The sequence below is a fragment of the Candidatus Chryseobacterium colombiense genome (assembly GCA_029203185.1).
Classification (GTDB): domain Bacteria; phylum Bacteroidota; class Bacteroidia; order Flavobacteriales; family Weeksellaceae; genus Chryseobacterium; species Chryseobacterium colombiense.
In genome coordinates, this window is the sequence record CP119310.1 from 3,359,730 (window position 1) to 3,475,072 (window position 115,343).

119 protein-coding genes, 1 pseudogene and 1 riboswitch (2 of these 121 cut by a window edge) are annotated in these 115,343 nt (G+C 34.3%); of the genes and pseudogenes, 85 read left to right on the forward strand and 35 right to left on the reverse strand.

All coding sequences use genetic code 11. The features are described from left to right. Positions 1–117: the beginning of an N-acetylmuramoyl-L-alanine amidase gene (locus P0Y62_15155; GenBank protein ID WEK69174.1), read on the reverse strand. Its footprint begins 1,176 nt before the window's first position; 117 of the gene's 1,293 nt are visible here — the first part of the coding sequence; the start codon lies at positions 115–117; its stop codon lies beyond the left edge, outside the window. A gap of 53 nt (positions 118–170) precedes the next feature. On the opposite strand from P0Y62_15155, the gene P0Y62_15160 reads away from it, so the two are divergent. The 3 genes from P0Y62_15160 to P0Y62_15170 all read left to right on the forward strand — a co-directional run bounded on the left by P0Y62_15160 (position 171) and on the right by P0Y62_15170 (position 3,670). Next, entirely contained in the window at positions 171–2,759 is a 2,589-nt protein-coding gene (locus P0Y62_15160; GenBank protein ID WEK69175.1) for a putative LPS assembly protein LptD, read from the forward strand. A gap of 67 nt (positions 2,760–2,826) precedes the next feature. Then, entirely contained in the window at positions 2,827–3,207 is a 381-nt protein-coding gene (locus P0Y62_15165) for a RidA family protein (protein ID WEK69176.1), read from the forward strand. A 10-nt stretch (positions 3,208–3,217) separates the two neighbouring features. After that, a complete protein-coding gene (locus P0Y62_15170) occupies positions 3,218–3,670 on the forward strand; it encodes a hypothetical protein (protein WEK69177.1) in 453 nt (150 codons plus the stop codon). A 69-nt stretch (positions 3,671–3,739) separates the two neighbouring features. On the opposite strand, the gene P0Y62_15175 is transcribed toward P0Y62_15170, so the two are convergent. Beyond that, entirely contained in the window at positions 3,740–5,263 is a 1,524-nt protein-coding gene (locus P0Y62_15175; protein WEK69178.1) for a trypsin-like peptidase domain-containing protein, read from the reverse strand. Between the two features lie 381 nt (positions 5,264–5,644). Here P0Y62_15175 and P0Y62_15180 point away from each other — a divergent pair, with 381 nt between their 5' ends. Together P0Y62_15180 and P0Y62_15185 are read left to right on the forward strand one after the other, a co-directional pair. Continuing rightward, the gene (locus P0Y62_15180) at positions 5,645–7,021 is read left to right on the forward strand and encodes a rhodanese-related sulfurtransferase (protein ID WEK69179.1); all 1,377 of its coding nucleotides are present in this window, start codon (positions 5,645–5,647) and stop codon (positions 7,019–7,021) included. A gap of 5 nt (positions 7,022–7,026) precedes the next feature. Continuing rightward, positions 7,027–7,602, forward strand: a complete 576-nt coding sequence (locus P0Y62_15185; protein ID WEK69180.1) for a 5-formyltetrahydrofolate cyclo-ligase — start codon at positions 7,027–7,029, stop codon at positions 7,600–7,602. Here P0Y62_15185 and P0Y62_15190 read toward each other — a convergent pair. Then, complete coding sequence (locus tag P0Y62_15190) at positions 7,551–8,135, reverse strand: hypothetical protein (protein WEK69181.1); 585 nt, start codon at positions 8,133–8,135, stop codon at positions 7,551–7,553. The genes P0Y62_15185 and P0Y62_15190 overlap by 52 nt on opposite strands. Further along, complete coding sequence (locus P0Y62_15195) at positions 8,119–9,282, reverse strand: hypothetical protein (protein ID WEK69182.1); 1,164 nt, start codon at positions 9,280–9,282, stop codon at positions 8,119–8,121. The genes P0Y62_15190 and P0Y62_15195 overlap by 17 nt, the downstream gene beginning before the upstream one ends. A 183-nt stretch (positions 9,283–9,465) precedes the next feature. Here P0Y62_15195 and P0Y62_15200 point away from each other — a divergent pair, with 183 nt between their 5' ends. Further along, the gene (locus tag P0Y62_15200; GenBank protein WEK69183.1) at positions 9,466–9,711 is read left to right on the forward strand and encodes a hypothetical protein; all 246 of its coding nucleotides are present in this window, start codon (positions 9,466–9,468) and stop codon (positions 9,709–9,711) included. Between the two features lie 78 nt (positions 9,712–9,789). On the opposite strand, the gene P0Y62_15205 is transcribed toward P0Y62_15200, so the two are convergent. The 7 genes from P0Y62_15205 to P0Y62_15235 all read right to left on the reverse strand — a co-directional run bounded on the left by P0Y62_15205 (position 9,790) and on the right by P0Y62_15235 (position 16,096). Then, a complete protein-coding gene (locus P0Y62_15205; GenBank protein ID WEK69184.1) occupies positions 9,790–10,554 on the reverse strand; it encodes an RNA methyltransferase in 765 nt (254 codons plus the stop codon). 4 nt (positions 10,555–10,558) lie between these two features. Further along, on the reverse strand, positions 10,559–12,058 hold the full coding sequence (gene rmuC, locus P0Y62_15210) for a DNA recombination protein RmuC (protein ID WEK69185.1): 1,500 nt from the start codon (positions 12,056–12,058) through the stop codon (positions 10,559–10,561). 91 nt (positions 12,059–12,149) lie between these two features. Beyond that, a complete protein-coding gene (locus P0Y62_15215) occupies positions 12,150–12,905 on the reverse strand; it encodes a DUF5995 family protein (protein ID WEK69186.1) in 756 nt (251 codons plus the stop codon). Positions 12,906–12,931: 26 nt separating this feature from the next. Further along, a complete protein-coding gene (locus tag P0Y62_15220; GenBank protein ID WEK69187.1) occupies positions 12,932–13,822 on the reverse strand; it encodes a DUF2268 domain-containing putative Zn-dependent protease in 891 nt (296 codons plus the stop codon). Positions 13,823–13,833: 11 nt separating this feature from the next. Further along, complete coding sequence (locus P0Y62_15225) at positions 13,834–14,346, reverse strand: YciI family protein (protein ID WEK69188.1); 513 nt, start codon at positions 14,344–14,346, stop codon at positions 13,834–13,836. Between the two features lie 2 nt (positions 14,347–14,348). Beyond that, complete coding sequence (gene pncB / locus P0Y62_15230) at positions 14,349–15,527, reverse strand: nicotinate phosphoribosyltransferase (protein WEK69189.1); 1,179 nt, start codon at positions 15,525–15,527, stop codon at positions 14,349–14,351. 92 nt (positions 15,528–15,619) lie between these two features. Further along, complete coding sequence (locus tag P0Y62_15235) at positions 15,620–16,096, reverse strand: DNA starvation/stationary phase protection protein (protein ID WEK69190.1); 477 nt, start codon at positions 16,094–16,096, stop codon at positions 15,620–15,622. 144 nt (positions 16,097–16,240) lie between these two features. On the opposite strand from P0Y62_15235, the gene P0Y62_15240 reads away from it, so the two are divergent. From P0Y62_15240 to P0Y62_15275, 8 genes are all read left to right on the forward strand, one after another. Continuing rightward, on the forward strand, positions 16,241–17,611 hold the full coding sequence (locus P0Y62_15240) for a hypothetical protein (protein WEK69191.1): 1,371 nt from the start codon (positions 16,241–16,243) through the stop codon (positions 17,609–17,611). 131 nt (positions 17,612–17,742) lie between these two features. Next, a complete protein-coding gene (gene rpsL / locus P0Y62_15245) occupies positions 17,743–18,156 on the forward strand; it encodes a 30S ribosomal protein S12 (protein WEK69192.1) in 414 nt (137 codons plus the stop codon). Between the two features lie 23 nt (positions 18,157–18,179). Next, positions 18,180–18,656 (forward strand): 30S ribosomal protein S7, encoded by a 477-nt coding sequence (gene rpsG, locus P0Y62_15250; GenBank protein WEK69193.1) that lies wholly within the window; start codon positions 18,180–18,182, stop codon positions 18,654–18,656. A gap of 6 nt (positions 18,657–18,662) precedes the next feature. After that, positions 18,663–20,780: an elongation factor G gene (gene fusA / locus P0Y62_15255; protein WEK69194.1), complete on the forward strand. Its 2,118-nt coding sequence runs from the start codon at positions 18,663–18,665 to the stop codon at positions 20,778–20,780. Positions 20,781–20,796: 16 nt separating this feature from the next. Continuing rightward, positions 20,797–21,102, forward strand: coding sequence for a 30S ribosomal protein S10 (gene rpsJ, locus P0Y62_15260; GenBank protein ID WEK69195.1), 306 nt, complete (start codon positions 20,797–20,799; stop codon positions 21,100–21,102). A gap of 146 nt (positions 21,103–21,248) precedes the next feature. Next, on the forward strand, positions 21,249–22,076 hold the full coding sequence (locus P0Y62_15265) for a GLPGLI family protein (GenBank protein WEK69196.1): 828 nt from the start codon (positions 21,249–21,251) through the stop codon (positions 22,074–22,076). An 80-nt stretch (positions 22,077–22,156) separates the two neighbouring features. Further along, positions 22,157–22,645 (forward strand): low affinity iron permease family protein, encoded by a 489-nt coding sequence (locus P0Y62_15270; GenBank protein ID WEK69197.1) that lies wholly within the window; start codon positions 22,157–22,159, stop codon positions 22,643–22,645. Between the two features lie 48 nt (positions 22,646–22,693). Beyond that, entirely contained in the window at positions 22,694–24,031 is a 1,338-nt protein-coding gene (locus tag P0Y62_15275) for an amidohydrolase family protein (GenBank protein WEK69198.1), read from the forward strand. Positions 24,032–24,123: 92 nt separating this feature from the next. Here the strand turns inward: P0Y62_15275 and P0Y62_15280 are convergent, their stop codons facing one another. Further along, the gene (locus P0Y62_15280) at positions 24,124–26,823 is read right to left on the reverse strand and encodes a hypothetical protein (protein ID WEK69199.1); all 2,700 of its coding nucleotides are present in this window, start codon (positions 26,821–26,823) and stop codon (positions 24,124–24,126) included. A 29-nt stretch (positions 26,824–26,852) separates the two neighbouring features. Then, positions 26,853–27,836: a hypothetical protein gene (locus P0Y62_15285; protein WEK71820.1), complete on the reverse strand. Its 984-nt coding sequence runs from the start codon at positions 27,834–27,836 to the stop codon at positions 26,853–26,855. Positions 27,837–28,317: 481 nt separating this feature from the next. Between P0Y62_15285 and rplC the strand changes: the two genes are divergently transcribed. The 28 genes from rplC (at position 28,318) to rplQ (ending at position 42,167) form a co-directional block, all read left to right on the forward strand. Then, positions 28,318–28,941 (forward strand): 50S ribosomal protein L3, encoded by a 624-nt coding sequence (rplC, locus tag P0Y62_15290; protein WEK69200.1) that lies wholly within the window; start codon positions 28,318–28,320, stop codon positions 28,939–28,941. After that, positions 28,932–29,561 carry a 50S ribosomal protein L4 gene (gene rplD, locus P0Y62_15295; GenBank protein ID WEK69201.1) on the forward strand — a complete coding sequence of 210 codons (630 nt, stop codon included), beginning with the start codon at positions 28,932–28,934 and terminating at the stop codon, positions 29,559–29,561. Before rplC ends, rplD begins: the two co-directional genes overlap by 10 nt. A 3-nt stretch (positions 29,562–29,564) precedes the next feature. Continuing rightward, positions 29,565–29,855 carry a 50S ribosomal protein L23 gene (gene rplW / locus P0Y62_15300; GenBank protein ID WEK69202.1) on the forward strand — a complete coding sequence of 97 codons (291 nt, stop codon included), beginning with the start codon at positions 29,565–29,567 and terminating at the stop codon, positions 29,853–29,855. 22 nt (positions 29,856–29,877) lie between these two features. Then, positions 29,878–30,699, forward strand: a complete 822-nt coding sequence (gene rplB, locus P0Y62_15305) for a 50S ribosomal protein L2 (protein ID WEK69203.1) — start codon at positions 29,878–29,880, stop codon at positions 30,697–30,699. 2 nt (positions 30,700–30,701) lie between these two features. After that, positions 30,702–30,980 carry a 30S ribosomal protein S19 gene (gene rpsS, locus P0Y62_15310; protein WEK69204.1) on the forward strand — a complete coding sequence of 93 codons (279 nt, stop codon included), beginning with the start codon at positions 30,702–30,704 and terminating at the stop codon, positions 30,978–30,980. Positions 30,981–30,982: 2 nt separating this feature from the next. Further along, complete coding sequence (rplV, locus tag P0Y62_15315) at positions 30,983–31,381, forward strand: 50S ribosomal protein L22 (protein ID WEK69205.1); 399 nt, start codon at positions 30,983–30,985, stop codon at positions 31,379–31,381. Between the two features lie 7 nt (positions 31,382–31,388). After that, the gene (gene rpsC, locus P0Y62_15320; protein ID WEK69206.1) at positions 31,389–32,126 is read left to right on the forward strand and encodes a 30S ribosomal protein S3; all 738 of its coding nucleotides are present in this window, start codon (positions 31,389–31,391) and stop codon (positions 32,124–32,126) included. 90 nt (positions 32,127–32,216) lie between these two features. Beyond that, positions 32,217–32,642 (forward strand): 50S ribosomal protein L16, encoded by a 426-nt coding sequence (gene rplP / locus P0Y62_15325; protein WEK69207.1) that lies wholly within the window; start codon positions 32,217–32,219, stop codon positions 32,640–32,642. Positions 32,643–32,654: 12 nt separating this feature from the next. Next, on the forward strand, positions 32,655–32,840 hold the full coding sequence (gene rpmC, locus P0Y62_15330; protein WEK69208.1) for a 50S ribosomal protein L29: 186 nt from the start codon (positions 32,655–32,657) through the stop codon (positions 32,838–32,840). Between the two features lie 12 nt (positions 32,841–32,852). Beyond that, a complete protein-coding gene (rpsQ, locus tag P0Y62_15335) occupies positions 32,853–33,107 on the forward strand; it encodes a 30S ribosomal protein S17 (GenBank protein ID WEK69209.1) in 255 nt (84 codons plus the stop codon). A gap of 2 nt (positions 33,108–33,109) precedes the next feature. Next, entirely contained in the window at positions 33,110–33,478 is a 369-nt protein-coding gene (rplN, locus tag P0Y62_15340; protein WEK69210.1) for a 50S ribosomal protein L14, read from the forward strand. 19 nt (positions 33,479–33,497) lie between these two features. Beyond that, positions 33,498–33,824 carry a 50S ribosomal protein L24 gene (gene rplX / locus P0Y62_15345; protein WEK69211.1) on the forward strand — a complete coding sequence of 109 codons (327 nt, stop codon included), beginning with the start codon at positions 33,498–33,500 and terminating at the stop codon, positions 33,822–33,824. A 13-nt stretch (positions 33,825–33,837) separates the two neighbouring features. Further along, on the forward strand, positions 33,838–34,389 hold the full coding sequence (rplE, locus tag P0Y62_15350) for a 50S ribosomal protein L5 (protein ID WEK69212.1): 552 nt from the start codon (positions 33,838–33,840) through the stop codon (positions 34,387–34,389). A 3-nt stretch (positions 34,390–34,392) separates the two neighbouring features. After that, on the forward strand, positions 34,393–34,662 hold the full coding sequence (rpsN, locus tag P0Y62_15355; protein ID WEK69213.1) for a 30S ribosomal protein S14: 270 nt from the start codon (positions 34,393–34,395) through the stop codon (positions 34,660–34,662). Between the two features lie 147 nt (positions 34,663–34,809). Beyond that, entirely contained in the window at positions 34,810–35,208 is a 399-nt protein-coding gene (rpsH, locus tag P0Y62_15360) for a 30S ribosomal protein S8 (GenBank protein ID WEK69214.1), read from the forward strand. 17 nt (positions 35,209–35,225) lie between these two features. After that, positions 35,226–35,771, forward strand: coding sequence for a 50S ribosomal protein L6 (gene rplF, locus P0Y62_15365; GenBank protein WEK69215.1), 546 nt, complete (start codon positions 35,226–35,228; stop codon positions 35,769–35,771). 15 nt (positions 35,772–35,786) lie between these two features. Then, positions 35,787–36,140, forward strand: a complete 354-nt coding sequence (gene rplR, locus P0Y62_15370) for a 50S ribosomal protein L18 (GenBank protein WEK69216.1) — start codon at positions 35,787–35,789, stop codon at positions 36,138–36,140. A 19-nt stretch (positions 36,141–36,159) separates the two neighbouring features. After that, positions 36,160–36,681, forward strand: a complete 522-nt coding sequence (gene rpsE, locus P0Y62_15375) for a 30S ribosomal protein S5 (protein WEK69217.1) — start codon at positions 36,160–36,162, stop codon at positions 36,679–36,681. 11 nt (positions 36,682–36,692) lie between these two features. Continuing rightward, positions 36,693–36,869, forward strand: a complete 177-nt coding sequence (gene rpmD / locus P0Y62_15380) for a 50S ribosomal protein L30 (GenBank protein ID WEK69218.1) — start codon at positions 36,693–36,695, stop codon at positions 36,867–36,869. Positions 36,870–36,965: 96 nt separating this feature from the next. Further along, a complete protein-coding gene (rplO, locus tag P0Y62_15385) occupies positions 36,966–37,415 on the forward strand; it encodes a 50S ribosomal protein L15 (protein WEK69219.1) in 450 nt (149 codons plus the stop codon). A 9-nt stretch (positions 37,416–37,424) separates the two neighbouring features. Further along, positions 37,425–38,804, forward strand: coding sequence for a preprotein translocase subunit SecY (gene secY / locus P0Y62_15390; GenBank protein ID WEK69220.1), 1,380 nt, complete (start codon positions 37,425–37,427; stop codon positions 38,802–38,804). 2 nt (positions 38,805–38,806) lie between these two features. After that, a complete protein-coding gene (infA, locus tag P0Y62_15395; GenBank protein WEK69221.1) occupies positions 38,807–39,022 on the forward strand; it encodes a translation initiation factor IF-1 in 216 nt (71 codons plus the stop codon). Between the two features lie 63 nt (positions 39,023–39,085). Then, positions 39,086–39,202, forward strand: a complete 117-nt coding sequence (gene rpmJ, locus P0Y62_15400) for a 50S ribosomal protein L36 (protein ID WEK69222.1) — start codon at positions 39,086–39,088, stop codon at positions 39,200–39,202. Between the two features lie 9 nt (positions 39,203–39,211). Then, complete coding sequence (gene rpsM, locus P0Y62_15405; protein ID WEK69223.1) at positions 39,212–39,589, forward strand: 30S ribosomal protein S13; 378 nt, start codon at positions 39,212–39,214, stop codon at positions 39,587–39,589. A gap of 12 nt (positions 39,590–39,601) precedes the next feature. Then, on the forward strand, positions 39,602–39,991 hold the full coding sequence (rpsK, locus tag P0Y62_15410; protein WEK69224.1) for a 30S ribosomal protein S11: 390 nt from the start codon (positions 39,602–39,604) through the stop codon (positions 39,989–39,991). 19 nt (positions 39,992–40,010) lie between these two features. Further along, on the forward strand, positions 40,011–40,619 hold the full coding sequence (rpsD, locus tag P0Y62_15415; protein WEK69225.1) for a 30S ribosomal protein S4: 609 nt from the start codon (positions 40,011–40,013) through the stop codon (positions 40,617–40,619). Positions 40,620–40,652: 33 nt separating this feature from the next. Continuing rightward, positions 40,653–41,648, forward strand: a complete 996-nt coding sequence (locus tag P0Y62_15420; protein WEK69226.1) for a DNA-directed RNA polymerase subunit alpha — start codon at positions 40,653–40,655, stop codon at positions 41,646–41,648. 6 nt (positions 41,649–41,654) lie between these two features. Continuing rightward, a complete protein-coding gene (gene rplQ, locus P0Y62_15425) occupies positions 41,655–42,167 on the forward strand; it encodes a 50S ribosomal protein L17 (GenBank protein ID WEK69227.1) in 513 nt (170 codons plus the stop codon). 57 nt (positions 42,168–42,224) lie between these two features. On the opposite strand, the gene P0Y62_15430 is transcribed toward rplQ, so the two are convergent. After that, the gene (locus P0Y62_15430) at positions 42,225–42,641 is read right to left on the reverse strand and encodes a hypothetical protein (protein WEK69228.1); all 417 of its coding nucleotides are present in this window, start codon (positions 42,639–42,641) and stop codon (positions 42,225–42,227) included. Positions 42,642–42,820: 179 nt separating this feature from the next. Between P0Y62_15430 and P0Y62_15435 the strand changes: the two genes are divergently transcribed. From P0Y62_15435 to P0Y62_15490, 12 genes are all read left to right on the forward strand, one after another. Then, positions 42,821–43,453, forward strand: coding sequence for a response regulator transcription factor (locus P0Y62_15435; protein WEK69229.1), 633 nt, complete (start codon positions 42,821–42,823; stop codon positions 43,451–43,453). A 5-nt stretch (positions 43,454–43,458) separates the two neighbouring features. Further along, positions 43,459–44,280, forward strand: a complete 822-nt coding sequence (locus tag P0Y62_15440) for a hypothetical protein (protein WEK69230.1) — start codon at positions 43,459–43,461, stop codon at positions 44,278–44,280. 618 nt (positions 44,281–44,898) lie between these two features. Next, positions 44,899–45,684, forward strand: a complete 786-nt coding sequence (locus tag P0Y62_15445; protein WEK69231.1) for a histidine kinase — start codon at positions 44,899–44,901, stop codon at positions 45,682–45,684. Positions 45,685–45,818: 134 nt separating this feature from the next. Further along, the gene (locus P0Y62_15450; protein WEK69232.1) at positions 45,819–46,145 is read left to right on the forward strand and encodes a hypothetical protein; all 327 of its coding nucleotides are present in this window, start codon (positions 45,819–45,821) and stop codon (positions 46,143–46,145) included. 17 nt (positions 46,146–46,162) lie between these two features. Beyond that, positions 46,163–46,477: a hypothetical protein gene (locus P0Y62_15455; GenBank protein WEK69233.1), complete on the forward strand. Its 315-nt coding sequence runs from the start codon at positions 46,163–46,165 to the stop codon at positions 46,475–46,477. A gap of 6 nt (positions 46,478–46,483) precedes the next feature. Then, positions 46,484–47,638, forward strand: coding sequence for a hypothetical protein (locus P0Y62_15460; protein ID WEK69234.1), 1,155 nt, complete (start codon positions 46,484–46,486; stop codon positions 47,636–47,638). A 193-nt stretch (positions 47,639–47,831) separates the two neighbouring features. Beyond that, entirely contained in the window at positions 47,832–49,124 is a 1,293-nt protein-coding gene (eno, locus tag P0Y62_15465) for a phosphopyruvate hydratase (GenBank protein ID WEK69235.1), read from the forward strand. A gap of 89 nt (positions 49,125–49,213) precedes the next feature. Beyond that, the gene (locus tag P0Y62_15470; GenBank protein ID WEK69236.1) at positions 49,214–50,500 is read left to right on the forward strand and encodes a citrate synthase; all 1,287 of its coding nucleotides are present in this window, start codon (positions 49,214–49,216) and stop codon (positions 50,498–50,500) included. 431 nt (positions 50,501–50,931) lie between these two features. Then, positions 50,932–51,846: an arginine deiminase family protein gene (locus P0Y62_15475; protein WEK69237.1), complete on the forward strand. Its 915-nt coding sequence runs from the start codon at positions 50,932–50,934 to the stop codon at positions 51,844–51,846. A gap of 16 nt (positions 51,847–51,862) precedes the next feature. Beyond that, positions 51,863–53,227, forward strand: coding sequence for a hypothetical protein (locus tag P0Y62_15480; GenBank protein WEK69238.1), 1,365 nt, complete (start codon positions 51,863–51,865; stop codon positions 53,225–53,227). Between the two features lie 5 nt (positions 53,228–53,232). Continuing rightward, on the forward strand, positions 53,233–54,156 hold the full coding sequence (locus tag P0Y62_15485; GenBank protein WEK69239.1) for an arginine deiminase-related protein: 924 nt from the start codon (positions 53,233–53,235) through the stop codon (positions 54,154–54,156). Positions 54,157–54,277: 121 nt separating this feature from the next. Beyond that, on the forward strand, positions 54,278–56,029 hold the full coding sequence (locus P0Y62_15490) for a discoidin domain-containing protein (protein WEK69240.1): 1,752 nt from the start codon (positions 54,278–54,280) through the stop codon (positions 56,027–56,029). A 120-nt stretch (positions 56,030–56,149) separates the two neighbouring features. On the opposite strand, the gene P0Y62_15495 is transcribed toward P0Y62_15490, so the two are convergent. Then, positions 56,150–58,414 (reverse strand): TonB-dependent receptor, encoded by a 2,265-nt coding sequence (locus tag P0Y62_15495; protein ID WEK69241.1) that lies wholly within the window; start codon positions 58,412–58,414, stop codon positions 56,150–56,152. A gap of 330 nt (positions 58,415–58,744) precedes the next feature. Here P0Y62_15495 and P0Y62_15500 point away from each other — a divergent pair, with 330 nt between their 5' ends. Further along, positions 58,745–60,514 carry a hypothetical protein gene (locus P0Y62_15500; GenBank protein WEK69242.1) on the forward strand — a complete coding sequence of 590 codons (1,770 nt, stop codon included), beginning with the start codon at positions 58,745–58,747 and terminating at the stop codon, positions 60,512–60,514. A 51-nt stretch (positions 60,515–60,565) separates the two neighbouring features. Here the strand turns inward: P0Y62_15500 and P0Y62_15505 are convergent, their stop codons facing one another. The 4 genes from P0Y62_15505 to P0Y62_15520 form a co-directional block, all read right to left on the reverse strand. After that, entirely contained in the window at positions 60,566–60,904 is a 339-nt protein-coding gene (locus P0Y62_15505; protein WEK69243.1) for a DUF3817 domain-containing protein, read from the reverse strand. Between the two features lie 16 nt (positions 60,905–60,920). Then, on the reverse strand, positions 60,921–61,505 hold the full coding sequence (nadD, locus tag P0Y62_15510; protein ID WEK69244.1) for a nicotinate (nicotinamide) nucleotide adenylyltransferase: 585 nt from the start codon (positions 61,503–61,505) through the stop codon (positions 60,921–60,923). An 18-nt stretch (positions 61,506–61,523) separates the two neighbouring features. Then, positions 61,524–63,239 (reverse strand): single-stranded-DNA-specific exonuclease RecJ, encoded by a 1,716-nt coding sequence (recJ, locus tag P0Y62_15515; protein ID WEK69245.1) that lies wholly within the window; start codon positions 63,237–63,239, stop codon positions 61,524–61,526. A 96-nt stretch (positions 63,240–63,335) separates the two neighbouring features. Next, positions 63,336–64,958, reverse strand: a complete 1,623-nt coding sequence (locus P0Y62_15520; protein ID WEK69246.1) for an ATP-binding cassette domain-containing protein — start codon at positions 64,956–64,958, stop codon at positions 63,336–63,338. A 204-nt stretch (positions 64,959–65,162) separates the two neighbouring features. On the opposite strand from P0Y62_15520, the gene smpB reads away from it, so the two are divergent. From smpB to P0Y62_15545, 5 genes are all read left to right on the forward strand, one after another. Further along, the gene (gene smpB / locus P0Y62_15525) at positions 65,163–65,621 is read left to right on the forward strand and encodes an SsrA-binding protein SmpB (GenBank protein WEK69247.1); all 459 of its coding nucleotides are present in this window, start codon (positions 65,163–65,165) and stop codon (positions 65,619–65,621) included. Between the two features lie 77 nt (positions 65,622–65,698). Continuing rightward, positions 65,699–67,186, forward strand: a complete 1,488-nt coding sequence (locus P0Y62_15530; GenBank protein ID WEK69248.1) for an OmpA family protein — start codon at positions 65,699–65,701, stop codon at positions 67,184–67,186. Between the two features lie 93 nt (positions 67,187–67,279). Beyond that, a complete protein-coding gene (locus tag P0Y62_15535) occupies positions 67,280–68,020 on the forward strand; it encodes a YebC/PmpR family DNA-binding transcriptional regulator (GenBank protein ID WEK69249.1) in 741 nt (246 codons plus the stop codon). A 62-nt stretch (positions 68,021–68,082) separates the two neighbouring features. After that, positions 68,083–68,910 (forward strand): UDP-2,3-diacylglucosamine diphosphatase, encoded by an 828-nt coding sequence (locus P0Y62_15540; GenBank protein WEK69250.1) that lies wholly within the window; start codon positions 68,083–68,085, stop codon positions 68,908–68,910. Next, positions 68,907–69,878, forward strand: a complete 972-nt coding sequence (locus tag P0Y62_15545) for a glycosyltransferase family protein (protein WEK69251.1) — start codon at positions 68,907–68,909, stop codon at positions 69,876–69,878. The genes P0Y62_15540 and P0Y62_15545 overlap by 4 nt, the downstream gene beginning before the upstream one ends. On the opposite strand, the gene P0Y62_15550 is transcribed toward P0Y62_15545, so the two are convergent. Together P0Y62_15550 and P0Y62_15555 are read right to left on the reverse strand one after the other, a co-directional pair. Beyond that, the gene (locus P0Y62_15550) at positions 69,867–70,157 is read right to left on the reverse strand and encodes a GNAT family N-acetyltransferase (GenBank protein WEK69252.1); all 291 of its coding nucleotides are present in this window, start codon (positions 70,155–70,157) and stop codon (positions 69,867–69,869) included. The two genes, P0Y62_15545 and P0Y62_15550, sit on opposite strands and share 12 nt — an antisense overlap. 135 nt (positions 70,158–70,292) lie before the next feature. Continuing rightward, a complete protein-coding gene (locus P0Y62_15555) occupies positions 70,293–71,039 on the reverse strand; it encodes an RDD family protein (protein ID WEK69253.1) in 747 nt (248 codons plus the stop codon). Between the two features lie 27 nt (positions 71,040–71,066). Here P0Y62_15555 and P0Y62_15560 point away from each other — a divergent pair, with 27 nt between their 5' ends. The 8 genes from P0Y62_15560 to P0Y62_15595 all read left to right on the forward strand — a co-directional run bounded on the left by P0Y62_15560 (position 71,067) and on the right by P0Y62_15595 (position 78,696). Then, positions 71,067–72,050 carry a stage II sporulation protein M gene (locus P0Y62_15560; GenBank protein ID WEK69254.1) on the forward strand — a complete coding sequence of 328 codons (984 nt, stop codon included), beginning with the start codon at positions 71,067–71,069 and terminating at the stop codon, positions 72,048–72,050. Further along, positions 72,037–72,996 carry a DUF4013 domain-containing protein gene (locus tag P0Y62_15565; GenBank protein WEK69255.1) on the forward strand — a complete coding sequence of 320 codons (960 nt, stop codon included), beginning with the start codon at positions 72,037–72,039 and terminating at the stop codon, positions 72,994–72,996. The genes P0Y62_15560 and P0Y62_15565 overlap by 14 nt, the downstream gene beginning before the upstream one ends. After that, positions 72,989–73,783 carry a DUF4129 domain-containing protein gene (locus tag P0Y62_15570; protein WEK69256.1) on the forward strand — a complete coding sequence of 265 codons (795 nt, stop codon included), beginning with the start codon at positions 72,989–72,991 and terminating at the stop codon, positions 73,781–73,783. Before P0Y62_15565 ends, P0Y62_15570 begins: the two co-directional genes overlap by 8 nt. A 15-nt stretch (positions 73,784–73,798) precedes the next feature. Continuing rightward, entirely contained in the window at positions 73,799–74,962 is a 1,164-nt protein-coding gene (locus P0Y62_15575; GenBank protein WEK69257.1) for a hypothetical protein, read from the forward strand. A gap of 191 nt (positions 74,963–75,153) precedes the next feature. Beyond that, entirely contained in the window at positions 75,154–76,098 is a 945-nt protein-coding gene (locus tag P0Y62_15580; protein ID WEK71821.1) for a MoxR family ATPase, read from the forward strand. A 97-nt stretch (positions 76,099–76,195) separates the two neighbouring features. Further along, the gene (locus P0Y62_15585; protein WEK69258.1) at positions 76,196–77,518 is read left to right on the forward strand and encodes a DUF58 domain-containing protein; all 1,323 of its coding nucleotides are present in this window, start codon (positions 76,196–76,198) and stop codon (positions 77,516–77,518) included. A 41-nt stretch (positions 77,519–77,559) separates the two neighbouring features. Continuing rightward, a complete protein-coding gene (locus P0Y62_15590) occupies positions 77,560–78,267 on the forward strand; it encodes a hypothetical protein (GenBank protein ID WEK69259.1) in 708 nt (235 codons plus the stop codon). 3 nt (positions 78,268–78,270) lie between these two features. Next, complete coding sequence (locus P0Y62_15595; protein WEK69260.1) at positions 78,271–78,696, forward strand: OsmC family protein; 426 nt, start codon at positions 78,271–78,273, stop codon at positions 78,694–78,696. A gap of 66 nt (positions 78,697–78,762) precedes the next feature. Here P0Y62_15595 and P0Y62_15600 read toward each other — a convergent pair whose 3' ends face one another. Beyond that, positions 78,763–81,375, reverse strand: coding sequence for a glucosidase (locus P0Y62_15600; GenBank protein WEK69261.1), 2,613 nt, complete (start codon positions 81,373–81,375; stop codon positions 78,763–78,765). Positions 81,376–81,561: 186 nt separating this feature from the next. Continuing rightward, positions 81,562–81,670, forward strand: a riboswitch (SAM riboswitch). A 59-nt stretch (positions 81,671–81,729) separates the two neighbouring features. Here P0Y62_15600 and P0Y62_15605 point away from each other — a divergent pair. The 5 genes and pseudogenes from P0Y62_15605 to metF all read left to right on the forward strand — a co-directional run bounded on the left by P0Y62_15605 (position 81,730) and on the right by metF (position 90,350). Next, a pseudogene (locus tag P0Y62_15605) lies at positions 81,730–84,209 on the forward strand (alpha/beta fold hydrolase). A 122-nt stretch (positions 84,210–84,331) separates the two neighbouring features. Next, positions 84,332–85,492: an O-succinylhomoserine sulfhydrylase gene (locus tag P0Y62_15610; protein ID WEK69262.1), complete on the forward strand. Its 1,161-nt coding sequence runs from the start codon at positions 84,332–84,334 to the stop codon at positions 85,490–85,492. 69 nt (positions 85,493–85,561) lie between these two features. Next, entirely contained in the window at positions 85,562–86,572 is a 1,011-nt protein-coding gene (locus tag P0Y62_15615) for a homocysteine S-methyltransferase family protein (GenBank protein WEK69263.1), read from the forward strand. A gap of 99 nt (positions 86,573–86,671) precedes the next feature. Further along, positions 86,672–89,338, forward strand: a complete 2,667-nt coding sequence (metH, locus tag P0Y62_15620; protein WEK69264.1) for a methionine synthase — start codon at positions 86,672–86,674, stop codon at positions 89,336–89,338. A gap of 52 nt (positions 89,339–89,390) precedes the next feature. Next, positions 89,391–90,350, forward strand: coding sequence for a methylenetetrahydrofolate reductase [NAD(P)H] (gene metF / locus P0Y62_15625; protein ID WEK69265.1), 960 nt, complete (start codon positions 89,391–89,393; stop codon positions 90,348–90,350). Positions 90,351–90,389: 39 nt separating this feature from the next. Here the strand turns inward: metF and P0Y62_15630 are convergent, their stop codons facing one another. Together P0Y62_15630 and P0Y62_15635 are read right to left on the reverse strand one after the other, a co-directional pair. Continuing rightward, positions 90,390–91,073, reverse strand: coding sequence for a hypothetical protein (locus P0Y62_15630; GenBank protein ID WEK69266.1), 684 nt, complete (start codon positions 91,071–91,073; stop codon positions 90,390–90,392). A gap of 112 nt (positions 91,074–91,185) precedes the next feature. Next, positions 91,186–92,343 carry a hypothetical protein gene (locus P0Y62_15635; GenBank protein WEK69267.1) on the reverse strand — a complete coding sequence of 386 codons (1,158 nt, stop codon included), beginning with the start codon at positions 92,341–92,343 and terminating at the stop codon, positions 91,186–91,188. Between the two features lie 98 nt (positions 92,344–92,441). On the opposite strand from P0Y62_15635, the gene folE reads away from it, so the two are divergent. The 8 genes from folE (at position 92,442) to P0Y62_15675 (ending at position 101,711) form a co-directional block, all read left to right on the forward strand. Continuing rightward, positions 92,442–93,110: a GTP cyclohydrolase I FolE gene (gene folE, locus P0Y62_15640; protein ID WEK69268.1), complete on the forward strand. Its 669-nt coding sequence runs from the start codon at positions 92,442–92,444 to the stop codon at positions 93,108–93,110. Between the two features lie 10 nt (positions 93,111–93,120). Further along, positions 93,121–93,552, forward strand: coding sequence for a DinB family protein (locus tag P0Y62_15645; protein ID WEK69269.1), 432 nt, complete (start codon positions 93,121–93,123; stop codon positions 93,550–93,552). A 151-nt stretch (positions 93,553–93,703) separates the two neighbouring features. Then, a complete protein-coding gene (cysS, locus tag P0Y62_15650; protein ID WEK69270.1) occupies positions 93,704–95,170 on the forward strand; it encodes a cysteine--tRNA ligase in 1,467 nt (488 codons plus the stop codon). 163 nt (positions 95,171–95,333) lie between these two features. Further along, the gene (locus P0Y62_15655; GenBank protein ID WEK69271.1) at positions 95,334–96,500 is read left to right on the forward strand and encodes a T9SS type A sorting domain-containing protein; all 1,167 of its coding nucleotides are present in this window, start codon (positions 95,334–95,336) and stop codon (positions 96,498–96,500) included. A gap of 124 nt (positions 96,501–96,624) precedes the next feature. Next, entirely contained in the window at positions 96,625–99,276 is a 2,652-nt protein-coding gene (locus P0Y62_15660) for a 4-alpha-glucanotransferase (GenBank protein ID WEK69272.1), read from the forward strand. A 140-nt stretch (positions 99,277–99,416) separates the two neighbouring features. After that, positions 99,417–100,427, forward strand: coding sequence for a hypothetical protein (locus P0Y62_15665; protein ID WEK69273.1), 1,011 nt, complete (start codon positions 99,417–99,419; stop codon positions 100,425–100,427). Positions 100,428–100,606: 179 nt separating this feature from the next. Next, entirely contained in the window at positions 100,607–101,074 is a 468-nt protein-coding gene (locus P0Y62_15670) for a hypothetical protein (GenBank protein ID WEK69274.1), read from the forward strand. Positions 101,075–101,201: 127 nt separating this feature from the next. Continuing rightward, positions 101,202–101,711, forward strand: coding sequence for a ferritin (locus tag P0Y62_15675; GenBank protein WEK69275.1), 510 nt, complete (start codon positions 101,202–101,204; stop codon positions 101,709–101,711). 81 nt (positions 101,712–101,792) lie between these two features. Here P0Y62_15675 and P0Y62_15680 read toward each other — a convergent pair whose 3' ends face one another. Then, positions 101,793–104,933 carry a UvrD-helicase domain-containing protein gene (locus P0Y62_15680; GenBank protein WEK69276.1) on the reverse strand — a complete coding sequence of 1,047 codons (3,141 nt, stop codon included), beginning with the start codon at positions 104,931–104,933 and terminating at the stop codon, positions 101,793–101,795. A gap of 183 nt (positions 104,934–105,116) precedes the next feature. On the opposite strand from P0Y62_15680, the gene P0Y62_15685 reads away from it, so the two are divergent. The 3 genes from P0Y62_15685 (at position 105,117) to P0Y62_15695 (ending at position 107,458) form a co-directional block, all read left to right on the forward strand. Further along, on the forward strand, positions 105,117–105,863 hold the full coding sequence (locus tag P0Y62_15685; GenBank protein ID WEK69277.1) for a hypothetical protein: 747 nt from the start codon (positions 105,117–105,119) through the stop codon (positions 105,861–105,863). Further along, entirely contained in the window at positions 105,864–106,661 is a 798-nt protein-coding gene (locus P0Y62_15690; GenBank protein WEK69278.1) for a hypothetical protein, read from the forward strand. Positions 106,662–106,723: 62 nt separating this feature from the next. Continuing rightward, a complete protein-coding gene (locus P0Y62_15695) occupies positions 106,724–107,458 on the forward strand; it encodes an SIMPL domain-containing protein (protein WEK69279.1) in 735 nt (244 codons plus the stop codon). Between the two features lie 31 nt (positions 107,459–107,489). Here the strand turns inward: P0Y62_15695 and P0Y62_15700 are convergent, their stop codons facing one another. The 5 genes from P0Y62_15700 to P0Y62_15720 all read right to left on the reverse strand — a co-directional run bounded on the left by P0Y62_15700 (position 107,490) and on the right by P0Y62_15720 (position 112,474). Then, complete coding sequence (locus tag P0Y62_15700; protein WEK69280.1) at positions 107,490–108,002, reverse strand: N-acetyltransferase; 513 nt, start codon at positions 108,000–108,002, stop codon at positions 107,490–107,492. A 2-nt stretch (positions 108,003–108,004) separates the two neighbouring features. Next, positions 108,005–108,226: a PspC family transcriptional regulator gene (locus tag P0Y62_15705; protein ID WEK69281.1), complete on the reverse strand. Its 222-nt coding sequence runs from the start codon at positions 108,224–108,226 to the stop codon at positions 108,005–108,007. A 1-nt stretch (position 108,227) separates the two neighbouring features. Continuing rightward, positions 108,228–109,493, reverse strand: a complete 1,266-nt coding sequence (locus P0Y62_15710) for a DUF2851 family protein (GenBank protein WEK69282.1) — start codon at positions 109,491–109,493, stop codon at positions 108,228–108,230. Positions 109,494–109,599: 106 nt separating this feature from the next. Beyond that, positions 109,600–110,757 (reverse strand): N-acetyl-alpha-D-glucosaminyl L-malate synthase BshA, encoded by a 1,158-nt coding sequence (gene bshA / locus P0Y62_15715; protein ID WEK69283.1) that lies wholly within the window; start codon positions 110,755–110,757, stop codon positions 109,600–109,602. Between the two features lie 22 nt (positions 110,758–110,779). Continuing rightward, positions 110,780–112,474, reverse strand: a complete 1,695-nt coding sequence (locus P0Y62_15720) for a glycoside hydrolase family 3 N-terminal domain-containing protein (GenBank protein WEK69284.1) — start codon at positions 112,472–112,474, stop codon at positions 110,780–110,782. Between the two features lie 114 nt (positions 112,475–112,588). On the opposite strand from P0Y62_15720, the gene P0Y62_15725 reads away from it, so the two are divergent. Next, complete coding sequence (locus tag P0Y62_15725) at positions 112,589–113,119, forward strand: hypothetical protein (protein WEK69285.1); 531 nt, start codon at positions 112,589–112,591, stop codon at positions 113,117–113,119. 86 nt (positions 113,120–113,205) lie between these two features. On the opposite strand, the gene ribA is transcribed toward P0Y62_15725, so the two are convergent. The 5 genes in view from ribA to P0Y62_15750 are tightly spaced (at most 29 nt apart) and all read right to left on the reverse strand, a layout consistent with a single transcriptional unit that may run on beyond the window. Further along, a complete protein-coding gene (ribA, locus tag P0Y62_15730; GenBank protein ID WEK69286.1) occupies positions 113,206–113,802 on the reverse strand; it encodes a GTP cyclohydrolase II in 597 nt (198 codons plus the stop codon). Positions 113,803–113,816: 14 nt separating this feature from the next. Next, positions 113,817–114,275 carry a hypothetical protein gene (locus P0Y62_15735; protein ID WEK69287.1) on the reverse strand — a complete coding sequence of 153 codons (459 nt, stop codon included), beginning with the start codon at positions 114,273–114,275 and terminating at the stop codon, positions 113,817–113,819. Next, positions 114,272–114,886 (reverse strand): DUF4254 domain-containing protein, encoded by a 615-nt coding sequence (locus tag P0Y62_15740; GenBank protein ID WEK69288.1) that lies wholly within the window; start codon positions 114,884–114,886, stop codon positions 114,272–114,274. Before P0Y62_15740 ends, P0Y62_15735 begins: the two co-directional genes overlap by 4 nt. Positions 114,887–114,905: 19 nt before the next feature. Further along, positions 114,906–115,121, reverse strand: coding sequence for a twin-arginine translocase TatA/TatE family subunit (locus P0Y62_15745; protein WEK69289.1), 216 nt, complete (start codon positions 115,119–115,121; stop codon positions 114,906–114,908). A gap of 29 nt (positions 115,122–115,150) precedes the next feature. Further along, positions 115,151–115,343: the 3' portion of a peptidoglycan DD-metalloendopeptidase family protein gene (locus tag P0Y62_15750; GenBank protein WEK69290.1), read on the reverse strand. 1,373 nt of this gene lie beyond the right edge of the window; 193 of the gene's 1,566 nt are visible here — the last part of the coding sequence; its start codon lies beyond the right edge, outside the window; it ends in the stop codon at positions 115,151–115,153.

The window sequence follows — 115,343 nt, forward strand, 5'->3', positions numbered from 1 at the left end:
ATCTCCTCCGCCATGACCTGCGTCTAAGACTACGGTGAATTTTTTTTGAGCAAAGGAAAAGTTGAAAAGGAGTATCGCAAGAAATGATAAAATTATTTTAAAATTTTGTTTGTACATCTTACAGTTTTAAAAATTATATTAATTTTGGACCTTAATTATATAACATAAAATTGGCCAAAACCGTCTCCAAAAATATATTACAAATTTTAATTATCCTAATTTTTAACAATTTTTTAGCACAGAAAACGCCTGAAAAGTTGCCTAAAAGTGTGGTTAATGATACTATTATCCAAAAGGATACCATTGTTGTAAAAAAAGAGTCTTTAGATGATGTTCTGAGAACAAAAGCTGATGAAGAGAGATCAGATCCTCAGAATAAAATGACATATCTGTTGAGAAATGCTCAGGTAAAGTATCAGGATATGCAGATCGATGCAGATTATATTTCGATAGATCATAATAGAAGTTTGATTTACGCAAGAGGAAAACAGGATGCTTCCGGAAAGATTATAGAAAATGTAATCACCAATCAAGGAGGTAAAAAATATGAGACAACAGAATTTAGCTACAATACTAAAACGAAGCAGGCCATTGCTTATAATGCGCGTACTGAGGAAAGTGGAGGAGTGATCATTGCACAGAAGACAAAGAAGTACAGTGATACTGTATTCGCCATGAAGAACGGAGATTATACTACCGATGACTATTTTATTAAGAAAAAAGATACTTTGCCCGATTATAAAATGAGGGCTTCCAATATTAAATTAATTAAAACCAAAACAAATTCCCAGATTGTAACGGGGCCGATCAGAATGTATATTGAAGAAATTCCGACTCCACTCATCATGCCTTTTGCCATCCTTCCTTTTTCCTCTAAAAGAGCTGCCGGAATTTTAATTCCCAGTTTTGGAGAGCGACAGGATGTGGGGTTCTTTTTAAATGGTATCGGATATTATCAGCCTATCGGAGAGCATTTCGATCTCAAAGTTTTAGCGGATATTTATACAAAAGGGAGCTGGAATTTACGTCCCGAAATGCACTATTTAAAAAAATACAGGTATTCGGGAAGCTTTTCGGCGGACATAGGAAAGACGATCAGAGGGATAAAAGGATTGGATAATTATAGTGAAACAGGGACTTACAGAATTGCCTGGACGCATACTCAAGATACAAAAGCAAATCCGTTCTTAACATTTTCTGCTTCTGTCAATGCAACCAGCCAGACATTCTATAATAATACGGTAAACAATAATTATATCATGGATCAGAGTGTGTTGAGAACCCAGCAGAACTCTACATTAACGCTTACCAAGAGATTCCTTACTTTACCCATTACGATTACGGGAACAGCTTCTTATTCTCAGAACTTTGCTACAGGGCTTTCGGATTTAAGGCTTCCTCAAATGAACGTAGCTGTAAATCAGTTTTACTTATTTAAGTCAAAGACGGGAACGAGAAGCGGACTTCTTGAAAATGTTACCGTGAATACAAGTTTGAACCTTAATAATTATGTTCAGACAAATAGTGGAGAGTTGTTTAAAAAAGCGATGTGGGATAAATTGCAGACCGGAGTAAAGAATAATATTACTCTGGGTACGAATACCACATTTGCAAGATTTTTTACTTTCAGCTTAGGTGCTAATATTGATAATGCCTTAACCACTAAAACAGTAACGAAGTATTATGATCCTATAGAGAATGCAGTGGTCAATCAAATGAATAATAAAATTGCAGGATATTCTACTTTCTCTACCACTGCAAGTATTCAGACTACATTATACGGTCAGGCGAACTTTAAAAAAGGATCGACTATTGAAGCGATAAGACACATGGTAACGCCAAGTATCGGATTTACTTATTCTCCTGATTTCGGAGATGCAAAATTCGGGTATTATAAAAATTATTATACGGCGAATGGTGCTCTTACTCCATATTCTATTTTTGAAAATAACGGGATTATAGGATCTCCGACAACCGGAATGGTAGGAGCGCTTACTTTTAGTATCGGAAACAATCTTGAAATGAAGGTGAAATCAAAAAGTGATTCCACCGGAGTGAAAAAGGTTAAAATCTTCGAATCATTAAGTCTTAACGGGAATTATAACTTTGCAGCGAAAGATCACCCTTGGTCTATAATGACGATCAACGGACAATCATCTTTTTTTAATAACAAGCTTACAGTAAATACGAGTTTATCATTAGACCCTTATAGAATTGCATTTGCTCCGGGAGAAGAAACGGGGGTAAGAACTGAAGAATTCGGACATTTTAGTGTTCAGGGATTCGGTGTACAGATGTCTTATCCTTTAAGCAGTGAAATTTTTGGTGAAAAAGTAGACTATCCTAAAAAATATCCAACCAAAGGGGAAATCCGAAATGAGGTCTATTATTTTGATGATGATAATTACGCTCATTTTGATCAGGCCTGGACATTGAATGTAAGTACTAACTATCAATATTCAAAAGGATTGTCTAGAACTCCGACTAAAATGGCATCTTTGGGACTGGATGGTAGTATTAAATTAACACCATATTGGAACATTACCGGAAGTACACATTACGATTTGGTAACTAAAGATTTGGCTTTGACACGTATTGGCTTTTCAAGGGATCAGAGAAGTTTTACTATCAATTTTAACTGGGTTCCTTTTGGACGCTATAAGGTATATGACTTCTTTATCGGGATAAAAGCCAACATTTTAAGTGATGCATTGAAGTATAAAGACAGAAGCTTTACGCAGCCTAATGCACCTTTCTAACATAGAAGTGATATTGAAGGATAGAAATAGAATATAAATTTTATATTTGCACCCAAAATAAATTCTAATGAAAAAAATAATCAACACCGTAAATGCGCCTGCAGCTATCGGACCTTATTCACAAGCTAATTTGGCAAACGGAGTTTTGTATATTTCCGGACAGATTCCTGTAGATCCTGCAACTGGTAAATTGGTAGAAGGAATTGAAAAAGAAACGCATCAGGTAATGAAAAACCTTGAAGCTATCCTTACAGAAGCTGGGATGACATTTAAAAACGTTGTAAAAGCAACGATCTTCCTTAAGAATATGGATGATTTTGCTGTAATGAATGATATTTATGCTTCTTACTTAGATGCGGATAGCTATCCTGCCCGTGAAACGGTTCAGGTTTCTTGCTTGCCAAAGAATGTTGATATCGAAATTTCTATGATTGCACATCAGGATTAAGTAGGAATTCATGAATTTTTTAAGAAATACATTGGCGGTTATTGTAGGGCTCGGTATTGCGGGGCTTATTATTACTCTTGGGATAAGAGTGTTTCCACAATGGGTTACTTTTGACGCTTTTGCTCCGTTTGAGCATTGGCAGAGATTTCTTCAGAGTATGCAGGGTGATAAAGCCTTTTTTGGATTTCTCTTGTTTATTTCCGGCTTAGGAACTACAGTAGGAGGAGTAGCAACGGCAATTATCGTTAAATATGCTAAAGTGGCTTATGCTATTCTTATTGGTTTCATCATGTTGTTTATAGCAATGCTGGATGTTATCATTTTCCCATATCATCCTACCTTTTACAAAATTTCGATTTTTCTTACCTTTTTTCCATTCTCTTGGATCGGGGGAAAAATTGTTGAAGTATTGTATGAACGAAGTAAGAAAAAAAGAATTGCTGAAAAAATGAATAAATCTTAAAATACAAAATAAAAACGCTGCAATTCTGCAGCGTTTTTATTTTGTATGAAGTTAAGTTTAGCTCTTTAATTAAGGCATTTTGAAACCTCTTGTGTAGATCTGTCCGTAAGCGTCTACAAATTTTACCTGTACATTTCCTGAATATTTATCAAGGATTTTCTCAACGTCTTTCTGTGAGTTTACCGGTTTTCCGTTGATTTCAATTACAATATAATTGTCTACAATTCCGATTTTGGCAACTTCACCTCCTTCTGCTACATTAGTGGCAATAACCCCGCTGTTTAATCCATAATCCGTTTTGAATCTTTCATCCAAAGGCTTAAATTCTGCTCCTATTTTTTCAGTGACGCTTAGGTCTGCTTTAGTTCTTGTAGAAGTACCTCCTTTTTGATCTCTAAGAGTAGCTGTCGTTATATTTTCTTTACCGTTTCTTAAGTAAGTTACCTGTACTTTATCTCCTGGTCTCTTGCTTCCGATGGCAGCAGAAAGATCAGCGAAATCTGTAATGGCATAAGAGTCAATTTTAGTAATAATATCTCCTTTTTTGATTCCTGCATCTTCCGCACCGCTATTCTCTCCGAAACCGGTAACATACATACCAGATCCTGCTTTTATATTCGTCTTCTGATCCTTATTATAAGCCGCTACTAATTGATCATTTGAAAGATCTATCGTGGTTACTCCAAGGAATCCTCTTTGAACGATACCGAATTTTTTAATGTCTTCAACGATTTTTCTGGCAAGGTTGGAAGGAATTGCAAATCCATATCCCTGATAATACCCTGTTGTAGACTGAATCGCTGAGTTAATCCCGATAAGATCTCCGTTTGTATTTACCAAAGCTCCTCCTGAGTTTCCTGGATTAATTGCAGCATCCGTCTGAATGAAACTTTCAATAGGATTGGCTGCCTTTCCTTGTGAGCTTAAAATTCCGATGCCTCTTCCTTTAGCAGAAACAATACCTGCGGTAACTGTAGAATTTAATCCAAGTGGATTTCCTACGGCAAGAACCCATTGTCCTACTTCAATATTGTCAGAATTGGCAAAATTTAAATATGGTAATCCCTTTTCTTCGATTTTTAATAGAGAAATATCCGTGTTTGGATCAGTTCCTACCAAAGTTGCTATATAAGATTTTTTATTGCTTAAAACGACTTCAAGTTTATTGGCTCCGGCTACAACGTGATTGTTGGAGATAATATAACCATCCGGCGAAATGATTACTCCTGATCCCATCCCCGATGGCATATTGTCAGGAGTCTGTTGCTGTTGTCTTTGCTGACCTCTTCCGTTTTGAGGACCGAAGAAGAAATCAAAAATATCCTGCTCCGACGCTCTGCTCGTTGATCTTGATTGATAGTTCTTAATAGTAACTACTGCAGGAACTGTTGTTTTCGCCGCTTTTACAAAATCTTCACCTACTGCTCCGGAATTCATTCCTGTAAAAGAAACATTCGACGCCGATTTTGTAAAGTATGATTGGTCTCCGTTGTTGGAATCATGATTAAAATATTGCAATGCTCCAACGGTAGTAGCTCCGGACATAACGCCTACTACTGCAAATGGTAATAGTTTTTTTAAAGTACTCTTCATTGTATATCTTTCTTAATTATTTATGTTATTTATCTTTTCGTTTTATTGTAAACAAATTTAATGCTAAATAGGTAAGCAATTGGTATTAAATGTTTCACTTTTAACTAAAATTTAACTACAATAACATTATTTTAGATGTTATGTGGTAATTATTTGTCACTATTAACTAATCTTAAAAATTTATTAAATGACAATATGACATATTGTAAGATGAGTAAAGAGATTGAAAAGTTAAATTCTGTAATTTAATCTATAAATTTCATTCCAAAACTTGATAAAGAAGATAAGATATTATTGATATTAATCACTTACTAACCAGAATTCAGTTAAAATTAAATGATTACCTTTGCAAAAATTTTTCTCACTTAAAACGTTTATAGCATGCAACTGTACAACACCTTAAGCGCAGAAGAAAGAGCTCAACTTATTGATGAAGCTGGTAAGGAACGTCTTACATTGTCTTTCTATGCGTATGCCAAAATTGAAGATCCCAAAAAATTTCGCGACGATTTATTTATAGCCTGGAATGCTCTTGATGCATTGGGTCGTATTTATGTTGCTCATGAAGGAATTAATGCTCAGATGAGTGTTCCTGCAGACAATTTTGAAGCATTTCGTGATACATTGGAAGCATATGACTTTATGAAAGGCATTCGATTGAATGTCGCAGTTGAGCAGGATAATCATTCTTTTTTGAAATTAACTATCAAAGTTAGAAACAAAATCGTTGCAGATGGTTTGAATGATGATACTTTTGATGTTACCAATAAAGGAGTTCATTTAAAGGCACAAGAGTTTAACAATATGTTAGATGACCCAAACACGATTGTAGTAGATTTTAGAAATCACTACGAAAGTGAAGTCGGGCATTTTGAAGGAGCAATTACTCCTGATGTAGAAAATTTCAGAGAGAGTTTACCAATTATTAATGAACAGCTACAGGATTTTAAGGAAGATAAAAACCTGCTGATGTACTGTACCGGTGGAATTCGTTGTGAGAAAGCAAGTGCTTACTTTAAGCATCAGGGATTCAAGAACGTTTTCCAATTGGAAGGCGGGATTATTGAATATACCCGTCAGATCAAAGAAGAAGGAATTGAAAGTAAATTCATAGGTAAAAACTTTGTATTCGATCACCGTTTAGGAGAAAGAATTACAGATGATATCATAGCGCAGTGTCACCAATGTGGAAAACCTTGTGACAATCATACCAATTGTGCCAACGATGCTTGCCATTTATTGTTTATTCAATGTGATGAATGTAAGGCTGCGATGGAAAATACTTGTTCTACCGAATGTTTAGAAATCATTCATTTGCCTTTGGAAGAACAATTGAAACTGAGAAAAGGATTGCAGGTAGGTAATAAGGTATTCAGAAAAGGAAAATCTGAAGCTTTGAAGTTTAAAAATTCCGGAGATCTGTCAACACAGACTTTGGCAAAAGCGAAACCTGAAACGAAGGATATCCGTCAGAAAATAAAGATCAAAAAGACATTGATCGGAAAGGCAGAGCATTATTATTCCAAATCAAAAATTGCACAGTTCTTGATTGAAAATAAAGAGCTTTCTGTAGGAGATAAAGTTTTGATTTCGGGACCGACAACGGGAGATCAGGAAGTTATCATTACTCAAATTTTTGTAAACGGTGATTTCAGTGATTCTGCAAAAGCAGGAGATCAAATTACTTTTGAGCTTCCTTTCAGAGTCCGTTTATCTGACAAATTATATAAAATTGTACAGCCGTCTGAAAACGCGTAATCATTATGTTAAAAGCCGAGCTTAGAAAAAAATATATGCAACAAAGAAAAGCCTTGTCAACCGATGAGGCTTTCTTGTTATCTGAAAAGATCTTTGAAAATTTTATTAGTTACTTTAAGCCTGAGCACGGAGAAAAGGTACATGTTTTCATTCCTATTTTGGAGAGAAACGAAATTAATACACAACTATTCATTGATTATTTTTTTAAGCAGAATATTCGTGTTTTTGTGCCTAAGGTTGTTGATGATCAATTAATTCATATTGAAATTTTTGCAGATACAATTTTTGAAACCAGTCATTGGGGAATTCCGGAACCTGTTTCCAATGAGGATTTAGGGGAAACTTTTTTTCATTATGTGATTACGCCACTTTTATATTGTGATAAGAAGGGGAATAGAGTGGGATATGGAAAAGGTTTTTATGACGGATTCTTCGAAAGCATTTCTCAAGAAGTAAAAAAAATCGGAGTTAATTACTTTAACCCCGATGAAAATATCGATGATGTCTGGGAAAATGATATCCCGCTTGACTATTTGGTAACTCCTGCTGATGTGCTGTCTTTTGGTAAAGGCTTAGAATAGAAATTTAAAAAGTAAAACTTAAACTCTTTTTTAAACTTTACAGGTGCAGATTGCAGTATATATTGTGCGTTTTTTTCAAAAACACCAATGGATTTATTTTTGTTGTCAAAATATTCTACACTGAATTTTGCGAAGTCTAAGGTATCTTTTTTATGAATATCCTTGTATACTTCCAGGTTGTTTACTTTTACAGTCTTTACTTTTAAGCTATCCAGTTCATGGAATAATCTTTTGAATGTAAGACTGTCCGGCTTATTGAAATAACTTTCCATCTGAGAATAAATAACGGTGTCAATTTCTGTGTCCTTGTTCCCTGAAAGATAAAGTGTTGAAAGATCCAAGAGCTCCTGAACTTTCTGTTTGGTAATGAAGTTAATCGCCTGTGCACTATCCATTTGTACGGCAGGATACGTTTTTTTGTTATTGCTGTTTCTTAATTTATCTAAATCGCTTACTTCAGCGCTTTTTTTGTTACATGATGCTAAACCGAAAAGCATTACTGCCAAGACTAAAAGATTATTTATTATTTTCATCTGTATTAGCAATTTTAAATTTAATAGATACTATTTTTCCTTTTTCTCTTTTCATTTCAATAACGCTGAGATTTTTAAGAGAGGTTGTAGGAGTGGTTACTAGAGTAATATATTTTTGTTTGTCTAAAGTTTCGATACCATAGGTTGCGTTGTCGTAAACCTGATAGATAATAGCATTGTCACTGATGAGATTGTCCAGCTGTTTACGTTTTTGTTTCAATAGTTCAGGATTTCCATTCGCGTCTTTCATAGAGAAATAATTGACAGCCATTTTATAATCATCAGGCTTTAATTCAATCATTTCCTCTTCTGGTGCATTTTCTAGGCTTCTGTTTATTTCAAGATCCTCATAAAAAGGAGCGGATATCTGCAATTTCAGGCTTTTATCTTTGGTGGAATAGCGAAAGCACTCACCGGGCTTGATCTTATAGAGAATAGGTGATTCGTTTTCTTTGATCACTTTTACCTCAATAGTATTCATTACAGAAACGGCACGGTCTGCATCCGTAAAACAATACGTATAAGTTTTTTGAAAAATAGCATCCTTAAACCCAAGCAATCCTGTAATAAGAATTAAAATTGTAGTAATTATTGCCCAGGCGTTTCTTCTGAAGAAATTTTTCTTAGCTTTTTGAAGCCCAAAATCAGATGTCTCTGATTTTTCAATATTTTTATTAATTGTCTGATTTTCAATATTTGTTTTTTGTAAATCTATGTTTTCCTGAGACGAAAACTCTGTTTTTGCTGCTAAATTTTCTGTTTTTGGTAAATTCAGTGATGCTGATACCGTTTTTTCTAATTCCTTAGCTTCTTCTTCGGTTAAGTTATCATCTTCTGTGAGTAATTCTCCGGCAAAAAGATGTTGCTTTTTGAATTCATACCAAGATTCATAACCCGTATAAACACTCAGTAAATTGAGCATATCGATGCGTGGCAATTTAGTAACCGGAGAAGTTTTGAAATAGGTATAAAAAGACTTTTCGCTGATGTTGCCTTTTGCTTTTTTACGAAGATCTTCCTGGAAATAGATGATATCAATACCCTTCCATTTTGAAATATCATCAAAAGAAGGGGTGTGTTGTTCCAAATATTGAGCCTGTACGTCCTTTTTTAACTGCTCAAAATGCAATAGATCTAAATCTGTCAATTTTAATTTAAATGATTAAGTTGTTGAAATTCAGTTGTGTTTATTTGTAAAATTGTTTTACAAAAGTATTACAATTATTTTTCATACACAAGTTTTCTATCTGCTCTACCTTTGTCTCGTTCAAATAACAGAACAGAAAAGAGTTTTATAAAACAATATTAACAAAATTAAATTTAATTTATTATGAAAAAGTCATTATTCGTAGCTGCTATCGCTGCTATTTCTTTGGTTGCTTGTAAAAAAGGTGAAGCTACAACTACTACTACAGATTCTACAGCTGTAACTACAGATTCTACTGCAGTTGCTCCTGCTACAGATTCTACAGCTGTTGCTCCTGCTGCTGATTCTACAGCTACTAAAGCTGCTGATTCTACAGCTACTAAGACTACTACAACTACTGAAGTTAAAAAAGAAGAAGTTAAGAAATAATTCTAACTTATCTTACAATAAAAGAACCGCCTCATTTTTGAAGCGGTTTTTTTATGTTCTAAATCTAAAATTCGTTTTTTAAATCATTTTTTGTCTTAATGTTTCATAGCAGGTAATGGCTACAGCATTACTTAGGTTTAAAGAGTCAATGCTCCCGCTCATTGGAATAAGGGTATTTTGTCCTTTTTTAAACCAGAAATCACTTAATCCCGAATGTTCTGTCCCAAAAACAATGGCAGACTTCTGTGTGAAATCTCTTAGAGGTAAATTTTCGGCGGTTTCATCCATAATGGTCGTATAGATATTAAATTGATTTTTTTTCAGGAAATCCAGTGTTTCCTGGTTTTCTGACTGAAATACATTCATGCCAAACAGGCAGCCTACACTTGAACGGATGACATTAGGATTATAAAAGTCAGTTTTTCCATCAGAAACAATAAGTGCATCTATCCCAAAGGCTTCACAGCTTCTTAATATAGCTCCTAAATTTCCGGGTTTCTCTATTCCTTCTACAATAATAATGGTTGAATTTTCTTTGGGTTGAAATGAATGGAGTTCTTCATTCTTGGTTTTATAAACACCAATAATTCCTTCGGAGCTTCCTCTGTATGCTATTTTTTCATATACTTTATCACTTACTAAGTGGATTTTTCCCACGGGAGCATTGCCTTTGAAAATACTTTCACAGATATAGAACTCCACAGGTTCAAAATTAAATTTTTGAGCTCTTTCATTTTCCTGATCACCTTCTACGACAAAAACATTCGATTTCTTTCGGTGGCGATTGTCTGTGATGAGTTTAGTAAGACCTTTTATCTTTTCGTTTTGAAAGCTTTCTATCATATTTTTAAGATTCTAATGAAGTTTGAGAATTGTCAATAAGACTTTGAGGAAGTTCTTTTTTATTTTTAATTCCCAATGATTTTAATTTTTGAGTCTGAATAATCAGATTGTCATTTCCGGTATATAATTGTTTGAACGCGTCATTATAGACATTCTTTGCCTGATCTATATTTTTCCCGACTTTCTCAAGATTTTCTACAAAGCTGGAGAATTTATCATAGAGTTTTGCCCCGCGTTCTGCTATTTCCATGGAGTTTCTGTTTTGATATTCCCTTTTCCAAAGATCGGCAATGAGTTTTAAAGAGGTGATCAGGTTGCTTGGATTAAGCAGTAGAATTCTTTTTTCGTAAGCGAAATTCCATAAGTTTTGATCCGCCTGCATAGCTGCAATATAAGCGGGTTCACTTGGTATAAACATCATCACAAAATCTAAAGACTTTCCATAATCATCATAGGCTTTCTGACTTAGCTGTGTAATGTGGTTTTTAATAGACTGGAGATGTTGATTGATTTTTATCTGGTAAATATCAGCATCGGTTTCGTCCACAAGTTCTGTAAAGGCTGTTAAAGAAACTTTTGAATCAATAATGACATTCCTCTCATCTGGATATTTGACTACTGCATCGGGGCGCATTTTTTTGCCCGAAAATTCAGAAAAAAGAGCTTTGTTATCTTCATCGCGAAGTTCGTGTTCAAGAAAATATTCACGACCTTTTACCAGCCCGGATTTTTCTAAAATACTTTCCAGGATCATTTCGCCCCAGTTTCCCTGGGTTTTGCTTTCCCCTTTTAATGCTTTTGTCAGTTTTTTGGCATCCTCAGAAATTTGTTGATTCAGTAAAGCCAATTCTTTTACTTTTTCAGCAAGAGAAAAACGTTCCTTATTTTCCTTTTCGTAGGCTTCGTTTACCTTGTTCTTAAGGTCATTTATTTTTTCCTGAAACGGTTCAAGGATTGTTTTTAAATTGTTTTGGTTTAAAGAAGTAAACTTTTCACTTTTTTCTTCTAAAATTTTATTCGCAAGGTTTTCAAATTGAAGTTTTCCTTCTTCCTGAATTTTTGAAATTTCTTCTTTCTGAGTTTCAAGAGAAGTTTTTAGGTTTTGGTTCACTGCAGAAAGTTCCGCATTTTTTGCTATAAGCTCCTGTTTTTCATCCAAAAGTTTTTCAATCTGATGAGTCTGGTTGAAAAGCATTAGTTTTTGATCTTCGAATTGAGATTGAATGGAAGTATATTCTGCAGATATTTTTGCAAATTCATTTTTGAGATCGTTGAGCAGATCACTTTGGAGTAAGTAAGAGTCTTTTTCGTTTGCAATCTGATTTTGAAGATCCTGAGATTTTTCAGCTAAATTTTCCAGGTCCGAAGTCATTTTAATGTTTTGACGGGAAAGGTCATCATAAGAAGTTCTGGAAATCATAGACGATTTCGTCATGAAATAAAGGATAATACCTCCTAAAATTCCTCCAACAATAAATCCGATGATCAAGTAGCTCATTTCCATACGCCAAAATTACAAAAAGGAAAATGGATTTCTTTTATGGAAAACCGTAAAATTTTATACCGAAATTCCGATCATTATTTTATGTACTCAATTAAATATTCTTTGTTGAAGCCAGGATTTCGATGTTTTTCACAACATCACTGCTTTCACATTTTTTTAATTCTTTAAGTAAAGCAGGGGTCAGAATTCTTGGATTTAAAATTTGCGTTGCTACTTTTGCTGCGGCATAATCTACAATTCCAATAACGGAATCTCTTAGGAAATTGGGAGTGTTTGATGTGATAACTGCAGTTGCCCAGGAAGTTTCCCGGGCTCTTGATATGGCAAAGTCTAAAACGGTATTGTCTTTCCCATTTGAAATCTGATCGATTAATTCCACGGGATAACATATTTTATTTAATGAATCCTGAACTTTTTGGTTGATAGAGGCGATAACATTGTTGATGTTTTCAAAGTCCGTTTTTAAAGGATTTATTTTTCTGTAAGGCATAATGGAGGCTGCGGAAATTCCCAAATCTAAATTAATGTGCGCATTCATCCCTAAGAAAATATGCTGTAAAATAAGAAGATCTTTGTTTTTTGTTGCTTCAAAAGCTAAATACCAAGCATTAGTGCATTTTTGGCCTTTTTGATAGCTCTCCCATGCTGCAAGATATCTTTGGGCAAAAGCAATATCCAGTAAAGTCATTCTTGGGTTGTCTTCGAATTTTTTCTGTTGAATTCCTTTTAAAACCTGTGCAGTCATGATTTTATAGGTACACGCGAAGTATCCTGCCGGACTTTTGTTTTCTTTGCACCAGATAATGATTTCGTCTAATTTTTTCAGAACTTCTTCGATGGTTTTCATGGTATTTAGTTTTGTGATGAAGTTAATTAAAATCCACTTTTTTCATAGATTTCACGGGGAGATTTTGTGAAAACATCTTTCCATGAGTCTTTTCCGTTCTTTAAAATATACTGTTCAATGATTTTATAACCTATGTAATATCCTATAGCTCCGGGTAGTTTTTTGTCTAGTTTTGTTTCTCTGCTTCGGAGAATGTCAATAATATCTTTGTCTTCGGAAAACTTATTTTTTTCAAAGAAATCTTTTATCTTTTGAAAGTTTTGTTCACATGTTTTTAATTCTAAGTCTGTATATCCAAGATGTTGTGCCAGAGAATATTTTTTCTTCCAATATTTTTGATTCATCCAAACGGCAAAGCCTTCTCCTATTATTGGCTCAAGTGCAGTTTTGTCAATGTGCTTGTTTGTGGTCATCATAATCTGATGGGTGATTTCATGAGGTAAAATCAATTCTATTTTTTCTATTGATGTGTTGTTTTCATGAGACAAATCAATAACCATAGCATATTTTCCCAAACCGCCTAAATCCGTCCATGCCGGACCGAATAATATATACCATGTTCCTTTGGCATCATATCCGGTTAATTTCTTCATTTCTTTCGAAAACTTCTGCAATGAACTGGCTACTTGTTTTCCATTTGTCTTTTCACTTTTCTGTTGCCATGCATCGATTTGCGATTCATTTTCATGATGCCATTTGACCACTTCGTCAGAATTTCCCAAGTATCCGTTCCATAGTTGCTGATAAGGAGAGTAGATTGAATCGGAATAAATTTTTCTCTTTTGAATTGTATCTAAATTCTTGTATTTCTGCATAATTCGCAACTGTACGGTTGAAACATCTACAGCATTGATTTTGTTTTGAGCGAAAAAATGCCCGAATAAGAGAATGGGAAGAAGTGAAATTAGTTTTTTCATTTTTAAAGTTTTTAAGGATTCTCTTTTGAAATCTCCTTATTATGTTCCAGATACATTGGGAGTGCGGCAGAACCGTACCAAGGAAAAATTTCATAACCAAAAACTCCTGCCTGAACTGCAGGGTCTGTTTTTACCCATTGTTCGGCTTCATTTTTTGATTTTGTGTTAAAGATGAACATACCTTCAAAATTTTGCTTATTGTCTTCGGTAAATGGTCCTGCAACTATAATTTTCCCTTCATCGGCAAGTTTACGAATGTTCCCCAAGTGAGCTTTCATTAGTTCGTTTAGTTTTACCTTGTCTTCCATTTTTGTTTTTCCGGCTGTTAGCATTACGATGGTGTAAGCTTTCATTCCATATTTGTCGGCGCCAAGTTCTGTGGCAAGCTTTTCATTAAATGTAGACTTTGAATTATTACTGGATGCTGAATTTCCGGGTTTGCCGGGTTCTCCATCTTTGCCCTTTGTGATTACGCATGATGAAAGCATACTCAGAAAAATTAATGATAATACAATTTTTTTCATCGTTAATTTTTTATCCTTAAGAATTCTTTTGCCAATTCGATCATTTTTGGATCTCCTGTATATTTTCCGTGTTCATCGGAAAGTTTTACCGTTGGAATCCAGTCTTGATTTGGGGCCTGAACTCCTATAAGTTTCATGACGATATTCATTGGTTTTAATCCTACATCATTGGTTAGGTTAGTTCCGATTCCGAATGAAATCCCGATCTTCCCTCTGCAGTAATTGGTGATTTCCTCTACCTTTTCCAGGTTTAAAGCATCAGAGAAAATGATATATTTAAATAATGGATTGATTCCGTGTTTTTGGTAGTGGGCAATGGTTTTGTCTGCAAACTCCAAAGGATCTCCACTGTCGTGACGAACACCGTCGAAAAGTTTGGCGAATTTTTTATCAAATTGCTGAAAGAAAACGTCTGTCGTATAGGTGTCTGAAAGGGCAACTCCCAAGTCTCCTCTATAGACATCTACCCAATGTTCTAAAGCTAATTCGTTAGCCATTTTGAAACCATATTCTGCTGCATGGAACATGAACCATTCGTGAGCGTGGGTTCCAATGGGTTTTACTCCATATTTCATGGCAAAATGAACATTTGAACTTCCGATAAATGTTGAATCTTTCTTCTGGGTTAGAGCTTCCATTACCAGATTCTGTACTTTATAAGAATGTCTTCTTCTAGTTCCGAATTCTGCGAAGTTCACACCTAATTTTCCCAGCGCATCGGCTTTCTCCAGCGTTTTGTTCATTACGACTTCATTAGAGTCTCTTTCCATATGATTCATTTCGTAATGAAGTTCACTGATCAGAGCTAATAAAGGAACTTCCCAAAGAATAGTTCTGTACCAAAGTCCTTCTACCGTAACTGAAAGATCACTTCCGTTCTGAGTGATTTTTACCTCGGACGGATCATAATGATATCCCTCAAGGAAATCCAGGTAGGGGAGATCTATGTAAGGACAGGTTTTTGCCATGAACCTTTTTTCATCTTTTGTTAATTTAAGTTCAGCCATTTTATTTACGGCTTCCCTTAGAGCATGATCAAAACCTTCCGGAAACTGGTGTTTTCCTCTGTTGATAAATTCGTATTTTACAATAGAGCTTGGGAATAATTTCACCACGGCATTTTGCATGGTTATTTTATAGAAATCGTTATCTAGAATTGAGATCAATCGTACGTTGTGCATAATTGTGTATTTTATACGCAAATTTAATAATTAAAAATAAAATCACCTAAATGTAAGGTGATTTTTTCAATATCTTTTGATAAATTTTATGTTTACTTTCCAAGATAAGAGTTGTACATCCAAACTTCTTTTTCTTGTTCTGTGATATAATCGCTCATTTGCGAATTGGTACCTTCATCTCCTGCTTTTTCGGTAATGTCCAAAAGTTCTCTCTGAAGATCAATTACTACTTTAAAAGAATTTAAAATAATCTCCACGCTTTTAGCTCCATCACTTACTTCCTGGCTCTCTTTAATGGTTGCAACTTTTAAATAATCAGAATAGTTGTGTGCTGGTGTGGCTCCTAATGTCAGGATTCTCTCCGCGATTTCATCTATTTTAAGGACCAAGCTGTTGTAAAGCTCTTCGAATTTCGGATGTAATGTGAAGAATTGCTCACCTTTGATGTTCCAGTGGGAACCTCGCGTATTCTGATAGAAAACAGAATAGTTTGCCAATAAGACATTTAATTTTTCTGCTATTTTCTTGCAGTCGGCTTCTTTTAATCCAATAATACTTGCGTTTTTCATAGGTTTATTATTTATATATCGCAAAGGTAGAAAATACCGTGCCGAACTGTAGTTAAATATAATAGATGCTGGCTATTGATGGTTTTATTAAAAAAGTTTGGATAAGTTTCCTTATTATTGTTCAAAATGATGATGTATCAAGATATGTTTAAATATAAAATCTTAGCGGTTCTTATTATTGTTGTTTATTTTTTTCAACCGTTTTTTATTGCAAATGGAGGAATTGGAGCTGATAGTCTGTCTTATTTTGGGATTGCAGCGGATCTGCCTTTTCCGGAAACTAATTTGTTTCCGTTGGGTTATCCTATTTTATTAAGAGTGGTTTATGAATTTTGTAATGACTATTTTTTGGCTTCAAGGATATTGAGTCTTTTTTTTACCAGCATCATTTTAGGCTTTTCCTATTACAAGAAATTTTACTTTCGGGAGACGGTTTTATTGTTTACAGGTAAAACACTTTTTTTTGTTTTTATCCAGACAATGTCGGAAGGTCCTTTTATTTTCTTTATGTATTTCCTGTTTTATTTTTTGCATGAAATTTTTATGAAAGAGAAACATAAATATATAAATGCATTCTATGCTTCTTTAATGCTGATCTGTATGTTTTTAACGAGATATTCAGGGATATATATATTATTAGGTGTTATTGTTTCATTCGGAATAATATTTAACAGGATAAGAAATGCAAACTATTTTAAGCCCTTATTGTTTTGTATTTTGATGGCTGGTTTTGGAATAGTGTCGTATTTGTTGTTCAATTATTTGTACTTCGGAAGTGTGGTAGGGGAAAATGAAAGAGCTTTGCCATCAGGTGGTTTTTCTATATATACTATAAGGAATATTTTAGGGTTGTTCAATTTGGTAAATCCTTTTGTGGGGCTTAAGCCTGCCTCTATTAGTTTGGCAAGTATGGTTTTTCAGTTTTTGATTTTCTTAATAGATGTGGCAGTACTACTTTATTTTTTTAAATATTTTAAAAAAGCAAAAAAAGAGCATAAGCATTTTTTTCATATTATATTATGGACTATTAGTTTGGTTTATGGTATTGCCTTGTGGGTTTCAGGATGGTTTCAGCAGATCGAAGAAATGAATGTGAGAATGATGGCGGCTGCAAATATTTGTTTGTTTTTTTCTTTTCTCATTTTGTTTTTTGAAAATACAAAATCAGATAAATGGCTTTGGAGAATTGCTTGCCTGTTCTTTGTGTTTCATAGCGTATATAATTTAAAAGATCCGGGTGATTTTTTGAACAACAGAGATATTATAAAATCACAAATGGTGAACTTTCATGGTAAAAAATATTTATATAATGATGAGGAGAATTTAGTTACGATCACTACTTATGATATTCCTATTATCCATAAATCATTTAAATATAAACATACCAATAGTCAGAAAGGAAGTTTAAAAGAAAATATTGCAGGTTCCTTGAATCCTAAAATAAAATGGTTGCTTAACGATACTGTGCAAGATAAATCAAAAGTTTTGTATACGTCGCAATTGAAGCTTAAATAATTGTTTTGGAATAGCTTTTTATCAGATCCTTTATTTTAATTAAAAATTAATATTGGGCATAATTTCTACATAACTGCTTGTTAATTAAAAAAATATTACTATTTTTGCACCCTAAAATAAAAAGCAATTAAATGCCTACTATTCAACAATTAGTAAGAAAAGGAAGAGCCACGCTTGCCAAGAAGAGCAAATCGGCTGCCCTTGATTCTTGTCCACAAAGACGTGGAGTATGTACGAGAGTATATACTACTACACCTAAGAAACCTAACTCTGCACTTAGAAAAGTAGCAAGGGTAAGACTTTCTAACGGTAAAGAAGTTAACGCCTATATCCCGGGCGAAGGACATAATCTTCAAGAGCACTCGATAGTATTGGTTAGAGGCGGAAGGGTGAAAGACCTACCGGGAGTACGTTACCACATCGTAAGAGGTGCATTAGACACAGCTGGTGTAAATGGAAGAACACAGAGAAGATCGAAGTACGGTGCTAAGAGACCTAAACCAGGACAAGCAGCTGCAGCTCCTGCAAAAGGAAAGAAAAAATAATCATTAAATAAGGTACAGAAGCAATGAGAAAGACGAAAGCGAAAAAAAGACCGTTGTTACCAGATCCGAAATTTAATGATCAATTGGTAACGAGATTCGTAAACAACTTAATGCTTGACGGTAAGAAGTCAATCGCATTCAAAATTTTCTATGATGCATTAGATATCGTAGAAACTAAAAAAGGAGAAACTGAGAAAACAGCCCTTGAAATCTGGAAAGATGCATTAACAAATGTTATGCCTCACGTAGAGGTACGTTCTAGAAGAGTAGGTGGAGCTAACTTCCAGATTCCAATGCCAATCAGAGCTGATAGAAAAATTTCTATGGCAATGAAATGGTTAATTAGCTACTCTAAAAAGAGAAATGATAAGTCTATGGCTTTGAAATTAGCTAATGAAGTAGTAGCTGCTTCAAGAGAAGAAGGTGCTGCTTTCAAAAAGAAAACAGATACTCACAAAATGGCGGAAGCTAACAAAGCGTTTTCACACTTTAAATTCTAATCTGAAATGGGTAGAGATCTTAAATTTACAAGAAATATTGGTATTGCTGCGCACATTGATGCAGGTAAAACTACCACTACAGAAAGGATTTTATTCTATACAGGTGTAAACCACAAAATTGGAGAAGTTCACGATGGTGCTTCTACAATGGACTGGATGGAGCAGGAAGCTGAAAGAGGTATTACTATTACTTCTGCAGCAACTACTTGTTCTTGGAATTTCCCAACAGACCAGGGAAAACCACTTCCAGAAACTAAACCCTACCATTTCAACATTATCGATACACCGGGACACGTTGACTTCACTGTAGAAGTAAACAGATCTTTGAGAGTATTGGATGGATTGGTATTCTTATTCTCTGCAGTAGATGGAGTAGAGCCTCAGTCTGAAACAAACTGGAGACTTGCTGACAACTACAAAGTTGCAAGAATGGGATTCGTAAACAAAATGGACAGACAAGGTGCTGACTTCCTTAACGTGGTAAACCAGGTTAAAGAAATGTTAGGATCAAACGCAGTTCCAATCGTTTTACCAATCGGTGCTGAAGAAGATTTCAAAGGTGTAGTTGACTTAATTAAAAACAGAGCGATCATCTGGGATGAAGCTGGACAAGGTGCTACTTTCGAGGTAGTTCCAATTCCGGAAGATATGAAGGATGAAGTTCTTGAATACAGAGAGAAATTAGTAGAAGCTGTTTCTGAATATGACGAAACTTTGATGGAGAAATTCTTTGAAGATCCGGATTCAATTACAGAAGAAGAAATCAATGCTGCATTGAGAGCTGCTACTATCGATTTATCTATTATCCCAATGACTTGTGGTTCTTCATTTAAGAACAAAGGAGTACAGTTTATGTTGGATGCAGTATGTAAATACTTGCCTTCTCCATTGGATAAAGATGATATCAAAGGTACTGATCCAAGAACTGACGCTGAAATCACAAGAAAACCATCTGTAGATGAGCCTTTCGCAGCTTTAGCATTTAAGATTGCTACTGACCCGTTCGTGGGAAGATTAGCATTCTTCAGAGCTTACTCTGGAAGACTAGATGCTGGTTCTTATATCTTGAACACTCGTTCAGGAGATAAAGAAAGAATCTCAAGAATCTATCAGATGCACGCTAATAAGCAAAACCCAGTAGAATATATTGAAGCTGGTGATATTGGTGCTGCGGTAGGTTTCAAATCTATCAAAACTGGTGATACTATGTGTGACGAGAAAAACCCAATCGTTCTTGAATCGATGGTTTTCCCTGATCCGGTAATTGGTATCGCTGTTGAGCCTAAAACTAAAGCTGACCAAGATAAAATGGGTAACGCTCTAGCTAAATTGGCTGAAGAAGATCCTACGTTTACGGTTAGAACTGACGAAGCTTCTGGACAAACGATTATCTCTGGTATGGGTGAGCTTCACTTAGATATCATTGTTGACCGTATGAGAAGGGAGTTCAAAGTTGAAGTTAACCAAGGACAACCTCAGGTAGAGTACAAAGAAAACTTAACAAAAGTTGCTCAACACAGAGAAGTTTACAAAAAGCAATCTGGTGGTAAAGGTAAATTTGCTGATATTGTATTTGAACTAGGACCTGCAGACGAAGGTAAAATTGGTTTAGAATTCATCAATGAGATCAAAGGTGGTAACGTTCCTAGAGAATTTGTTCCTGCAATTGAAAAAGGCTTTAAAGCTGCAATGAAGAACGGTCCTTTGGCTGGTTTCGAAGTTGAAGGTATTAAAGTTGTTCTTAAAGACGGATCTTTCCACGCAGTGGATTCTGATGCTCTTTCGTTTGAAATGGCTGCTAAATTAGGATTTAAAGAAGCGGGACGTGCTGCTAAGCCAGTAATTATGGAGCCTATTATGAAACTGGAAGTTGTAACTCCGGAAGAATATATGGGTAACATCATTGGTGACCTTAACAAGAGAAGAGGTACAATCAGTGGTCAAGAAGAGAAAAATGGAGCTATTGTAATCAAAGGTTCTGTTCCACTTTCTGAAATGTTTGGATATGTAACAACTCTAAGAACGCTTTCATCAGGAAGAGCTACTTCTTCTATGGAATTAGAGAAATACCAAGCTACTCCACAAAACGTTGCTGAAGAAATCATAGCTAAAGCAAAAGGTTAATTTTTAAATTAAAGAAATGTCACAAAGAATCAGAATAAAACTAAAATCTTACGATTACAACTTGGTAGACAAGTCTGCTGAGAAAATCGTAAAAACGGTAAAGGCTACTGGTGCTGTTGTAAACGGACCAATTCCATTGCCAACGAATAAGAGAATCTTCACGGTGTTGAGATCTCCGCACGTAAACAAGAAAGCAAGAGAGCAGTTCCAATTATCAGCTCACAAGAGATTGATGGATATCTACTCTTCTTCTTCTAAAACTGTTGATGCTCTAATGAAATTAGAACTTCCTTCAGGTGTAGACGTTGAAATTAAAGTGTGATAATTGCATACTTTGCAATGATTATAATAAAATCCGTTCCTTTCGAGGGACGGATTTTTATTTTGTCTTAATAGGTGTTTTAAATTATTTACTATTATGTATTGCAAGGTTCTTTTTGATTTGTACTTTTATTAAAAAATAGTACTATGAAAAGAATACTTTTATTATTAATCATAATAAACTCACTGGTGAGCGCACAAACTCAAAGATTTATTTATGAGCTTCAATTTAAAATGGACTCCACCCAAAGTCAGTATGAAAAAATAAACTTTGTATTGGACATCAATCCTAAAGATGTAAAATTTTATGAATATGATTATTTAAAATCCGATTCTATCAATAAGACAACAGGAAATTACGGACATCATTATGGGAGCTGGTTTCCTTCTATAAAACGTCAAAAAAACACCTATAAAAATCAGAATTACGAACTGATAGGACATGATATGTTTACCTTTCCTACGGAAGATAAAATTTCGTGGAACTTAACCAATGAAACCAGAAAATTTGGGGAGTACACCTTACAAAAGGCAACGGCAAATTTTGGCGGAAGAAGTTGGGTAGCATGGTTCAATAAAGAAGTGACTATTTCTGAAGGACCATATAAATTTCGGGGACTTCCAGGATTGATTTTTCAACTACAAGATTCCGGATCCAATTTCATTTTTACGTTAATTAAGAACAAAAATTTAAAGGATACCTACGATACCGTTGGCTTTATAGAGACATATTATGGTACAAAACCGTTGGAGGTATCGGAAAAAATTAGGATTAAGAAAAAACTTGATTTTTATAACGATCCTCTTCAGGATATGCGACGAGACTTTAAAGAAAATATGCAAGGTGAAATGTTTGTAATGGGTACAAAAATTACCAAAGCAGAACAATTTAACGATCTTAGTAAAAAACTTCAGGAAATGTTTCGTAAAACCAATAATCCTATTGAGCGGGATAAGGCAATGAAATATGAATAATCAATCAATTAATATAACCTGAACTCTGCCAACTTCGGCGGAGTTTTTGATATTTATAATGTGTTAAAAATAGGATAGCTATGACCAACAAAAATATCTTTGAAAAATTTTCAAATTGGGCGACAAGGTTTACCGGAAGTTCCTTTGCCTTTATTGCTGCTACAACCATTGTGATCCTATGGGCAATCACGGGGCCACTTTTTAATTATTCAGAAACATGGCAGCTCGTCATTAATACAGGAACTACCATTATCACATTTCTGATGGTGTTTTTAATTCAGAAATCGCAAAATAAAGATTCAAAAGCTATCCAAATAAAACTCAATGAACTCATTGCAGCGCATGAAAAAGCGAGCAACCGGATTGTAGATATTGAAGATCTTACAGAAAAAGAACTTGACCAGATTCACTGTTATTATGAAAAACTAGCGATCCTTGCCAAAGAAGATGCAGACATTCATACGTCACATTCTATTGACGCAGCCGAGAGAAATCAGGACTATAAACATGAGTTCTTTAAAAGGAAACATGAAGAGTGGCTGCAAAAGCAACAGCAAAAAAATATCTAGATTTTTCAGGGGTAAAATTTTTATCTTTACTTATACAAAATTATAGATATGAAAATTTATTCCATTTTATGTTCACTAATCACTTTATCCCTTTTTCCTACATTTTTGAAATCACAGGAAAAGAATGAAGAGCAGATTGTTTTTTCCAATGTTCGTATTTTTGATGGGAAATCCCCGACACTCTCAAAACCCCTTAATGTCTATATTAAGGATAATAAAATCGAAAAAATTGACGCTAAACCTATTGTCGTAAAAGGAAAAGTAATTAACATCAATGGGAATGGTAAAATTTTAATGCCGGGTCTGATTGATGTGCATGTACATCTTACCTTTGGTGCATTGACTATGGAACAGATGATGTCTCCGGATTTCAATATGAATACAGCGATGAAGCAGGTTGGGCAATCCACTGAAGCGACTCTGATGCGTGGGTTTACTAGTGTAAGAGATGTTGGAGGTCCTATATTTCCATTGAAAGCAGCTGTTGATAAAGAGCAGATAAAAGGACCAAGAATTTGGCCTTCCGGTGCCATTATTAGTCAGACATCAGGACATGGAGATTTTAGAACACCAGATGAAAAATCCAGGAGATTTTTTGGAAAGGCTTCCAGAGCTGAAGAGTTCGGTGCTACTTTTATTGCTGATGGAAGAGATGAAGTACTTACAGCAACTCGTGAGAACTTAAGATTCGGAGCCAGTCAGATCAAACTAATGGCAGGAGGAGGAACTTCCTCCGTTTATGACCCGGTAGATGTTACGCAGTATACCCTTGATGAAATGAAAGCCGCAGTAGATGCTGCTGAAGACTGGGGAACTTATGTCACCGTACATGCTTATACACCAAGAGCAATAAGAAGAGCAATCGACGCAGGAGTAAAATGTATTGAGCATGGTCAATTATTGGATGAATCAACATTGAAACTGATGGCGGATAAAGGAATCTGGCTAAGTACTCAAAACCTGTTGGAATCTTCCCCTGAAATGACAGAAATGCGAAAAGAAAAAAGAAAGCCAGTTATTGAAGGCCAGAAAAAGCTATGGCCAATGGCAAAAAAGCTTGGAGTAAAGTTAGCCTGGGGAACGGATTTTCTTTTTGAACCTGAATTGAATAAAGAACAAAATGAATACATTCTAAAATTACAGCCATGGTTTAATAATGCAGAAATCCTGAAAATGGTTACTCATGATAATGGAGAGCTTTTACAGCTGTCAGGTTTAAGAAGCCCATATCCAGGGAAAATTGGTGTGATAGAAGAAGGTGCATTGGCGGATGTTTTATTGGTAGACGGCAATCCGATCGAAGATTTATCAGTCATTGCAAAGCCCGCTAAGAATTTTTTAGTGATTGTAAAAGATGGGAAAATTTATAAAAATATGATAAAGTAATTTCAAAGAATCACTAGAAATGGTATGAAGCGCGGCTACAGTATAAACAATAAAAAAAGGAATCAATTTGATTCCTTTTTTTATTTTAATAACTATTTCATAAAGTAACCAAAATAAGAACAGCTTCCGATAAGATTTTTAGCTGTTTCTGTATTGGCATACTGTGTTTTCAGTAAGGCAAAATAGGTTCTGTATTTTTGGTTTTTAATATTATCCAATTCTTTTTGATGCGCATCAGTTTTTTCAGACCATTTAGGATCAGAATAATCAATATTTGCTTGATTTTTGGCTTCATACTGATAATATTTTCCTTGTTCCGCACTAGCCATCTGGAAAAGTATTCTTGCTTTTTCTTCCTTACTGCCGGAAAGATCTAATGCCTTTTTGTAATAATTAATGGCTAAATCAAAATTATCCGGTTCGATGAAAGATTTATCTAAGAAATTTTTATAATAATACTGATACGGATTTTTCAGTTCTGTACGCCAGAAGTCATATTTTCCTCCGTTGCTGTTATCAATATCCATCACAAAAATTTGTCTGTAATAACCCAAAATGGAGGTGTTGTACAGAAGATTTCCGATCAGCTGATTGGCTTTAGCAGACTTTTCGTCTTTTCCGTTTCCTATTTTTTTAAGCTGAATTAAAGCATCTGTAAGTTCTAGTTTATTCATCTTAGGCTTTATGAAAGGAAATGCAGTATAATTCTCATTTTCCATGCTTTGATCATCCGGACTTCCAAAGCTTTCCCATACATTGTGTCCAAAAACATAATCAGGAATATTGTTATAGCCGTCATAGTTGCTTCCTGTATAGACTAGTTTCTCGTATTTTCCTGTCGACGGATTATATTTTTCATAGTCTTCTCTCGGAATTCCGGTAAAGTTCTGTGCTTTCAGATAATAAGATTTGGCTTTCTCAAAATCTGCAGTTCTCATAGCTCTGTCACCGTAAATGGTGGCAAAAAATGCTTCAATGTTGCCGACATTATCCATGTTCTTAGCAATGATCTGTTGTTCAAACTGAGTTTTATTCGGTTTTCGGTAGAAATCCTCCACACTTTTTACCAGACCCGAATTCGGGTTGTATTGTAGATCAGAAAGCTTATTATTCATCAGGAACGATTTCCCATCTTCACCTTGAAGGAAATAACGGTTGGCTAAAACATCTTTCAGGAAATCGGCTGTTGAAGGAACAGAACCGTAATAATCATAATCATTCGTATTGGTACTGTCTTTTTTGACTTCTTTTTCCACAAAATATTCTGCATAATCTTTCATGAGGTGATCTTCATATGCTGTATCTATTTTGGGCTGAGAAACAATATCGTTCAGCACTTTCATTCTTTTGATCTGCTCAAGATATTCCGGATTGCTGGTTTTAATATCGTCTAAAATTTCAGTACTTTCTTTATAATCTTTTTTCAAAAATTTCAGATAGGCATCTGCGATCTGCCAATATTCGTCATCAGATTTTTCTTTGTTTTTAGCGGTAAATTTTTCCAGGTCATCCAAATAATCTTTTGTTTTTTCATCGTACCAGTAGTTGTTTTTAGAAAAGACAGGAATTCTGTTTGGATTTTCAAGCAATTCATCATCGCTTTGGTTGGCCTTGTTTGCATCTTTATTCTTATCAGATTTTGAACCGCTAAAAAGGTTTTTAAAAAAGCGGACGATTTTTTGCCAGATAGAAAGTTTTTCCTCTTTCACGACCGGAGTTTCAGATGAAGTTTTATCAGCAGGATTTTTCTGAACAGCAGAATTTTTATCATCAGAATAATAATAAATCGGAAGATAGCTTCTTTCAAGTTCATTGATGCTTCTTACCGCCATCACTTTCAGTATTTCAGAATTCGGATCAATTTCAAACATCTTTTCCATAATCGGAATAGGATTGTTGAAATCTTCATAGCCTAAAAGAAAGTAAGCCATATTTTTCTCTTCATTCGTTCCCGCTCTTTTCATAATATTATTAAAAGAAGCTGTGTCCGAAAGTTTCATAGAAACAAAAGCAGATTCCTTACGGCTTTTGCTGTTCATAAATACCTGAAAGAAATTCCAGTTGGCATCAGAATTCATTTCCAATCCTCTTTGTGCACCCGCAAGCTGATCGAGTGCCATAAAGTAAGGCGTGCCTTTCAGTTTAACAGGTTGAACATATGTTTTGAAAGCCTGCGTTGCTGCATCATAATTTCTTGTGTAATGATTGAAACGAACAATCTGATATCCATATCGCTGTTTGATCTCAGGATTTTTTGCGGCGTTGTATAAGGAAGTTAATGCTGCAATTGTTTTATTATAATCAAGATTGGTAGCATTTTTATCGTTATTGCCTCCACTGTAGTAAAATGAATTTTCATTCTCTACAAAATTGATCCTCATATAAGGTTCCAGATATTTAGCTTCAATTAAATAATCAATCCCTTCTTTATACTTCTGATAAAATCCAACCCCTAGTTTTTTTAATAAAGGATTATTGGGAGTTCCTTTTTTTAAATCATTAAGATCATTCAGACTGATTTTATGAACCAGGTAATCTGTTTCTGAGTAAGAAAGTTGATTGTTGAAGAATTTTCTCCAAGATTCTATGTTTTCATCCGGAATTATCCCTTGTTTATACTGATCATAAAACCGTGTAGAATAACTGAGAAGAAAAGGTAGATAAGATTTGTCCTTAATAATACTTTGTGTAAATAAGTTGAAATACTCATAATCCGGATCAGACCAAGCACAGGCACTTGACTTTGTATAAAATAGAGCTAAAACGGTAAGTGAAAGAATGTATTTTTTCATAATAACGTGGTGTTTTTTTACTGTTGATTTTAAAAATTAAAATCCTGATTGTACACAAATTTACTATCTAATTGATAATATATAATGTTAAAATTAGAGATTTTGTTTTCAAGGAACTGAACGACCTGTTTTAGCTGATCGTCAGAAATTTCTTCAATTTTTATGGTAAAACCTTTATTTAAGTAATGACCGAAATAAAAACCGTCTTTCAGAACGTCTGCTGTATTTTCAGAAATCTTTTTGAAGTTGGGGTTTTCTAGATCCTTTTTAGATAAAGCATTAATGAGTTTATGTTTTTCTAAATGATTCGTAACAATTCCCCACGAGTAAATGGGAAGAGCAACTTCGATTTTTTTGATAGGATATTCATCAATTTTTGAAAGATAACTTTTCAAAATATTGACATCGAGAATCGAATTCTTATCAGAATTTTCCAAAGGCGAAGAAGTAGAGTAGCACATGAGGTACACTTTTTCCACAGGAGGGATTCCTGTCTGGCTTTTATCTTTTACCTGATGAAGCCGGAGTGTACAGGTAATTTCTTTTCCGGATACTTTTTTTAACTCCTTTAAAAACTTAAAATAATCATCCCGTGTTCCGGCGGTCCAGTCACAGTCTATCTGAATTTCATTACTTGTTGTAAGATGATAATCAGCAATTTTCTTTTGAATGAGTGTGTAAATACTTTTGGCGAGAAAAGTTGTTTCGTCTTTTTTTATATAAAGGAAAGTCCGGTTGGTAATGAAGACCGTTGGAACGATCTTTTTCCCGGTTTCAAAACTTTTGTCTTTCGTAATGACTCCTACAGGCTGAAATGTATTATCAATTTTGTCTACATCAAAAAAGCGTGTATATAAATAGGGGAGCGTAGATTCATGTAATGCTTTCTTTTCAATATCATTTAGAGCAAGCCTGGTTTTCCAGTAATAAAAACCATAGGGGTGGCTTTCTTTCTTACTGCAGGAAAATACAATGAAGAAGAAACAGAAAAATATGGATTTGAAAAATTTCATATTCATTAAGAGGTGGTTATTTTCTTTTCATAGATGAAAAAATCGAGCGGAAAAACTTTGAAAGAATAGTTGCTCCAAAATTTGTTCAAAATTAAAAATATCCTAGCAAAAATTGCACCGTAAAATCCCGGTGATTAATTGTGAAAAGTCAAATTTTCTATTTTCCCTACATCTTTTCGTGGGTTTTTGTATTGCTTGTAAAATGATAAGCCAATACTGGTATTAAATTAAAATGAACTCATTTTTAAATTTTTCATAAAACAAAAAAATATTCTACAAAATTGAGGCTGTTATTTTTCAAAATTATCTAAATGATTAAAAATCAAAATATTTTGTTGTAAATATTTGTAGGTTTCAAAATTATTCATAAATTTGCACACTCATTTTAGGGGCGTAGTATGCCTATATCAAAAGTAGAAATTACTTCAGACTTCCTAAAAATGGTGATAAATAAAGGATAAATTTTATTATAACATAAACAATGTCAGGTATTATTGGTAAAAAAATCGGTATGACATCTTTGTTTAACGAAGAAGGAAAAAACATTCCTTGTACAGTTATTCAAGCTGGTCCGTGCTCGATTTTACAGGTCAGAACCTTAGAAGTTGACGGCTATGCAGCTGTTCAATTAGGTTTCGATGACAAGAGTGAGAAGAACGTTGGTAAAGCGTTAGCTGGTCATTTCAAAAAGGCTGGTTCTGCTCCTAAAGCTAAATTAGTTGAATTCCACGATGGATTCACAGATGCTAAAGTAGGAGAGGAAGTGAAAGTTGATCTATTCATCGAAGGTGAATATGTAGATGTAACTGGAACTTCTAAAGGTAAAGGTTTCCAAGGTGTTGTTAAAAGACACGGGTTTGGAGGTGTAATGCAGGCAACTCATGGTCAGCACAACAGACTTAGAGCTCCAGGTTCTATCGGTGCTGGTTCAGACCCTTCAAGAGTATTCAAAGGGATGAGAATGGCTGGAAGAATGGGAGGTAAGCAGGTAACTGTTCAAAACCTTCAAGTATTAAAAGTGGATCAAGAACAAAATCTTTTAGTAGTAAAAGGTGCTGTTCCGGGAGCTAAAAATTCTTATGTAATTATCAGAAAATGGAACTAGTAGTATTAAATACATCAGGAAAAGAGACCGGAAGAAAAGTAACTCTAGACGAAACAGTATTCGGAATTGAGCCAAATCAGCACGCGGTTTACTTAGAAGTTAAACAGTACCTTGCTGCACAAAGACAAGGGACTCATAAAGCAAAAGAAAGAAGCGAAATCACTGCTTCTACTAAAAAACTTAAGAAGCAAAAAGGATCTGGTTCTGCTAGATATGGTGATATCAAATCTCCAACTTTCAGAGGTGGAGGTAGAGTGTTTGGACCAAAACCAAGAGACTACAGATTCAAATTGAACAAAGCTCTTAAGAGATTAGCAAAAAAATCTGTTCTTTCTCAGAAAATGAGAGATAACAGCATCAGAGTTTTAGAAGATGTGAGCTTAAACGCTCCTAAAACTAAAGATTTCATTACTTTATTAGATGCATTAACATTAAACGGTAAAAAATCTTTGTTTATTCTTCCTGAAGCTAACAAGAATGTGTATTTATCTTCAAGAAACTTACCTAAAACTAAAGTGATGAACTTCAACGAAGTAAGCTCTTACGATTTAGTAAATGCAGGTGAGATTGTATTCTTCGAAGGTGCAGTTGAAAAATTCCAGGAAAATCTAAAGAAATAAATCATGTCTATTATCATTAAACCAGTTATCTCAGAAAAGGCTAATTACCTTACAGATTTAAGAGGTTCTTATTCTTTCTTGGTAGATACTAAGGCGAATAAAATCCAAATTAAAAAAGCTGTAGAAGCGGCTTATGGTGTAAAAGTAGCAGACGTTAACACAATGATTTATGCTCCGAAGGTTTCTTCGAAATACACTAAAAAAGGTCTTCAAGTAGGAAAGACAAACAAATTGAAAAAAGCGGTAATCAAACTTGCTGAAGGTGAGGTTATCGATATTTTTGCTGTAAATTAATTATTAATTATAAATAATAGTAATGTCTGTTAGAAAATTAAAACCTATCACCCCGGGACAGAGATTCAGAATTGTAAACAATTTTGAGGAAATTACTACTAACAAGCCAGAGAAATCTCTGACAGTTGGTATTAAAAAGTCAGGTGGACGTAACCAAACAGGTAAAATGACCATGCGTTACACCGGAGGTGGACACAAAAAGAAATACAGAATTATTGACTTCAAAAGAAACAAAGCTAACGTTGAAGCAACTGTAAAATCTGTAGAATACGATCCAAACAGAACTGCATTTATCGCTTTATTAGAATACGCAGACGGAGAGAAGAGATATATCATCGCTCCAAATGGTATTAAAGTAGACCAAAAAGTAGTTTCAGGTGAAAGCGTAGAACCAAATGTAGGTAACGCAATGAAATTGAAAAATATTCCATTGGGTACTGTAATTTCTTGTGTTGAAATGAAGCCTGGTCAAGGTGCTATTTTAGCAAGAAGTGCTGGTTCTTCAGCTCAACTTACTTCAAGAGACGGAAAATATGCAATCATCAAATTGCCTTCAGGAGAATCTAGAATGATCCTTACTGAATGTATGGCAATGATTGGTTCAGTTTCTAACTCTGATCACCAATTAACTGTATCAGGTAAAGCTGGTAGAAGCAGATGGTTAGGTAGAAGACCAAGAACAAGAGCGGTAGTAATGAACCCTGTAGATCACCCAATGGGTGGTGGTGAAGGACGTTCTTCTGGAGGTCACCCAAGATCTAGAAACGGTAAACCATCTAAAGGTTACAAAACTAGAAAGAAAAACAAAGTGTCTAACCGTTACATCGTATCTAAAAGAAAATAATTATGGCAAGATCACTTAAGAAAGGACCGTTCATTCATCATACTTTAGATAAGAAGGTTCAGGCAAATATAGAAGCTAATAAGAAAACAGTTATCAAAACTTGGTCTAGAGCATCGATGATTTCTCCAGACTTCGTAGGGCAGACTATTGCTGTACACAACGGGAAATCTTTTATCCCTGTTTACGTTACAGAAAACATGGTAGGTCACAAGCTAGGCGAATTTTCTCCAACAAGATCTTTCAGAGGTCATGGTGGTAACAAAAACAAAGGAAGCAGATAATCATGGGATCAAGAAAAAGAGAAAGTGCATTAGCACGTAAATTAACAAATCAGGATGTAGTAAAAGCATTACATAATGATTGCCCGTCTTCTCCAAGAAAAATGAGATTAGTAGCTGATATCATTAGAGGAGTAGAAGTAGACAAAGCTTTATACATTTTAAAATATTCTAAAAAAGACGCTTCTAACAAATTGGAGAAAGTTTTACTTTCTGCAATGGCAAACTGGCAAGCGAAAAACGAAGGTGCTGATATTGAAGAAGCAAACCTTATCGTTAAAGAAATTTTTGTAGACAGTGCAAGACAATTGAAGAGACTAAGACCAGCTCCACAAGGAAGAGGGTATAGAATCAGAAAAAGATCAAACCACATTACACTAATCTTAGGTACAAAAGAAAATTAATCAAGGTATGGGACAGAAGACAAATCCAATTGGTAATAGATTAGGTATCATCAGAGGATGGGATTCTAACTGGTTTGGTGGAAACGATTATGGAGACAGAATCGCTGAAGACTACAAAATCAGAAGATACCTTGAGGCTAGATTATCTAAAGGTGGTATTTCAAAAATTTATATTGAAAGAACATTAAAATTAGTTACAGTTACAATCACTACTGCTAGACCGGGACTTATCATCGGTAAAGGAGGTCAGGAAGTTGATAAATTAAAAGAAGAATTGAAGAAACTTACAGGTAAGGATATTCAAATCAATATTTTCGAAATCAAAAGACCTGAACTTGATGCTGTATTAGTTGCTGATAGTATTGCTAAGCAAATTGAAAACAGAATCTCTTACAGAAGAGCTGTTAAAATGGCTATGGCTGGTACAATGAGAATGGGTGCAGAAGGGATCAAAGTTCAAATCTCAGGAAGATTGAATGGAGCTGAAATGGCAAGATCAGAATCTTTCAAAGAAGGAAGAATTCCATTGTCAACTTTCAGAGCGGATATCGATTATCATATCGGTGAAGCATTAACTCAATACGGTAAGTTAGGAGTTAAAGTTTGGATCATGAAAGGAGAAGTTTACGGTAAAAGAGAACTTTCTCCACTAGTGGGACAACAGAAGAAAGGTCCATCAGGAGGAGGAAACAGAGAGAGAGGAGACAGAGAGAACAGAAAACCAAGAAGAAACAATAATAATTAAAAATTTTAGATTGCAAATTTTGAATTTTAAATTGCCGTTACTTTTTTAAAATCTAAAATCTAAAATCTAAAATCTAAAATTTAGAAAATTATGTTACAACCAAAAAGAACCAAATTCCGTAGAGTTCATAAGATGAAGATGAAGGGGATTGCTCAGAGAGGTAATCAACTTGCTTATGGAACTTTCGGAATCAAAGCAACAGAAGGTGCTTGGATCACTGCAAGACAAATTGAAGCTGCGCGTATCGCTGCAACAAGATATATGAAGAGAGAAGGTCAGCTATGGATCAAAATCTTCCCAGATAAGCCAATTACTAAAAAACCAGCGGAAGTACGTATGGGTAAAGGTAAAGGTGCTGTGGAATATTGGGTAGCTGTAGTAAAACCAGGTAAAATTATGTTCGAAATCGGAGGTGTTCCTTACGAAGTAGCGAAAGAAGCACTTAGACTTGCCGCACAGAAATTACCAGTAGTTACTAAATTCGTAGTTGCTAACGATTTTGTTAAACCTCTATAATCTTTGAATACAATGAAAAAAGCTGATATTAAAAATTTAAGCGCGGGTGATATTCAAACTCAATTGACTGAAGCAAAAGTTCAATATCAAAAATTGAAATTGGCTCACAAAATCAGCCCAATTGAAAACCCGATTCAAATCAAAGATTTGAGAAAGACAATCGCAAGATTAAACACAGAGTTAACTAACAAACAATAATTTCATTTTACAATGGATAGAAATTTAAGAAAAGAAAGAATCGGAGTGGTTTCCAGCAATAAAATGGAAAAGACCATTGTTGTTAGTGAAACGATGAGAATCAAGCACCCGATGTACGGTAAATTCGTATTGAAAACGAAAAAATATACTGCACACGACGAGAACAACGAATGTAACGAGGGAGATACAGTTCTTATCCAAGAAACTAGACCTTTGAGCAAGAACAAGAGATGGAGATTAGTAAGAATCATTGAAAAAGCTAAGTAATAATGTTACAAACAGAATCAAGATTAAAAGTTGCTGATAACACAGGTGCAAAAGAAGTACTAGTTATTAGAGTTCTGGGAGGAACCAGAAGAAGATATGCTTCAGTTGGTGATAAAATCGTTGTTACTATCAAAGATTCTACACCATCAGGAAACGCTAAAAAAGGTCAGGTATCTAAAGCTGTAGTAGTAAGAACTAAAAAAGCGGTTAGAAGAAAAGATGGTTCATACATCAAATTCGAAGACAATGCTTGTGTATTACTAAACGCAGCGGGAGAAATGAGAGGAACTCGTGTTTTCGGACCGGTTGCTCGTGAGTTGAGAGACAAAGAATATATGAAAATCATTTCATTAGCTCCTGAAGTACTTTAATATTTAAAATTGTAAAAAAATGTCAAAGTTAAAAATAAAAAGAGGAGATAACGTAATCGTAACTACAGGTAAGAAAGGTCTTAAAGGTAGTACTGGTGAAGTTATTGAAGTGATCAAAAAAGAAGGAAGAGACCCTAGAGTAGTTGTTGCAGGACTTAACATCATCAAAAAGCACGTTAAGCCTTCAGCTTCAAATCCTCAAGGAGGAATCGTTGAAAGAGAAGCTTCTATTCATATCTCAAACGTAGCTTTAGTTGGAAAAGACGGAAAAGCTATCAAAATCGGTTACAAAATCGAAGGAGATAAGAAAGTAAGAATCAACAAAAAAACGGGTGAAACTTTATAATTTTAAATAACACATGGAATATATAGCAAGACCCAAAAAAGCATATAAAGAAACGATTGTTCCAGCAATGATGGAAGAATTCGGATACAAATCAGTAATGCAGGTACCAAGACTTGAGAAAATCATTTTATCTCAAGGTTTAGGAGACGCTACTGCTGATAAAAAGATCATCGATTATGCTGTTGAAGAATTAACGAACATCACTGGTCAGAAGGCTGTAGGTACAATCTCTAAGAAAGACGAAGCTGCTTTCAAATTGAGAAAAGGTATGCCTGTAGGTGCTAAAGTTACTCTTAGAGCTAATAAAATGTATGAGTTCTTAGATAGATTAACTTCTTCTGCATTGCCACGTATTAGAGATTTCTCTGGTATTAAAGCTGACGGATTTGATGGTAGAGGTAACTATAACTTAGGTATCACTGAGCAAATCATCTTCCCTGAGATCGTAATCGACAAAGTGAAAAAAATCCAAGGGATGGACATCACTTTCGTTACTACTGCGAAAACAGATAAAGAAGCTAAAGCATTATTAACTCACTTCGGTTTACCATTTAAAAAGAACTAAGAAATGGCTAAAGAATCAATGAAAGCGCGTGAGCGCAAAAGAGAAGCACTAGTTGCTAAATACGCTGCTAAAAGACAAGCTCTTAAAGAAGCTGGTGATTACGAAGGACTTCAAAAATTGCCTAAAAATGCTTCTCCTGTAAGATTACACAACAGATGTAAACTAACAGGTAGACCAAGAGGATACATGAGAACGTTCGGTATTTCCAGAGTAACTTTCAGAGAAATGGCAAACAACGGTCTTATCCCGGGAGTTAAAAAAGCTAGTTGGTAATAATTACTAATTAAAAATCGGGACAATTAAGTTGTCTAGATACTAAAGATAAAAAATATCAGACCGAAGTTTTCTGAAGTCTGATATTTTATTCTTCAAGTCTTTACAATACTGATTGTTCTTTAACCAATAATTTATAAAAGAAAAATGGTAACAGATCCAATTTCAGATTTCCTAACAAGAGTAAGGAACGCACAAAGCGCAGGCCACAAAGTGGTGGAAATTCCTGCATCGAAAATCAAAAAGGAGATTACTAAGATCTTATTTGATCAAGGGTATATCTTAAACTACAAGTTTGAAGATAGCGCTGTTCAAGGAACGATCAAAATCGCTTTGAAGTACGATAAGCAAACTAACAAACCAGCTATCAAGTCTATCCAAAGAGCTTCTAGACCAGGTTTGAGACAGTACAAAGGTTCAGGAGAACTTCCAAGAGTACTAAACGGTTTGGGTATTTCTATCATCTCTACTTCTAAAGGAGTAATGACTGACAAGAAAGCTAGAGAAGAAAAAGTAGGCGGTGAAGTAATCTGCTATGTTTATTAATTTTTAATCACAGGAAAATGTCAAGAATTGGTAAAGCAATTATAACAATTCCAGCAGGAGTTACAATCACTGAAAACAATGGTGTAGTAACTGTAAAAGGTCCTAAAGGAGAACTTTCTCAGGAACTTACAGCAGGAATTACTATAGAACAGAAAGATGGAGAACTGAACGTAAACAGACCATCTGATGCTAAACAACACAAAGCGCTTCACGGTTTATACAGAGCGTTAATCAACAACATGATTGTTGGTGTAAATACAGGTTTCGAAAAGAAACTAGAATTAGTAGGGGTAGGATACAGAGCTTCACACGCAGGTCAAAAACTTGAGTTAGCTTTAGGATTCTCTCACGGTATCGTACTAGAACTTCCAAGCGAAGTGAAAGTAGATACATTGACTGAAAAAGGTAAAAACCCAATTATTACTTTAACGTCTCACGACAACCAACTTCTAGGGATGGTAGCTGCAAAGATCCGTTCTTTCAGAAAGCCTGAGCCATACAAAGGAAAAGGTGTAAGATTCGTAGGAGAAATTGTTAGACGTAAAGCTGGTAAATCTGCTTAATAAATTATAAGTATTATGGCATTAAGTAAATTAGAAAAAAGAATAAGAATCAAAAGAAGAGTAAGAGGAAAAATCTCTGGATCTTCTGAATTGCCAAGATTATCTGTATACAAAAGTAATAAGGAAATTTACGCTCAGTTAATCGATGATAACAGTGGAAAAACTTTAGCTTCTGCTTCTTCAAGAGAAAAAGGAGTTGATGCTACTGGAACAAAATCTGAAGTTTCTGCTGCTGTAGGTAAAGCTATCGCTGCTAAAGCTATTGCTGCAGGAATTGAAAATATTGTATTTGATAGAAACGGATTCGTATATCACGGGAGAATTAAAGCTCTAGCTGATGGTGCGAGAGAAGGTGGACTTAAATTCTAATCATTAAATTTCGGAAAATATGTTAGGACTAGATAATATAGAAAGAGTAAAACCGGGAGGATTAGAACTTAAAGATCGTCTCGTAGCTGTTAACAGAGTAACAAAAGTAACTAAAGGAGGTAGAGCTTTCGGATTCTCTGCTATCGTAGTTGTAGGTAACGAAGATGGAGTGATCGGTTACGGATTAGGAAAATCTAAAGAGGTTGCTTCTGCAATTGCTAAAGCAGTTGAAGACGCTAAGAAAAACCTTGTGAAAGTTCCTGTAATGAACCACACTATTCCTCACCAAACTACTGCTAGATACGGAGGTGCAGATATCTTCTTAAGACCTGCTTCTCACGGTACAGGACTTATCGCCGGAGGTGCGGTAAGAGCGGTATTGGAGTCTGCTGGTATTCACGATATCCTTTCAAAATCCAAAGGATCTTCTAACCCTCACAACGTGGTGAAAGCTACTTTCAAAGCGTTATTGGATATCAGAAGACCTGAAGAGATCGCTAGAATGAGAGGAGTTTCTCTAACTAAAGTGTTTAACGGTTAATATATAAAACAATGGCAACAATTAAAGTAAAGCAAGTAAGAAGCGCTATTGGAAGAACAAAAACCCAAAAGAGAACGCTTGAAGCATTAGGATTTAAGAAACTTCACCAAGTTGTAGAACACGAAGCTACTCCTTCTATCTTAGGAATGATAGCTGCAGTTAGTCACTTACTTGAAGTTCAGAAATAATTAAAAAATTCAAAGATTAAAAGATTAAAATTTTCTTCCTATTTTAGTCGGAATTTTTTAATCTTTAAATTATTTAATCTTTAAATCAATAAAAAAATGAATTTAAACAATATAAAGCCAGCTGCAGGATCTACTTTCAATTCAAAAAGAATTGGTAGAGGTCAGGGTACTGGAAAAGGAGGTACTTCTACTAAAGGTCACAAAGGACAGAAAGCAAGAGCTGGTTATTCTCAGAAAATCGGTTTTGAAGGAGGTCAGATGCCTTTACAAAGAAGATTACCGAAATTCGGTTTCAAAAACATAAACAGAAAAGAGTTTAGAGGAATTAACCTTGATACAATCCAGACTTTAATCGAGAATAAATCTATCACTGGAGATATTACAAGAGAAGTTATGATTGAGAACGGTCTAATTACTAAAAACGAATTAGTGAAAATTATGGGTAGAGGAGAGTTGAAATCTGCGGTTTCTATCTCTGCTGACAAGTTCACTAAATCTGCTGAAGAGCTTATTGCTAAGGCAGGTGGAAAAGCAATTACCTTATAATAATTACTAATGAAAGAATTTATACAAACATTAAAAAATATTTGGAGCTTAAAGGAACTTAGAGATAAAATTATCTTTACTTTAGGTATTATCCTTGTGTATAGATTCGCATCTTATATCTCTTTACCTGCAATTAACCTTGCAGAAGTAGGAGATCTCTTAGAGCATTATAAAAGTCAGGGCGGTAACAAGCAAGGAGCAGGTCTCCTTGGCTTGCTTTCGTCGTTTACGGGGGGAGCTTTCAGCCATGCTTCCGTAATGGCGTTAGGTATCATGCCTTATATTTCTGCTTCTATTATTGTTCAGTTGATGGGGATGGCTATTCCTTATCTTCAGAAGCTTCAGAAAGATGGAGAGTCAGGTAGAAATACATTGAATCAAATTACTAGATGGTTAACTATTGGTGTTTGTCTTGTACAGGCGCCTTCTTATTTAACTTCTATTACTCAATTATTCTTACCATATGCTCAGTTCTCTTCTGCATATTATGTAGAGCCAAATTCTATTATGTTCTGGTTACCAAGCATTGTTATTTTGGTTGCTGGTTCAGTATTTGCAATGTGGTTGGGTGAGAAAATCACCGACAAAGGTATCGGAAACGGTATCTCTATCCTTATTATGGTAGGGATCCTTTCAAGATTACCTGAAGCATTCGTACAGGAAATGGCCGTGCAGAACGGAAAAGGAGGAATGGGGTCTATCATGATCCTTATTGAAGTAATTTTCTGGATGTTGGTTGTTCTTTTAGCGGTGGTATTATCTGTTGCTGTTAGAAAAATCCCTATTCAGTATGTTAGCAGAGCTCAAGCAAGAGGAGGTGTAAACAGAAATCTTATGCAAGGAGCAAGACAGTGGATTCCATTGAAAGTTAATGCTGCCGGTGTAATGCCGATTATCTTTGCTCAGGCATTGATGTTCGTACCTGGTTTATTAACGAAAGTAGATGAGTCTAATACTTTTCTTGCAGGTTTCAAGAATGTTTTTAGCTGGCAATACAACGTATTGTTTGCGCTATTAATTATTATCTTCTCATTCTTCTATACTGCGATTACAATTCCGGTAAACCAGATGGCTGATGATTTGAAGAGAAATGGAGGTTTAGTACCGAAAGTAAGACCCGGGAAAGAGACCGCTGATTATTTAGATGATATTTTATCAAAAATTACCTTGCCTGGTGCAATATTTTTATCTATCTTTGCAGTCCTTCCGGCAATTGTACACGGAAGCTTTGTTCAGACAGATGCGTTCGCCCTATTTTTCGGGGGGACATCACTATTGATTATGGTTGGAGTAATTTTAGATACTGTTCAACAGATTAATACATATCTGCTGAACCATCACTATGATGGCTTAATGCAGTCTAAATTATCAAGAACGACTGGATATTAATTATGGCAAAACAAAAACATATTGAACAAGACGGCGTTATAACGGAAGCACTTTCGAACGCTCAGTTCCGTGTAGAGCTAGAGAATGGGCATGTGCTTATTGCTCATATTTCTGGTAAAATGCGTATGCATTATATTAAACTTCTGCCTGGTGATAAGGTGAAATTAGAAATGTCTCCCTATGATTTGACAAAAGGGAGAATCACATTTAGATATTAAAACAATCTGCCAAATGGAGCATACGTTCCATTTGGCTATTGTTAAAAAATAAATACTATCAAAATGAAAGTAAGAGCATCAATTAAAAAAAGAAGCGCTGATTGCAAAATCGTACGCAGAAAAGGTGTACTGTTTGTAATCAACAAGAAAAACCCAAAATTTAAACAAAGACAAGGCTAAAATTAAATTATGGCGAGAATTTCAGGTATTGATTTACCAAAAAACAAAAGAGGCGTTATCGGTTTAACTTACATCTACGGAATCGGAAGAAGTACTTCTTCAGAAATCCTTAAAGCTGCCGGTATCAGCGAAGACAAGAAAGTCAACGAATGGAATGACGATGAATTGGCTGCAATCAGAACTTATATCTCTGAAAACGTAAAAGTAGAAGGGGAACTTAGATCTGAAGTGCAATTGAACATCAAGAGATTGATGGACATAGGATGCCAACGAGGAATACGTCACAGACTTGGATTACCTTTAAGAGGCCAGAGAACGAAAAACAACTCTAGAACCCGTAAAGGAAAGAGAAAAACTGTTGCTAACAAGAAAAAAGCTAGTAAATAATCGTTAGGAATTATGGCAAAACAAACTAAAGTAGTTAAAAAAAGAAAAGTAAAAGTTGAAGCTATTGGTGAAGCGCATATTCAGGCTTCTTTCAATAACATCATCATTTCTTTAACAAATAAAAACGGAGAGGTTATCTCTTGGGCTTCTGCCGGTAAAATGGGATTCAGAGGTTCTAAAAAGAATACTCCATTTGCTGCTCAAATGGCAGCTGAAAATTGCTCTGCTGTAGCTCACGAAGCTGGTTTAAGAAGAGTAAAGGTGTTTGTGAAAGGTCCAGGTGCAGGTAGAGAATCTGCAATCAGAACTATTCACAATTCAGGAATTGAAGTTAGCGAAATCATTGATGTGACTCCTATGCCACACAATGGATGTAGACCACCAAAAAGAAGAAGAGTTTAATTTTTAGAATTTACCCATTATGGCAAGATATATTGGACCTAAAACTAAGATTGCTAGAAAGTTTGGTGCTGCAATCTACGGAGATGATAAAAACTTCGAAAAAAGAAAAAACCAACCGCCAGGACAACACGGTCCTAACAAAAGAAGAGGTGCTAAAAAATCAGAATACGCAGTTCAGTTGGCAGAAAAACAAAAAGCTAAATATACTTACGGTATCTTAGAAAGACAGTTTGCTAACCTATTTGATAAAGCACACAGAAGTAAAGGTGTAACCGGTGAAGTTCTATTGCAACTTTGCGAATCAAGATTGGATAACGTAGTATACAGATTAGGTTTTGCTAAAACAAGATCTGCTGCTAGACAGTTAACTTCTCACAGACACATCACTGTGAATGGTGAGATTCTTAACATTCCATCTTATTTAGTAAAAGCTGGTGATGTAATCGCTGTAAGAGAAAAATCTAAGTCTCTAGAAGTTGTGGCTGAAGCTTTGGCATCAAAATCAAACTATGAGTGGTTACAATTCAACGATGAGAAAAAAGAAGGTACTTTCGTATCTGCTCCTGAAAGAATCCAAATTCCGGAAGACATCAAGGAACAGCTTATCGTCGAACTTTACTCTAAATAATTTTTTAATCAAATTTTTGCTCAACCCAATAATATGGCAATTTTACAATTCATAAAACCCGATAAAGTAATTTTACTTAACTCTGATGAATTTAAAGGTCAATTCGAATTCAGACCTTTAGAACCAGGTTTCGGGCTTACAATCGGTAATGCTTTGAGAAGAGTGTTGCTTTCTTCTCTGGAAGGATATGCTATTTCATCTATCAAAATAGAAGGTGTAGAGCACGAATTTTCAACTATTCCGGGAGTAATCGAAGATGTTACCGAAATTATTCTTAACCTTAAGCAGGTAAGATTAAAAGCTGCGGCAGAAAACCAAGCTAACGAGCAGGTAGTTGCTAAAGTTTCGGGGCAAACGGTGATCACTGCTGGAGATTTAGGTAAAGCGATGAGCGGATTTGAGGTTTTAAACCCAGATCTAGTTATTTGCAACCTAAATTCTGATGTTACTTTCGAAATTACTTTCAATATTGAAAAAGGTAGAGGATATGTTCCTTCGGAACAAAATAAGTCAAACAATGCACCTGTAGGTACTATTGCTATTGACTCTATTTTCACGCCAATTAAGAAAGTACAATACAGCATTGAAAATTATCGTGTAGAGCAAAAAACAGACTACGAAAAACTTGTATTAGATATAGAAACTGATGGATCTATCAGTCCTCAGAACGCTTTAACAGAAGCTTCTAAGATATTAATTTATCACTTCATGTTGTTCTCTGATGAGAGAATCACTTTGGAGACTGAAGCCGTAAAAGCATCTATCCAATATGATGAAGAGACTCTTCATACAAGACAATTACTTAAGTCTAAATTAGCAGATATGGATCTTTCTGTAAGAGCCCTTAACTGTCTGAAAGCTGCTGAAGTGGAAACTCTTGGAGAATTGGTTTCTTACAGTAAGTCTGATTTGATGAAATTCAGAAATTTTGGTAAAAAATCTTTGACAGAACTAGAAGAATTAGTGCATTCAAAAGGTCTAAACTTCGGTTTCGACGTTGCAAAATATAAATTAGACGCTGATAATTAATTAATAATGAGACACGGTAAAAAATTCAATCACTTAGGAAGAACAGCTTCTCACAGAAGCGCTTTACTTTCTAATATGGCTTGTTCTCTAATTGAGCATAAAAGAATCAACACTACTGTAGCTAAAGCGAAAGCTTTAAGAGTATATGTTGAGCCTCTATTAACAAAAGCAAAAGAAGATACTACACACAACAGAAGAATTGTTTTTTCATATCTTCAAAATAAAGAAGCAGTTGCTGAATTGTTCAGAACTGTAGCTCCTAAAATCGCTGAGAGAAATGGTGGTTATACAAGAATCATCAAGACAGGATTCAGACCAGGTGATGCTGCTGATACTGCTCTTATCGAATTGGTAGACTTCAACGAGCTTTATAATCCTAATGCTGAAGAGAAAAAGACTACAAGAAGAAGCAGAAGATCAACAACGGCTACTAAAAAAGAAGCTGTAGTTGCTGAAGCTCCTGTAGTAGAAGAAAAAGCTGCTGAAGCTGATTCTACAGAGGAAAAAACTGAAGAATAATATTCATTCAGATATAAATAAAAAACCGTTCAGATTTCTGAACGGTTTTTTTATGCTTTAGATTTTGGTTTTTACCAGTTCAATAAGATTATTGCCCTGATCTAAAATAAGGCTGTCTTTTTTCACAGTGGCTTTCATATCCATTTTCTCATAAATAGTTTCATTTCCTTTGGATTCTACCTGATTCAGAATGAAAGTTTTATTGTTGTTTCGGATACTCATTGTTTTTTCCTTGTAATTAAATACAACTTTTACCAGAGTTCCGTCAGTAGCTTTGTAAACATAATCTGTTTTTATACTTTTCTTTCCATTAACATCTGTATTGTAATTAACGGTTGAATCAACTTTTCCATTGTCGGCTAAAACAGTTGAATCTCCGGTTTTTAGTACATCCTTATTCCCACTTTCATTCTTTTTACAGCTTATTAGCGATAAAGCAATAGTCGAAATCGCTATGATTAATCCTTTTTTCATGATATTTATTTTTAATGTGTTGATAATTATTATTCTATATAATAAGCAAAATTTTGTTAAATTTAATAAAACAAAAACTAAACCAATACCAGAAAACTCAAACCATTGAAATTACACATTTGTGTAATTGTTTCAGCTTTGTTTTCTGTAGAAATTTGTCTTAAACAAAATTGTAAAACATGAGCATTTCCATAGCCATCGTAGAAGATGAAAAGAACTACAACAATGCATTAAAAAAAGTCATCGATTATCAGGATGACATGAAAGTTGTTGCCCAGTTTTTTGATGGAAATGATGCTTTAGAAAATCTTCCCGATATTTCTCCGGATGTAGTGATGATGGATATTCAATTGCAGGATATGCTAGGAATAGAGATTATCGAAAAACTACATAGGGAAATGCCAACTACACAATTCATTATGTGTACGAGTTTTGAAGATGATGATAAAATTTTCAACTCTTTAAAAGCCGGAGCAATGGGATACCTCGTAAAAGGCGAAAGCATGGATAAAATTCTTACATCAATTCGTGATGTGTATAATGGAGGAGCACCAATGAGCTTCTCAATCGCCCGAAAGGTTCTCAGCCATTTTGAAAGAAAACTTCCAGAAATAAAAGGTTTCGATGAACTCACCGAACGTGAGAAGGAAGTGTTAGAACTTTTATCTCAAGGTTTGCTTTACAAAGAAATCGCTGACAAAAAATTTATCAGCATCGATACCGTGAAAAAACATGTTGGAAATATCTACAGAAAACTCCACGTCAGTAATAAAGTGGAGGCTATTAATAAATTTAACCATTTTAAAAACTAAGAGATATGAGAACAATTTTGAACATTTTACTTTTTGCATTTTTAATGTTTATTTTCAATTGTAAACCATGCAAAGAAAGTTCTGTTTCTGTCACGGAAAAATTAATAGGAGGAGAGAAGCATTTGAAAATACCGAGAAAAATTTCAGATAGTATGAAAAAAGGTTTTGTTAATGAAAGTAATAAAATTCTTACGACTAATAATATTATATTTAAAAATAAATATGAATTAAGTTTAGCAAATCTCGCAAAAATGTTATGGACACCAGAGGTTGATGAAGAAAAATATGATGAATTTCGAATATATTTTACCTACGATAATGGTATATTGAGTAATTATCCAGATTTAGTTACATATGATAAATCGATATGCTTGATTTATTCGAGGGAGCTAGATAAAAGAGAAGAGAAGAAATACTATGCAGCATTTTCGGTAAAGAGCCCAATTGAAATAAGACTGGGAGACTTTGATAAATTAAGAGAAAACTATAAAACGATTGTTAAATACGCATTAAGAAGTAGAATTGACTCCGCAAAAAACACAAATTATATTACCATACCAAGAGATCAATTATCAGCATATTATGCTAAAATAACATTATATAATGATAATAATGTAGATAAAATAAGTCATGTGAATGTATGCTTAGCAGAAGCATTGGATTATAATGGTTTTCCAGCGACTAAAGGGTTAGATTATTTAAAGAAAAAGAATTATAATCCTAACCAACTAACATTAATATTTGATGCGGTAACAACAGGAGGAAATGATGTAGAATATTTGTCTTCTTATGATATGAACTCTCTTTGTCCTAATCAATGTCCTTAAATAGAGTTTATGAAATTGTTGTTTTGATCAGTTTTCTATATTCACTTTATCTTTGGGTAGATAAACATAAATCAAAACAACAATTTTACTTTTTTTTGTATCTGCTTCTGATCATAGTAGTAGACATCATTCCTGTTAATTTTCCTTTTCTGGTAAAATGTAACAGGAATATATTGTTTTTGGGATACATCCTTTTGTCGGTTTGTTATTTTGGAACAATCTATTATAAAAGTATTCCAAACAATGTATTCAAAATTTCAACGGCCTGTCTTTGTACTACGTTTATTCTTTTTAATGTTGATATTTTTCAGGTAGCAGAAGAAGGGAAATTAAATTTTATTTCGATTATAAGTCTACCGATTCTGTTTGTATTTCTTTCAATAAGCTGGTTTATATATAAGCTTAAGAATGTTGATGAAAAAAGTATTGTTAGGTATTTCTTATTTTGGATAAGCTCTGGTCTATTGATTTGGTCTGTATTTTTTATTTTCAGGGCAATACCTATGTATTTTTTACAGAAACATGATTCTCAACTTTTAAGTTTTTTGATAACCACTTTTTCAGTTGTTAATATTATGATATATCTTTTATTTTTAATAGGATTAATACTCACACAAAATGAAAGAACTTCCCGAAGAAATTAAAGCAACTTATATTCTTGCAGTACTCATAATGATGTTCTTTGTAGGCTTTATTATTTTTGTTGTTTTAATTTACAATAGAAAGCAGCTTCTTTACTTAAAAGAAAAACAGCTTAAAGAATCCGAACACCAAAACCAGCTCCTTCAAAAAGAACTCGAAAAACAAAAATCAATAGAAAAAGAACGGGAAAGAATTTCACATGATATGCATGATGATCTGGGTGCCGGAATTTCAGCATTAAAACTTCAGGCAGAATTTTTAAAACAACGAGCAGAAGATGACGACTTAAAAAGTGATATTAATGAACTTTTAAAAACCTCCGAAGAAATGAATATTTCTATGCGGGAAATGCTTTGGAGTTTGAACTCCGGAAATGATACTTTAGGAAGTTTCGTTGACTACTCAAAAATGTATGCTCATAACTTTCTTAAGAAAACAAAAATTCGGCTTACTACAGAAAGTGAAAATGTAGTTTCTGAAACAGTGATTCCTACAGAGCAGAGAAGAAATTTATTTTTATGCTTAAAAGAGGCTTTGAATAATGCATATAAACACAGTCAATCTAACCAACTAAAACTTTCATTTATTCAAAACGACAAAGAATTTATGATGAAAATCTCCGACAATGGAATCGGAATCGATCATGAAAAACCTGAAGGAAACGGACTTCGGAATATGAAGCGAAGAATGCAGGAACAAAATGGACATTGTGAAGTTGCCACAGAAAACGGAACACATTTGTTTTTCAGGATAGATTTATAAGGGTTTTAAAACTTAAATAAGAACAGCATCATTTTTATGGTGCTGTTTTTTGTTATGAGAATCACCCATTTGTGTAATTGACATGACTTTCTATTAAGCGGAACTTTGAAATAGAAAACTAAAAACTAATTACCATGAAAACTACAATTGAAAATACGTTTGATGACTTCAAAACGGCATTAAATAACAATCCGGCGCTTCAGGAACAATTTAGAGAAAATCCTGTTAGAGCCGCAGAAAATCTGGTCATTACAAACCCAAAAGATACGGATTACTGGATTTATCGAATTATAGTAATGATGCTTGGTTTGGCAATTATCATTATAATCATCGGTCTTGTAGCATTAGCGATAACAGGAAAAGGTACAAATGACAGTCAGCTTGTAACCATTTTTGCTACAATTTCATCAGGAGCAATAGGTGCATTAGCTGGCCTTTTGTCTCCTTCTCCGAAAAAATAAATTAATAATTAATTATCATGGCAAATTTAACATTAAAGCTTACAGTAACCAATGGAACATCACTTTTAGGAATCATCTTTAAACTATTTAAGGTAAACAATGAAATACCGTTAGTTGATCAAGTCAAAAATGATTCTTTTACCTATGATTTTGATTTGGAAGAAAACGAAGAATATAATTTATATATAGTTGGTACTAATTCATTGTCTGTAAAAGGAAATACTAACATTAATTTGGTATATAATGGAGTGAAATTCCATGGGAATTTTAAGAATCCGACTAATAGAAAAGGTAATGGATATTTTATAATGTATTCTTTTGATACCAAATAATGAATTATGAAAACTTATAACTATACAATTGTTTTAATATTTACTATCCTAAATTTTTCCTTAACCTCGGCACAGGAAAAAGATGAAGTAAAAATATATACAAAAACATTAACATCAGATAGTATTTATAGTAAAGTTAGCGAAGCTAAGTCGGGAAATTGGAAAGATGTAATAACCGATTTTATGCAAGCTTCATTAAAGGATCTTGCTGGAGAAAACAAATCTTTCCAATTTAAGGCAACGCTATTTTCACTAAAATCACAAATAGATAGTACTCTTTTGATAGATTATAATTATGCAAATCAAAAGTTTTCTAGAAATTTTCAAATTGACATTGGTTTAAATTTAGATAATGATTATAAATTTAAAGGATTTAGATATGGTTTTGATTGGGCGATAATTAATAAAAGAGACTCAACGGTTGCTAATGTTTCTAAGGAGTTAACGGAGATGTTTAAAACGAATAATTCTAATTTAATTGATTCTGTTCAAAAATATGCTGTTGGCCTACAAAGGTCGGGACAAAAACAACAAGAAATTGATTTATTAGTTACCCATTTAAATGATTTGATGGCAAAAGGACAATATATACCTAGAGATGATTTGCCAAAAGATTTTTTGCCATTTTTACCCCCAGAATATAATTCTAAATCTAAAGAATTTGAAAAAAAAATAAAAAATGAATTAGACAAAATAAGGAGACAGCCTTTATTAACAATTGGTTTTCATGGTAATTTCCAAAAAGATTCCAAATTTTTAGACGAGTTCGATGCAAATATGGTTTATCTACAAGGTCTAAAAACTAAAAATGGCAATAAAATGGAGATTGATTTTAGAAATCAATTTAAAGCAAAAGACAGTATTACAACATCAGTCATTAAAAGGAAGGAATTCTCTTCTCAATTAGGTTTAAACATTTCGATTCTTAAAAAGATCAACAGGTCGCTAATTGAATTCAAACCCAATTTGGAGTTTAAAAGAATTTTCTCAGGATTAATGGAGGATGAAAAAAATAACCAGTTTTTAGCTAATGCAGATTTAAGAGTACGGATTTTAAAAAATCTTTGGCTTCCTTTAATTCTAAAATATGACATTGAGAATAATAATTTTTTTGGATTTCTGAATGTTAGCTTCAACTTCGACGCAATAAAAAATCAATAGACAAATAAAATTATAAGAGAAAAAACCTTGTTTGAAGAAATTCAAACAAGGTTTTTTATAGTTTCAAACCAAGATTTATCACAATCCCAAAATTAACTAAAATTTAACTCAGAATAAGCAGATAAATTACCTCTCTATAGCCTTCAAAAGTTAAAAATTGATTAAATTTGTCTGAACTATAAAATAAACAAAAATGAGTTACATTTCTTACATAGAAGCGAGACAAATTTTGGATTCAAGAGGGAATCCTACAGTTGAAGTAGATGTATTTACAGAAAGTGGTGCGATGGGTCGTGCTGCGGTACCTTCCGGAGCATCTACCGGAGAACATGAAGCAGTTGAATTGCGTGATGGTGGTTCAGAATGGATGGGGAAAGGGGTCTCTAAAGCTGTAGAAAATGTAAGAGAAGTAATTGCTCCCGAATTGGTAGGTCTTCCGGTTTTTGATCAGAACCTTATCGATCAGATCATGATTGATCTTGATGGAACTAAAAATAAAGGAAACTTAGGGGCTAATGCCATTTTAGGAGTTTCTTTGGCTGCTGCAAAAGCTGCTGCAACAGAATTAAGATTACCATTATACAAATATGTAGGAGGAGTAAATGCAAATACACTTCCGGTTCCAATGATGAATGTAATCAACGGTGGTTCTCACTCAGATGCTCCGATTGCTTTCCAGGAATTTATGGTAATGCCGGTAAAAGCAGATTCTTTCTCTCATGCTTTGAGAAAAGGAACTGAGATCTTCCATAACCTTAAATCAATTCTTCACTCAAGAGGTTTATCTACTGCAGTAGGCGATGAAGGTGGTTTTGCTCCTACATTTACAGGAACTGAAGATGCTTTGGATACTTTGCTTCAGGCTATTGAAAAAGCAGGTTACAAGCCGGGTGATGATGTGATGATTGCTTTAGATTGTGCTGCTTCAGAATTCTACAAAGACGGAGTATATGATTACAGAAAATTCCAGACTCCGGATGCAGCTCAGTTTACAAGCAGCGAGCAGGTTTCTTACTTAGCTGAATTGGCCAACAAATATCCGATCATTTCTATCGAAGACGGAATGCAGGAAAATGACTGGGAAGGATGGAAAATGCTAACTGAAAAAATCGGAGATAGAGTACAGCTTGTAGGTGACGATTTATTTGTAACAAATGTAGAAAGATTATCAAGAGGAGTAAAAGAAGGAATTGCCAACTCAATCCTTGTAAAAGTAAATCAAATTGGTTCTCTTTCTGAAACAATGGCAGCAGTACAGATGGCTCAACATAACAAGTTCACATCGGTAATGTCTCACAGATCTGGGGAAACTGAGGACTCTACAATTGCTGATCTGGCAGTAGCAATGAACTGCGGACAAATCAAGACCGGTTCTGCTTCAAGATCGGATAGAATGGCAAAATATAACCAATTATTAAGAATTGAAGAAGCTTTAGGTGAAACTGCAGTTTTCCCTGGATTGGATGCTTTTAAAATCAAAAGATAATTAATCGAATTTATAAATAACGGCAAGCGAAATTTTTAGTTTGCCGTATTTTGTAATAAGTAGTATATTTAAAAAAAATAAAATAAATAATGTCAGACAACAAAGTAATATTGAATTACGACGGTAATTCATATGAATATCCAATCGTAGATAGTACGATCGGGGACAGAGGAATAGATATTTCAAAATTAAGAGACCAAACAGGTCTTATCACACTAGACTTAGGATACAAGAATACAGGAGCAACACTTAGTGATATCACTTACCTTGACGGAGACAAAGGTGAATTGTTCTACAGAGGATATCCTATTGAACAGGTTGCTGAGAAATCAAATTTCACGGAAGTAATGTATTTGTTATTACACGGTGAATTACCAACTCAAAACCAGTTCAGCGCATTCGACAACAACATCAAAAAATATAACTTCGTAGCAGAGGAGATGAAAAAAATCATCGATGCTTTCCCTCGTTCTGCTCACCCAATGGGAGTTTTATCTTCTTTAACATCTGCTTTGACGGCTTTCAATCCTAAGGCGGTGAATGTAAATTCAAAAGAAGAAATGGATCATGCTGCGGAATTAATGATTGCTAAATTCTCTCACCTTTGTGCTTGGACTTACAGAAAAACTCTTGGTCTTCCACTTAACCACGGTGATAACAGCTTAAATTACGTAGAGAACTTCTACAAAATGGCATTCAGAATGCCAAACCAGGAATTTGAAATCGATCCGGTAGTAGTTGGGGCTTTAGATAAACTATTAATACTTCACGCAGACCACGAACAAAACTGTTCTACATCTACTGTAAGAATGGTAGGTTCTGCTCATACAGGTCTTTTCGCTTCTATTTCTGCAGGGGTTTCTGCACTTTGGGGGCCACTTCATGGTGGTGCAAACCAAGCAGTTATCGAAATGCTTGAATTGATCGAAAAAGATGGAGGAGATGTTAACAAATGGGTTGCTAAAGCAAAAGATAAAAATGACAGCTTCCGTTTGATGGGATTCGGACACAGAGTATACAAAAACTTCGATCCAAGAGCAAAAATTATCAAAAAAGCTGCTGACGATATCCTTAACGCATTAGGAATTCAGGATAAAGCTCTTGATATTGCAATGCAGTTAGAAAAAGTAGCTCTTGAAGACGATTATTTCGTAGAAAGAAAACTATATCCAAACGTAGATTTCTACTCTGGAATTATTTATAGAGCGTTAGGAATTCCTACAGAAATGTTTACTGTAATGTTTGCATTAGGTAGACTTCCGGGATGGATTTCTCAATGGAAAGAAATGAGATTGAAAGGAGATCCGATCGGAAGACCAAGACAGGTTTATCAAGGAGCTCAACAAAGAGATTATATCAATATCGCAAACAGATAATATTGACTCTTCATATAAATTTTAAATCCCAAGGTTTTTACTTTGGGATTTTTTTATTCATAAATTGAAGAAGCTCCTTTTCTTTAAATCTTGACTGTGATAATTTTTGTTGTCTTTAAAAAGGAAAAATGAAGCAATAGTTATTAACTGGTAAAATAAATTGTTTCAATTCATTTCAACCCTTGTCAGTAAAAATGTGTTGAAATAGTAGATGAATTTTAGATAAAATTAAACGGTAAATAATGGTTTGATAAATAAATATCTGAAAAACCTTTCGTAATCGATAGTAAAAACTGTGTTTCTGAAATTAACATTAATAAACAACTGTATTTGATTCAATTCATAGTTAAAATTAAATTGGGGTGGAAAATATTTGAAAAGTTTCGCAAATACAGACCTTTACTTATATTTGTAGTATTGCATAAATCTTTATGAGACTAAATATAAAAAATGAAACGGGTAGGCTGAAATCTGTGGTTTTAGGACAGCCCAATTCAATGGGTGCTGTTCCAACGCTGGAAGAAAGCTATGATGCTAAATCTTATTATACGATAGAACATAATATGTATCCGAAGGAAGCTGACATTATTAATGAAATGAATGCTTTTGAAGCGGTTCTCAAAAAATATGATGTGGAAGTTCTGCGTCCGGAAATTATAAAAGATTATAATCAGGTTTTTGCCAGAGATGTTGCGTTTGTGATTGATGATAAAATGATTATTTCAAATGTAATTGCAGACAGAGCAGATGAGCAGGGAGCTTATAAAAAAGTTTTCGAAAAAGTGGCTTGGCGTAAAATTATCAATCTTCCGGAAACAGCACATATTGAAGGAGGTGATGTTATTGTCTGGGATGACTTTCTTTTTATAGGAACGTGCTTCAGTGAAGATTACAGAAGCTATAAGACGGCAAGAACCAACGAATATGCTATTGAAATTCTAAAAGAATATTTTCCTAAAAAAAGAATTATCGATCTGGAATTAAAGAAAAATGACAAGATTCCGTATGAAGGGATCTTACATTTGGATTGTACTTTCAATCCTGTTGGCAAAGATAAATGCATCATTTACAAAGATGGTTTTGTGGACGAAAGTGATTATAATTTAATTATCGATATTTTTGGAGAAGAAAACTGTTTTCATGTAACACCTGAGGAAATGTTTGAAATGTGTCCTAATATTTTCTCTATCTCACCGGAGATTGTTGTTTCGGACAAAGCATTCACAAGAATGAATAATCATCTGAGAAATGAATGGGGCATGACCGTTGAAGAAATTCCATATAGAGAAATTTCTAAAATGGGAGGTTTGTTGAGATGTTCGACAATGCCATTAATTAGAGAATAAAGCAAATTGAAGTCGATTGAAAAAAATAGTTTTATTTTTTCTTTTATTCTTTATATCTAAAACATATTCTCAGCAAAAACTCAACTGGGCTGAAGTTTTATATGGAGATATTAAAAATCTAAGAGAAAATAAAATAAGAATATTAAAGCTTAAAAATGGCGATAAAGTTCTTCGTTCAGTTACAATGATTTCCGAAAACTCGATTGTTGTAAAAGATTCTTTGGCGGAAGTTTATTTTGAATTTGATAATGAAAATAGATTGATTTGTGTAAAGTCGATCAAGGAGAAAACACAACAAAAATTTGGATTAAACTTAAAAAATAACTTTGTCAATGGGATCTCGAAATTAATTGACGAAAAAGGAGTTGAGATTTATAATCAACTTTCAAAAGTTTATTTTAATAATATTTCTTACGAAGAAAAAGAAACCTATAGCTTTGATAAAGAGAAAAAAGATTCTCTCAATGTTTTCAGAACGAAATATTTTTTTAATAAACAAAATCCAAAATTAAGCTATAAAGAAACGTACAATAACGGAAAGATTTTTGGAAAGAATTATTTTAATGATACCGAAGTCTGGAAAGAAAAATTTAGTAACTATTATGTAGTAGATTCTATTCTAAGAAAAGATTCTAAATCTATAAAATATCATTTCGAAAACTATCTGGATCACCAAGTGATCAGAATTGAAAATGATTCTATTCTTACAATAAACAAAAAGGCTGGAAAAAAAGTTCATGAAAAATTAGAATATGCAGGACTACCTTTTAAAGAAGTTTTTTATGATGATAATGGAAAAATAAAAGATCAAATTATTTATCAGAATTATCAAAATCCTTTTAATGAATGGATTCTTTGGGAAGAAAGAAAATATGATGGAAAAGGGAAATTAATTAGTAAAAAATTACCTAATAAAAAAGAATATAAATTAAAAAAAGGAATTTTAGTTTTTCGGAAAAATGTTTCTAGAGTAAGAGAATGTGGTTTAACATGTTCTGTTAAGCGGATATATGCATTTAACTATCTAGAAAGCTATTCTCCATCAATATTGTTTACGCTAAAATTGAATAGAAATTTTACAGATAATTTTGATATATATGGTATAGAAGAAGATGGGGATCTAATCTATGTCATGCTAGATTTTAATGTGAATGGTATGGCTGAAGTTAAATCTGATTATTCCGCATCAATAGATACAAAAAAAGAATTTGTAAGAATATCAAAATCAATAGCAAGAAACGGACGGCTTTTAAAATATTTTAAAGATTTGGAAGTTGAAGCGGAAACAATTACAAGTAAAAAATATATAATTAATCTTTCTGAAAATTTGAATTTTTTATCCTTTCCAATTCATACATTTTTAATAAAAGAAGAAAATTAAACAAAATGCAGACAACAGATACAGTATTAATGATAGAACCGATTGCATTCGGTTATAATGCAGAAACGGCAAAAAACAATTATTTTCAGGTTGAGCAGACTGGTTCTGATATTCAGTCCAAAGCATTAACTGAATTCAATACTTTTGTCGGAAAACTAAGATCTAAAGGAATTAATATTATTACCATAAAAGACACATTAGATCCTCATACTCCGGATTCTATTTTCCCTAATAACTGGGTGAGTTTCCATAAAGACGGGAAAGTGGTTTTATATCCGATGTTCGCTTCAAACAGAAGAGTCGAGAGAAGAGACGATATTATTGAGAGTATTCAGGATCAGGGATTTAAAGTGACTGAAATTGACGATTGGTCATTCCCGGAAACTCAGGGGCATTTTCTGGAAGGAACAGGAAGCATGATTTTCGATCACGATAATAAAATTGCTTATGGTTCAGTTTCTTTAAGACTGGATGAGAATTTATTCAGAGAATTTTGTCAAAAATATGGCTTTACACCTGTTGTTTTCCATTCATATCAAACGGTTGGAGAAGAAAGACTTCCAATTTATCATACCAATGTTATGATGTGTGTGGCAGATCAATTTGTTGTCATTTGTTTAGATTGTATCGATGACAAGGCAGAAAGAGATAAGGTCGTCGAAACGATTAAAAATTCGAGAAAAGAAATCATTGAAATTTCTGAAGCACAAATGCAGCAATTTGCAGGAAACATGCTTCAGGTTCAAAATAAAGACGGTGAAAAATTTTTGGTAATGAGTCAGACTGCCTATCTGTCTTTACACTCAGATCAGGTTTCTGCAATAGAAAAATATTGTGAAATTATTTATTCAGATCTAAATACGATCGAGGTAAACGGAGGTGGTAGCGCACGTTGTATGCTTGCTGAAGTTTTCTTACCAAAAAAATAAATTTGCTTTTAGTATAATGAAAACTTCCGGTTGTGATTCAGCCGGAAGTTTTTTATTAAACATGACTCATGGAAATGCTTCAAAAAATTAGGTTAAATTTGCACTAATGTAATAGGTTATTATGATAAAAAAGTTGATGGTAAGCTTAGGAATTTTGACTGCAATATGTTCTTATTCCCAGCAAAAAACATTCTGTAATCCTATCAATATAGATTACGGATATACTCCTTTTGAAGTCTTTTCAAAACAAGGGAAACACCGTGCTACTGCCGACCCGGTAATTGTTAATTTTAAAAATAAGCTGTTTCTTTTTTCAACGAATCAGGAAGGATATTGGTGCAGTGATGATATGCTCGACTGGAAGTTTGTGAAAAGAAAATTTCTCAGAGATAATAAGTATATCCATGATTTGAATGCGCCTGCAGTTTGGGCGATGAAAGATACTTTATATGTGTTCGGCTCAACATGGGAACAGGATTTTCCGATCTGGAAAAGTACAAATCCTACACAGGATGACTGGAAAATAGCAGTAGATACCTTGAAAGTCGGAGCTTGGGATCCTGCTTTTCATTATGATGAAGATAAACTGTATTTATATTGGGGATCGAGTAATGAATGGCCATTATTAGGAACCGAAGTTAAAACTAAAACCTTGCAGTCAGAAGGTTTTGTGAAACCGATTTTAAGATTAAAGCCGGAAGACCACGGTTGGGAAAGATTCGGAGAGTATAATGATAATGTTTTTCTGCAGCCTTTTGTGGAAGGAGCTTGGATGACGAAACATAATGGTAAATATTATATGCAATATGGTGCTCCTGCAACGGAGTTTAGTGGATATTCGGATGGAGTTTATGTAAGCAACAAACCTTTGGAAGGTTTTGAATATCAGCAGCACAATCCGTTTTCCTACAAACCGGGAGGTTTCGCAAGAGGAGCGGGACATGGTGCAACGTTTGAGGATAACTACAAAAATTGGTGGCACGTTTCAACGATTTTTATTTCTACAAAAAATAATTTTGAAAGACGCTTGGGAATCTGGCCTGCAGGATTTGATAAAGATGATGTCATGTACTGTAACACAGCCTACGGAGATTATCCTACATATTTACCACAATATGCACAGGGAAAAGACTTTTCAAAAGGGCTGTTTGCGGGTTGGATGCTATTAAATTACAATAAGCCGGTTCAGGTTTCATCCACTTTGGGAGGATATCACTCCAATTATGCAGTAGATGAAGATATTAAAACATACTGGAGTGCAAAAACAGGAAATACCGGAGAATGGTTTGAAACGGATTTAGGAGAAGTTTCCACGATTAATGCCATTCAGATCAATTATGCAGATCAGGATGTTGAATTTATGGGAAAAACGTTGGGAAAAATGCATCAATATAAAATCTATGGTTCTAACGACGGTAAAAAATGGAGCGTAATTGTTGATAAAAGCAAAAATACAAAGGATGTTCCTCACGATTATGTAGAACTGGAAAAGCCTGCCAAAGCAAGATTCCTGAAAATGGAAAATCTTAAGATGCCAACTGGAAAATTTGCATTAAGCGGTTTCAGGGTTTTTGGAAAAGGGGCGGGAACTGTTCCTCCAAAAGTTCAGAATTTTGTTCCTTTGAGAGCTGATCCTAAAAAATATGGTGAAAGAAGAAGCATCTGGATGAAATGGCAGCAAAATTCCGATGCAGACGGATATGTAATTTATTGGGGTAAATCTCCTGATAAATTATACGGAAGTATTATGGTTTACGGTAAAAATGAATATTTCTTTACAGGGGCAGATAGAACAGATGCTTATTATTTCCAGATCGAAGCTTTCAATGCTAATGGAGTTTCGGAAAGAACGGAAGTTTTTAAATCAGAATAAATTAATAAATATAAACGCTTTGATCATTTCAAGGCGTTTTTTATAATCTTCTATCATGGAAAAACCCGCCAATTTCTCGACGGGTCTTTGTACAAAATAATATATGAAGAAATGATTGTTTTATCTTGTTCTGTTTTTGATAGCATCTGAAGCACTTTCGATATCTCTCACTTTTTTCACTTTCTGGTTTCCGAAGTTGTAAGTGATGCTCACATTTACGCTTCTTCTGTACATATCGTTTTTGATATAGTTGTAATTTCCGTTGGGCTGATAATCTTCGATTTCTACAACATTGGTTCTAAGAACGTCATTTACATTCACAGCAAACGTCCAATCGTTCCAGTTTTTCTTGATGCTCAGATCCAAACTCATTAAATTTTTCAAAACTCCAAGCTCGATCTGTTGTTTATCCACATAGAAGAAATTTACTCCTAAAAACCAGGTTTTCTTTTTATCAAGACGAAGAGTATTGTTACTTGTTACTACAAAACTTGTTGATTTTCTGTTGTTGATATAGGTGTCAAAAACCTCGCCTGTCGTAGGATCTGTGTCCAATGTTCCGTTGTTGATGTTGTGCTGCACTCCCGCATTAAAGTTTAATGTCAAATATTGTTTAAAAATCGTTTTTTGAACGCCTAACATGGCAGACATTTCCTGTTTGTCCCCGAAATTGGTTCTGATGTAGGCCAATCTCACTCTTTCCATATTGTTTTTATCCATGTAAGTTTTCTGTAAAGGAACTTGAGTGATTTGATCTTTTTCGTAGGTATGATTTAAAATCAGGAAATAAGAGTTTTTATACATATACGTCAATTCCTGATTATAGGTTGAAGCTGCTTTTACGAAAGGATTATTCTGGGTATAGTTATCCTGAGTGATGATATTTTTCACGGGATTCAATTCCCAGAAACTCGGTCTTCTCATTCGGCTTGAAAATGAATAAGATATATTATTCTTGTCATTGATGGCATAATTAAGACTCAGATAAGGCAATAGATTGTTGTAATTTCTTTTAATGCTTTGATGTTGTTGTGCTGCCTCTTCATTTGTTGGGCTATCCGCTGTTCCTAGGCTGTTTGTGATTTCATATCTTGCACCAATTTTCCCTGAAAATTTATCGGAGAATTTTTTCTCCAACGTTAAATAAGCGCCATAAATTTTCTCATCATATATGAAGTGATTGAAATCTGGTTTAGGATTAGGGATTACGTTTTCCGGAGTTCCATCATCGTTGAATAAGTATGTGAAATTTTTAGTATCATTATCGGTTTTAGTTGTATTAAAATTTCCACCAATAGAAACTGTGAAATCATTTTTAAATTTTTGGATGTAATCCACTGTTCCTGAGAAATTATTAATAATCTGAGGAATATCCTGGGTGATTGTTTTAATTGGAGTTAAGCCTTCATTTAAAGTATTATTTTTAGAAAACTGAAATCTTTTATAATTAAGATATGCCGCGTTTACATTGAATTTGCTTCCTAAAGAATCCAGTTTTATTTCATAATTTAAATTAACTGAATTGTTGTAATTTCTGGCATCCTCTTTATTTTTTGTCCAGGTATGGCTTGTCAGAAGCTGTCCCGGATGATCAGGATCTGGCTGCACCAAAGTATTATATAAATCAATTGTGGAATTATAGCTTTTATTTGCCCAGGAGTTCCATGAAAGAGCCAAATTACTTTTTTCAGTTAATTGATAATCAATATTTAAATATCCGCCAATATTTTTGTTTGGATCATCAATATTTCCCACGGATTCATTTTTAACATTTCCAATTCCGTTTCTTAAAATATAAGATTGTGGATTGATGTTTTCGCCGCCGCTTAAATTAGCATTGATTCCCAGTTTATTTTTTCTGTAATTCACAGAGAAACTTGCATTGCTCGCGTTAAATTTGTTCTGAGTGTTTGACATTCTCATGTTTCCGCTGGTTCCATCGCTCATTTTTTTCTTCAGAACAATGTTGATGATTCCGTCTGAAGATTCTACCTGATATTCACTTCCCGGAACGGTAATTACTTCAATTTTCTGGATATTTTCTGCAGGGGTATTCTTTAAAAACTGTGTCAAAGACTCTGCGTCCATATTGGTTTTTCTTCCATTGATATAGATAAGAGCATTATTCTTTCCTGCAATTTTTAATGTTTTATCATCGGTTGTAGATAAAAGAGGGGTCTGTTTCAAAAGATCAAAAGTCGTATTTCCTTTTGCAACCGGTGATGATGCTACATCATACACAAAACGGTCGCTCTGTTTTTTGAATACTTGTTTTTTTAAAGTAACGGCTTCTATATTTTGAGTTTTTGTAGTATCCTGCTTTTTTTGTTGGGCGAAAGTTAATCCGCTGAAAAATAGAGCTGCGACGAGAATTGGCGTTTTCATAATTTTATTTTTAGAGTGTTTTAGTTAATAGCTTGTATTTATTATTATTTAACATTGCAAAGATATGTAATAAATTAAGTATTATGCAATACAAAGTACTTAATATCTTTTGGATTAAATTTTAACTATTTGATTTTCAGATGTTAAAATTTTAAATTAAATTTTAAATTTACTTGCTTTGCTATTTATTTAGACAATTCAGAGCTAAATTTTGTTACACCATGATTTAAAATTGGCAGAGATTTAAGAAATATTTAATGGAAAATCATAAAAGATAATTCGAAACTCGATTTTATGATTAATTTAGTGGAAACTTAAAATTAATAGCGTATGAGAAAATTTTACATGCTTTTTTTATTATTATCATTAGTATTCTCTTGTAAAGACGAGTCTTTCGTGGAAACGGGTAACGAAAATTCAAATTCCCAATCAAACTATAATTTTGGAAGTACGACGCAAAAAGACTTTCAAGGTATCATTTTAGATACAAATGGAGCTCCTATTTATGGAGCAACAGTGCAAATTGGGACAACTTCGGTTGCGACTAATTACAAAGGTTTTTTTACCTTAAAAAATGCTTCTGTTCAAGAGAATTTTGCCCATATTAAAGTAACGAAAGCAGGTTTCATAAATGCTTCACGAGTTTTAGTTCCTTCTAATGGGATGAATCGTGTAAACATTATGATGATTCCGGAAACGCTTACTTCTACGGTTTCTTCTGGAGTAACATCAACAGTTTCTCTTGCAGACGGTACAAAAGTAAAGTTTGATGGTAGCTTTAAAGACGCCAGCGGTAATGCTTATTCAGGAAGTGTAAGTGTTTCCCTTTATCATTTAGCGCCTTCTAATACCTATTTAAATGAATTAATGCCGGGTTCGTTTTTGGCAACGACTTCAAACGGAAGTGCAAGAATAATGGAAACTTTTGGAATGTTGCACGTACAATTAATGGGAAGTGCAGGTCAAAATCTTCAAATTGCGACTGGACACACCGCTGAAATTACCGTTCCGGTAGATGCGTCACAGTCATCAACATCTCCTAGTACAATTCCTTTATGGTCTTACAACGAAAACACTGGAATGTGGAATGAAGAAGGTACTGCCACGAAAGCCGGAAATACTTATGTAGGGACGGTAAGTCATTTCTCATGGTGGAATTGCGATATACAGCTTCCTCAAGCAACATTAAAAGTTACAGTAAAAAACAACACAGGGCAACCTTTGGTTAATGCTAAAGTTACTCTTAAAAGAAATTCGCAAACTTATGAGGTTGCAGGTATTACAGACAATAATGGAGTAGTAACAGGTATTATCCCAGCCGGTGAAAGTTTAGTTTTAAAAGTATATGATAACTGCAATTCGATTGTTTATACCTCTACTGTTGCACCAGTTACGGCGGGTAATCTTTATGTGTTACCAGATATTGTGGTAACACCTTCGGGAACAAATTATATTATCCAAGGAAATCTTAAAACATGTGCAAATGCAGATGTAACAGATGGATTTGTAACACTAAAAGCTGTGAATGGGACATATTTTCAGTATGTTTCAGTGCCTGTGAGTAGTACCGGTACGTTCAGCGCCAATATTTATTCATGTAATTCAGGGCAACAGTTTGTTTTAGAGGCTTTTGATACAGCAAACATGCGATCTACGGGAGAAATAAATGTTACACCAACAGCAGCAACAACTAATTTAGGAAATATAACAGTTTGTACTGGGATAAGTGAATTTATTATGTATAAGGTTGATAGTCAATTAACTAAAAATCTGCTACCTCCAATAGGTGCAGAATATTCTTCAGGTACAAATGCTATGGTGGTTACCTGTTATCCTCCAAATTCAGCATTAGGAGGCTTTCAAATGGTAGTTCCAAATATATCGGGTGTGGGAACTTATAATACGTTCAATTATCTAGATGTGATAGGAAGTGGCTCGTCACCAAATGGAATCCCATCTTTTGGAAGTACTTTAACATTACAAATAAGTAATCTTGGAGCAATAGGGCAATATATTGATTTTACAATCAATGGAACCTATACCAATTCTACGGGAAATCATACACTTTCTGTAACAGGACACGTTATCAGAGATAATTAAAAGTTATCAGAACATTTAATAAAAAAAGGACTGAAAAAGTCCTTTTTTTATTTATTCTCTATCGAAACGAGCTAATTTTTTATCAATCCAAATGGTGGCAAAAGGAAAAAAAGCAGAGATTAATGAAAACACAAAATCCTCATCATCCCAGGTAAATATTTTCCTCATAGAAGGTAAAAAGATAAGATATATTGTGAAAAATAACCCATGAATACTTCCAATAGTACTGATATAAACTATAGGAATAATACCGTGTGGATCAACACGGATCCAGATCATAGCGGTAAAAAGGAAAAACCATGATAAGGCTTCAGCTAAACAAATACGTTTGAACCATTTAATAACTTGCTCTTGACTATATTTTGCGAAAATTTTTTCGAGAAACTCCATTACAATTTGCTAACTTCTATTTATAAAAACTACTGCCATCCAGATACTCAAAAACTTCAGGTGGAAGCATGGGTCTCACATTTTTGTTTTCTTTGATCATCCTGCGTATTTCTGTCGCAGACAGCTCTATAATAGGAGCTTTTATCAGAGATATATTTTCATGCTTTTGGTATTCTGTGGATTTAGCTTCACCTTCAAAAACTCTAGGATATACGATAATATGATAGTTTTTAATCAAATAATCTGAATTTTTCCATTTGTGAAGACTTTTTAGGTTGTCTTCCCCCATCATTAAGCTGAAAGAATAGTTTGGATATTTCTCATTAAGATAAGCCAAAGTGTCAATTGTATAGCTTGGCTTAGGAAGAGAAAACTCAACATTCGAAGCTTTAATATTAGGATAGTTTTTAAGAGCCAGTTCCACCATATCAAGACGGTTATGATCATTCAATAATGTCTTCTTATCTTTAAACGGATTTTGGGGACTTACTACAAACCATACCTCATTCATATCAGAATTCTCTAAAATATAATTGGCAAGAATCAAATGACCGATATGGATAGGATTGAAAGATCCGAAGAAAAGCCCGACTTTTTTCATAGTAAATACGATGAATGATTAATGATCTCTGAACTTTACGTCTTTAATATTGAGATAATGAGTGACATTTCCTTTCCAGTGATTTTCTTCTAACGTGAATGCAATATCAAAGCTTTTATTCTTAAACTCTTCGGCAAATTGTCCCAGTTTAAAACCTACACACTCGATATTTCTGTTGGTAGACTCCTGTCTGATGTAAAATTTAAGGTGATTATTATCTTTTCCCATTGTTTTCAAATAACCTGAAAGTCTCTGGTTACTCAAGGAAAATATAGGCTTCATATTATGAGGACCGAAAGGAGCAAGCTTTCTGTGAAAATTAATGAATTCACGGTTGATATCTTCAATCTGAATCTCCGTATCAATATTGATAGAAGGTTCTTTTTGATGCTCTTTAATTTTCTCGGAAACTACTTTTTCGAATTTTTCTTTGAAAGCTTCAAATTTTTCTTTTTCCATTGAAAGTCCGGCTGCTGCATGGTGTCCTCCAAATTTTAAAAAATATTCAGAGCACATATCCAAAGCTTCATGTACATCAAAATCTGAAACAGATCTTGCGGAAGCTACCATTTCTCCATTATTACCGTCAGTAAAAACTAGAGTAGGTTTATAATATGTTTCTATCAGTCGGGAAGCAACAATTCCGATTACTCCCTTATTCCATTCAGGATGGTATACAATAGTACTGTGTTTACTCTGTTGCTGAGATTCTATAATCTGATTAAGGGCGGAAAGGGTAGAGTTCATATCAAGTTCTCTTCTTTCATCATTAAGATTCATGATATCGCTTACAATCTGATGCGCGTGTTTCAAATTGTCAGAAACCATAAGTTCCACGGCAGCTTTACCGTGAGAGATTCTTCCTGCAGCATTTATTTTAGGAGCAATTTCAAAAACAATATTTGAAATTTCAAAGTGAGATAATTTATCTTCAGGAATTAACAACCTTAAACCTAAATTTCTAGTTTTACGCAAAACTTTAAGTCCCATTTTTGCTAGAACCCTATTTTCCCCGGTCATAGAAACAATATCGGCTGCAATAGAAATGGCAAGCAAATCAGTGAGTTCAAATAGTTCGGCTTCAGGAATTTTATAAATCGTATTCAATCCCTGGCAAAGTTTGAAACCCACTCCACAACCTGAAAGTTCTTTAAACGGGTATCTGCAATCACTTCTTTTAGGATCAAGAACAGCTACTGCGTTGGGAATTTCGTCTCCCGGTAAATGGTGGTCACAAATGATAAAATCAATACCCTGGTTTTGAGCATAGCTTATCATATCAAGAGCTTTGATTCCACAATCGAGAGCAATGATTAATGAAAAACCATTTTCTTTTGCAAAATCAATTCCTTCTGTTGAAATTCCATACCCTTCAGAATTTCTGTCAGGAATATAATAATCCAGATATTTTTTCTCAACAATTTTGCTGAGATATAGATACATCAGTGCTACAGCCGTAGTTCCGTCTACGTCATAATCACCATATACCAGTATTTTTTCACCGTTCTCAATAGCAGTAGCAATACGCTCAACAGCTTTTTGCATATCGGCCATTAAAAACGGACTATGTATATCGTTAAGATTCGGTTTGAAGAATTCTCTGGCCTTTTGATAATTGTCAATACCTCTCAAAACAAGAAGTTTAGATTCAAAAGTTCCAAAACCAAGTGACGAACTTAATCTGTCTACAATATCTTCATCCGGTTCAGGCTTGTAAATCCATTTTTGACTCATTTCACAAAAATAAGGAATTATATTTAAAACTAAAGTGTAATGTTGGAAGTTAGATGTTAAAAAAAACCGCTCAGCAAGTGAACGGTTTTAAATATTTTAAGAATACATTTTCTCTCTTAATTCCTTGACCTTTTTGTCAGCAAGGTATTCGTCGTAAGTCATTTCTCTGTCGATGATACCGTTTGGAGTTAATTCGATAATCCTGTTACAGACTGTTGAAAGCATTTCGTGGTCATGAGAAGCCAATAAAATGTTTCCTTTGAAGTTAGACAATGAGTTGTTCAAAGTTGTGATACTTTCCAAGTCCAAGTGGTTGGTAGGTTCATCCAATAAAAGAACATTTGCTTTCTGAAGCATCATTCTGCTGAACATACATCTCATTTTTTCCCCTCCCGAAAGTACTTTACAAGATTTCAAAGCTTCATCACCAGAGAAAAGCATTCTTCCTAGGAATCCTCTTACAAATTCTTCGTGACGCTCTTCATCATTTTTAGTGAATTGTCTTAACCAGTCAACCAGGCTAAGATCTTCCTGGAAGAAGTTGGTGTTATCTAAAGGCATGTGAGATTGGTTGGTTGTAACTCCCCAAGCAACACTTCCTTTGTCTGCTTCAACGTTTCCAGCTAAAATTTCAAAAAATTCTGTGATTGCCAATGAATTTTTAGATAAAACAGCAACTTTATCTCCTTTTTTAAGGTTTAAATCGATGTTTGAGAACAATAATTCTCCGTCTTTAGTTTTTTCTAAACCTTTAACATCCAAAATCTGATCTCCTGCTTCTCTTTCCATTTCGAAAATAATTGCAGGATATCTTCTTGAAGACGGTTTAATATCATCGATGTTCAATTTATCGATCATTTTCTTTCTTGCAGTGGCCTGTTTAGCCTTTGCAACGTTTGAACTAAATCTCGCAATGAAGTCCTGAAGTTCTTTCTTCTTTTCTTCCGCTTTTTTGTTAGCCTGGGCTCTTTGTCTTGTAGCTAACTGAGAAGCTTGATACCAGAAAGTATAGTTACCTGTGTAAAGATTAAGTTTAGCATAATCCAAGTCACCGATGTGCGTACAAACTGTGTCCAGGAAGTGACGGTCGTGAGATACAACGATTACTGTGTTTTCATAGTCTGCCAAGAAATCTTCCAACCAAGAGATTGTATCAATATCAAGGTCGTTCGTAGGTTCATCCAAGATGAGTACATCCGGATTTCCGAAAAGCGCCTGGGCCAATAGAACTTTTACTTTGTCCTTGTTTTCAAGCTCGCTCATCATTTGCCAGTGCATGTCGTCTTTAATTCCTACGTTTGAAAGCATGGTCTGTGCATCAGATTCTGCAGTCCAACCTCCCATTTCGTCATAGATCACACCTAATTCGCCTGCTTTAATTCCGTCCTCGTCAGAGAAGTCCTCTTTCGCATAAAGCGCGTCCATCTCTTCTTTTATCTCGAATAATTTCTTGTTACCTCTCAAAACCGCTTCAAGTACAGTAAATTGATCGTAAGCAAAGTGATCCTGCTCAAGAACTGACATTCTTTTTCCAGGTTCCAAAGATACGTGTCCTGTTGTTGGGTCTTGTTTTCCTGTTAATATTTTAAGGAATGTAGACTTTCCTGCACCATTTGCTCCGATAATCCCGTAGCAGTTTCCTTTCGTAAACATAATGTTTACCTCGTCAAAAAGAACTCTTTTCCCGAATTGTAAAGATAAGTTAGATACTGTTAACATATAGTTTTGTAAATTTGGCGCAAAAATACGAAAAGAATTTGGGTATTTCGTAATAATGTAATAGTCAAGTTTTTAAATATAGAGTATTTTTTATATATTTCATTAATTAAATTTAATAAATACTAACCCCAGAGTGGATGGCTTAATGATTGATTAAGTATAGTTATATTAAATTTTAAACACTTCTTTATAAGAATTTTAAAAATGAAGATTGAAAAAACAGTAAATATAGTAAATAGAAGAGCTAGATTCGAGTATGAGATTCTTGAAGAATATGAAGCGGGAATGGTTTTAACGGGCACAGAAATAAAATCTTTGCGCTCGTCTAAAGCTTCCATTACAGAATCGTTCTGTCAGTTTATAGACAGGGAATTATATATTATTAATATGATGATTGATGAGTATAAATTGGGAACTTTTTATAATCACAAAACAAAAAGGGAACGGAAATTGCTCTTGCACAAAAAAGAATTGCAAAAACTTGAAAAGAAATTAAAGGATGCAGGAAATACAATAATTCCTTTAAAGTTATATATCAACGACAAGGGAAAAGCAAAGGTCTTAATTGCCTTAGGTAAAGGGAAAAAGTTGTTTGATAAAAGGGAAAGCATAAAAGATAGAGAAAATAAACGAAACCTGGATAGAATATTAAAGAAAAGTTAAAAATCATCTAAAAAACTTTGTATATAAAGAAAAATTATATTTATTTTGCATTATCAATTATTTAATCATTTAATTCTATGAAAAATCTAAAATTAGGAATTTCAGCATTGGCGCTTACTGTTGCTTCTACTGTGTTCGCTCAGACGACCAACAATCCTTGGTTGATCGGAGTTGGTGCTCACGCGGAGAACCATTTGGCACAAAGAGGTAACTTCAGTAATACGTTCTCTGCTAATAATTTGACGAAGACAATGTTCAATGTGAACAACTTCTCGATTACTCCACCATTGTCTAAGCTTACTGTAGCTAGAAACATTGGTAAAGGTTTAGTTATCGACTGGCAGACTTCTGTAGGGAATGTTGCGAATAAGAGATTTAACATGGGTAAAGAATTCATGTTAATGACTGGTCTTGGTTTCCAGGCTAAAGCAGCAGGTCTTTTATGGAATGAAGAATCTTGGTTCGATCCATATTTGAGAGTAGGTGCTAACTATTTAAGACATGACTATACATCTCTTACTTTCCCAAGAACAGATGCTAATGGAGTAGTTACATCAACTGATGGTAACGAAAATGGTAAAGCAAATCACTTTACAGTTTCAACTGGTGCAGGTGTTAACTTTTGGGTAACTAAAAACTTCGGTTTAGGTGTTCAAGGAGACTATGTGTCAACTCCTGGAGATAAGGCAAACTATGCTAACTTCTGGCAAGCTTCAGCATCTTTGAACTTTAGATTTGGTAACAGAGATAGAGATAAAGATGGTATCTTAGATAAAGATGATCTTTGCCCAGATACACCAGGTTTACCAGAATTCCAAGGATGTCCTGATACAGATGGTGATGGTATTCCAGATAAAGACGATCAATGTCCAGAAGTTGCTGGTCCAGTAGAAAACAACGGTTGTCCTTGGCCAGATACAGATGGTGACGGTATTATCGACAAAGATGATGCTTGTCCTACAGTAGCAGGTCCTGCTGAAAACAACGGTTGTCCTTGGCCAGATACAGATGGTGACGGTATCCTTGATAAAGATGATGCTTGTCCTACAGTTCCTGGATTACCAGAATACAACGGTTGTCCTAAACCAGCTGAACCGCCAGTAGTAAAAATCAACGAGACATTGAAAGATATCTTATTTGATTTCAACAAAGCTACAATCAGACCGGAATCAAGTGGTAAATTGGATACAGCTGCTAGAATCATCAAAGAAGCTGATGCAGCTAACTTCCTAGTAGTAGGTATGACAGATGCTAAAGGTTCTGCTGCTTACAACTTGAACTTATCTAGACAAAGAGCTGCTTCTGTAGTTGCTGCTTTAGAGGCTAGAGGTATCAATCCTAATACTCTTAAGTCTATCGGTATCGGTTCTCAAGAGGCTACAGTTCCTGCAACTGCTTCAGATGCAGAAAGACAAGCTGACAGAAAAGTTATCGTAAGAGCAATCTCAGGTGCAGATTGGGAAACTTATAAGAAAAACGATATCGTTATAGCTACTAAGCCAGTTGTGAAAAAAGCTACTAAAAAAGCTCCAGCTAAAAAGGCTCCAGCTAAAAAGAAAAAATAATTAATTTTTCTAAATAATAAATACCTCCAATTTTTTGGGGGTATTTTTTTTTCGTTGACTTTTAATTAATTTTGTGAAAAATTTAAAATAAAAATGGGAAGAGCGTTTGAATATAGAAAAGCTTCTAAAATGGCCAGATGGGATAAGATGGCTAAAACATTTTCTAAAATAGGTAAAGATATTGCCTTGGCTGTTAAAGCTGGTGGAGCAGATCCTGAATCTAATCCCGCATTAAGAAGATGTATCCAGAATGCGAAAGGAGCTAATATGCCAAAAGATAATGTCGAAAGAGCAATTAAGAAGGCAAGTGGTGCGGATGCAGAAAACTATGAAGAAATTACGTATGAAGGATACGGACAAGGTGGTGTTGCTTTTTTCGTAGAATGTACTACAAACAATACAACAAGAACCGTAGCTAATGTAAGAGCTATTTTTAACAAGTTTGACGGGAACTTGGGTAAAAATGGTGAACTGGCATTTATTTTCGATAGAAAAGGAATTTTTACCATCGATCTGTCTCAGATCAAAATGGATTGGGACGATTTTGAAATGGAAATGATTGATGGTGGTGCAGAAGACGTTGAGAAAGATGAGGAAGAAGTAATGATTACTACTGCGTTTGAAGATTTTGGTTCATTGTCTCACAAATTGGATGAATTGGGAATAGAAGCAAAAAGCGCAGAATTACAAAGAATTCCAAACAATACAAAAGAAGTAAACGAAGAGCAGTTTAAAGCCAATATGAAAATGCTTGAGCGTTTCGAAGATGATGATGATGTACAAAACGTATATCACAACATGGAAATTACAGAAGAGTTAATGAACTCACTATAGAAAAATAACATAGCATTCATATACAGTTAATTTTCAATTAGTTTCTTTGCATAAAATCATCTATGAAGAGAAACATTGAGTTGGTTGTCATTTCGGATGTTCATTTGGGGACTTATGGATGTAAGGCTAAAGAATTACTAAAATATTTGAATTCCATTCAGCCTAAAACTTTAGTTTTGAATGGAGATATCATTGATATTTGGCAGTTCAAAAAGTCTTACTTTCCTAAACCTCATTTAAAGGTCATTAAGAAAATCCTTTCTTTGGCCACAAAAAATACTGAAGTATTCTATATTACCGGAAATCACGACGAAATGTTCCGGAAGTTTACAGATTTTGAACTAGGAAAACTAAAAGTCTGTAATAAAATCTGCTTAAATATTAACAACAAGAAAACCTGGATTTTTCATGGAGATGTCTTTGATGCTTCGGTGCAGCATTCCAAATGGATTGCAAAACTGGGCGGAAAAGGCTATGATTTGCTGATTGTAATCAATAATATCGTAAATTGGTTTTTAGAGAAAATGGGTAAGGAAAAATATTCGTTTTCAAAAAAAATTAAAAATAATGTAAAAAAGGCGGTCAAATATATTGGCGATTTTGAATTAACGGCTTCTGAACTGGCTATCGACAATCATTATGATTATGTGGTTTGTGGTCACATCCATCAACCTCAGATTCGTGAAGTAGTGACTAAAAAAGGATCCTGTACTTATCTTAATTCCGGAGACTGGATAGAAAATCTTTCTGCTTTGGAGTATAACGATAATGAATGGAAGATCTTTTACTACGAAGAACACAAGCATTTGCTTGCAGATGACGAAACAGAAGAAATTCAGGATATTCCTAATGAAGAGCTTTTGAAACTGGTAACCAATTTTTCTAAATGAAAATATTATACGCATTTCAGGGAACAGGAAACGGACATGTCGCAAGAGCACAGGAGATTGTTCCTATCTTAAAAAAATACGCGCAGGTCGATACTTTGATCAGTGGACATCAGTCGCAGTTAAAGGCTGATTTTGACGTTAATTTTCAACATAAGGGTATTTCCCTTCTTTACAATAAAACTGGCGGTTTATCATATAAGAAAACATTTTTTGATAATGATTTTCTTAAGGCAATAAAAACAATCAGAGAAATTGAACTTTCACAATATGATTTGATCATCAATGATTATGAACCTTTAACAGGATGGGCTTGTAAACTGAGAAAGCTTCCTATGATTGAACTCAGTCATCAGGCTTCAATGCTTTTTAAAGAAACCCCTAAACCTGAAAAAAAAGATTTTCTTGGAGAAATGGTGCTGAAATATTATGTTCCAAGCGAAAGAAGAATAGGTTTTCATTTCGAAAACTATCATCCTCAAATTAAAAAACCGGTTATCAGAAGAAAAATAAGAAATCTCACTCCGGATAAGAAAGGATTTTATTTAGTTTATCTGCCCAGTTTTTCAGACGAAAATATCATTAAGGTTTTAAAACAGATCCCCGTAGAGTGGAAGGTTTTTTCTAAATATACTCAATTGCACTTCAAAGAAAATAATGTTGAGGTTTTTCCGATTGATGAAATTCAGTATTTACAATCTTTTGAAAACTGTGACGGAATTCTTTGCAATGCGGGTTTTGAAAGTCCGGCTGAAGCACTTTTTATGGATAAGAAATTATTCGTTATCCCGATTCATAATCAATATGAACAGGAGTGTAATGCTTGTGCACTGGATAAAATGGGAATTCCCAATTCAAAAGTTTTACAGCTTGAAGAAATAGAAAAATGGGTGGATGACGATCAACACCTGAAAGTAGATTATCCGGACAATATTGAAGAGATTTTGGTGAATGAAGTTTTAGTTCTTTAAAAAAATATCTTCCACATCATTCATTCTCATCATTACAGATCTTGCATAAGAGCAGTGAGGATATACTTTCCAATTGTTTTCTCTTGCAAATTTAATGGCTTCTTCTACCAGGAACTTTCCCATTCCGCGACCTTCAAACTCAGGATGAACCAGAACAAAAGAAATGATAAAGCGGTTTTCTTCCGGGAAAATAGTGTAGGTCAACCTTCCGATCTCTTTGATTTCGTTATTTAAAGTAATGACTCCTCCGTTTCCGGATTTATTGTTTTCGAATCTCATAATCTAAGTTTTAATGATAAGTAAAGGTACAAAAACCACATCGATGATGTTTTGATGTAGATCAAGAAAGAACATAAATAGTTAATAGTAAATGGTCAATTCGTTTCGCTTGTCAATTTTAAAAATTCACAATTACTAACTATCTTTTCCGGTATAATAATTATAATCTTTAATGATAATTCCGATAAATTGTCTTTCGGTCATTTTCGGATCCGTTTCAAGTTTGAGAATACTTTTGATTTTTTCAGAAAGCTTATTAATAATATGTCTGTCATCTATTCTTAATGCTTTTTGATAATTGTCTTTAATGATTCTTATATCATTGTCACTTAAAGCAATGACCTGCGGAAAAGACGGGATATAATCTTCCTGGATATTTTCCAGAATGGTGTGGGAAATATTGATGCTGTTTTTAAGGGAAATAACGGCCGTTCCTGATGCAATATCTCCCAAACGCTGATTGTTTTTGGAAATAACCATGGAAATGATGCCAATTATTCCGACAAATAAAGTATCTACAATTCTGAATACCCAACGGATAAGATAATCTCCAAAACTTGCCTGATATCCATCAATTTTTACCACTCTTATTTTTAAAGCTCTTTTGCCGGGAGTCTGTCCTTCCATAAGGCTTTCCAATACCAACGGATAAATATAAACCGGAAAAGTAATGGCGATATAGATGGCCATTTGAGACCACTGATCGAGCCCATTTAGCAAGTAGCCTAAATCCAGGACGTTGAAAAATAAATAAAAGATAACGATCACATAAGCAATTTTTATCAGAAGGTCGATGATAAAAGCAAGCATCCTTTCGCCCACGCTCGCAACATTAAAATTAATATTGACATTTTGTGAGGTGTTAATCGCAATTTGAGACATATTTTTTATTATTTTAGCCTTACAATTATGAGAGAAGTTTATTTCATTAAACAAAATAAAGAAAAATGGTTGGGAATTGAGCAGGTTATTCAGGGGAAAATAAAAAAAAATCCTGACGACCTATCTTCGCTGTATATTAATCTCATCAATGATCTTTCTTTTGCACAGACTTATTACCCTAAAAGTAATACTACGGTTTATTTAAATCACCTCTCTTCTCAGATTTACCAGAAAATTTACAAAACAAAAAGAGTAGAAGAAAACCGTATCAAGTATTTCTTTACAACTGAAGTTCCTCTTTTGGTATTTCAATACAGAAGATATCTTTTGTATGCTTTTCTGTTTTTTATTCTTTTTACTGCAATGGGAGTGGTTTCGGCTATTTATGATAAAGACTTTGCCAATATCATTTTGGGAGAAGATTACGTCAATATGACCATTGAAAATATAAAGAAAGGAAATGCGGTGGGAGTTTACCAGAGTGGTTCAACCTGGGGAAGTACTATCGGTATTATTTTCAATAATATCGGAGTGGGAGCAAAACTTTATTTGTATGGGATTTTTGGTGGAGTAGGAACTTTATTTGCCTTATTGTCGAACAGTATTATGTTAGGGTCTTTTCAGTATTTCTTTTCAGAATACGGAGCTTTGCAGGACAGCGCAAGAGGAATCTGGCTTCATGGGGTCTTTGAAATTTTCTCAATGGTGGTTGAAGCCATGTGTGGTCTGATTTTAGGGGCTTCTATTTTATTTCCTAAAACACTTTCCAGATTTAATTCCTGTAAAATAGGATTTAGAGACTCGTTTAAAATATTTTTGAGCACAGTTCCTTTTACGATATGTGCCGGAATTATTGAAGGGTATGTAACGAGACATGCTTTGAATATGCCTTTGATTTTGAATATCATTATTATTTTCGGATCATTGGCAATCATAGGAGGGTACTATTTCGTTTACCCATATATTGTAAATAAAAAAATTAATAAACACATACATGATGCAGTTTTATAAAAAAAGAGACTTTGGAACATTTATTAGTGACAGTTTTTCTTTCTTTAAGCTTTATGGTAAAAATTATTTCAAAAATTACATTTTACTGAACGGTCTGCTTCTTATTTTGATGGTGGTCGTTTTTATTTTTGGCTTTAAAGAACTTTTCGGACAGATTTTAGGATCAAATATCAGTGGGCAGAGTTATTACTTCGAAAATTATTTTCAGGATAATTTCGGGATGTTTTTTGCGACCGGTATTATTACGTTTATATTGTTTATGATTCTGATGATTATCAACTATCTGTATCCTGTCTTTTATCTGAAAAGATTGGCAGCCGGTGAAAGTAAAATCAGAACCGATGATATTTTGGGTGATTTTAAAAGAAATTTCAAAAAAATAATCATCTTATGTTTGGGAATGACCTTTATAGCGGGCCCCTTGTCATTGATCGTTATGGGAATTTCTTATGTATTGGTTTTTCTTATTATAGGTATTTTTATCATGCTTTTTGTGGGGCCTACGTTATTTAATGTGATTACATTTTTGATGTACGATTATTTCAGCTCAACAAGAGGTTTTTTTGAAAGTCTAAGCTATTCGATAAGAGCGCAGTTTTCGTATCCTAACGCGAGAGAAGGCTCTCCTTACTGGAAATATTGGGGAAGCACAATTATTATCTCGCTTATTTTGTACATCATTTCAATGATCTTTACCGCGATTCCAATGGTTATATTTTTTGCAACGTTATCTACTACAACTCCAGATGGTAGTTTTGAGCAAAATCCTTTAAGTGGCGGATTCGGAGTGGTGTTTTTTATACTTTACGGAATTTCGTTACTGGTTTCGTTTTTTACTTCAAATATGCTTTATGTGAATGCAGGATTGATGTACTATGACAGCAGAACCGATCTTCATCAGAAAGTAGAATTGGCAGAAATTGATACGATCGGAATTAATGAATAAACGCATTCTTTTTTTTCTTTTTATTATTACGACAGGCTTTTCTTTTGCACAGGAAAGCAAACCGCCGACTGCAGTTGAGACCGTGGTGGATTCTTTAAGTGAGGAACATTATAAAGGAATGAACCGAGCAGATTCTGTGCTGTTGAAAAAGCCGGTCACGGAAAATATAGTGTATCCGAAAAAAATTAAAGAAAATATCCAGTCGAGATATAAGGGAAATGAATTTGACTACTCCGTATCAAAACCCAGAGAATCTTTTTTGGAAAAGCTTCAGAAGAAAATCATCAGATTGATAGAAAGTATTTTTGGGAAAACGAGCTTAAGCAGTTCAGCAAAATTCACAGATGTATTAATCCGTTTGTTTGCTATTGTTTTGGTAGGCTTTCTATTGTATTTCATTATTAAATATTTACTGGGGAAAGACGGTAGTTTTATTTTCGGCAGAAAGAACAAAAAGCTTGATATTGCAGAGAAAGAACTTCATGAGAACATTCATGAGATCAATTTTCCGGAGAGTATTGCGCAGTTTGAAAACAGTGGAGAATACCGTTCTGCTGTTCGATATCAGTTTCTATATATTCTGAAAAAACTGAGCGACAGAAAAATCATCGTGTGGAATCCCGAAAAAACCAATAAAGATTATGTGGCAGAATTAAAAGAAGAGCGTTTGAAAAATGATTTTTCAAAACTGTCTTATATCTTCGATTATGTGTGGTATGGCGAATTCGGAATTGATAAAGAAGATTATGCCAGATTCAAGCAACAATATCAATCTTTCAAACTGTAGTTAATTGTAGAAAAAATGAACAAGACTTTCAAAATATATGCTTTCATATTCATCATTATTATGGTGATATTGGCATTGCTTGAAGTAAACAAAAAAGAGGTTACAGATTGGCGTAAGAATTTTGATGTGGAGGAAAAATCTCCTTTCGGATTATTCGTTTTTAATCATGAAAGCAAAGACCTCTTTAAAGGAAAACTGAAGAAGGTTAATGTTTCGGCTTATGAATTTTACAATCAGAATAAAAATAAACCCGCTCATAATATTCTCATCGTTGAAAGCGAAATCGACATGGAATCCTGGAAAAAAATAATGGATCAGGTTTCCAAAGGTTCTGATGCGATGATTATTGTCAGTCAGCTTCCGAAAAATATTTCAGACAGTATTGGGTATTATGATTCGCAGATTTCTTTTGAAGAAGAGAATTATTTAAAACTCACCGATAAAAAATACCAGGGAGATTTTATTCATTTAGACAAATTTCCTTCAGGAAGAGGCTTTTCTTATATAAAGCCCGGAGTTGAGGTTCTGGGTAAGACGGTAGAAAAAAATAACTCAGATCAGGCAAATTTTATTAAAGCAAAATTCGGGAAAGGCACTTTTTATGTACATTGTGAACCTTTGTTCCTTACCAATTATTATCTGCTGAAAAAGGGAAATGTAAAATATTTTCAGGATGTATTTTCTTATCTTCAGGACAGAGATACCCTTTGGTTTGTAGAAAGCAATACCAAAGAATCTAGGTTTTTCATGAGATTTATTTTATCAAAACCTGCTCTTAAATATGCTTGGTGGGTGTTTTTGGGAGGATTGGTATTCTTTATTTTCTTTAATGCCAAAAGAAAACAAAGAATAGTTCCCATTATAGAACCTTTGAAAAATACTTCTGCAGAATTTGTAAAAAGTATAGGTAATTTATACCTTCAGGAAGGTGATTTCCATGATATGATGGCTAAAAAAGCCCAATATTTTTTAAATAAGGTAAGGCTTGATCTTTTAATCGACACTCAGAATCTGGATGAGGATTTTGCTAAAAAACTTCATTTAAAAACAGGGAAACCTATAGAAATGATTGAAGAAGCAATTAAGCTGATCAAAAAAGGACAGGATCCTTATTATAGCGTGATGAAAGAAGATCTTGTAAGGATGAATAAACTGTTGGATGAAATAATTAAAATATAACAACATGATAATCTGATAATGTAACCAATGTAGTTGTCATTCTGAGCAAAGCGAAGAATCTTATTGCTAAACGGCTATATTACCAGATTCAAAAACATAATAGTATGGATAATTTTGAAAACCCAAATTTAGACAATCAAACTGCTGTAGATCTTGAAAAGAGAGAAGGGGATTTTCAGTCTCGCATAGACATGATGGAACTTCGTGCAAGTTTGGAGAAAGTAAAAACTGAAATCGCTAAGGTGATTGTTGGTCAGGAAGACATGATAGAGCATCTTTTGGCAGCTCTCTTATCAAATGGTCATGTTCTTATAGAAGGGGTTCCGGGAGTAGCAAAAACCATTACGGCAAAATTACTGGCTAAAACGATTGATGTGGATTTCAGCAGAATCCAGTTTACTCCGGATCTAATGCCTTCGGATATTTTGGGAACCTCTGTTTTCAGTGTGAAAAATTCTGAATTTGAGTTTAAAAAAGGCCCAATTTTTTCCAATTTTGTTCTGATTGATGAGATCAACAGATCACCGGCGAAAACACAGTCGGCTCTTTTTGAAGTAATGGAAGAAAGGCAGATCACCATGGATGGAATCCGTTATACGATGGATGAGCCCTTTTTAGTTGTGGCTACTCAAAACCCTATTGAACATGAAGGTACGTACAGACTTCCTGAAGCTCAGCTGGACCGTTTCCTTTTTAAGATCAATGTAAAATATCCGAATCTTGAACAGGAAATTGCGATCATTAAAAATCAGCATGAAAGTAAAAAAGAAGATAAGACGGATGTTGTAGAACGTGTCATTACGGCTCAACAGCTTAAAAATTATCAGCATTTGGTAAAAGAGATCATTGTAGAATCTCAGCTGATAGAATATATTGCTAAAATCATCATCAATACCAGAGAAAATCAGTTTTTATACTTAGGAGCTTCTCCAAGAGCAAGTTTGGCATTATTAACGGCTTCAAAAGCTTTTGCCGCATTGAGAGGAAGAGATTTCGTAACTCCGGAAGATATCAAAGAGGCAAGCTATGCGGTATTGAGACACAGAGTGATCGTTTCCCCTGAAAGAGAAATGGAAGGCTTAACTGCTGATGAAATCATCCGACAAATTTTAGAGGGAATAGAAATTCCTAGATAGAAAATTGAGAATCAAGATTTATAAATTTTTGAAAAATTAAATTAATAGGTTCCATGACTTTTAATTTCTAAAATCTAAGACCTGCAACCTGAAAACAATGAAAAATCTATACATCAATACACGCTTTTTCTTTGCGCTCATCGGAGTGGGGATTATCTATGTTTTTGCATTTTTCTTCCCTTTTCTGATAATGGTTGCGCATGCTTTGCTGTTGATCATTTTTCTGGCGGTGATGGTAGACTATTTGTTTGTTTTTAACAGAAAGGAAGGAGTTCAGTCGCAGAGAATATTGCCGGAGAAATTATCCAATGGTGATGAAAATCCTGTGAAAGTTGATATTAAAAACAATTACGGATTTAAAATTCATGTAAAAGTCATCGATGAGATCCCTTTTCAGTTTCAGAAAAGAGATTTCATGATTGAAAAGAGTATTGAAGCAGGCAGAAATTCATTTTTTGAATACATTTTAGAACCTAAAGAAAGAGGGGAATACAGCTTTGGAGCTTTAAATATTTTTGTTTCTTCCCCGTTAGGATTGGTTGCCAAAAGATTTACCTTTCAAAAAGATGCCATGTTACCTTCCTATCCTTCATTTATTCATTTGAGAAAATATGAATTGATGGCGCTTCAAAACGAGTTTTTATTGGGGGGAATAAAAAAAATAAGGAAACTGGGACACACGATGGAATTTGAGCAGATCAAAGAATATGTTCCCGGAGATGATGTAAGAACCATTAACTGGAAAGCCACTTCCAAAGCCAATCGATTGATGGTAAATCAGTTTCAGGACGAAAAGGCACAGCGTATTTTTATGCTGATCGATAAAGGAAGAACGATGAAAATGCCATTTAACGGATTAAGCCTTTTGGATTATTCTATCAATGCAACGATGGCTTTATCTCATATTATCCTGAAAAAAGGAGACCGTGCAGGAATGATGACTTTTTCTAAAAAGACTGAAAACAGGGTTGCCGCAGATAATAAATCCGGACAGCTCAAGAAAATTTCTGAAGCTCTATATAACGTTAAAACAGATTTTTTTGAAAGCGATTTCAACAGGCTGTATCAAGATGTAAAGTTTTCTCTTAACCAAAGAAGTTTAGTGTTACTGTTTACCAATTTTGAAACATTGGATGGACTCAACAGGCAGCTGAAATATCTTCGTGGGATTGCTAAAAACCATTTGCTAGTTGTTGTTTTCTTTAAAAATTCAGAAATACAGACATTGATGCATAAAAACCCTGAAAATATGCAGGAGATCTATGATGAAATTGTTGCTGAGAAATTTGAGTTCGAGAAAAAATTAATTATTCAGGAGCTCAGAAAATATGGGATTTACTCAGTATATACGCTTCCCGAAAACTTAAATATCGATGTGATCAATAAGTATCTTGAGATAAAAGCGAGAGGGATTTTGTAAATTTAAAGTGTTGTTTTTAAATTAATTTCAAATTAAAATAAATGAAACAATATTGTCTTTTCGTATTTATTTTTTTAATGCATAGCTGTGATTCTAAATCTCAAAGTAACATCTCTAAAATAGAGAATGAAACTTTTATAAAGAATCATAGAACAAATCTTAATGGAAAACAAATCGTAGAAGAATTGGATAAACTGAATTTCTTTAACTTAACACAGGAATCTGAGGTGGATGAAGAGAAAAGGGTATTAGAAGAGTCTTACAATGAACATAATTTCTTTGAAGGGGATTTACGTGGGGAAACATTGAACTTTGTGGATAATCGTTTTTATTTTGTTGATGGTGAAGAACTTTTTGAAATCGGAGGATTAGTTAATTATTTAAAAATAGTAAAGCCCGTTTTTGAAAAATTAGGTTTAGAACTAAATTATTCTAATGGAAAAAGCATTCAAACAGACAAATATTGGAAACATACAATTAAACTTAACGGAAGGGAATATATTGCATTTGAAAGTAATTTTGGGAAATTAGATTGGGGAATTGCTTACGTGAATTTTATAAAGATGTTAAATTCTGAATTATCGGCTCAAAAAAGCGAAGAAAGATTTTATCCAATATCATGTAAAAATGACGGAAGAATTGTTTTATTAACACCAAAACAATTTGAATTTGTAAAAAAACATTATCCAAATGATGAAGAGCACCCACAAGAAATAGAAATTTGGAAAAAAGAAAATAATATTAAATAAGCAATGAAAATAACACTTAACAGAATCAACGACGATTTTTTATTTGAATGTACCAACTCACAGGGGAATTCAATTTTACTGGATAATACTTCTCAGCCCGGAGCAAAAGGAGTTTCTCCTATGGAAAGTGTTTTGATGGCCGTTGCTGGATGTAGCGGAATTGACGTAGTTTCTATCCTGAAAAAACAAAGACAGGAAATTACTGGTTTTAAAGCTGAGGTTGAAGGAGAGCGTGTTCCTGTTGAAGACGCAAAACCATTCAAAGCGATTAAAGTGAAATTTTTATTAGAGGGAAATATTGATCCTAAAAAAGCATTGAAGGCAGCGCAATTATCTTTCGAAAAATACTGCTCTGTTTCTAAAACCTTAGAACCTAATGTAGAAATAGGATATGAAGTTTTTGTAAACGGCGAGCAGGTTACTAATTAGAAGATTATTAATATTTTAGGGTATTAGAATTTGAACATTATGTTCGGTTCTAATACCCTTATTTATTTACATTAATCTCGGTTTCAATAATTTCGCAACTGTTGCAGTCCACCCTGTCTGATGTGATGCACCTACACCACGGCCATTATCACCATGGAAATATTCAAAAAAGGTGATATAATCTCTGAAGTTTTCGTCAAAATTAAACTTCGCATTTCCTCCATTGAAAGGACGCTGTCCGCTACTATCCTTTAAGAAAATAGAACATAATCTGTGGCTTATATTCTGGGCAACTTCATCAAGATTCCTTTTGTCTCCGCTTCCGGTCGGAAGTTCTACTTTGAGGCTGTTTCCGTAATAATAATGAAAACGCTGTAAACTTTCCACAATCAGGAAATTGATAGGAAACCATATCGGACCTCTCCAGTTGCTGTTTCCGCCAAACATTCTGCTGTCACTTTCTGCAGGCGTATAATAGACTACATTTTCAACACCATGTACCGAGAAAACAAATGGATTTTCTTCATATACTTTCGACATGGCACGAATTCCATACGTACTTAAAAATTCCTTTTCGTCAAGCATTCTTGTTAAAACCTTTGACAATCTGTTTTTACGGAGAATACTCATGAGGTGTTTTCTTCCCTGTCCTTCCTCGTCCCAGTGGGAAACAAGCTTGGTCAGTTCAGGCTTATTTTTTAGGATCCAATCCATTCTCGCGGTGAAGTTGGGCATATTTTCCAGTAATTTATGATCAACAATTTCTACCGCAAACAATGGAATCAATCCCACAATACTTCTTAATCTTAAAGAAACACTGTCACCATTTCCAAGCTGAAGAACGTCATAGAAGAAACCGTCTTCTTCATTCCAGAGACCTTTTGTTCCTTCACCCAGATTTTCCATCGCTTCAGCAATATAAAGATAGTGCTCAAAGAATTTGATGGCCATATCTTCGTACACCTGGTAATACTGAGCGAGTTCCATAGCAATTCGCATCATGTTTAAAGCGTACATTGCCATCCAGCTTGTTCCATCGGCTTGCTCCAGATGTTGTCCGTCTTTTAAAACCATATTACGGTCAAAAGCACCAATATTATCCAAGCCCAGAAAACCTCCTCCGAAAATATTTTTACCGTTTTTATCTTTTCTATTCACCCACCATGTGAAATTCAGAAGAAGTTTCTGGAAAACTTTTTCCAAGAATAAAAGGTCGGGTTTTCCATTTTGCTTTTCATCAATTTTAAAAACACGGAAACAAGACCATGCATGAACAGGTGGGTTTACGTCACTTAAATTCCATTCATAAGCAGGAAGCTGTCCGTTCGGATGCATATACCATTCCTTCGTCAGCAAAAGAAGCTGCCCTTTTGCAAATTCGGCATCAATAATGGAAAAAGGAACACAGTGAAATGCCAGATCCCAAGTTGCATACCATGGATATTCCCACTTATCGGGCATAGAAATAATGTCCTTATTATGCATGTGATTCCATTCCGTGTTTCTTACATAATTGCTGAAATCTCTCGGAGCATCAAAATTAGGATCGCCTTTCAGCCATTTCCCGACATTGTAATGATAAAACTGTTTGTTCCAGAGCAGACCTGCAAAAGCCTGTCTCTGTACATTTTTTTCATCATCATCTACAACATCGCTCTGAATTTCATCATAAAATTCATTGGCTTCATCTACTCTCTGGGCAAATATTTCATCAAATCGGTCAAAAGGTTCGTCCAGGTTATTTGGTGAGAGTCTGAAATCAAAAGTTTTAGAGGCTCCAGCTTCAATCGTTTCATCGAGTAGGAATGAAGCTTTCGTTCCTGTTTTTTCAGGATTTACAGTATTGCTGCCATAGACGATATGATCGTTAATTCCATCTTTGAAATAAGTATTTCCGGGATAAGGTGCTCCATATAATTTCGGATTGTTGGTTTCGTTTTCACAAAACACGCTTTGCACATTATTGTTTCTTGAATAAAACTTTTTAATGGAAATACTGTCATGATTGATACTGATACTTCCGTCATTCGCTGCATTTAATTGAGCTTTATAGGTGTTGTATCCCCATTTCCAGTTATTTCTGAACCAGACTGTTGGCGCAATGACGATCGGAGCGCTGATCTCACTTCTGTTACAAACCGTGATTCTTACTAAAATATCATTATGATCCGCTTTGGCATATTCAATGAAGATATCGAAGTATTCATCCTTATCGAAAATTCCGGTATCAATAATTTCGTATTCAGTTTCCTTTTTGCTTCTCTTAGCATTCTCTGAACGGATTTTATCATACGGAAAGGCATTGATAGGATATTTATACACCATCTTCATATAGCTGTGAGTAGGTGTATTATCCAGATAATAAAAAATTTCTTTGATATCTTCCCCGTGATTTCCTTCAGGATTGCTCAATCCGAAAAGACGTTCTTTTACGATTCGGTCTTTTTTGTTCCAGAAAGAAAAGGCAAAACAGAAAAGCTGCTTTACATCAGAGATTCCGGCAATTCCTTCCTCTCCCCAACGGTACGCATAACTTTCTGCAGCGTCATGATTGGCGAAATTCCATGCATCACCGTTGGAGCTGTAGTCTTCACGTACATTTCCCCATTGTCGGTTGCTTACATAGGGACCCCAGTTTTTCCAGTTGGTATCTTTTAATCTTTGTTTTTCAGCAATCATACTCAGCATTTTTCAATACGAAGGTAGTTTTTTTGAGAAAAAATTCCAACATCCGGAATCTGAATAAAATTTAATATTCACAGGTAAGCCTTTATTTAATGAGGTTTCTAAGCTTTAAAATAATTTATTTTAATATATAAAAGAAATGTTATACCTTTGCACCATTCGTTCATTCAAATATTGAAAATGTTATCAAGAAAGGTTGAGGGATTAGACCCTGTGAAACCTTAGCAACCCTTTGTGAAAGCAAAGAAGGTGCTACGTTCTACCAAATTTATTTTTGGACAGATAACTTACTGAAGTTCTTTTCAGCCATTTCCTGTGGCATTTTCAATTGTATTAAATTTAATAGAATTGAAAACAGAACTAAACTATATTGATCTTTCGTACCGTACAAATTCCAATAAGGAATGCAATATCCCGTTGAGCTACCAGCTTTTCGGAAAAGACTTGTTTTCAGCACCGATCATTTTAGTTAATCACGCTTTAACCGGAAATTCCAATGTTTCAGGCGAAAAAGGATGGTGGAAACAATTGATTGGAGAAGGTCAGGTCATTGATACGAATATCTATACAGTTCTGTGTTTCAATATTCCCGGAAACGGTTACGATGATTTTTTTATTGATGAATACGAAGATTTCACGCCTTCAGATATTGCCAATATCTTTTTAAAAGGTCTTGAAGTATTACATATTAAAAGTGTATACGCCATTATTGGAGGTTCTTTGGGAGGAGGAATCGGTTGGGAAATGCTGGTGAAAAATCCACACTTGGCCGAAATTTTTATTCCTATTGCCTGCGATTTTAAAACCCATGACTGGCTTCACGCACAATGTCTTGTTCAGAAATTCTTATTAAATCAGAATGATGAGCCTTTACAGAAAGCTAGAATTCATGCCATGCTTTGTTACAGAACACCAGAATCTTTAAATGACAGATTTCAAAACAAATATAATCAGGAAAAACAGCGATTAGAGTCAGAAGACTGGCTCATTTATCATGGGAATTCATTAAACGGAAGATTTAGTTTAAAATCATATAAGCTGATGAACCATTTACTGATGAATATTAATGCTGATGAACAGAAACTGGAAAAAATAGAAGCACGAATACACCTGATCTCAGTAGATACAGATTTGTTTTTTCCGGCATCAGAGATTCGAATGTGCTTTGAAAAGCTGAAAACAAAAAAGGAAAATGTTTTCTATCACGAGATACAATCAATTCATGGGCACGATGCCTTTTTAATGGAGTATAAACAACTAAATAATATAATAAAACCTATTCTGAAAATATGACAACATCAGATATTATAAACATCTATCGAAACAAAGCATTGGTAAATTTTGAGGGAAAAGACTTCCTTGGACAGATTGGGGTAGATTCCAGAATTTTCCGAGTACTAAATGATGCAGGGATAAGTGTAGGAGTGATTTCTCAACAGGCGATTGAGAACGGAATTTCTGTTTTGGTAGATGAAAATGATGCGGAAGATGCAGTACGTGTTCTTACTGAAGAATTTAAAAATGAAAAAGCAAAAGGAGCGGTAAGTAATATCTACAATATCAACAATGTAGCGGTGATCGGATTTGTATCTGAAAATTACAATAAAATCCTTTCCGAACTTCAAAGAAACAAGATCTTCCCCTTGCTGTTGAATCAAATCGCATCGGCAGGAAGAGTAAATATAGTGGTGACGGATAACCAAACGGAGATTACAAAAAATATCATAGAAACGGAGATCTATGGAAAACCGAAAGTGGTACATTTAGCTTTAATCGGGCACGGAAATGTAGGAGGGACTTTGGTAGAGCAGATCTTAGATTCTTCACATGATATTTTAACTAGAAAAAGATTACAGCTTAAAATCGTTGCCATTGCCAATTCCAAAAAAATGGCTTTAAACAAAGGTGGTTTTGGAAGCGACTGGAGACAGAAAGTAAATTATTCCCAAACGGAATCTAGCGTAGAAGGACTCATCAATTATGCGAAAGAACACCATCTGGAAAATCTGGTGATGGTAGATAATACGGCCAGTAAAGACTTTGTAAAACATTACGATGTGTTTGTAGATAATGGTTTTGATATTGTTTCCTCCAATAAAATCTACAATACACTTCCTATCGCAAACTATAGAAGTTTAAGAAAAGCATTGGAGAAAAATAAAAAACAGTACCTGTACGAAACCAATGTTGGAGCTGGCTTGCCATTAATTGATACGATAAAATTATTACACCTTTCAGGAGAAAATATTACAAGAATTAAAGGCGTTTTCTCAGGAACACTGAGCTATGTTTTCAATAATTTTTCTTTAAGAAACGATAAATTTTCAACCATTATCAATGAAGCACTGGAGAAAGGGTACACTGAACCGGATCCGAGAGAAGATCTGTCTGGAAATGATGTAGCGAGAAAACTATTGATTTTGGCAAGAGAATTAGATCTGATCAACGAATTTGAAGATATCAATATTCAAAATTTGGTTCCTGAAAGCCTGCTTTCAGTTTCAAAATCGGAATTCCTTTCAAGATTGGAAGAACTGGATGAAGAATACCAGAAAATTAAAGATAATCAGGAATCGGGCCATGTGTTGAGATACGTTGGAGATTTACACGGAGACTTGCAAAAAGAAAAAGGAGAGCTTGACGTAAAATTGGTTTCTGTGCCTGCAACTTCTGCTTTAGGACAGCTGAAAGGTTCAGATTCAATCTTCGAAATTTATACCGAAAGCTATGGTGAAAACCCAATTGTCATCATGGGAGCCGGAGCCGGAGCAAAAGTAACGGCAAGAGGAGTTTTCGGAGACATTTTAAGACTAAGTGAAAAAAAATAAATTAATATAACAATTTAATAATGTTGCAGTTGATCAATATTTTTTATCATTGTCATGCTGAGCTTGTCGAAGCATCTCATTATTATATTGCTACACTCATCATTACTACAATTTAAAACTTTATGGAAAATTTTGAAACCTTCGCAATAAGAACCCAAACTGAAAGAACTCAGTTTGACGAACATTCAACACCTTTATATCTTACGTCCAGCTTTATTTTTAAGGATGCGGAAGATATGAGAGCGAGCTTTGCAGAAGAAAAACCAAAAAACCTTTACAGCCGGTTTTCAAATCCGAATGTAACGGAATTCACAGATAAAATTGCCAAAATGGAAGGTGCAGAAGCAGGATATGCTTTCGCAACTGGAATGGCAGCTATTTATTCAACTTTTGCTACTTTGTTAAATGCAGGAGATCATATTGTAAGCTGCCAGTCGGTTTTTGGTTCGACACACACTTTGTTCACCAAATATTTCCCAAAATGGAATATCGAAACAACATACTTCAAAGCAGAAGATGCTGAAAACGTAGAAAAATATATTCAGCCGAATACTAAAATTTTATATCTGGAAACACCAACCAATCCTGCAATAGAGGTATTGGATTTAGAATTTTTCGGACAGATTGCCAAGAAGCACAATTTAATTTTCATTGTAGATAACTGTTTTGCAACTCCTTATTTGCAACAGCCGATCAAATACGGTGCAGATATCGTGGTTCATTCCGCTACAAAATTAATTGACGGACAAGGTCGTGTTTTGGGTGGAGTAGCAGTGGGAAGAGAAGATTTGATTCGAGAAATTTACCTTTTCGCAAGAAATACAGGACCAGCAATGTCACCTTTCAATGCATGGGTGTTGTCAAAAAGTTTAGAAATATTAGCAATCCGTGTTGAAAAACATTGCGAAAATGCTTTAAAAGTGGCTGAATTTTTAGAAAGCCATCCGAATGTGGAACTGGTAAAATATCCTTTCCTTCCTTCTCATCCAAGCTATGAAATTGCTAAAAAGCAAATGAAATTAGGTGGAAACATCGTAGCATTTGAAATCAAAGGAGGAATTGAAGGCGGAAGAAACTTTTTAGACAACATCAAAATGTGTTCACTCTCCGCAAATCTTGGAGATACAAGAACGATTGTTACGCATCCTGCTTCTACAACGCATTCTAAACTGTCAGATGAAGAAAGAAATGAGGTTGGAATTACGGCAGGTTTGGTTCGTTGTTCAGTAGGGTTGGAAAATGTGGATGATATTATTGCGGATTTGAAGCAGGCGCTTGGATAATTCAATAGGAGCGGGCTTTAGCCCGTTTTAAAATAATAAAATACAAAATGGCTTTAGCCGAAACATACAATGAAAAATTCAGAACAACTATACAAAGCATTATCCGAGAGAATTTTAATTCTCGACGGAGCCATGGGAACCATGCTTCAGCGATATAAATTCGAGGAAGAAGATTATCGTGGTGAACGTTTCAAAGATTGGGAACATCCGGTAAAAGGAAACAATGATTTGTTGTCATTAACGCAGCCTCAGGCGATTGAAGAGGTTCACAGAAAATACTTGGAAGCAGGAGCAGATATTCTTGAAACCAATACCTTTTCAGGAACAACGATTGCGATGGCAGATTACCACATGGAAGATTTAGTGTATGAATTGAACTATGAATCTGCAAAAATTGCGAGAAAAGTTTGTGATGAATTCACATTGCAAAATCCTGATAAACCAAGATTTGTAGCAGGTTCTATTGGTCCGACTAACAGAACAGCAAGCTTAAGTCCGGATGTAAACGATCCGGGTTACAGAGCCATTACATTTGAAGAACTGAGAGTGGCTTACAAACAGCAATGTGAAGCTTTATTAGATGGCGGATCAGATATTCTTTTAGTAGAAACCATTTTTGATACCTTAAATGCAAAAGCAGCATTGTTTGCGATTGATGAAATTCAGGACGAAAGAGGAATCAAAATTCCAATCATGGTTTCAGGAACCATTACCGATGCTTCAGGAAGAACATTGAGCGGACAAACCGCAGAAGCATTTTTAATCTCTGTTTCCCATTTGAATTTATTAAGCGTCGGTTTCAACTGCGCTTTGGGAGCAAACCAACTGACACCTTATTTGGAAACGTTGGCTCACAATTCAGAATTCAATGTTTCAGCATATCCGAATGCAGGTCTTCCCAATGCTTTCGGGAAATATGACGAAACGCCGGAAGATATGGCAGGTCAGATTAAAGAATATGTAGAAAAAGGACTTATTAATATTATTGGAGGTTGTTGCGGAACGACACCGGATCATATTAAAGCAATTGCAGATTTGGTCGAAAAATACGAACCGAGGAAGGTTAGTGTAACAATATAATAATTTATCAAGGTAACAATCTTTTTAAAGAATCTATTGGTAAACTGCTACATTAATACACTGTTACACTGTTACATTGATACATTGGTAAATTAAACTATGAAATATTTAAGATTATCGGGGCTCGAGCCTTTGATTATTACGCCGGAAAGTAATTTCATCAATGTTGGTGAAAGAACGAATGTTGCCGGTTCAAAGAAATTTTTAAGGTTAATAAAAGAAGAAAAATTTGCGGAAGCACTGGATATTGCACGCCATCAGGTTGAAGGCGGTGCGCAGATCCTTGATGTCAATTTCGATGATGGATTGATTGATGGAAAAGCTTCTATGATTAAATTTTTAAATTTAATTGCTTCCGAACCGGACATCGCAAGAATCCCGATCATGGTCGATTCTTCAAAATGGGAAATACTGGAAGCTGGATTGCAGGTTGCCCAGGGAAAATGTGTAGTGAATTCTATCAGCTTAAAAGGCGGTGAAGAAGAATTTATCAAACAGGCAAAAGCAATCAAAAGATATGGAGCTGCAGTGATTGTTATGGCATTTGATGAGTTGGGACAAGCCGATACCTATGACCGTAGAATTGAGATTTCAAAACGTTCCTATGATATTTTAGTTAATCAACTGAACTTCCCTGCAGAAGATATTATTTTTGATTTAAATATTTTTCCGGTTGCAACGGGAATGGATGAACACCGAAGAAATGCAATCGACTTCATTGAAGCGACGAGATGGGTTCGCCAAAATTTGCCTTATGCATCTGTAAGTGGAGGAGTATCCAATGTTTCGTTTTCATTTCGTGGAAATGATACGGTGAGAGAAGCGATGCATTCAGTCTTCTTATATCACGCAATTCAGGCGGGAATGAATATGGGAATCGTAAATCCTGCGATGTTGGAGGTTTATGATGAAATTAATAAAGAACTTCTTGAACTTGTTGAAGATGTAATTCTTGATAAAAGAGAAGATGCAACAGAGCGACTTCTTGATTATTCTGAAAAGCATAAATCGGTCAAAAAAGAAAAAGTAGAAGATCTGGAATGGAGAACAAAACCATTACAGGATAGAATTACTCATGCTTTGGTAAAGGGAATCGATCGTTTTATCGAAGAAGATGTTGAAGAAGCAAGACAGCAGGCTGCAAAACCACTTCACGTTATTGAAATTAATTTAATGACCGGAATGGGCGTTGTGGGTGATTTATTCGGAAGCGGGAAAATGTTCTTGCCACAAGTTGTAAAATCGGCAAGGGTAATGAAAAAAGCGGTGGCTTACTTACAGCCATTTATTGAAGCTGAAAAGGACGGTTCAAAGCCAGCCAATGGAAAAATTCTGATGGCAACTGTAAAAGGCGATGTTCATGACATTGGTAAAAATATTGTGAGTGTAGTTTTAGGTTGTAACAACTACGAAATCGTTGATTTGGGAGTGATGGTTCCTGCTGAAAAAATCATTCAGACGGCGATTGAAGAAAAAGTGGATGTTATTGGTCTTAGCGGATTAATTACTCCGAGCTTAGACGAAATGGTTTATATCGCTTCAGAATTAGAAAGGCAGAATTTAGATTTTCCTTTATTAATAGGAGGTGCAACAACTTCAAAGGCGCACACTGCTGTGAAAATCGATTTAAAATATAAAAATGCAGTTGTTCACGTCAATGATGCTTCCAGAGCGGTAAATGTGGTAAGTTCATTATTAGGTGACAGAAATAAAGAATATGTTGAGGATTTAAAAAATGACTATTCGGAATTCAGAGAAAAGTTTCTCAACAGACAGGTGGAAAAAGACTATGTTTCTATTGAAGAAGCCAGACAGAATAAATTTAAAATCGACTGGGAAAATGAAGAAATCTTTACACCCAATCAATTAGGAATTACCGTTGTTGAAAATCAGGATTTAAGAGAATTATTGCCTTTCATCGACTGGTCACCGTTTTTCAGAAGCTGGGATCTGCATGGAAAATATCCGAATATTTTAGAGGATGAGGTTGTAGGAACTCAGGCAAAGGAATTATTCAAAGATGCGCAGGTTATTTTAAAGCGAATTCTAGACGAAAAATTATTAACGGCAAAAGCTATTTTTGGAATTTTTAAAGCCAATTCTACTGAAAACGATGATATTTTAATCTTCGATGAAAATAATGAACAACAAGTGAAATTCTTAACGTTAAGACAACAGGCTCAACGTTCTAAAGGCAAAGATTATCTGGCTTTAAGTGATTTTATTGCTCCGCAAAGTTCAGGAAAGACTGATTATATGGGAGCTTTTTGCGTAACAACAGGTTTCGGAACCGATGAATTGGCAGAAGAATATGAAAAAGCGAATGATGATTATAATGCAATTATGGTAAAAGCTTTGGCAGACCGGTTTGCAGAAGCGTATGCAGAATTTTTACATAAAAAAGTAAGAACGGAATATTGGGGTTACGCTAATCAGGAAAACTTAACTAATGAAGAATTGATTGCCGAAAAATATAAAGGAATCCGTCCTGCTCCAGGTTATCCAGCTTGTCCTGATCACTTGGAAAAACATGCGATCTGGAATCTTTTGAAAGTTGAAGAAAATATCGGCGTGTATTTAACAGAAAGTTTAGCGATGTTTCCAACGGCTTCGGTTTCTGGGTATTATTTCGGAAGTCCGCACGCTAAATATTTTGGTTTAGGAAAAATTGCAGAAGACCAGTTGAAAGATTATGCAGAGAGAAAAGGAATTTCTTTACAGGAAGCGAAGAAATGGCTGTCACCTAATTTAGCAGATGGAATTTAAATACGGAATTATAATAACTAAAATATATAAAGAATATATTAATAATATTTAAATGAAAATTACCGACCATATAAAAAATGCCAATGGCAAAACACTTTTTTCTCTAGAAGTTGTTCCACCCCAAAAAGGAATTGGAATTGAAGACCTATATAGGAATATTGACCCTTTGATGGAATTTAAACCACCATTTATCGATGTGACAACTTCCCGAGAAGAATATATTTACATTGACAAAGGAAATGGTTTGATGGAACGCCGTATTACAAGAATGCGTCCCGGAACATTAGGAATTTGTGCGGCTATTCAGCATAAATACAATGTGGATACGGTTCCTCATTTGCTGTGTGGAGGTTTTACAAAGGAAGAAACAGAATATCTTTTGGTAGACTGTATGTACCTTGGAATTGATAATGTAATGGCTTTAAGAGGTGATGCGATGAAAGGACATCAGTATTTTGAACCTACCAATGGGGGACATGCAAGTGCAATGGATTTAGTGCATCAGATTAATGATTTGGGAAGAGGAAAATACCTGCACAATCAGGATGAAATTTGTGATGAACATAATAAATTCTGCATCGGAGTTGCGGGCTATCCGGAGAAACATATGGAAGCGCCTTCTATGAATTATGATCTGAAATGGCTGAAACAAAAAGTGGATGCAGGAGCAGATTATATTGTAACCCAAATGTTCTTTGACAACAAGAAATACATTGAGTTTGTAACAAAAGCGCGAGAAATGGGAATTACAGTTCCTATTATTCCTGGAATTAAACCAATCGCGACAAAAAAACATTTGAAAATCCTCCCTCAGATTTTTAAAATTGATTTACCGGAAGAATTAATCAATGAGGTTGAAAATGCCAAAAATAATGAAGCGGTGAAGCAGATCGGGATTGAATGGGCAATCAATCAGTGTAAAGAATTGCTGGATTTTGGAGTTCCTGTGTTACATTTTTACTCAATGGGGAAAAGTGATAACATAAAAAGAGTTGCTGGAGAATTGTTTTAAAACTAAAATAAATGCCTTGTAATTTACAAGGCATTTATTTTAGTTTTGATTTAAAAAAGTAACTAGTTTTTTTAAATCTTCTTCTTTATTGAACTTTATCTTGTTTTCTTTAAAAAAACTACCTAAGGCATCTTTTTTATCAGAAAATTGTGCTAAAATTTCTTTTTGATTTTTAGGATTTTTAATGTATGAATCATTGATACTGATGTAATAAACAGGATCAGATTGTTTGAAATAGGCTGGCTTTTCACTTGTATAGCTATTGGAAGCCGGTTCTGCATCAATAAATTTCGTTTCCTGTTTTTTATAAAGAGAGTATTTACCTTTTACAATTTCAAAAAAATATCCACTCAAATCATCCTTTGTATCTAGAAGTACTAATGTTTGTTTGGGAGAAATAATTTCTATTCTTGAAAATTGTGTTTCTTCCGGGAGGATCATTACTTTGTTATCTCTTTGAAACTCTATTTGATCAGTATAGCTATTATATCTTACAGGTGTTTTTTCATAATTATCCGCAATTTTTGCACTTAAAAAGTTAACATTTGAATATGGAGAGCCTGTAACGTCCTCATATGTCAAGTCTTTTCCTGTTTTTGATCTTATTCTATTTGAAAAAGTGCTGCCGTCAGCAAAATCTCCTCTACTTAAAACTAATCCAGCATCTTGAGCAAATGTATAACAAGAAGCAGATAAAAGTATACTAAAAAATATTTTTTTCATTTTTTTAATTTAATATAACAAATTTACAAATTAAAATCAATTATTATAAGTTTATTTGGGTTTAACATATTTTTATTGTAGCGCTTGTGAAATCTTATATTACTAATTTTTTCTAGAAAAGAATAGGATGTCTTTCAAACTCCTTATCCCTATCAAACAAATAACGATAAGTCGCTAATTTTCGTGTTATCGTTGTATCCAGATTCTCCGCAATTTTTATCATCTTAGGATTGAAATCACCAATCCACTGCATTTCCGTGACTTTAAAATCTGTGTATTGTCTCAAATGTTGGGTTCCTTCCCAAATCATATATCCTTCGATTCCTTTCTTTTGCCATTCGGGAACGACACCAAAAACAATTCCTACCATTTTCTCGTTTTTCTTACGTCTTTTGATCCAAAGAAACTTAAGTTTTTCCCAGATCCCGAATTTTCCGTTTAAATATTTCAGCCATTGATTGGTATCCGGAAGATTCATCCACATTGCAATTGGCTTTTCTTTTTCATACACGAACCAGGAAATATGTTCATTAATAATAGGTTTCATGGTGTTGAACATTTTCAATGTCTTTGCTTCATCTAAACATTTTCCTTCACCATGCGATGCCCATGCTTTGTTATAAATCTCTGTAAAATCTTTAGCGAATTTTTCTAGATTATTTTTTGTCATTGGTTTTGCAGAAATATCAGGATTCTTACTGTATTTTGCATGCATTACAGTGAAAACTCTTGAAACTTCGGCAAAAATAGGTCTTGAAAAGCAAAGTTGTTCAAAATAAATTTTGAAACCATAGTTTTCAAAAAGCTCTTTATAATAAGGGAAATTATAATTCATGCCGAATAAAGGTTCAATATATCCTTCAATCACAAGTCCCCAGAATTTATCTCGTTCTCCAAAATTAATGGGACCATCCATAGCTTGCATTCCTCTTTGCTGAAGCCAGTTTTTACAATGATCAAAAATAAAATTTGCAGTTTCCTGATTATTAATGCAATCAAAAAATCCCAATCCACCGGTGGGTTGGTTCTGTTCGTAGTTGTTATTAATGAAAACCGCAACTTTTCCTATTGTTTCATTGTCTTTATTTTTAAATAAAAATCTTACACATTCTCCATTTTTAAAGAACTTATTTTTTTCAGGATTGAAAATATCTTCAATATCGATATTTCTTGGTCTTATGTAGTTTTTGTCATGTTGATAAAATCTTGCTGGAAATTCTAAAAATTCCTTTTTCTGGGTTTTATTTTGTACTTCTTCAACAATAATCATAGCCTAAAATGAGGGTGGAGATGAAAGATAATGTTTTTCGACCAAATTAAATATGACGAACAGATTTTATCCGTATTTTTGTGCAAATTAAATAAAAAATGGTTGATTTTACTGATAACGACGATGATATTTTCACTGGAAAAGAACATACGCCTATAAGGAAAGATGCTTTTGATAAATCACCAGAAGAGAAGATAGAAAAAATTACGGAGCTTTTTGGAGAAATCATGCAAACATTAGGTCTGGATATGACCGATGATTCATTGAAAGACTCCCCGAAACGTGTTGCAAAGATGTATGTGAATGAAATTTTCGGAGGACTTCTTCCTGAAAACAAGCCGGGAATTTCTACATTTTCAAACAAATACAAATACCGCCAGATGTTGGTGGAAAAAGACATTACGGTATACTCTTTCTGTGAGCATCACTTTTTACCAATTATCGGAAGAGCACATGTTGCGTACATTTCGAATGGTGAAGTGATCGGACTTTCAAAAATCAACAGAATTGTTGATTATTACGCAAAAAGACCACAAGTTCAGGAAAGATTGACAATGCAGATTGTAGATGCTTTAAAAGAAGCGTTGGGAACAAAAGATGTCGCATGTATTATTGATGCAAAACATCTTTGCGTAAATTGCAGGGGAATTAAAGATACGGCAAGCTCTACTATTACGGCGGAATTGAGCGGTATTTTCAGAACCAATCCGATTACAAGACAGGAATTCTTACATTATGTAGGAAGCCATGCAAAATTGGATTATTAATTAAAAAAATATGGACTATCAGATTCTTAAGAATATCGTAAATGATGAACTTAGTAGATTCGGAAATATTTCAGAAGAAGAATGGTCTGCTAAAATTTCTCCTGAAAAATGGTCCAGAAAAGAAATTTTAGGCCATCTTTGTGATAGTGCTTTATCAAATATCAGAAGATTTGTAATTACTCAGTATAAAGAAAATGAGAATATTGTCTATGATCAGAATTTTTGGGTGAGGGCGCAGAATTATCAGAATGTTTCTACTTCAGATATTATTAATCTTTGGAAATTTTTAAATCTTCAGATTGTAAATGTTGTTGAAAATATCCCTGATGAAGATCTGCAAAGAACTTGTGATATGACAAAGACAGAAACTAAGATATTCACACTGGAGTACATCATCAATGATTATATTGATCACTTACAACATCATTTAAAAGCAATTTAATAATGATAAAATTTAAAAAGGTTTCAGATAAGATTTTTGTAACAACCATTATTTGTTGTTGCTGTAAATGCTATTGTTAAAAGACCATGTTCTTTTAATTATTAAACTTTAAACTAAATTTATAAATCATTAAATCTTTTAATTTAAATCAATGCAATTAAAAATATACAACTCGCTTACTGGCGAAAAAGAAATATTTAAACCCATTTTAGAAGGAAATGTTGGGATGTACGTCTGTGGACCTACTGTGTACAGCAATGTTCATTTAGGAAACGTAAGAACTTTTCTTTCCTTCGATTTTATATACAGGAGCTTGATGCATCTGGGTTACAAAGTAAGATATGTAAGAAATATCACTGATGCAGGTCACCTTACCGATGACGGAGATGTCAATAACGATCGATTCGTTAAGCAAACCCGCCTTGAAAAATTGGAACCGATGGAAATCGTACAAAAATACACAGTAGATTTTCATAAAGTCTTAGATCTGTTCAATTTATTGCCACCGAATATTGAACCGACTGCAACCGGTCATATCGTTGAACAAATTGAATTAACCCAAAAATTAATTGAAAGAGGATTTGCCTACGAAAGCAATGGTTCTGTGTATTTCGACGTATTAGAATATAACAGAAGAGGGTTGAACTACGGTGAACTTTCAAAAAGAAATATTGAAGAACTTTTCGCCAATACCCGTGACTTAGACGGTCAGGGAGAAAAGAAAAATCCACAGGATTTTGCGCTTTGGAAAAAAGCTTCGCCGGCGCACATTATGAGATGGAATTCGCCTTGGGGAGAAGGTTTCCCGGGATGGCATCTTGAATGTACGGCGATGAGCACAAAATATTTAGGAGAAACTTTCGATATCCACGGAGGAGGAATGGATTTAAAATTCCCTCACCACGAATGTGAAATTGCTCAGGGAAAAGCTTGCAATGACACTGCTCCTGTAAATTACTGGATGCATGCCAATATGCTGACAATGAATTCTCAGCGTATGAGCAAGTCAACAGGAAATTATATTTTGCCGATGCAATTAGTTACCGGTGAAAATGATTTCTTTGAAAAGCCTTTTCATCCGTCGATTGTCCGTTTTTGCTTTCTGCAGGCTCATTACAGAAGTGTTTTGGATATTTCTAATGATGCAATGCTGGCCAGTGAAAAAGGCTTTATCAGATTAATGGAAGCCATTAAAGTGTTGAACTCAATCGCTCCGAATGATGAGAAACAATCCGGTTTCAGTTTTGAAGAATGGAAGAATAAGGCATATGATGCTTTAACGGATGATTTCAATTCACCTGTTCTCATTGCTCACTTATTTGAAGCAGTAAAGTATATTTTCGCTTTAAATGATGCTAAAGAAACTATTTCAACTAAAGATTTAGAGGAGTTGAAATCAACTTTAAATGCTCTTGTTTTTGATGTTTTAGGACTACAGGCTATTGAAGAGAATAATAATGAGAAGCTTGATCAGACTTTACAGGTTTTAATTGAACTAAGAAATCAGGCAAGGAAATCTAAAAACTTCGAACTTTCAGACCAGATCAGAGATAGATTGCTTGCTGAAGGAATTGAACTGAAGGACGGAAGGGACGGAACTTCCTATGTTCTGAATTAATATTTTAAAAATAGAATATATCATAACTCTCACAATTTTGTGGGAGTTTTTTTATTGTCATTCTTCATTCGTCAGAATGACAGTTAGATAATTTTTTTTAATGCAATCTATAAATTATGTAACTTAGTCATACTAAAATGATTAAAAACAAAATTTATATACTATGAAAAAACATCTATTCCCTTTATTTTTATTAATGATAGGTGCTAATGCCTCTGCCCAACAAGATTTTTTTGCACTTGTCGGAAAAGATTCGCCCAATATTGTTTTCAATGATTTTCGTGCAATTGATGCAGCAAACGGAATTTCAGGAGAACAAATATTTACAGAAACTTCTACTGCTAAGGTATTTTCACAAGGAAGAAATGGAGTAGTTACGGAAGATAAAAATACGTATAATAGTTCCCAGACAGCTTCAATTGCAACATTAGCATACGATGCTCTCAACAACAATTTGATATATATGCCTATGTTTTCTTCTAATATTTACGTTTTAAATGCTAAAACAAAAGAAATTACATTGGTGGAAAATAATGTGGCAAGAGTAACTTCCTGCGATATCAATTCTCATATTACGAGAATGACAGCTGGATATGACGGAAATATCTATGCAATCAATAATTCCGGAACTCAGTTTTTGCAAATTAGCAGAAAAGGAAATCAATATACAGTTAATGATCTGGGAATCATTAAAGATGATATTTCCAATGGTAAGAATTCGTTTACCATGTTGGAAACCGGATTTGGAGGAGATATGATTGCAGATGCAGAAAACAATTTTTATGTTTTTTCTGCTGCAGGAAATGTCTTCAAAGTTTCTACTAAAGAACTGAAAGCAACATTTGTAGGCAAAATTTCGGGAATTCCGGAAAATTATTCAGTAAATGGTGCTGCTGTCAATTCTCAGGGAAGAGTGGTTATTGCAAGTGCAAAAGGAGCTGCTCTTTACGAAGTTGATCTGAAAAATTTGCAGGCAAAACAAATTGCAGGAGAACAGAATCTGCATATTTATGATCTTGCAAGTAAATATTTTGCTAATGACAGAAATGCTTTAGCTAATTTATCGGCAAATCTTGATATTTATCCAACCCGTGTTGAAGAGCAGTATATTACAGTAAACGTTAATGATAAATCGGTAAAAGGAATACTCACAATGACTGTTTTTGATTTGTCAGGAAAGTCTGTGATGAAGCAAAAACTAACAGTAAAAGATGGCTCTTTAAATCAGCAGGTTTATCTTAAAAATCTGGTAAGTGGAGCTTATCTTGTAAATATTATCAATGAATCAGGAAAAGTATTATTGAATAAGAAAATTTTAGTTACAGAATAATCTTTAACTTTGCTACTACTTAAAAACCTTTTCAAGCATTTTGAGAAGGTTTTTTTAATGAATATTTGATATTCAATAAATTTTATTTTTAGAGATTATAATGTACTTTTATAAAAAAATGTAAATGAAGCTATACTTTAATGTAGGTTACAGCACAAAAGGTGGAGAAAAATTGCAGGTAGTGATTAATGAAACCGGGGCTGTATCTCAGACTCATACTATGTTTTATACAGAAAATGATTTGTGGAAATGCGAAGTAGATTATTTTTCCAAATCAGTTTCTTATCAATATCAGCTTGTAGACGAGCGAGGCAATCTTCTGAGAACAGAATTCGTTCAGCATCGTCTTAATTTTCCCCACAACTATAAAGAATTTATAATTTTTGATGAGTGGAATAATAAAAACTTTCCTGAAAACTATCTGAATAATAAGATTCTTTACAATAAACTCAATCAGTTTTCTCCGGAGAAACTTTCGGTTTTAAAAAAACATACCCATTTATTCAGAATAGAAGCACCGATTTATAATCCGGACTGGAAGATCGTATTGTTCGGAAGCACGGCTTCATTAGGAAATTGGGACTATGAGAAAGTGATTCACTTATCCCAGACAGACTATGGAATCTGGGAAGCTTCCGTTGAAATTCCTGAAAATGAATATATACAGTTTAAATATTGCATATACGATGTAAAAGAGGAAAGAGTAATTGATGTGGAAACAGGAGAAAACAGATTTACTGTTCCTAATCAGACTCAGGAAATTCTTCAGATTGTTTCGAATCACTACTTTAAGTTCAAGGCCTATCAGATGTATCATGATGCAGGAGTTGCGGTTCCGGTATTTTCATTGAGAACAGAAGATGGTTTCGGAGTGGGCGAATTTTACGATATTAAAAAATTGGCGGACTGGGCTAAAGAAACCCATTTGGGAATCATCCAGATTTTGCCTATTAATGATACAACAGCCAATTATTCTTGGACGGATTCTTATCCTTATGCAGCTGTTTCTGTATACGCTTTGCATCCACAATATATTTCTTTAGAAAATCTCGATTTCGAATTACCTAAAGATTTAGTAGAAGAATATCAGGCTGAAAAAGAATTTTTAAATTCATTAGAATTAATTGATTATGAAAAAATGATTTCCGCAAAATGGAAATATTTGAAAGTTATATTCAATGAAGATAAAGATAACATCTATAAAGATAAAGGTTTTAAGAAATTCATTAAGAACAATGAAAGCTGGCTTCTTCCGTACTCGGCATTTTGTGTACTGAGAGACAAATACAAAACACCGAATTTCAATGATTGGAAGACGCATAAAAAATATATTGCCGGAAAGATAACGCCATTTTTCAGTGCAAAAAGTAAAGATTATGACACTTCGATGCTTCATGCATGGGTACAATATCAGCTTCATAAACAGTTGAAAGATGCAATCGATTATACCCATAGTTTAGGAATTTCGGTAAAAGGAGATCTGCCGATCGGAATTTATCGGTACTCTGTGGAAGCTTGGACGGAGCCAGAACTTTTCGGAATGGATTTCCAGGCCGGAGCACCACCTGATCAGTTTACAGCATTGGGACAAAACTGGGAGTTTCCGACGTATAACTGGGAAGCTATGAAAGCAGACAATTATACCTGGTGGAAAAACCGATTCAAAGCACTGGAGCAGTATTTTGATGCCATGAGAATTGATCATATTCTTGGTTTTTTCAGAATCTGGAGGATGCCGGTTTCTGCTACACAAGGAATCCTGGGATATTTTTATCCAGCGGTTCCGGTTACAACAGAAGAATTTAAAGCACGGGGAATTTCCTTTAATTTTGATCGATATTGTAAACCATTTATTAATGATCAGATCCTTTGGGATTATTTTGGTGAAAACAGCGGCAAAGCACTCGAATTTATCACTAATAACCATGATGGAACTTATTCATTTAAAGAAGAATTTGATACGCAGAGAAAATTAACAGATTTCTTTAAGAAAAATTCTCGAGGACCGATTGAAGAGCAGTTGATTTCCCTTTGCGCTAATGTGTTATTTTTAGAGGAGGAAAGAAATGGCGAAAAAGTATATCATCCAAGATTCAACGTATATGGAACAGATTCGTATAAATATTTAACTGAGGGTGAGAAGCAGTCTATTTACGATCTATATCATGATTATTTTTTCAGGAGGCAAGATCATCTCTGGTACGAGAAAGCAATGGAAAAACTTCCAATGATTCTGAACGCCACTAAAATGCTGATCTGCGGAGAAGATTTAGGATTGGTTCCTGCCTGTGTTCCTGTTGTAATGGATGAACTGGGGATTATTGCTCTGAAAATTCAACGTATGCCTTCGGAAAACATTCCTTTTTATAATCCTCAACATGCCAATTATCTGAATGTGGTTACTGCTTCTTCGCATGATAGTTCTACATTAAGACAATGGTGGAAAGAAGATCCTGCTTTAATTCAGAAATACTTCAACCAACAATTGATTCAGTACGGAAAAGCGCCTGAAGAATTAAATCCCAATTTAGCTGAGATCATTATGAAGCAGCATCTTTATAATGATGCGATACTGGCTATTTTCCCTATTCAGGAGTTTCTGGCAACAGATCCTGAGCTTACTAATCCTCATATGGATAATGAAAGAATCAATAATCCTGCAGTATTTCCTCATTACTGGCGTTATAGAATGCATTTGAATCTTGAAGATTTAAAACAGAAAAAATCCTTTAACCAAAAAATTGCCAATTGGGTAATAGATAGTGGGCGATCATAAATTTAACATTTGATTATCAATTAGTTAATACTAAATTAAAAGAAGTTTTATCAAAAGATTTAACTTCTTTTTTGTATTCATATCCAAAAGATAGAATAAAGATATTCTGCTATATTATAACCAATTAACAACTATTTGAAATGAAAAAAATATTGATAGGTTTTGCCATGAGTTTTGCGGTTTTTTCGTTTGCTCAGCAATATCCAAATAATGGATGGGGAGATGATGACGGGTATTATCAGAATGATGGATATTATAGTGATCAGGACGATCAGAATTATTTCCCTGATGATTATTATTACAACTATCCCCAAGATTATTATCCTCAGGATTATTACCAAAGCAACTATAATGATTACAGGAACAGTATCGTGAATATCAACTGGAATGGCTTTTTTGTTCAGAACAGATTATCCCGTTGGCAAATTGATCAAGTGTTGAGACTGAATAATTTATATGTAAGTTTTTCTACTTGGAATAATTTTTACAGATATAATCCTGACAGATGGTATTACGACAGATTCTATGCACTAGAAAGAATCTTAGGCCCTAGAGTTTTTGTTGTTTTCCAAAATGATTATTATAGAGGTTACAGCCCGGTTGTATATTTCCAAAATTACAGAAGAACGCATTATGCTTCAATCTGCAGACCAATGCCTCGATATAGAAATGTAAATATCAACATTTATAGAGTAGATAGATCTAATTTCAGAAGAATGGATAATCCAACGATTAACATAGTAAGAAGTCAAAGACCGAATAACGGATTCAGAGGCCCTGTAAGAGATGGAAATAATGGAGGAGGATTCCGAAATCAGGCAGAAATCAGAAATAATAATCCGGGTTTCAGAAATGAAAATAATGGAATAAGAAATAACGGCGGTTTCCGAGGAAATAATGATAATGGAGGTGTAAGAAGCAACGGCGGTTTCCGTGGAGATAGAGCTGACAATAACAATAATGGAAACGGAGGAGGTTTCAGAGGTGGTGAAGTGAGAAGAGAAAACGCTCCAAGAAGAGAAAATAATGGCGGAGGTTTTAGAAATGAAGGCGGTTTCAGAAAAAATGAAAATGCAGCACCGAGAGAACAAAACCGAGGTAATGAGAACAGAGGAAACGGAGGCTTCCGAAACGGATTTGCGAAAAATTAAATTTTCATATATTTATATTTAAGTGGTGTGAGGGCAGATTTTAGAATCTGCTCTTTTTTTATTTAATGAATTTATTATTTGGTAGTAAAATTTAACATTATTTATGTATTTTTTAATTTAACTTTAATTTTAACTAATAATCAAAAAGATATAAAATAAATAATTAAATATTTTTAAAGATGAAAAAATTAGTTTTAGCAATAGCATTTATCGGAATGGGAAGTTTAGCCATGGCGCAACAAACAGTTACTACTCCACAAAACAGAGAGGCCAAAAGAGCCGAATTTCAGCAGCAAAGAATCCAAAAAGAACAGGAGCATTTGGATCAAATGCAGAAAGATTTGAATCTTAACGCATCTCAGGTAGCTCAAATTAAAGCATTACATGAAAAAACTAAAGCTGAAATGAAAGCTGAATTTGATAAAAACAAAGAAGCAAGACAGGCTAAAATGGAGGAGATGAAAGCTAAAAGAGCACAAATGGATGCTGATATGAAAAAAATCTTAACTCCGGATCAGTACGATAAATGGCAAGCTGACAGAAAAGCTAAAATGGAGCAAAGAAGAATGGCAATGAAGGAAAGAGGAATGAAAGGTGGAAAAATGATGAAAAAGCCGATGACTACGGCAGCTCCCGAAGCAAATTAATAGTTTATAATTTTGATTTTTTAATGTTAGAAGGGCGGATGTATTTCCGTCCTTTTTCTATTAATTTTAATTAAAATTTTTGATTTCGGGCTTTTATTCCCTAATTTTGAATATAAATTTATTACTTATGGTTAGCGAGAAAATTGCAAAATTAATTAACGAACAAATAGCTCACGAACAATATGCTGCACAATATTATCTTTCCATGTCTGCTTGGTTTTCAAGTAAGGATCTGGATGGGATTGCAAACTATTTCAGAGTTCAGAGCAAGGAAGAATTAATGCATGCAGATAAAATGTTTGATTATTTAAATGATGTAGGCGGAGAGATTATTATCGGAGAAATTGCGAAGCCACCTCATGAATTTGAAAACGCTACAGATATTTTTGAAAAGGCACTGGCTCATGAGAAGACGGTAACAAAAAGTATTTTTAATATTGTGAAAAATGCGAATGAAGAAGGGGATTTTGCAACAACTTCTTTCCTTCAGTGGTTCATCAACGAACAGGTGGAAGAAGAAGCAAGTGCATCACAATTGGTGACCAAAATCAAAATGGTTTGCGATAATCCTTCAGCATTATATCTTTTTGATCAGGAATTGGCGCAGAGAGTATTTACTCCGAACGCGACAGCTTAATTTAATTTTTAAAGGATAAAAGTTTCGGCGGCATCGAAGATGCCGCCGAAACTTATTTTCATATGCGATTAGATAGATTTTCTATAAATAAATCAATTGCGTCTTCAATACCTTTCTTCCCAGACTTTCCAGAATTCGTTTATAATTTTCAATCTGCTTCTCATTCTTTTCTGTTTCTTCTCCGGTTTTAAAATCGACAATAATGTAACCCTCTTCACTTTTGAGTATTCGGTCAGGACGGTACATTCTGCTTTCTCCGTTTTCAGAAATCATGATGTCCTTTTCATTGATGACTTCCCATTTTTCATCAAAAAATTTGGAATAGGTTCTGACAATTTGTTCTAAGGTATTTTGAATCTCGTCTTTTTCTTCATTTGTAATTTGACCTTCCAAAACATAGCTTTCCAGCACTTTGTAAATATCCTTTTCAGTATTGATTTTTGACAATAATTCATGCACAAAAAGTCCTATTCTAACCTTCTCATTTCTTACCTGGTAGTTTTTGGAGGGAGTAGCGATTTTGATTGATGTGCTTTTTTCGTTGATGTTTTTTAAGTTAGTAATATCCCGTGTCGCAACTTGCGAAGTTTTATCTTTTGTATGTTTCTTCAACATGTCGGATTGAACTTCATACAGGTCAAATTCATCGAGATTTTCGGGATTTTTAGACTGCAAAAACTCTAGAAGTTCAAGGTTATTAGATGTTTTATTGGCTTTTTGAATGTAAAAAAATAGTTGTTCTACAGGTCGGGTCGTTGCAACATACTGAAGGCATAACCTATCCACAAAATTTTTATAGGCATTTTGCTTATTGAATTTTTCAATTTCCTCGTCATAGATTTCGAGATTTTTACTGAACTGATTGATATTTACAGATTTCAGAGCGGAGTTGTCACTTGTTTCAAACCAGTTGGAAAATTCGGCATCGCGGTTTTTATTCATCATCGGAATAAAAACAATAGGGAACTCCAATCCTTTTGCTTTATGAATGGTCATAATCTGGATGGCATCAATATTTTCCGAAGCCTGAATAGTGTAAGATGATGCTTCTTCATCCCAATATTTCAAAAACTCTTTTGTACTGGCTCCTGCATTCTGGGTGAAGTTAAAAAGCATTTCCAAAAAGTTCAACAGGAAGTCAGTCTCCTTATTTTCAACAGAGAATTCATTGATGTAATACTCTACGAAATTGTATAAATTAAATCTTGGGAAATTATCCTGTCTTAACAGTAAGGAATATTTCTGCTGAATAAACTGTAAAATTTCTTCATGAAGCTCAATCTCCAGAATTTCCTTCATTTCCAACGTGAAATCGGCCATATGAATTCTTCCCAATTTATTCAGATAATACATCATCATAATTAAATTAGGCTTGTTCTTCGGATTGTTTTCCCATTTCAGAAATTCGATTACAGCTTTCAGAGTATTGGATAACTCTAGGGTAAGTCCTTTATCGGAAATCGTTTTAATATTGGTTTCCTCGCCTTTATAGTTAACCTTTAGATTTCCTAATTTTTGAGAATAACTGAAAATATCGAAATTTCCTCGGCAGAGAATTGTGATGTCGGAAAATTTAAACCCATTATTCAGACTTTCCTGGATATCCTTCTGCATTCTTTCAGAAGTATCACTGTAGAAATCTTCATTGGTAAGGTTTTCTATTAAATTAACTTTTACGCGGCCGTCAATTCCTGATTTTGGATTTTGTTTTCCATCTATACCAAAAATATTTTTATGTTCCTCATTCAGTTCCCTGGAATGAAATTCATAGAGTTCATTATTGAACTGCACGATATTTTTTGCACTTCTCCAGTTGTCTTTTAATACTAAAAGTTCAGCTTCTTTAGGAGAAAACTCTTTTTTGTTGATAATATCCAGCATCAGTTTACTTTCCCCACCACGAAAACGATAAATAGACTGTTTAGGATCACCAACTAAAGTAAACGAAGTGTTTTCCGTAGAAATTGAATGATCTCTTAATGGAATAAAGTTCTGCCACTGTAACTCGGATGTATCCTGAAACTCATCAAAAAAATAATGCTGGAATTGTGAACCTACTTTTTCATAGATAAAGGCAGAAGGCTCATTTCTGAGATTTTCATTAATGAGAATGTTGAATTTTGATAGTAAAACCAGATCATTTTCCTCCTCAATTTTTTTCAATTCATCCTGAATATCCTTGTTTACTTTTAAAGGAAGTAATGCGGATAAGATTTTCTCCTTTTTCTGGGTTTCAATATAAAGAAGGATCAACTTCATCCTGTTTTCAAGCAACTGTTCCAGAATTTCCAGAATTTCGGCTTCCTTATGTTTTGATTTTGCCGAAGCCCCTTTTTTGTAATTGTTGACTACGGATTCTTCTGCAGTTGTGGGGAACGGAAAACCTGTTCTTTTCTGATTATAAAAACCTAAAACTTTAGTGAAAAATCCTCCGATTCCGTTTTTTCCCTGTGCGAAATCTTCGATGTCAATATTTCTAGATTTGAATAGGTCTATGGATTGGGTAGCCAATTCAGAGGCCTGCTTTTTATTTAAGATAATTTCTTTTCGAAGCGTGTTCTTAATGTTTTCATAATTTGTATTGTCAAATTCTTTGTTGTTTTTAAGATGTTCATAATGAATATCTTTTACAAACTCTTTCGCCGAATCATAAAGGTTTTTATTCAGATTGATTCTTTCATTATTTTCCAGACTGTAATCTACATAATCCATAAAAGAATTAGAGATGGCGTCATTTTCCCCGATCTGATCCAGCATTTTATCGACAGCTTCTATCAAAAAAGGTTCGGCTTCAATTTCCAGGTTGAAATTTTTTGCCAGTCCCAACTCATAGGAAAAGCTTCTTACCAAACGGGAATTAAAACGGTCGATGGTTCCGATATTTAAGGTGGAGTAATTGTGAAGAATATAATCCAGTAATTTTTTTGCTCTGAGGTGCAATTCATCAATGGTAATTTTCAACCCTTCCTCTTCAAATGCTTTCTGAATGTTTTTTAGATCTCCGTTTTCAGCAAAATTATCTGCAGAGAAATTTCCCAGCCAGGACAAAATTCTTTCTTTCATTTCATTGGCTGCTTTGTTGGTAAACGTCAAAGCCAAAATATTCCTGATCGACTGCTGCTGATTAGGATATCGAAGACAGATCATCAGAAGCCGCTGAACAAGTGCGTATGTTTTCCCGGAACCTGCTGAAGCGTTGATTACTGTATAAGAATTTTGCATATCTTGAGTAGAATTGAATCTGCAATTTAGTTAAATATGGCTTAAATTTTAACAATTTTCCAGGGCTATTTTAACAGTTTCGAATTTAAAAACTCTAAAATAACTGCTAAAACAAGTTAACTGAGGTTAAACTTCTGGTTTGCATTAAAATTAACTTTAGCTTTGCTTTATAAAAAACTGTCCGTGAAAATAAAGCTACTTTTTACTTTTTTCGTCTTATTTTTTCTCAATATGAATGCCCAGAACTATATTTTCGGTAAGATAAGTACTGAGGATGGGGTAGAATTAACAGATGCAACCGTAATCAATATAAGAACCAATGAACGCGTAGTTTCTAATAGCGATGGTCACTTTATGATTTCCGGAAGACTTGGTGATGAACTCCGTTTTGTAAAGGCGGGTTACGAAAGGGCGAATAAGAAAATTGATGAAAATAATATAAGTTCTTCCTTACAGGTTACTTTGATAAAAGCACCAACATTAATTGATGAAGTGGAAATCAAAAAGGGGATAACCGGAGATCTTGCCATTGATTCTAAAAATTTAAATCAACAAAAGAAAATTCAAAAGCTGAAAGGAGAGCTAGGTCTTTATCTTTCTCAGAAATCTGATCCTAGAGTTTTGGCTGCAAGACCCGGGCAATTTGTTCAGCCAAAAGGTGAGGGTTTCTCTATTGGGAAAGTTAAAAATAGATGGGATGATGTAGATTTGATGAAGTATCTGATTTCCGCATTGGGAGAACAATATTTTCTAGATTTAAAAATTGAAAAACCTTATTTTCAACACTTTATATATTATGTTTTTGCGGGAGGTTTTGAAAGGAAAAACATTTTAAAATATGGCTATTGCAGTGATGCGGATCTTATGAGATTTCAACGTGCTGTATTCACAAGAATATCTTCATATCGTGCTCCCCAAACCCAAAAGTAAATGATGAGAGCTTGTTTAAGTGTACTATTTTGCCTTATCGAAACGTTTATTTTTGCCCAACAAAAAGTTTCAGGACTTATTTCGGATGAACAGAATATACCTTTGGGTAAGGTGTTAGTTATTAATATGTCGAGCAGTGGAAGTGTATACAGTGACATTTCCGGAAGATTTACCATTGAAGCCAGTTTGAGTGATGAGATCAGATTCGTGAGAGAAGGGTTCTATCGCTCACGGATTCATGTTTCTGAAGAAAATTTTAAAACGCCCATCAATATCCTTCTTAAGCGTTCGGAGATATTGATCCCCGAAGTTAAAATTGAATATCAACTGACAGGAGATATTAGGAAAGACAGTAAATATCTGAATGACTCTAAAAAAGTTGCTTCCTTAAAATCCTCAATGGAAAGCTATATGAAATCTCCAATGACTGAGGTGGTGGCAAAAAATACAATTCCCAAAAGTTTCGAAGGACATGATTTCAATGCGGGGCAGGTAAATGTTTTAGGAATAATTGCCGGAGCAATAGGGCTGGCAAAAAAAGCAACCAAACCCAAAATTACAAAGCCTGATTTCTATGAAACGCAAAATTTTCTCCAAAGAATTAAAAAAGAAGTTGACTTAAGCTTTCTGGAAAAATATGGAATGGATGAAGAGCAGATCGATAAATTTCTCGTGTATGCGGAAAAGATAAAAATGCTTTCGAAAAGATATCGGAAAGATTTTAAACAGGGCGCTATCTCTTATGAATTACGGGCTGTCTTTGCAGAATATCAGAAAATAAATAAGTTAAGTAATTAATCAGCTTTACATTGCATTTCGGAATAATAATTGATGGTTGAGTATCAAATCACAGATATAAAATGAATAAAACAATTATTGCTATCGCAGTTGCTGCATTGGGTTTTGTTATCGGTTTAGGGCTTTTAGGAAATGCTATCAAAAACCGTAATAAATCTGAAAATACCATTTCTGTAACCGGTTTGGGAACCAAACAATTTACCTCGGATCTTATTACCTGGTCGGGAAGTTTTTCGAAAAATAATTTTGATCTCAAATCGGCTTATGACGAATTGGCTTTAGATCGAAAAGCGATTAATGATTATCTTTTGTCAAAAGGAGTAAAACAAAACGAAATTGTTTTTTCTTCGGTTGATATTCAGAAGCAGTTTAAAAATCTTACGGATTCAAACGGAAATACTATTCAGAATGAATTTTCAGGATATAATTTAACGCAAACGGTTTCTATTGAAAGTAAGGAAGTTGCTAAAATTGAAAATCTTTCGAGAAATATTACGGAAATCATTAATCGCGGTATAGAATTTACTTCTTCTTCACCATCTTATTTTTACACCAAGCTTTCTACCGTAAAACAGGAAATGATTGCTTCTGCAACAAAAGATGCTAAAGAACGCGCGGAAAAAATTGCTGAAAACTCTGGAAGCAGTTTGGGAAATCTCAAAAAAGCGACAATGGGAGTGATACAGATTACGGCACCAAATTCAAATGAAGATTATTCTTATGGTGGAACTTTTAATACTTCTTCCAAAGAAAAAGAAGCAAGCATTACCATAAAATTAGAATATCAAGTAAATTAAAAAAACCGGAAGTCATCTTCCGGTTTTATGTTTAATGATAAACAATATCGTAAATTTCCTCTTTAATTTCTTTTACATTCTCGGGAGAATAATTAGCGAGTAGCCAAAGCTTGAGAGGATTTTTTCCATCGCCATAACTTGGTTGCACATACATTTCATCAATTAATCTGAAATTGTTTCTTTGATAAAAAGCATAACGTCTTTTGGCATCGTCCCCTAAATGTTCAGGTTCTATTTCTAAGACAATTCTGGGATAATTATCAAATAAATAACCGGTAATATAAGAGCCTAATTTCTGGCTTCTGAATTCTTCGAATACCTCAAAATGTTCTACGAAAACAAAATGACTAAGCTCCCAGATAATCAGATAACCAATATTCTTTGCTTTGTGCATTACAGAAATCACCTTTACATTGGGATGACTAAAAAGCTGGGTAAAAGGAATCCAATCCCTTCTTTCATCTTCCGGAAATGTTGTTGAATAAGACTTATAAATTTCCTGAACCCGATAGTCTTCAGGAGAAGTAATTTGAAGAAATTCCATAGTTACAAATCAAAAACATTAGGTCTTCTGGTAATAAAAATATCTTTTACCCAAAGAGTAAATGCTAAACCTAAATAAATTAAAAAGAAAAAACCGGCCGTTGCAAAAGTGGAATAAATAAAAAATACTCTCAATTTTGAAACTGGAATTCCCAGTTTGGCCCCTGTTCTTGTGAGGACTCCAAACCACTCTCTTTCCATTTTATGTCGGATGTTGTCAAACATTTTATATCTCTTTTAAAATTTTAAAACCAATCCCGCAATTTAAGCAATTTTTTGTTTCACAATTGCTTTTGAAGTGATAAATCAGGCTTTGACTTTCTAAAGCAGTGTCGACTTTCATTTTTAGTTTTTTCCAATTTTTGATCACGGAATTTTTTTCCGCGGATAAGCTTGTGTAAAAATGAATGATCTGTTCAGAAATTTCGTCGTCGTGAAATTTATGATAAGTATATTTTATTGGCAGTATAGCATTGAGAATAATAAGATCAATAAATTCTGTGGTCAGTATTTTGGGCTGATTCTGATTTGATGTTTTTCCGAAATTAAATTTATTGTTCCAGTATTCCGAAGCTTTGATATTTTTAAAAATTTCATGTAGTTCATCCGTACTTTCAGCCGAAATTACTTTTGAGAAAAGATTCTGATGCTGAAAATAAAGATCTGCCAACTGGGAAAGACGAATGGTCGGGAAATTCGGAGGTCTTAATCTTAAAAATTTAGGATGAATTTGAATTGCAGGAAGTTTAAATTTTGCGGTAAGAAAATCAAACTCCCGTTTCCATATTTCCATCTGGCTGTCAAGTGGTTTTTCAAGCCAACCTGAAATCCCGAAAAATAAGGCTTCAAGCTGGGTTTTATTTTGTCTGATTTTATTAATAATAGGAAAGTCTATGCTTTCTGCAATCTGTTTAAAAATGGAAGCATTCACTTTCAATCCAAAAGAGTAGGCGAGATGATGAAAAAGGACGGCTTCAAAATTATTTTTTGATTTTTGAAGATCTTCTTCAATAGAAACAGATTTTTCCTGAAGCTTTTTTAAAACATTTTCTTCGTGAAAGAAAAAGGGAATTTTATTGGGACTAAAAAGATATTCACAGGAAATAAACCGGTTTCCGTTGGCCAATTTTTCATATTTTTTCCAACTGTTTTCATCAATATAGTTTCTCAATTCTAAAGTAGGAATATCCTGAGCGTTAAATTCATCAATTTCCATGTCATGATGATAAACAACATGAAGAATGATATTCTTATAATTAGGATCTGCGGAATGCTGATGAAAAATCCAATCGGAAGATTTTACGTGGAGTTCAATATTTCCGACCAGCATTAGATTTTTCGTTTTAATGGTTGCCATTAGAAAATCGGGCCCCGAATCAGTATTCCATTTTCCGAAATTAATGACTTCAATAGGATGTCCGTGGGTATCTTTAAAATCAAAATTGGTGAAAACCTTGAAATTCCAAAGATATTGGAGAAGCTTTTCATTCATAATTTGTGTTTGTGTACTACTAATTTATGAATTTTATAATTGATTAGGAATAAAAAAACTGCTCAGAATTAATCTGAACAGTTGATTTTTATATATGAACTGAATTTTACTGTGGAACTGATTCTTCAGTAGTCAGTTTAAAATTTTCAATGGTTGTTTTGTACATATCTTCATAAATAGGAAGAATATTTTTCAAATCAAATTTTACGGCCTGTTCTTTAGCATTAAGCTTCATTTTTGCTAAAAGTTCTTCATTACTTAATAATTTGATACAGTAATTGCTCATCGCTTCTACATTCCCGATTTCAGCTAAAAATCCTGTTTCACCCTGAATATTTACTTCAGGTATTCCTCCTGCGTTGGAGCTGATTACCGGTGTATAAGCTGCCATAGCTTCCAGTGCTGCTAAACCGAAACTTTCCTGTTCAGAAGGTAATAAAAAGACATCGGAAAGCTGAAGGATTCTGTAAAGATCATTTACTTTTCCTAAAAGGCGGATTTTTGAGATCAGTTCAGGGTTTTCCTCCAAAAACTGATTGATTTTTTCCATATCCGGACCTTCTCCAATAATGATTAATTTAGATTTTACCTTTTTCTCCACATTTTTAAAAATCTGTAAAACCTCTTCAACACGTTTTACCGGTCTTAAGTTGGAAACGTGAATTAAAATCTTTTCATCAGGATTTGCAAACTGTGTTCTCTGACATTCATTGCATTCGTCAAATTCCGAATTATCAATGAAATTGGTAATCACCTGGATTTCCTTTTTAATATTGAAAAACTGCAGGGTGTCCTTTTTCAAACTTTCTGAAACAGAAGTAATCGCGTCAGATTTATTGATCGAAAATTCTACAGCGTGTTTGTAGCTTGGATGCTGTCCCACCAAAGTAATATCGGTTCCGTGAAGTGTGGTAACCAACGGAATATCATTGTTGTCTTCGCGGAGCATCTGTTTGGCCGTAAAAGCTGCATACGCATAAGGAATTGCATAATGGGCATGAAGCAGATCAAGTTTATATAAATTTACAACACGATAAATCATTGAGCTTAGTGCAATATCATAAGGCTGATATTGGAAAAGCGGGTAGGTCTGAACATTTACTTTATGAAAGAAAATATTCGGATTGGTAATATCTAGTCTTGCAGGCAGCGCTGAACTGATAAAGTGTACTTCGTAACCCTTGTTAGCTAGCGACATTCCGAGTTCTGTTGCTACAATTCCGCTTCCTCCGTAGGTTGGATAGCAAAGTATGCCTATTTTCATTGTATAGTTTGTTTGATATGGTCTAATTATTTGATTTTGCTTTCAGGTCGATTCCCATTCCCGGTTTTAGTTTGTCATTGACCAAAACAGGAAGTCTGCCTGAAATTTTTGTTTTTCCGTTAAGAGCATTTGCTGTTGCGGTCATAGAGTCGTCATTGTTTTCATAAGAAACCAATACCGTAGAAATTTTTGAAATATCAATATCTTTTAATGCATAAGCGCTTCCGAAAACATTCAGAATTACATTTTGCTTTTTCGCTAAATCTTCAATGATCTTTTTTGATTCCGCTGAAATTTTATAAGGCTTATAAGCTGTAGAATTATCTTTATGAAGTCCTATAATTACCGTAGAATTGTCCGGAATGGTGTTGATTTCAGTTGATTTTTTTAAAATTATATTAGAACCCAATTGAGTTGCGAAAGTCTGATAAGGAGCTTCCTCTAACGGGATGTAATATATTTGTTTTCCGTTTAGCGGAAGCAGTTTTTTCTCATCCTTTAATAAAGTCAAAGCATTTGAATACAGATTCTGAACTAAAGTTTTATGAGTATCATTATTTAAATTAAAATTGATGTTTTCCGGATCTTTAGGAGAATACTTATCCAGTCCTAAGAAGTATTTCGTCAAAAGAATTTTCTTTACACTTTCTTCTACTCTTGATTGTGGTATTTCTCCGTTGTCAATCGCTTTCTGAATCAGTTTTTTCCCTTCTGCAACGCCCTGAGAAAAAAGCATAATATCATTTCCTGCCTTAAAAGCCATTGCGTCCAGTTCTCCCGGGTTGTATTTATTAGCTACTGCTCCCATATTTAAGGCATCAGTAATGATCAAACCTTTATAACCTAATTTCTCTTTCAGTAATCCGGTAATAATATTCTTTGATACTGAAGCCGGAATTCCTTTTCCTGATTCCAGACTTGGAACATATAAATGAGCAACCATTACGCCACCAATTCCTTTATTAATTAGCGCTTTGAATGGAGCAAGCTCAATCGTATTAAGTCTCTCTAAATTATGCGAAACTACAGGAAGATCAAGATGTGAATCTGTGCTGGTATCTCCATGTCCCGGAAAATGCTTGATTGCAGCAAGGATGTTATGATCCTGAAGTCCGTTTGCATAAGCTGAAGCAGAGTTAATTACATTGTTTACTTCAGAACCGAAGCTTCGATTACCAATAATGGGATTGTTCGGATTGGTGTTTACATCTACAACCGGTGCAAAATCCCAGTTAATCCCCATTCTTTTACAATCTTCCGCAATTTTTGAAGACATTTGATAAACCAGGTTTTTGTCCTGAATAGCTCCTAATGTCATTGCCCAAGGAAATTTGTGTGCAGCAGCAATTCTTTGGTATAATCCCCATTCTGCATCCATACCGATCATTAATGGCACTTTAGACTTTTGCTGAAATTCATTCACCAGGTTGATTTCTTTTGCAGCATCATCCTGCATTAGAATCAAACCCCCGATTTTTTCGTTTACGACAATATTTCTTACCTGATTGACATGACTGTCATCTTTATTCGTATATAATGCGACAATAAAAAGTTGGCCTAGTTTTTCGTCCTGTGAAAGACTGTTGTAGGTTTGGTTTACCCATTGCTGTGCCTTATCTAAATCAGCCTTTGAAGCATTCTTAGGCCGGTATTGAGCGTTTGTAACACAACTGATAAGAAGGAATATGAAGAGTAAATTAAATACTGATTTGTTCATAGTTTTTGAATAAGAACAAAAATACGATTAAAAAAATCACACTAAAGAATGTTTTTGAGTTTTTTGGTATATGTTTTGAATACGCTTTATAAATAATAACTAAACTTTTATACAATGAAAAAATTCTTCCCAATTTTACTATTAGCTTTTGCAAGCTTATTTATATTTAGCTGTAATAATGATAGCAACAATACTCCAGTTCAGGATAATGATACTTATTCGCAAATGAGAGACGTTACGGGGTCTTTTAATAATGGTAATAATTATGCATTCACCCAAGGAATTAACATACAGAGTACTGATGTTGTTTTAATCTACAGAAGAGCAAATAACGCATGGCAGCAGGTTCCGTATACATGGTACTTAGATCCTGCAAACTCTGCTTCACCTAGAAAATTTGACTATAATTTTGTTTTTGATTCTCAAAATGTTCAGATCAGAATTGATAACGCCAATTTCAATCTTTCTACAATGTCTTCTGCTGAAGCAAATAGCTATTTAAATAATCAGACGTTCAGAATTGTACTTGTTCCGGCAAGTCCTGCAAAAGGAACTGCAGCAACAGTTGATTATAGTGATTATAATGCTGTAGTAAAATATTATAATCTTGATGAATCTAAAGTGATTAAAACGAAAGTTAATTAATCCCGATTAAAGAAATATCTTTTCAGTTTTTTTATAAATAATTAAAAAAGAAAGCTCCAAGAGAAATCTTGGAGCTTTTGATTTTATCAGTTATCATTATCATCAAGCAGATGACCAAAATAATCTTTTTTTGTTTTTAAATACCCTTTGCTTATTTCATTGGCTGGAATTTGCAGGGGTATTCTTGAGTTCAGATGTATATTACTTTCTGTAACATATTTTACTTTCTCTGGGTTATTGGTAAGCAGATTAATATCTTTTATATCCAAAAGGTTTAATATTTCTATGGCAACCCCAAAGTTTCTGTCGTCTGCGGGAAGTCCCAGTTTTAAATTGGCTTCTACAGTATCAAATCCTTTTTCCTGGAGAGAGTAAGCTTTTAATTTATTAATGATGCCTATATTTCGGCCTTCTTGTCTAAGATAAATAATAACACCACCATTTTCGTGGATATATTTCATGGCAGCGTCCAATTGCTGCCCACACTCACATTTTTTTGAATGGAAAACTTCTCCGGTTATACACTCTGAGTGAAAACGCACATTAACAGGTTTGGAAAAATCTGTATTTTCAGCTAAAATAGCCATATGCGGCATCCAGTCATTTTCGTTTTCGGAGAACGCGATCATTCGGAAAGTGCCGTGTTCTGTAGGAACGTTGGCTTCCGCCTGAATTTTAATCATGGATAATTCTCATTTTAATTTCCTTTTAAAGAGTCTTCTATTACAGAAATATTGGTTTTAATCCGTACTAAATATCTGTTCAGAACCTCATCATCATCTTTGCCAAGACCAGTTCTTAGTTTCTGGATTTTTTTATAGGATTTTTCGAAACTTTTAATCGATCTGTTTTTCCCAGCTGTATTATTAGATTCGATAGCGTATAAATAATTTTGAAGACTATATTTTAAATTGGTTACTTCTTCATTTATACTGTTACTCTTGAATGTAGGAAAGGTTGAAATTAAATTCGATATTTCTGAGGCATTTACATTTTTCTTGATATTGATCTCGAACGATTTTCCAGATCCTGTGTGGTTGTCAGAACCTTTGGATTCGCTATAAAAATTACTCGTCAACGGGGAAAGATTAAGCTTTTCCGTTGCACAAGACGAAATCGTTGTAATTAATATTCCAAAAAAAAGTAATTTTTTCATTTCTGCTGCCCCTTTTGATAGAGGATTGGGTTAAGACTCTCATCGTTGTACATTTTCATTTGTTTGTACACTTTCATCTTAACGCTACCGTTCTCAATATCAGCAAGCAACTGATTGATAGAAGTCGACAAATCTTCTTTTTGCATGAGAAGTACGTTTAATTTTTTCTGACAATTTAAACGATGTTCCTCAGAGGCAGATTCTCTGTTGGCTTCTAACGACATGTGATAAATCTTTAATGCAAGTATTGATAACCTGTCTACTGCCCAAGCGGGAGTTTCCGTATTTATTTTTGCATCAGATTTTGGAATTATACTTTCATATTTTTTCAAAAACCAACTGTCTATAAACTCCACTAAATCAGTTCTTTTTTGATTTGATTGGTCTATGGTTCTCTTCAGGTGAAGAGCTTCAGTCGGATTAATATTCTCATCTCTAATTATATCTTCCAAATGCCATTGAACGGTATCAATCCAGTTTTTTGCATACAAAATTCGTTCCAAACTGTCTTTTTCGTATGGATTGTTAATTAGAGTGTTGACATTATCAAGCACGTGGTAGTCTTCAATGGACTGATTGAAGATATTCCATGCAATTTCTGTAAAATTCATTTAAGAATAAGTTAGAATTTTAGTTGCTAGAAGTCGTATTATCGTTTGAAGAAGAGTTCTTATTTTCAGAACCTGGTTTATCTTCTTCTTTTACAGCATCTTTAAATTCTTTGATACCAGAACCAACCCCTCTCATTAATTCAGGGATTTTCTTACCTCCGAAAAGTAATACAAGCAGTATTGCTACGATCAGGATATGTTGCCAAGATAAGGCTAATATTGTTAGTGTATTCATTTCTAAAATTTTTACAAAGTTAAACTTTTTTAATAAGAAACCCAACCTAATGGATCAACTGGTGTACTGCCATTCCATACCTGGAAATCAAGAGTATACGTTCCGTCAAAATCCTGGGCTACAGTACCCACCGGGGTACCTGCTGAAACCTGTTGATTCTTGGAAACAGAATTACTACTCAAGTTGGAATATAAGGTGAAATAATCACCATGTTTTATGATT

Bases quoted from the DNA above. Each gene is read 5' to 3' on its own strand.
- P0Y62_15165 (WEK69176.1), top strand. From the start codon at position 2,827: ATGAAAAAAATAATCAACACCGTAAATGCGCCTGCAGCTATCGGACCT.
- P0Y62_15170 (WEK69177.1), top strand. From the start codon at position 3,218: ATGAATTTTTTAAGAAATACATTGGCGGTTATTGTAGGGCTCGGTATT.
- P0Y62_15175 (WEK69178.1), bottom strand. From the start codon at position 5,263: ATGAAGAGTACTTTAAAAAAACTATTACCATTTGCAGTAGTAGGCGTT.
- P0Y62_15180 (WEK69179.1), top strand. From the start codon at position 5,645: ATGCAACTGTACAACACCTTAAGCGCAGAAGAAAGAGCTCAACTTATT.
- P0Y62_15185 (WEK69180.1), top strand. From the start codon at position 7,027: ATGTTAAAAGCCGAGCTTAGAAAAAAATATATGCAACAAAGAAAAGCC.
- P0Y62_15190 (WEK69181.1), bottom strand. From the start codon at position 8,135: ATGAAAATAATAAATAATCTTTTAGTCTTGGCAGTAATGCTTTTCGGT.
- P0Y62_15200 (WEK69183.1), top strand. From the start codon at position 9,466: ATGAAAAAGTCATTATTCGTAGCTGCTATCGCTGCTATTTCTTTGGTT.
- P0Y62_15205 (WEK69184.1), bottom strand. From the start codon at position 10,554: ATGATAGAAAGCTTTCAAAACGAAAAGATAAAAGGTCTTACTAAACTC.
- rmuC (WEK69185.1), bottom strand. From the start codon at position 12,058: ATGGAAATGAGCTACTTGATCATCGGATTTATTGTTGGAGGAATTTTA.
- P0Y62_15215 (WEK69186.1), bottom strand. From the start codon at position 12,905: ATGAAAACCATCGAAGAAGTTCTGAAAAAATTAGACGAAATCATTATC.
- P0Y62_15220 (WEK69187.1), bottom strand. From the start codon at position 13,822: ATGAAAAAACTAATTTCACTTCTTCCCATTCTCTTATTCGGGCATTTT.
- P0Y62_15225 (WEK69188.1), bottom strand. From the start codon at position 14,346: ATGAAAAAAATTGTATTATCATTAATTTTTCTGAGTATGCTTTCATCA.
- pncB (WEK69189.1), bottom strand. From the start codon at position 15,527: ATGCACAACGTACGATTGATCTCAATTCTAGATAACGATTTCTATAAA.
- P0Y62_15235 (WEK69190.1), bottom strand. From the start codon at position 16,096: ATGAAAAACGCAAGTATTATTGGATTAAAAGAAGCCGACTGCAAGAAA.
- P0Y62_15240 (WEK69191.1), top strand. From the start codon at position 16,241: ATGTTTAAATATAAAATCTTAGCGGTTCTTATTATTGTTGTTTATTTT.
- rpsL (WEK69192.1), top strand. From the start codon at position 17,743: ATGCCTACTATTCAACAATTAGTAAGAAAAGGAAGAGCCACGCTTGCC.
- rpsG (WEK69193.1), top strand. From the start codon at position 18,180: ATGAGAAAGACGAAAGCGAAAAAAAGACCGTTGTTACCAGATCCGAAA.
- fusA (WEK69194.1), top strand. From the start codon at position 18,663: ATGGGTAGAGATCTTAAATTTACAAGAAATATTGGTATTGCTGCGCAC.
- rpsJ (WEK69195.1), top strand. From the start codon at position 20,797: ATGTCACAAAGAATCAGAATAAAACTAAAATCTTACGATTACAACTTG.
- P0Y62_15265 (WEK69196.1), top strand. From the start codon at position 21,249: ATGAAAAGAATACTTTTATTATTAATCATAATAAACTCACTGGTGAGC.
- P0Y62_15270 (WEK69197.1), top strand. From the start codon at position 22,157: ATGACCAACAAAAATATCTTTGAAAAATTTTCAAATTGGGCGACAAGG.
- P0Y62_15275 (WEK69198.1), top strand. From the start codon at position 22,694: ATGAAAATTTATTCCATTTTATGTTCACTAATCACTTTATCCCTTTTT.
- P0Y62_15280 (WEK69199.1), bottom strand. From the start codon at position 26,823: ATGAAAAAATACATTCTTTCACTTACCGTTTTAGCTCTATTTTATACA.
- P0Y62_15285 (WEK71820.1), bottom strand. From the start codon at position 27,836: ATGAAATTTTTCAAATCCATATTTTTCTGTTTCTTCTTCATTGTATTT.
- rplC (WEK69200.1), top strand. From the start codon at position 28,318: ATGTCAGGTATTATTGGTAAAAAAATCGGTATGACATCTTTGTTTAAC.
- rplD (WEK69201.1), top strand. From the start codon at position 28,932: ATGGAACTAGTAGTATTAAATACATCAGGAAAAGAGACCGGAAGAAAA.
- rplW (WEK69202.1), top strand. From the start codon at position 29,565: ATGTCTATTATCATTAAACCAGTTATCTCAGAAAAGGCTAATTACCTT.
- rplB (WEK69203.1), top strand. From the start codon at position 29,878: ATGTCTGTTAGAAAATTAAAACCTATCACCCCGGGACAGAGATTCAGA.
- rpsS (WEK69204.1), top strand. From the start codon at position 30,702: ATGGCAAGATCACTTAAGAAAGGACCGTTCATTCATCATACTTTAGAT.
- rplV (WEK69205.1), top strand. From the start codon at position 30,983: ATGGGATCAAGAAAAAGAGAAAGTGCATTAGCACGTAAATTAACAAAT.
- rpsC (WEK69206.1), top strand. From the start codon at position 31,389: ATGGGACAGAAGACAAATCCAATTGGTAATAGATTAGGTATCATCAGA.
- rplP (WEK69207.1), top strand. From the start codon at position 32,217: ATGTTACAACCAAAAAGAACCAAATTCCGTAGAGTTCATAAGATGAAG.
- rpmC (WEK69208.1), top strand. From the start codon at position 32,655: ATGAAAAAAGCTGATATTAAAAATTTAAGCGCGGGTGATATTCAAACT.
- rpsQ (WEK69209.1), top strand. From the start codon at position 32,853: ATGGATAGAAATTTAAGAAAAGAAAGAATCGGAGTGGTTTCCAGCAAT.
- rplN (WEK69210.1), top strand. From the start codon at position 33,110: ATGTTACAAACAGAATCAAGATTAAAAGTTGCTGATAACACAGGTGCA.
- rplX (WEK69211.1), top strand. From the start codon at position 33,498: ATGTCAAAGTTAAAAATAAAAAGAGGAGATAACGTAATCGTAACTACA.
- rplE (WEK69212.1), top strand. From the start codon at position 33,838: ATGGAATATATAGCAAGACCCAAAAAAGCATATAAAGAAACGATTGTT.
- rpsN (WEK69213.1), top strand. From the start codon at position 34,393: ATGGCTAAAGAATCAATGAAAGCGCGTGAGCGCAAAAGAGAAGCACTA.
- rpsH (WEK69214.1), top strand. From the start codon at position 34,810: ATGGTAACAGATCCAATTTCAGATTTCCTAACAAGAGTAAGGAACGCA.
- rplF (WEK69215.1), top strand. From the start codon at position 35,226: ATGTCAAGAATTGGTAAAGCAATTATAACAATTCCAGCAGGAGTTACA.
- rplR (WEK69216.1), top strand. From the start codon at position 35,787: ATGGCATTAAGTAAATTAGAAAAAAGAATAAGAATCAAAAGAAGAGTA.
- rpsE (WEK69217.1), top strand. From the start codon at position 36,160: ATGTTAGGACTAGATAATATAGAAAGAGTAAAACCGGGAGGATTAGAA.
- rpmD (WEK69218.1), top strand. From the start codon at position 36,693: ATGGCAACAATTAAAGTAAAGCAAGTAAGAAGCGCTATTGGAAGAACA.
- rplO (WEK69219.1), top strand. From the start codon at position 36,966: ATGAATTTAAACAATATAAAGCCAGCTGCAGGATCTACTTTCAATTCA.
- secY (WEK69220.1), top strand. From the start codon at position 37,425: ATGAAAGAATTTATACAAACATTAAAAAATATTTGGAGCTTAAAGGAA.
- infA (WEK69221.1), top strand. From the start codon at position 38,807: ATGGCAAAACAAAAACATATTGAACAAGACGGCGTTATAACGGAAGCA.
- rpmJ (WEK69222.1), top strand. From the start codon at position 39,086: ATGAAAGTAAGAGCATCAATTAAAAAAAGAAGCGCTGATTGCAAAATC.
- rpsM (WEK69223.1), top strand. From the start codon at position 39,212: ATGGCGAGAATTTCAGGTATTGATTTACCAAAAAACAAAAGAGGCGTT.
- rpsK (WEK69224.1), top strand. From the start codon at position 39,602: ATGGCAAAACAAACTAAAGTAGTTAAAAAAAGAAAAGTAAAAGTTGAA.
- rpsD (WEK69225.1), top strand. From the start codon at position 40,011: ATGGCAAGATATATTGGACCTAAAACTAAGATTGCTAGAAAGTTTGGT.
- P0Y62_15420 (WEK69226.1), top strand. From the start codon at position 40,653: ATGGCAATTTTACAATTCATAAAACCCGATAAAGTAATTTTACTTAAC.
- rplQ (WEK69227.1), top strand. From the start codon at position 41,655: ATGAGACACGGTAAAAAATTCAATCACTTAGGAAGAACAGCTTCTCAC.
- P0Y62_15430 (WEK69228.1), bottom strand. From the start codon at position 42,641: ATGAAAAAAGGATTAATCATAGCGATTTCGACTATTGCTTTATCGCTA.
- P0Y62_15435 (WEK69229.1), top strand. From the start codon at position 42,821: ATGAGCATTTCCATAGCCATCGTAGAAGATGAAAAGAACTACAACAAT.
- P0Y62_15440 (WEK69230.1), top strand. From the start codon at position 43,459: ATGAGAACAATTTTGAACATTTTACTTTTTGCATTTTTAATGTTTATT.
- P0Y62_15445 (WEK69231.1), top strand. From the start codon at position 44,899: ATGAAAGAACTTCCCGAAGAAATTAAAGCAACTTATATTCTTGCAGTA.
- P0Y62_15450 (WEK69232.1), top strand. From the start codon at position 45,819: ATGAAAACTACAATTGAAAATACGTTTGATGACTTCAAAACGGCATTA.
- P0Y62_15455 (WEK69233.1), top strand. From the start codon at position 46,163: ATGGCAAATTTAACATTAAAGCTTACAGTAACCAATGGAACATCACTT.
- P0Y62_15460 (WEK69234.1), top strand. From the start codon at position 46,484: ATGAAAACTTATAACTATACAATTGTTTTAATATTTACTATCCTAAAT.
- eno (WEK69235.1), top strand. From the start codon at position 47,832: ATGAGTTACATTTCTTACATAGAAGCGAGACAAATTTTGGATTCAAGA.
- P0Y62_15470 (WEK69236.1), top strand. From the start codon at position 49,214: ATGTCAGACAACAAAGTAATATTGAATTACGACGGTAATTCATATGAA.
- P0Y62_15475 (WEK69237.1), top strand. From the start codon at position 50,932: ATGAGACTAAATATAAAAAATGAAACGGGTAGGCTGAAATCTGTGGTT.
- P0Y62_15485 (WEK69239.1), top strand. From the start codon at position 53,233: ATGCAGACAACAGATACAGTATTAATGATAGAACCGATTGCATTCGGT.
- P0Y62_15490 (WEK69240.1), top strand. From the start codon at position 54,278: ATGATAAAAAAGTTGATGGTAAGCTTAGGAATTTTGACTGCAATATGT.
- P0Y62_15495 (WEK69241.1), bottom strand. From the start codon at position 58,414: ATGAAAACGCCAATTCTCGTCGCAGCTCTATTTTTCAGCGGATTAACT.
- P0Y62_15500 (WEK69242.1), top strand. From the start codon at position 58,745: ATGAGAAAATTTTACATGCTTTTTTTATTATTATCATTAGTATTCTCT.
- P0Y62_15505 (WEK69243.1), bottom strand. From the start codon at position 60,904: ATGGAGTTTCTCGAAAAAATTTTCGCAAAATATAGTCAAGAGCAAGTT.
- nadD (WEK69244.1), bottom strand. From the start codon at position 61,505: ATGAAAAAAGTCGGGCTTTTCTTCGGATCTTTCAATCCTATCCATATC.
- recJ (WEK69245.1), bottom strand. From the start codon at position 63,239: ATGAGTCAAAAATGGATTTACAAGCCTGAACCGGATGAAGATATTGTA.
- P0Y62_15520 (WEK69246.1), bottom strand. From the start codon at position 64,958: ATGTTAACAGTATCTAACTTATCTTTACAATTCGGGAAAAGAGTTCTT.
- smpB (WEK69247.1), top strand. From the start codon at position 65,163: ATGAAGATTGAAAAAACAGTAAATATAGTAAATAGAAGAGCTAGATTC.
- P0Y62_15530 (WEK69248.1), top strand. From the start codon at position 65,699: ATGAAAAATCTAAAATTAGGAATTTCAGCATTGGCGCTTACTGTTGCT.
- P0Y62_15535 (WEK69249.1), top strand. From the start codon at position 67,280: ATGGGAAGAGCGTTTGAATATAGAAAAGCTTCTAAAATGGCCAGATGG.
- P0Y62_15540 (WEK69250.1), top strand. From the start codon at position 68,083: ATGAAGAGAAACATTGAGTTGGTTGTCATTTCGGATGTTCATTTGGGG.
- P0Y62_15545 (WEK69251.1), top strand. From the start codon at position 68,907: ATGAAAATATTATACGCATTTCAGGGAACAGGAAACGGACATGTCGCA.
- P0Y62_15550 (WEK69252.1), bottom strand. From the start codon at position 70,157: ATGAGATTCGAAAACAATAAATCCGGAAACGGAGGAGTCATTACTTTA.
- P0Y62_15555 (WEK69253.1), bottom strand. From the start codon at position 71,039: ATGTCTCAAATTGCGATTAACACCTCACAAAATGTCAATATTAATTTT.
- P0Y62_15560 (WEK69254.1), top strand. From the start codon at position 71,067: ATGAGAGAAGTTTATTTCATTAAACAAAATAAAGAAAAATGGTTGGGA.
- P0Y62_15565 (WEK69255.1), top strand. From the start codon at position 72,037: ATGCAGTTTTATAAAAAAAGAGACTTTGGAACATTTATTAGTGACAGT.
- P0Y62_15570 (WEK69256.1), top strand. From the start codon at position 72,989: ATGAATAAACGCATTCTTTTTTTTCTTTTTATTATTACGACAGGCTTT.
- P0Y62_15575 (WEK69257.1), top strand. From the start codon at position 73,799: ATGAACAAGACTTTCAAAATATATGCTTTCATATTCATCATTATTATG.
- P0Y62_15580 (WEK71821.1), top strand. From the start codon at position 75,154: ATGATGGAACTTCGTGCAAGTTTGGAGAAAGTAAAAACTGAAATCGCT.
- P0Y62_15585 (WEK69258.1), top strand. From the start codon at position 76,196: ATGAAAAATCTATACATCAATACACGCTTTTTCTTTGCGCTCATCGGA.
- P0Y62_15590 (WEK69259.1), top strand. From the start codon at position 77,560: ATGAAACAATATTGTCTTTTCGTATTTATTTTTTTAATGCATAGCTGT.
- P0Y62_15595 (WEK69260.1), top strand. From the start codon at position 78,271: ATGAAAATAACACTTAACAGAATCAACGACGATTTTTTATTTGAATGT.
- P0Y62_15600 (WEK69261.1), bottom strand. From the start codon at position 81,375: ATGATTGCTGAAAAACAAAGATTAAAAGATACCAACTGGAAAAACTGG.
- P0Y62_15610 (WEK69262.1), top strand. From the start codon at position 84,332: ATGGAAAATTTTGAAACCTTCGCAATAAGAACCCAAACTGAAAGAACT.
- P0Y62_15615 (WEK69263.1), top strand. From the start codon at position 85,562: ATGAAAAATTCAGAACAACTATACAAAGCATTATCCGAGAGAATTTTA.
- metH (WEK69264.1), top strand. From the start codon at position 86,672: ATGAAATATTTAAGATTATCGGGGCTCGAGCCTTTGATTATTACGCCG.
- metF (WEK69265.1), top strand. From the start codon at position 89,391: ATGAAAATTACCGACCATATAAAAAATGCCAATGGCAAAACACTTTTT.
- P0Y62_15630 (WEK69266.1), bottom strand. From the start codon at position 91,073: ATGAAAAAAATATTTTTTAGTATACTTTTATCTGCTTCTTGTTATACA.
- P0Y62_15635 (WEK69267.1), bottom strand. From the start codon at position 92,343: ATGATTATTGTTGAAGAAGTACAAAATAAAACCCAGAAAAAGGAATTT.
- folE (WEK69268.1), top strand. From the start codon at position 92,442: ATGGTTGATTTTACTGATAACGACGATGATATTTTCACTGGAAAAGAA.
- P0Y62_15645 (WEK69269.1), top strand. From the start codon at position 93,121: ATGGACTATCAGATTCTTAAGAATATCGTAAATGATGAACTTAGTAGA.
- cysS (WEK69270.1), top strand. From the start codon at position 93,704: ATGCAATTAAAAATATACAACTCGCTTACTGGCGAAAAAGAAATATTT.
- P0Y62_15655 (WEK69271.1), top strand. From the start codon at position 95,334: ATGAAAAAACATCTATTCCCTTTATTTTTATTAATGATAGGTGCTAAT.
- P0Y62_15660 (WEK69272.1), top strand. From the start codon at position 96,625: ATGAAGCTATACTTTAATGTAGGTTACAGCACAAAAGGTGGAGAAAAA.
- P0Y62_15665 (WEK69273.1), top strand. From the start codon at position 99,417: ATGAAAAAAATATTGATAGGTTTTGCCATGAGTTTTGCGGTTTTTTCG.
- P0Y62_15670 (WEK69274.1), top strand. From the start codon at position 100,607: ATGAAAAAATTAGTTTTAGCAATAGCATTTATCGGAATGGGAAGTTTA.
- P0Y62_15675 (WEK69275.1), top strand. From the start codon at position 101,202: ATGGTTAGCGAGAAAATTGCAAAATTAATTAACGAACAAATAGCTCAC.
- P0Y62_15680 (WEK69276.1), bottom strand. From the start codon at position 104,933: ATGCAAAATTCTTATACAGTAATCAACGCTTCAGCAGGTTCCGGGAAA.
- P0Y62_15690 (WEK69278.1), top strand. From the start codon at position 105,864: ATGATGAGAGCTTGTTTAAGTGTACTATTTTGCCTTATCGAAACGTTT.
- P0Y62_15695 (WEK69279.1), top strand. From the start codon at position 106,724: ATGAATAAAACAATTATTGCTATCGCAGTTGCTGCATTGGGTTTTGTT.
- P0Y62_15700 (WEK69280.1), bottom strand. From the start codon at position 108,002: ATGGAATTTCTTCAAATTACTTCTCCTGAAGACTATCGGGTTCAGGAA.
- P0Y62_15705 (WEK69281.1), bottom strand. From the start codon at position 108,226: ATGTTTGACAACATCCGACATAAAATGGAAAGAGAGTGGTTTGGAGTC.
- P0Y62_15710 (WEK69282.1), bottom strand. From the start codon at position 109,493: ATGAATGAAAAGCTTCTCCAATATCTTTGGAATTTCAAGGTTTTCACC.
- bshA (WEK69283.1), bottom strand. From the start codon at position 110,757: ATGAAAATAGGCATACTTTGCTATCCAACCTACGGAGGAAGCGGAATT.
- P0Y62_15720 (WEK69284.1), bottom strand. From the start codon at position 112,474: ATGAACAAATCAGTATTTAATTTACTCTTCATATTCCTTCTTATCAGT.
- P0Y62_15725 (WEK69285.1), top strand. From the start codon at position 112,589: ATGAAAAAATTCTTCCCAATTTTACTATTAGCTTTTGCAAGCTTATTT.
- ribA (WEK69286.1), bottom strand. From the start codon at position 113,802: ATGATTAAAATTCAGGCGGAAGCCAACGTTCCTACAGAACACGGCACT.
- P0Y62_15735 (WEK69287.1), bottom strand. From the start codon at position 114,275: ATGAAAAAATTACTTTTTTTTGGAATATTAATTACAACGATTTCGTCT.
- P0Y62_15740 (WEK69288.1), bottom strand. From the start codon at position 114,886: ATGAATTTTACAGAAATTGCATGGAATATCTTCAATCAGTCCATTGAA.
- P0Y62_15745 (WEK69289.1), bottom strand. From the start codon at position 115,121: ATGAATACACTAACAATATTAGCCTTATCTTGGCAACATATCCTGATC.